Below are 113,311 nucleotides of genomic sequence, written 5' to 3' on the forward strand. Positions count from 1 at the left end.
TGCGTAGCACGAGGAGGCTTGCCGTCATCCCCGCAGGAAAGCGAGTAGCTTCCCAGCTACCCCTGGCGACAATCCAGGTAACGAACCCTAAAAAGTCTCGAAACTGAGTCTTCAAGAAACCTGCCATAAAGCTTAAGATGGAATCGTATTAAACAAGGACGCCTGCTGAGAAGCGGGCGTCCTTGTTTGTTTAATGGGGCATGTTTCCTTGAGGAGCGGTTGTATAGCTTTGCAGCATTTGGTTCATGTCTTGTTGTTGCAACTGTGGAACCTGGTAGTACCCATGCTTGTTCTGATAAAGAAAAATCTCATAACTCATCTCGATGAAGTTCGGTACACTATCTGCAACCACACGGCGCAAGACAGGATTCGTCATTTCCAGAGCAGTCATGGACAATAAAGTAGCAAGTGTCTTTGTTTGTCCAAGCATATAAGCGGAAAGCCCTTTATCTGCAAGTTCATTGACCGACTGGTTCGGTTTCTTTGGTTGGCCGGGTTTGATGCCGTATACAACTTCGTTGCTTTGCTGCATCTTATATTGTTGTGTTTCTTGAGCGGGATCCTGCCCTGTACTGAAACTCTGGACGATAGTATTGTACATTTGGGTCACAAATGCATGTTGGCGCTGCTGAATGCTTTGAAGCTCAGAGTCTTGGATATGCTGGGCATACATTTGGTACTGGTCAAGCATATTGATTAAGCTAGCGATGACTTCATGAGCATCAAATAACTCATGACCTCCGTGATTTTTATTCATCATGTTTTGAGGCATTTGCTGACCTTGCTGGTTTTGATTTTGACCTTGATTGGGATTCATATCTTTTCCTCCTCCTTTTTCATCCTTTAAGTTTTCCTTATTTTCTTGTTTCATGTACAGGGAAAGAAACCCACATCCCATATTGTAAAAGGAAGAAAAAGGTGACAGGTAGATGAAAGTAGGGGGATATCGATACGTGAACGCAGCTGATGGTAACAACCAGATGGTAGACTGCTTCCAAAACAAATGTGGAATTTCAAATGTATGGACACATGGATAATCTTTTCAAGATGGAATTTTCATAAGTGGTGAAAGTTGGCTGGAATTTTGGAAGATGGGGTATAGGAGGCCTCCACATCACCTACATTGCTGCAAATCATAGTAGATGAACTAGAGGTCTTTGCAGTTTATGGAACAAAAAACGGTGTCGCAATGAACGGCCCCCTCGAACAAGATAGAGAAGTCATGTCTTTTAATGCTCCTAATGTTATGCGATAATTATTCAACAAAAATGTGACGATATGGAAACGGTTTCTTTTTACTTATGGACAACTTCGTAGAAAATGATAAAATGAAGTCATCCTGAAGTAGAGGGAGATTGTCTGTAATGAAGCCGCTAATGAGAAAAGTATTTGTTGTACTTATATCTGTCATGACTTTAGGCCTTTACGTTCCACCAATGCAGATCGACACAGATGCTGCTGATAAAAAAGAACTGTCGGCTGATCGGCATGTACAAGAAACCACTCATTCCACAAAAACAGAAGAATTTCACATAGCACCTCCATCATCTGCAGCACCTTTGACCACTGATGATTGGATTGAAGCCATAACGGAGCAAGCGAAAACACAGACGCTTACAAAGATGGGGCCGCGAATTATTGAAAAAGTAGATGAAGACATGACTACAACGATTTTACCTAAGATCGAAGAGGTTATGGGAGAGATTCTTACATCTGCTGATGAAAACGAAGTTCCTTATTATGAAATTACTGAAGATCCGTCCCCGGGATACGGTGAAAGAATTTTTAATATCCATAACAAGCATACAGACGAAGAAGTTGCCCGTTTTCATGTCCGCAGGGATAAGCGGCCGGGTGAAGGATACTGGTTCAACTTCCATTATCATTTGCAGGAGGACAACTTCATGAAACACCATGAACTTGGCGAGATATATTGGGAAAAAAACACACCACCGAAGTGGATGTCCTAACTAAGAAAGCGACCTTACAACAGGTCGCTTTTATTTTTGCATAAAATCCCGGCCTGTCCAACAGCTGTTCATCTGAATCCCTTCATTTTCAGCGTAATCATCGCCCCATTGACACATTCCATAAAGAACCGGCTGGAGATTACGTCCGTAATCCGTAGTAGAATAAACCACTTTTGCAGGAACTTCTTCAAAAACCGTCCGCTTTACAAGTCCATGTCCCTCAAGCTCTCTCAGTTGTTGTGTGAGCATTTTTTTTGTGATTTCAGGGATGGTTCTTGTCAATTCATTGAATCTCTTGTCCCCTTCATTCAAATGCCACAGGATTAAAACCTTCCATTTCCCACCGATTAAATCGATCACTAAATTAATGGCGCACTGGTATTCCGATTGCAGCTGTTTCATTGTGTGTCCCTCATTTCTATCCAATGATAGGTTACCCTTTAGTAACTCAGTTACTGAAAAGTGCCTTCTTGTTTCTATCTGTACCTCTCGTTAGTATATAGTATATCGTTTCACTAATTGAAGGAAACTGTTTAATAAGGAGATGAAGACGGATGAAAGCACTGCTTTTACATGATAAAAATCAATGGAAAGAAATGAAAGTCGAGGAAGTAGAGAGACCTCACCCCAAAAAAGGAGAAGTTCTAATTGAAGTACATGCGGCAGGATTGAACCCTGTTGATTATAAGACCGCAACGAATGGCAACCCGAATTGGACGTATCCTCATATTCTGGGACTGGATGGTGCAGGAACAATTGTAGAGCTCGGGGAGGATGTGACCGAGTGGGAAAAAGGAGATCGAGTAGTCTACCATGGTGATCTATTGAAAAGAGGGGCTTATGCTCAATATGCAGTAACGACGGCCCATACGATTTCGCGAATCCCTGATAAAATCACCTTCGAAGAGGCGGCGGCCCTCCCGACAGCTGGCTACACCGCTTATCAAGCCATTCATCGTAAGCTTCCGCTCGATCAAGTGGACACCATTCTAATTCATGCAGGAGCAGGAGGAGTCGGTGGCTTCGGTATTCAACTTGCAAAAGCGGCAGGAAAGATGGTCATTACCACAGCTTCTGCTCATAACCATGATCATGTCCGTCAGTTAGGCGCAGACTTCGTTATTGATTACCGTAATGAAGATGTACAACAAAGGGTCAAGGAAATCACAGAAGGTAAAGGGGTGGACGCAGTCGTGGATGCAGTAAGCCGTGATAATGCGACCGCATCACTCGACTACCTTGCCTTTATGGGCCATTTGGTATATATCGCTGGTGCACCTGATTTCACTAAAATAAAACCCTTTACTACCGTTGTGTCGTATCACGAAATAGCCCTTGCAGCGGCACATAGAGCGGATATAGAATCCCAAAAAGACCTTGCTGTTATCGGAGACGAGATACTCGAGATGATGGCTGATGGTAAACTTTCTTCTCTACTGGAAGAGACCATCTCATTAGAGGAAGTTCCGCATGCCCTTGAGCGTCTGTCTGAGCGTCATGTGAAAGGTAAAATCGTAGCGAAAATAAAATCATAAAGAAGGAGTTTATATTATGTACCCATATCCGAGAAGTTTTTCACACATCGGTTTGTCTGTTCCAAATTTAGAAAAAGCGATTGAATTTTATACAGAATTATTCGGGTGGTATGTCATTATGGAACCGTCAGATGTCCATAACGATGATACACCAGTCGGTCAGATGTGCCGGGACGTCTTTGGCAATGATTGGGACACATTCAGAATTGCTCACCTATCCACCGGAGATAAGATAGGGATTGAACTTTTTGAATTCCCACATCAGGAAGAGCCGGAAAACAACTTCGAATATTGGAAAACAGGCATCTTCCATTTCTGTATTCAAGACCCGAATATCGAAGAAGTTGTCGAGAAAGTTAAGGCTAAGGGTGGGAAACAGCGCATGCCTATTCGCGAATATTACCCTGGTGAGAAACCATATAAGATGGTTTACGTAGAAGATCCTTTTGGTAATGTTTTCGAGATTTACACCCACAGTTACGAATTGACATATTCCAGTGGGGCTTATTGAGAAACAAAAATTTTGGCGAGAAAATAGAAAGAGCCTGCGCTTAGCGCAGGCTCTTTTTTAGTCTTTGTCATCACCGATGATTCGAACTTCTCTTTCCAAATCGACGCCGAATTTTTCTTTCACTGTTTTTTGAACATGTTCAATCAAAGAGATGTAATCAGAAGTTGTTGCATTATCTTTGTTGACAATAAACCCAGCATGCTTTTTAGAAACTTCGGCACCACCGATATTGGTTCCTTGAAGATCGCTGTCCTGTATCAGCTTACCGGCAAAATATCCAGGTGGTCGTTTAAAGACACTTCCACATGAAGGGTATTCCAGTGGTTGTTTAGATTCACGCTTGTACGTCAAGTCATCCATCACTTCTTTAATTTCCTCATACTTAGCAGGCTTCAGATGGAAGGTGGCTTCTACGACGATATCTCCATTAGCTGAAATATTACTGGTTCGATAATCAAGATCAAGTTCAGCAGCGAGCCGCTTTACGAGGTTTCCATGTTTATCTACCACATATGCATAATCAAGCACATCTTTGATTTCTCCACCATAAGCTCCTGCATTCATGTATAAAGCACCGCCGACAGTTCCAGGAATTCCACAGGCGAATTCTAATCCGGATAAATTCTTATCAAGAGCATAACGAGAGGCATCAATGATACGGGCACCACTTTGGGCGACCACTGTGTTGCCTTCAGAATAGATGGTATCCAAATGTTTTAAGTTGATGACGATTCCACGTATACCGCCGTCTTTAATAATTAAGTTGGATCCATTTCCAAGCAGAGTGAAAGGAATGTTGTCTTCATTCGAAAGCTTAACGACATTTTGGATTTCTTCGTAGGATGTTGGAGTAATGAAAAAATCGGCTTTTCCTCCAAGCTTTGTGTACAAGTGGTCTTTCAACATTTCATCCACTTTAACATTTTCCTCTTTCACGACTTCCAACAATTTATTATAGATCTTTTGCTTCTTATCCATAAACACCAGTCCTATTTTAAGTTGATTATAATCTGATTGGACCTCAATCAGTTTTTCCAGCGACCTCTTTCATACAATTTATGAAATAACGGGGGAAAAGTTTCATTTTGACCTTATACAATCACGCTTCCTATTCTATCACAAATCGAAGATGTCATTGTGGGTGATTTTTCCTCAGGCCTTTATGGGGAGGACTGGAAAGAATATTCAAAGCCATGACAGCAGAAAATAACAGCTATAGGGAGGTGTTAGATGTGGCGCTGGATGTAAAATGTGAAGTCCGAAACTGTGTTCATAACAATGACGGGATTTCCTGTGGAGCAGATGAAATTTTCGTAGTCAGTCATAAAGGTAAAAAAGCGAGCAACAGCGAAGAGACGGATTGTAAAACATTTGAACCTGCAAATGTATAAGGTCCCCCTATATATAAGGGTCTGCTTTTCAGCAGGCCTTTTTTTCATTTTTTTCTCTTAATGAAAGCGTTTTAATTGTAAGGAATGTTTATTATATTCAGAAAAATCATTGCTATGCTCCTTAGTTGTTAGTATCATCATGGTAAGTTATTTCATTTACAAAATGATTCGGCCATTTATAAAAGGAGTGTTAGGGATGGAGAAAACGAAAAAAGATTTAAGAATAAGAAGTAAAGACATCAGTGAAGGCGTCAATCGAGTCCCGAACCGCTCGATGTTGAGAGCTGTTGGATTTACAGATGAAGATTTCCAGAAACCAATGATTGGAATTGCGAGTACATGGAGTGAGGTTACCCCTTGTAATGTACATATCGATAAACTAGCACAAGAAGCGAAAAGTGGAGCCGGTGAAAATGGCGGAGCTCCGATGATTTTCAATACGATTACAGTAGCTGACGGAATTGCGATGGGCCACGAGGGTATGTTTTATTCCCTTCCAAGCCGTGAAGTGATTGCAGACTCCATTGAAACCGTCACAAATGCGGAAAGACTGGATGGTCTGGTTGCCATCGGCGGCTGCGACAAAACGACACCTGGCTGCTTAATATCCATTGGCCGTTTGAACATTCCTTCGGTGTACGTATATGGAGGAACGATTCAACCAGGAAAGCTTGATGGAGAGGATATCGATATTGTTTCGTCTTTTGAAGCTGTAGGAAAGTACCATGAAGGACAGATCGACGACGAACAGCTGCACAGAGTTGAATGTCATGCATGCCCTGGAGCAGGTGCGTGTGGCGGAATGTACACAGCAAACACAATGGCTTCTGCTGTCGAAGCTTTAGGGATGAGTATTCCTGGTTCTTCCTCTACACCAGCGGTTAACGATTACAAAGAAACGGAATGTAAACAAGCGGGTGAGCTCGTCATCGAGCTGTTGGAAAAAGAGATCTATCCTCGGGATATCATGACAAAAGAAGCATTTGAAAATGCCATCACCGTAGTAATGGCTCTTGGTGGATCTACGAATGCATTCCTTCACCTCCTTGCCATGGCCCATTCTGCAGGGGTGGATTTGACACTGGATGACTTTGAGCGCATCAGACAGGAAGTCCCTCATATTGCAGATATGAAGCCTAGTGGTAAATACGTCATGCAGGATTTGTATGAAAGTGGCGGTGTTCCAGCTGTTATGAAATTACTTCTTGAAGAAGGTTTATTGCATGGGGACTGCCTGACTGTCACCGGGAAAACGGTCGCTGAAAACTTGGCAGAAGTCCCTTCTCTGAAAGAAGGTCAGAAAGTTATTGTTCCGTTTGACCAGCCCATCAAAGAAAAAGGGCCACTCGTCGTTCTGAAAGGTAACCTGGCGCCAGAAGGTGCTGTTGCTAAAATGTCCGGACAGAAAATCAGCCGTTTCGAAGGACCTGCACGTGTGTACAATAGTGAAGATGAAGCGACGGAAGCGATTGTCAACGATGAGATTAAAGAAGGAGACGTTCTGGTCATACGAAATGTCGGTCCAAAAGGAGGACCTGGCATGCCGGAAATGCTTTCGATTACAGCTATGATTGTAGGAAAAGGACTGGGTGGAAAGGTTGCTCTACTTACAGATGGTCGTTTCTCAGGTGGATCCCACGGATTCGTAATCGGCCACGTCGCTCCTGAAGCAGTCGTTGGAGGTCCCATCGGTCTGCTGAAAGAAGGGGACACCATCACGATCGACAGTGATACGCAGCAAATTAACTTTGAAGTTAGTGATGAAGAATATGAACGTAGAAAAAGCGAGTGGAAACGCCCTGAGCTTAAGCATAAGAGAGGCGTACTGGCGAAGTATGCGAGACTCGTATCTTCCTCTTCCAAAGGTGCAGTTACCGACTTGGATCTTGATGAATAAAAAAATAAACTTCACTAAAGCCCGGACTACATTCCGGGCTTTTCTATGTAGTTCCAACAATATTTCACAAAAGCTCCCTTTAGTTGAAGACTCAGTTTCGAGATGGTTCCAGGGTTCGTTGCCTAGTTAAGCGTTAGGGGTGGCTGGGAAGCAACTCGCTTTCCTGTGGGGGAGCGCCGAGCTTCCTCGGACTGCGTCCTGCGGGATCTCGCCTATCTCCTTCTCCCACGGGAGTCTCGCAGCTTCCCAACCACCCCATTTGTGGAGAAGTGGAACGAACCTCTATACCGAGAGTGAGTGTGTCTTATTCCTCTATCCTAAGTAGGCATAAAACGCTCTATATCAAGCCTTAAGTTCTGGCAGCCAGCAGTAGAAAATTTTATATGATTCATTTCGCTTCATTATTCAAGCTGATCTTTTAGAAGTGGTTTCGAAAACCATACTTGGTTAAGGGGCGGAGGGGAATGGTGAGACTCCTGCGGGAAAAGAGTGCTAGGTGAGACCCCGGAAGGCGTCAGCCTGAGGAGGCTCATCGCGCTCCCGCGGAAAGCGAGTCATTCCCCGCAGCCCCCATCCACTCAACAAACGTCTCGAAACTGAGTCTTCAAGAAAACTGCCATTATGTGTAATAAGTATTGTATTAAAGGATATGGTTACCTTTTTATAGAAAAAGAAGGAGGGAGGTTGGTTGGAAATGACAAAGGTTGCATTGATTAGGCATGGAAGTACACGATGGAATAAAGAAAAAAGAGCTCAGGGAAGTTCTGATATTCCATTAGATGAAGAAGGTAAGGCAGATGCTCTGAAATTAGCTGAGCGCTTACATAAAGAAACATGGGATATTCTTTATTCAAGTCCTTTGAAGAGGGCAAAGCAGACAGCGGAAATCATTAGTGAAAAAGTAGGATTGGCTATCCAATTTGATACACGAATAGAAGAAGCCAGTGGTGGCCAGATCGAAGGAACGACAGAAACAGAAAGAATTGAAAAATGGGGAGAGGATTGGCGGTCGTTGGACTTGGGTATTGAAACCCCTCGCAGTGTAGTTTCCAGAGGGAAGGCGTTTATGGATGATGTTTTAAAGAAACATGCAGGGAAGAAAGTAATCGTAGTTAGTCACGGTGCTCTGATTAGTCACCTATTAAGGGAACTGGATAGTCAGAATGTGAGAGATGAACATATGAAAAATACTTCTTTATCAGAAGTTCATCTTAGAGAGGAACAATGGTTTTGTGATCGTTTTAATTGTACGATCCATTTGGATTGAGACAAGCGGCTCAGGAATGAGCCGCTTTATTTATTGCTCTTTGGTGTAGTTCAGATCCCAGGTTATTCCATAAGGGTCTTTCACTTTGGCATACGTAGCACCCCAAAAGGTATCCTGAAGTTCCATCAAGACGTTTCCATCATTTTTTAAACGGTCGTAATACATTTGAATTTCATCGGCACTTTCACATTCTAATACGAGGGCGATATTGCTTCCGGTCTTAACATTTTGATCGGTGAATGAATCAGAAACCATAAAGAACAAAGCATCTTTTTTGAATTGTGCATGCATGACTCGCTGGTCCATTTCCTCAGGGGTTTCAAAATCTGCCTCGCCAAAGGTTTGTAAATTGATAATCTCACCATGAAAGATTTGTTTGTAATAGTCCAGGGCTTCTCCTGCGTTACCGTTGAACGTGAAATAAGGGGTAGCTTGATGTTTCATAGCCGTAAAACACTCCTTTTGGAAATTTTTTGATCCACCATCATTATAAGCTGTTGGGAGAAATAAAACAAGAACATTTGTTCGTCATTTCTTCAAGGTCCGATTCCAGGCACTCATTTTGTCCAAGGCAAGCAAATCCTCCTTAATTTCTCCAGGTTTGACGGCATTTCCTATTACATAATCTTCAAATGACATCCCTACAAAATCGAAGATATGGCCGAACTGTTGAATTAGCGGCAGGCCCGTGACATAAGGATTGCTTCCACCTGTAGTAATGACATAGGCTTTCTTTCCTTTCACCTGATCCTTAAAATCAAATCGATCATCACGCATATACTGGGACCAGCGGTCGAAGAACAACTTCATATGAGAAGTCATTCCAAACCAGTAAATAGGAGTGACAAAAATGATGAGATCATGAGCTAAAAAATCAGACAGTACTGATTCATAATCATCATCAACACGTGAAAAACCTTCTTTTGTATGCCGCATATCGGTGATAGGGTTAATTTTATAATTACTGAGCCGTAACTGAGTATGCTCTATGCCTTCGAGAGCTTGGTTGACAAGGTATTCAGAATTACCGTTCTCTCTTGAACTACCTAAAATAGTCAATATTTTCATTAAATACAGCCTCCTTCGCTTCTAAAAAAAGTATATCATTGAAGATATCATCATTGTTATCTATACTTATCGATACTAACTATTGTAAAAAATGATAGAGGTGTACGTATGGACATATCCTATTTTTACACATTTAAAGAAGTGGCCAAGTGGGGGAGTTATACCCGTACGGGAGAAGAACTCGGTTATGCTCAGTCCAGTGTGACAACACAAATAAAAAAGCTTGAAGATTACTATGGCGTGAGACTTTTTGAACGTGCTGGACAGACGATGCGTATAACTCAGTCTGGCGAACAGCTTTTATATTATGTCGAACAGGTCATTGATTTACTGGGAGAAGCGGAAAGTAAGGTTTGTGAAAGTGTTCATATGCGGGGAACTGTGAGGATTGGATCTGTTGAATCATTGGCTGCTTATTTTATATCCAAATCTTTGAAAGCATTTAAAGAGCAGAACCCTGACTTGCGAATTCAGTTGGAATCCGGACTCTGCCCCAATCTTAAAGAAGGTGTGTTAGAAAGCCATTATGATCTTGCTGTTGTTCTCGATGAAGAAGTGAAGCATCCTCTCTTGAAAACTTTACTTCTACGAAAAGAAAAAATGGTTATTGTTGCTGCTAATGAACACCCGCTTGTTGGCCAGGAGCAGATTAATATACGGCGAATTGAGGATGAAACGCTCATTCTTACAGAAAAAGATTGTTCATATAGAAATATGCTGGAGGGGTTATTAAAAAAACGAGCAGTTGAACCCCGCTCAGTGATTTCATTTACAAGTCTTGAAGCGATCAAGCAATGCGTCATTGATGAGCTGGGAATAGCGATGCTCCCGGAAATGACGGTAGCAGGAGAACTTAAAAATGGGAGTCTTTGTGCTTTGGACTTTGACCATGAAGACTTGGCATTACACATTCAAATCATTCACCACCAAAAGAAGTGGCTATCTCCATCGTTGGAAAAGTTTATCCAATTGCTTTATGAGAGAAGATGAAGAAGGCGTTAACTGTATTAAAACAGTTTTAATGGAAGCTCAATTTCTAAGGTATAGTATGAATTTGAAAATACAAAAAAGCGCTGAACCCTTTAACAGCGCCTTTTTTGTATCCACCATCTGCCTAAATTTAAAAAACTTTCAGAAAACGGTTGCAATTTCTGCTCCTCCACAGTAAACTGTACCATAACAGATAAATAAAATAAATTCTGTTATAACAAAGGAGGAACTAAAATGAAAAAACAACAAAACGTCCCTTGCCCGCAGTGTGGTTCACAAATCGAAGGTCATACTTACAATTACATGATGGAATGTGATCGTTGCCTTTCCAAAAAAGATGAATAATTTTTGTAGCAACTGTTATATAACAAATTCATTAATTGGTCGTTAGTATACAACAGAGGGTGGCGATTCAATGGAAACCAAATTGTCTGGAATACAAATCCATGGAACGATGCACGAAGGATTTGCAGAAATTCTAACAGATGAAGCTTTATCTTTCATTGTTGAATTACATGAAAAATTTAATGATAGAAGAAAACAGTTGCTTTTAGATCGAATAAAGACCCAGGAGAAAATCGATCAAGGAGAGCGGCCGGATTTTCTGAAAGAGACGGAGCACATCAGAAATACTGATTGGACGATATCCCCTATACCTGACGATCTTAAGGATCGTCGGGTAGAAATTACTGGCCCGGTGGACCGGAAGATGGTCATCAATGGTCTCAATTCCGGAGCGAAGGTATTCATGGCTGATTTTGAGGATGCGAACGCTCCGACATGGCTGAACACTATTCATGGCCAGATTAACTTGAGGGATGCTGTGAGAAGGAATATTCGATTTGAGAATTCAAATGGGAAGCTCTATAAGTTAAATGAAAAGACGGCTGTACTTAAAGTACGACCTCGTGGATGGCATTTAGAAGAAAAACACATGACTTACAATCAGGAGCGGCTCTCAGGAAGTCTTGTAGACTTTGGACTCTATTTTTTCCATAATGCAAAAAAACTCATTGAACATGGATCAGGGCCGTATTTTTACTTACCGAAGCTTGAAAACCATCGAGAGGCGAAGCTGTGGAACGATGTGTTTATCTTTGCTCAAGATTATTTGGATATCCCACAAGGAACGGTGAAAGCGACAGTCTTAATAGAAACGATCTTAGCCGCCTTTGAGATGGATGAAATCCTTTATGAATTAAGAAATCACTCTGCTGGATTGAATTGTGGCCGTTGGGATTATATCTTCAGCTACTTGAAAAAATTCCGTCATGATGAACGTTTTTTATTGCCTGACCGGGCGGATGTGACGATGACTGTGCCATTTATGAGAGCTTACTCGCGGTTAACCATTCAAACGTGCCATAAACGAAAGGCTCATGCCATGGGAGGAATGGCAGCCCAAATACCTGTAAAAAACGATAAAGAGAAAAACGACGCTGCTTTTGAAAAGGTCCGTGCAGATAAGGAGCGGGAAGTGAAAGATGGCCACGACGGGACGTGGGTCGCCCACCCGGGCATGGTAGAGACAGCCATGGAGATTTTTAACAAACACATGCCTGAAGAGAATCAGATACAAAGAGATCAAACGTCTTTCTCCTATCGTGCAGAGCAATTGCTCGAAGTACCTGATGGATCAATTACAGAGCAGGGTTTAAGAACAAATATAAACGTAGGGATTCAGTATATTGCCTCTTGGCTGGATGGAAGAGGAGCAGCCCCTATTCATCATTTGATGGAGGATGCAGCTACCGCGGAAATTTCGAGAGCTCAAGTTTGGCAATGGATCAGGCACCCTAAAGGAATATTAAAAGATGGTCGGGAGATCACGATGGAGCTTTACGCATCATTGAAAGAAGAAGAGATCGAAGCGATTCGCTGGGAAGTTGGAGAAAGTGTTTTCGAAAACGGTTCCTATATGGAGGCCGCACAATTATTTGATCGATTGATCCGTAACGATGATTTTTCTGAGTTTTTAACATTAGAAGCCTATAACCATTTATCTTAAGGGGGATTTCACATGAATGAGCGTGTAGAAAAGTTGCGTCACCAGTGGCAGGATGAGAGTCGATGGAGCGGAGTGCAAAGACCATATGAAGCCGAAGAAGTCATTCGGTTAAGAGGGTCCATGGATATTCAGCATACCTTAGCGGAGAAAGGTGCCGAAAAACTGTGGAAGTTAATGAACGAGGAAGATTATGTCCACGCGCTGGGTGCTTTGACAGGAAACCAGGCGATGCAGCAGGTGAAAGCAGGATTAAAAGCCATCTATTTGAGTGGATGGCAAGTGGCTGCTGATGCCAACCTCTCAGGACATATGTATCCTGATCAAAGCTTATATCCGGCAAATAGCGTACCTCAAGTGGTGAAAAGGATTAATCAAGCCTTGCAAAGAGCGGATCAAATTCATCATATGGAAGGAAAAGAGGACATTGACTGGTTTGCGCCTATAGTTGCAGACGCTGAAGCAGGCTTTGGCGGGCAGCTGAATGTGTTCGAGTTGATGAAAGGGATGATTGAAGCGGGTGCTGCAGCCGTTCACTTTGAAGATCAACTTTCTTCGGAGAAAAAATGTGGTCACCTTGGAGGGAAAGTCCTTTTGCCGACACAGACGGCGGTTCGAAATTTGATTTCCGCAAGGTTTGCTGCGGATGTGATGGGTACTCCAACGATTATCATAGCAAGAACCGATGCGAATGCAGCCGATCTTATCACGAGTGATGTGGACCCATACGACGCGCCATTCATTACTGGAGAGAGAACAGCTGAAGGTTTCTTCAAAACAAGGTCTGGATTGGATCAGGCGATTGCACGTGGTTTGGCTTATGCGCCATATGCTGATCTTGTTTGGTGTGAAACATCAGAACCTAACCTGGATGAAGCTCGTCGTTTTGCGGAAGCCATCCATGAGCAATACCCTGGAAAGCTCCTGGCTTACAACTGCTCTCCGTCTTTCAACTGGAAAAAGAAGTTGGATGATGAGACCATTGCAAACTTCCAGAGGGAGCTTGGGGAAATGGGCTACAAGTTCCAATTCGTTACATTGGCAGGGTTCCATGCCTTGAATCACGGCATGTTCGAACTTGCTCGTCAATATAAAGATCGTGGTATGGAAGCCTATTCTGAACTTCAGCAGGCAGAATTTGCGAGTGAAATTCACGGGTATTCAGCAACACGACATCAGCGTGAGGTTGGAACAGGATATTTTGATGAAGTCGCTCAAGTAATTTCAGGTGGAACATCATCAACCACGGCATTGAAAGGTTCCACAGAAACTGAACAATTCAATTCTGAAACCGCCAGCCCTTCATAAAAAAAAGCGTGCATGCTAGGGAGAAACGTCTGGAGTGTAACTCTCCGGGGGTTTCTTTTTTTGTCCATAAATCACAATTCTCCACCAAATTAATATGGTATGATATCAGTTATTTTCAGTGATTGTGAAAATCAGGAGTGATATCATGCCGGTGATTTCAGGAAAAGAATATAAAAAACGAATGGATGCAATGAATGCGGAAGTCTGGGTGGGTGGAAATAAAGTGACGGGCAATATTTCTGAACATCCCGCTTTCAAGGGGGCTATCCGCAGTCAGGCAGAACTCTACGATCTTCAATACGATAATCAAAAGGATATGACTTTTTCCTCTGAAACGACAGGAAACCGATTAGGGCTGTCTTACTTAATTCCAAAAACGAAGGGGGATTTGGAAAGAAGAAGGAAAATGATTCAACGGTGGGCCCTTCACTCAGGAGGAGTAATGGGAAGAAGCCCGGATTATATGAACACGGTGCTTGCTGCTTTCGCTGCATCTATAGATGTATTGGATGGAGAAGAGAATTGTCATCCGGAGCGGCTTCTTCAATTTTATGAATATGCTCGAGAGAAGGATCTGTCGTTCACCCATACTTTTGTTAACCCTCAAAGCAACCGGTCGAAGTTAGCGTTCCTGGAAGAGGATGTCACCAATGCTCGGATCATGGACCGGACCGATCAAGGCCTGATCATTAAAGGAGCCAAACTTCTGGCAACGCAAGGAGGAATAACGGATGAGATCATTGTCTTTTCCGCCCCTGGTGCTCAGGATAATGCACACGCCTACTGCTTTTCCATCCCCAGCAACACGAAAGGATTAAAGTTTGTATGCAGAGAGTCGTTTGCCAATCAAGGGTCATCTTATAATTATCCTTTATCGTCACGTTTTGAAGAGATGGATACCATCGTCATTTTTGATGATGTTCTCGTTCCATGGGACCGTGTTTTCATACACGATAATATAAGGGCAGCTACCCGTATGTATGTGCAGGGGAAATTTGTTCCTTTTACTTTACATCAAATTGTTTCACGGCAAATTATTAAAACGGAATTTCTATTGGGAATTGCTCAAGGAATCGTTGATACCATCCAAATTGGGGATTACCAACATGTTCAAAGTAAAGTTGTGGAAATAGTCAAAGGACTGGAAGTCATGAAGGCACTTGTCATCAAATCAGAACAAGAAGCGTCCGTTGATGTTTCAGGAATTATGGTTCCTGCAAAACAACCGTTATATGTGGCTGTTAATCAATTTCAAGAATCGTATCCAAGGTTTGCTGAGATCCTTCAGATTCTTGGAGCCAGCGGCATGATGTCCATTCCACAAAAAGCGGATTTTGAAGGAGAAGTCGGAGAGCAGCTTAATCATTATCTGCAAGGGGTCGAAGTGAAAGGAGAAGACCGTGTCTCCCTTTTTCGGTTAGCCTGGGATTTGACGATGAGCAGTTTTGGTTCGAGGCAAACCTTGTATGAACGATTCTTCTTCGGTGATCCTATACGGCTTTCGCAAACCATTTATCAACTTTATGATGACACCAAAGCTCTAGAAACCATCCAACCGTTCTTAACAAAAAAAGCTGACAAATAAATGTCAGCTTTTTATCGTTTAGCATTCGCTTTTTTTGCTTTTTGTTCTAACTGTGAGCGAGGTTGCTGATCTGCGACATCTTCAGAAAGTCCCTGTGGGTTTACTGTGTTGCCGGCATTTCGCTTAAATGCATTGCTTTTCTTACTCATAAGCACACCTCCTAACGCTTATTTTGCAGTAATGCCCGGTTTTTATCCATGTTTTCAACAGGCAAAAGCTTACAAGGAATGGGCTGATCAAACATGCAAAGGCTAAGCGAAAAGGAGGATTCAGGTATGAAGAAAAATCAAATGAAACGTAATCGTAATCAAAATACCGACGACTTCAGTTCCGAGGGCTTATCCATTACACAGGAGCAAGTATCCGACACGCTCACAGAGGGTACGTACGATGCTAAAATTGATGAAGTGGATGAAAATGGTCAGTTGATCAGCCATAAGGGTGAAGGTATTAAAAAAGGAAAGAAGCGTGACTGATGATGGCCCGGAAAAATAAACTGCTTGTTCCAGAAGCAAGGGCAGGACTCGATCAACTGAAAGCCGATCTCCTACACTCATCCTCTCCAGAACAAACGAAATATGAAGTAGCAGAGGAACAAGGAATACCTTTGAAAAAAGGTGACAATGGTGATTTATCTACGAGGGATGCAGGTAAAATCGGAGGACAGATTGGCGGCCGTATGGTAAAAGAATTGATTCGCAGAGCTCAACAACAAATGGAACAAGATCAAAAGTAAGAGGCGCCGAACAGCGCCTCTTTTTTTACACTCGTTATGATCTATTGGCCAATAGGTGTTTTGGATGCATCATCATTAATTGATCAAGTTCTTTTTTATGGGTAAGAAATGCAGATTTATTTTTATTTATAAGGGACTGGTCAATCTGGTGTTGATGCACAAGAATCGCTAATTCCATGTCCATTTCTGTATAAAGGGAACGGTCTTCATATTTTTCATCGATAAAAGGAATGGACATGTAAAAAGGATCGGCATCATTTTTTTTAACCGCGATATACCAGCCTGCATGGTCTACATAAAAGGGATCCTCCAGGATGTGAAGGTGATCGCCTTGGTTGAATTCAATGATTTCGTGGCACGTGCATTCTTGATTGCCTTTTTCGTAAGTGAACGTTTGTAGAACGGTTAAGGTATTCTCCATAGCCATTCTCCTTTCAAGGTGATAAAACAATAATAATTGATAATGATTATCAGTGTCAAATAAAAATACACTTCTTTTTCTGAAATTTTGGTATAATGATATAAATAAAATGGCTTTTTCATAGAGGAGAATCTTTATGGGGAATATCAAAGATTTGGTTGGAAAAGTGCAGTTTGACGGGGACCGTGTCAACGGTGTTCCCCCAGAGTTCCTGTGGATTGGTCAGGGAAGAAGCGCCGTGGTCTACCGGTTGAAAGGAACAGACATAGCGATAAAAATTTTTTATCCTGGTTACGAAGAGCTGGCACACATTGAAGGGGAAGTATACGAGAAGCTGAATAACCATGAGTTTTTTCCAGCTTTTTATGAAAAAGGAGAAGGGTATTTGACCATGCAATACGTGGAAGGAATCACTTTTTATGACTGCCTCGTCAATGGCGTGGCTATCACAGAAGAGATGGTCCAACGTGTAGATGAGGCGCTGGAATTTGCCTGTCGCTTAGGCTTTAACCCTTCTGATACCCATTTGAAGAACATCCTTCTCACTACTGACGGTGAAGTGAAAGTAATTGATGTGGTCCGCTTCACGCAGGAGTTTGACTGTCCGCATTGGCGTGACTTAAAAAAAGCTTATGAGACTTTTTATCAGCGCCGTTATGTACCGAAAAAATACCCGAGATTTTTTATAGAGTTCATCATTCGTTTGTATCGCAAACGGTTGCTGCCGATTTAGAAGGTTCTGTTGTTTGATCATCCATTTTTCTGGGAAAACCCTGAACTAGAAAGGTGGAATGTAATCATGACCCAACATCGTTTAAGTGATGTAGAAGTCGGTAAAAATTATAAAGCCAAAGAGTTAGACAGTTTTGTATCCACAACTGATGTCCTTGTTCTTTCCAACAATGATTCACAACTGTTCACAGAACCTGAAAGGGAGTATAAAGTTGTCGATGCATTTGAAGGTTTTTTTGAACATTCCTCCGAAGACGGAGAGAAGTATTTCCGTGAAAAGAAAGCCTATGTGGTAGAAAAGGTATAGAAAAAAGGCGTCCAGGCTGGGCGCCTTTTTTATGTTGGAAAATCAGTATCTTAGTTTCATGAGGATTTCCTTGATTTCCTCATCGGCCATAAGTATTTTCTCGTATTTCTTCGTAATTTCAGTCAAGGCGACATCATGATAGAAGAATTCCGTAAAGAATTTTACTAATGGTTTGGATAAGGTATGAATGCCTTGGAAGGTATCCCCCTCCACGCCTGCAAATAAAATTTCCTCGTGATCAATGATCATGAGCTTGTGTCGTTCAAGGGCATCGTGTTTTTCATCAGGAAGAAGGACATGGGCATGCAGCTTTCCTGAATCCAGTTCACCGACAGAAAGAAGCTCTACTTTGATGCCTTCTTTCTTTTTTTCTTCCAGGAGAGGGAGTAAGGAAGCTAATTCATCGCTCCATCCGGTAACGAGAATTTCCTTCCTTGCGGTTTGAATCCGTTCTTTTAATAAAGCTTTGATGGAAGCATCATTCTGAATGGTCCATACCCGTTCATCCGAATCGTGAAGTTTAAAGTTCGTATTTCTAATTTCGTCTATGTTGGATTGAAATTCAGTTGTCAGCTTCTCGATTGTCGTTTCCAGTGAGAGGGCTGTGTAAAGTTTTTTCCTTTCTTGAAATGAAGTGAGAATCAGCCCTTTTTCTACAAGACGCTGAAGGACTTCATAGATCTTCGATTTAGGGACTTGCGAGTATTTGACGATGGACGTAGCATCCATCGGTTCCTCACTTGCTGTAAGTACTTCAAAAACTTGGCTTTCATACTGAGTAAATCCGAATTTCTGTAACATCATGTACCTCGCTTTTTGTGAACGATTTTAGGTTAGTTGTAGAATAACCTTATTCAATATAACGGCAGGATTGTTGAAGACTCAGTTTCGAGATGTTTCCGGGGTTCGTTACGTTATTGGTGGTCAGGGGTGGCTGGGAAGCTACTCGCTTTCCTGTGGGGGAGTGCCGAGCTTCCTCGGGCTACGCCCTGCAGGATCTCGCCGATCTCCTTTCTCCCACGGGAGTCTCGCAGCTTCCCAACCACCCCTTTGTATGTAAGGGAGAAACGAACCCCTGTACCAAATTGGATGTACTTCCATTATCCTGGTGAGATTAGTAAAAGCGCTCTATCACAAGCCTTTAGCATGCAGAATAGCATTCTTAGAAGTTCGTTTCGTTCGAATTACAACACGAGAAAGTAACTTATTCCGGAAGTGGTTTCGAGATAAGTATATGGTAAAGGGGCGGAGGGGAATGGCGAGACTCCTGCGGGAAAAAAGTGCAGGGTGAGACCCCACAGGAAGCAGTCCGAGGAGGCTCACCGCGCTCCCGCGGAAAGCGAGCTCTTCCCCGCAGCACCCATCCACCCAACAAACGTCTCGAAACTGAGCCTCCAATCGGGAGCTTTAGTGTGATGGAATCATTTTATTAATGCTTTAGATTTAGAATACATGGAGGAATGAAAAACGTAAACATTTCCTCTTGTTTTATCCCTTTTATATGGTTACCATTATAGTGGTAACCTAATAGAAAGGGTCATGCAATTATGAATAAAAAAGTTTATTTGTTAGCACTTGTTGCGTTTGTTGTCGGAACCGTAGAATTGATTATCGGTGGGATTTTAGACCTTGTGGCTGATGATCTTGGTATTAGCCTTGGTCAAGCAGGACTGCTGATCACTATTTTTTCTCTGGTATTTGGGGTGGCGTCGCCGATTTTACTTACGGCTACCGCTCGGTTTGACCGGAAAAAATTAATGCTGATCACACTGGTTATTTTCTTTTTTGGAAACATGCTTGCCTACTTGAGTCCGAATTATTCCACAATCATGCTAGCCAGGGTTTTAACTGCAGCAAGCGGATCGTTGCTTGTGGTTCTCGCTGTGACGATTGCTTCTGCCATTGTGACTAAAGAATATAGAGGGAGAGCAATCGGTACCATCTTTATGGGTATCAGTGGTTCTCTTGTACTTGGAGTTCCCATTGGACTGACGATAGGCAATAGCTTTGGCTGGAGAGCTCCTTTTCTACTGATTAGTGTACTTAGTATGCTCTCCTTTGTAGCTGTATGGTTTTCTCTGGGGAATATTGCTCCAAAACCCGTCATTTCTTTGAAAGAGCAATTACGGACGTTGAAAGATAAAAAGATTTTTTCTGCACAGCTGACCTCGTTCTTATTTTTGACAGGACATCTTGCCTTGTATGCTTACCTGACTCCATTTCTTAAATCGGAAATGGGGATGAATGGGACTTGGGTAAGTATCGTTTACTTCATCTTCGGTGTTGCTGCAGTTATGGGGGGAGGAGTAGGAGGTTTCTTATCTGATAAATTTGGATCTGAAAGAAGCATTCTGGGCATTATCCTCGTCTTTGCGGTTGCTATTTTCACCATTCCACATGTTACCTTTTCCCTTCCCTTATTCTTAATGGTGATGGTGATTTGGAGTGCATTGAGCTGGGCGGTTACACCTGCACAACAAAACTACCTGATTTCCTCTGCGCCTGAAACGTCAGATATTCAGCAAAGCCTGAACAACTCTGCGTTACATTTCGGAATTGCTTTTGGTTCTTCCATCGGTGGTATTGTCATTGAGCAGAGTTCCGTTATTCATAACGCTACAGTTGGAGGATTCTTTGTGCTTGTCGCACTGGCCACCGCCTATTTTTCCATTACACGTGGGCGGCAAACGTATGAACAGGAAGCCATGCAGCAGTAATACAAAATCCCACCGGACACGGTGGGATTTTTGTTTATTCTCCTTTGTATTCCATGACAATCATGTTCCAGTATTCCAACTGAGGAACGGTGAAGGAGAGTCTGCTCTCGGTCTGATTAAATGCAACAGGCACGGGGACTCCTGTTTTCCAATCAGGGGAAGCCATCCAGACTTTCTCCACTTGTCGCGATTCATCTACTTGAATAGAGAGATCTTTTTTTTCTGCAGGTTTCTTTTGTGTACCATTCGAATCGCGCCACTTCATATGCTCGACTTCGGTAAAGTTAAGAAGGTGAACAACTTTTTTGTCTGTTGTTTTCTTGCTGAATGCATAGACCGATCCTTTTTTGGGTTGAAGGGAGATGTTTACTTTATGTGAAGAAATCTCTGGATTCGCGGGAGAAAGCTCATCTCCTCGTAAAAGGTTTTGATACCCGACCATGAAATCATAGTAATGAACGAGATGCTCTTTTAATTTTTTCGTCATCTTCAAATGGTTGTTTGGAAAATACTCTTTGGACAGCATATGTTCCCCAAGTTCTATATGGGCACCACCATGAGCGAATATTAATGCATCTGTGAGCAGGATGCCCGGAAGGTTAAACACGCCTTCTTGATCGGCAAGGTCATAGTTCATGTATGCAGCCAATACAGTGTTTTTATTCCAATTTTGTTCGTTCTCAATGAGGATGTTTTTTAATTGCTCGTAGGTTGTGATGGGGTCCCATACTTCTGTGTACAAAAATGGAGCTCCGGCATTGGAAATCTCCTCCTGGCCGTATTGATTGACCGCATTCATAATGAATGCATAATCGGGAAACCTCTCTCTCACAGCTTCCAGGAAATATTGATAACTTTCTTTCATGAACAGAGGGTCTCCTGAATTTTTGAAAACATCCCCACGGTCCCCTAATTGATCGATATGCCATCCATCAAAAGAAAGAGCATCATACACGATCTGTTGTTTTTCGAAAATATAGTCCTGCCATTCTGGATTTCCTGGGTCGGTTAAGAAGATGTCGCTCTTCCAACTTTCGGGAAGCTCGTGGTGATCTACTTCTGTTGCGTTTTTGTCTTTATACACATACCACTCCGGATGAACACCATCGTGCTCCGCTCCTGATAGAGTTCCATATAAAAGATTGTATCCCATCGCCTTCATGCCATTTTGATGAGCTAAATCAATATACTGTTTTACTGTTTCAAATAGTACGGGCTCGTTGGCTATGTTGGCCCAGCTATCCAAAGGTTTTCCATTTTCTAATTTCAATGGTTGGTGATGCTCATCGTGCCAATCGTAGAATTGAATGGCATTGATATGAAAACGAGCTAAGGTATTCATCACTTCTTGCTGTTGATCATCTTCGATATTCGAAAAATCAGATAGGAACCCATATCTAGGAAAAGCCGTCCAGGAAGAAGAGACGTCCACGGCTATCGTTTTTCTTTCTTTGTCTTTAAAACTTGAGTGGACTTCGACTAGATAGCCTTGATGGTCCGTTTCAGGAGGTTTCCATTTCCACTCCATAACCGAATCATCAGGTGTGACCTTCATTTGATCAATCTTTGCTCCTTTGTAGTAATAATTCACAATAAAAGCAGTGGAAGAGTCATGGTTTAATTGAGCTTTGAAGTGTACATCGTCACCTGGTTGATACTTCGCTTTGTCTTTTGTAAGGTGTTCAATTTCCGTGCTTTCATCTCTGGAATCAAACGATTGAAAGACAAAGAGGAGAACGACCATTAGGAATAATAGTGTCATCAGTAATTTTGTTCTCATAAATAGATCAGCCTTATAACAAATGGCTAGCAGACCATCTGCTAGCCATGTTGATTTATTAGATAGGTTCGAAAGATATTGCTTTAGCATGTGTCATCATCTAATGATAAGAATAGGCTTAGATGCCCATTTTATTCTAGTAAAGCTTGACTGCTTACTTCTTTTTACCATTGAAGAAAATCTTCACTTTATGCTTTTCATCGGCTGGTACATTCACATAAAGAGCTTGTTCTTCATTGTCATAGAAGAAGGATTCTTGAGTCGCTTTTACTTCCTCTACAGAGTTGACCTCCTGGTACTTCGCTTTAGCAGCACGTACACGTGCAGGTGCTTCTTCACCATTAAGCTTAAGTGTATAAGATTCTAAGTCCGTATCATAGCCTGTAGCTTTTTCTTTTTTCTTAAATTCAATGTGCTTCCCTTTACGTTTTATTTCCAGGTCCGTCACATTGTACTCGCCATCTTTGTAGTCTAAGGTTGCTCCATCATCTTCATAGAAAGAATAAGTGGCTTTCTCATCCAAGTACGTGTCTAGAACAAGGTTTTCTAGTGGTTTTTCACCGGTATATTGCTGAACTTCACGTGTAGGGATCATGGAATCCTTTTTGACGTAAATCGGAAGGTGATCCAGTTTTGCTTCTGTTGTGATGGTCTGACCTCCGTCAAACTCTTTACCTGTCCAATAGTCCACCCATTTTTCTCCTTCAGGTAAGTACACGTCACGTTCCGTTTGCCCCTGCTTAACAACAGGTGCAAGCATCATCTCTTTACCAAACATGAATTGATCACTTACGTCATAGGTGTTCTCATCTTCTTGGAATTGGTAGACAAGCGGTTGCTGGACAGGGGTTCCATTTTCAGCCGCGTCGATGAATGCGTTGTATAAGTAAGGCATGAGTTGATAGCGCATTTCGATGTATTTTCTACTGATGTCTTCCACTTCTTGCCCGAAAGCCCAAGGTTCTTGAGCTTGTTTCTTTCCGTCTGCTTTCTTATCACTATCATAGTGGACACGTGAGAATGGCAGGAATGCTCCTACTTCCATCCAGCGTGCAAACATTTCGGCGTCTGGACGACCAGCGAACCCACCGATGTCGTTTCCTACAAATGGAACACCAGAAAGTCCGACGTTCATATTCATAGGTAGAGACATGGCTAAGTGATCCCATTCACTTACATTGTCCCCTGTCCAAAGAGCAGCATAACGTTGAGAACCTGCGTACATATCACGTGTCAATACGAATGGACGCTCGTTCGGCTTGTACATCTCGAAAGCATTGTATGTCGCTTCTGCTTCATCATGTCCATATAGGTTATGATATTCTTCGTGCGTTCTTTGGTTTTCTCCTTCACCAAATGTTACATCCAAAGGCATTGTGTGATAAGGGCCATCGAAGACAGCTGGTTCGTTCATATCGTTCCATACCCCGTCGATTCCTTTATCAAAGAGGATGTCGTGCTTGCTTGCCCACCAGTCACGCACTTCTTCTTTAGAGAAGTCAGGGAACATAGAGTCTCCAGGCCAAACTTCTCCTACAAAGTTTGTTCCATCAGGGTTCTTTGCCCAGTAGTTGTTGGCTGTACCTTCATCGTACATGAAGTAACCAGGATCTTTTTTGACGGCAGGATCGTTGATTGTGATTTTTTTGAAGTTCATATCGTCTAGTTTTTGGTGAAGCGCTTCGTCACCGAACTTATCAGACCAAGTGAAGACACGGTATTCATCCATATAGTCGATATCGAAATGCATCGTGTCCACAGGAATCTCTTTTTCACGATACGTTTCAGCTACACGCTCGATATCTTCAGCAGAATATTCCCACTTGGACTGGTGCAGACCAAGTGTCCACTTGGCCGGTTTGTCCATTTTACCGGTCAATTCTGTGTATCGATCGAGGACATCTTCAATCTCAGGACCGTACATGAAGTAGTAGTTTAATGTACCGTCATCAGCGTAGAAGTAATAATAATCGTCACTTTCACTGGCCATTTCGAAATAAGAGCGGTTCGTGTTATCGAAGAACATTCCGTATGCTTTTTCATCTTTCAAACCGATGAAGAAAGGAATGGAAGTGTATAAGTATTTTGTGTCTGTTTCATATGCATAAGCGTCCGTATTGAACATTCCAATGCTCTCACCACGCTGGTTCACTTCCAGTCCGGATTGTTCGCCAAATCCATAAAAAGCTTCATCTTCTGTCGTCTTCTTATAAACATAAGGCTTTTCTCCGTCATAACCAGAACCGTTCTGCATGTAATCTTCGTTGATTACGTTGCCTTCTTTATCAAGGAATTTGACTCCAAAAGGTTCTTTTTTTATTTTAATTGTAATTTCATCAGTGGTGAGAGTAATTTCTCCTTTTTCATCCGTGACATCAAAGGAAGGAGTGTCCCATTCTTTTTTACTGATGGCTTCAGAGAAGTACTCTTCTTCGCCTTCTTTTAATATCGAAACTTTCGCCATATCCTCGGAAAATAGGCGGATAAAAGCAGTTTGATCAGAGGATAAATCGAGCTTCACTCCATTTTCAAGCTGTTCCACACCTTCTATTTGAAGTTGTTTTTTTACAGCTTCCTGGCTCAGCTCTTGATCAGGGTGGGGTTGTGTTACCGCTAGTACGTTGGGTGCTTGTGCTGCCAATACCGTAGCGGCAAGAGCCGTTGTAGCAACTAGGCGGGAAATTTTTCTGGATGGTTTGTTCATTTTCGTTATTCACCTCGTATGAATATATTCGCGTCAACCGGTTGCGCAAATCAACTGTATACCGAGAGTGAAAAACTGGCAATACAGGAAACTGGTATCGTTCCCATGGGCCGTAAGAACCATAGGCCTTCTTTTAGAGGCATTGGAAGCGGTTGAAAGAGATTTTGTAAGAGTTTCCAAAAAAAGTGAGATTCCAACCAATGGTTCATGATTTACGATTCCTTAACAAATGTGGGGACTTTGGGTTCTTTTTGTGTAAAAAGTGTGGTGACCCCCATAAAGATATTTTTTGACCCGAATACCGGATGCTATGGTTTTATCTTGAGAATATTTTTAGCGATTCGAAAAATACTATCATTGTTCCAATTAAAAAGGAGGGGAATTACATGGGTAGAGACGAACACCGTAAGAACAAAGGGAAACAAAAGCGTAAGTTACCTCAAACTCCTAAAAATCAGAAGAACATTGATGTAGAGTTCTCTGAAGAATTAGCGGATCGTGAAGATAAAATTGCTCAAGAAAGAGCAGAAGCTGCAGACCGCCGCGCTCACAAAAAACAATAATTGGTAAAAACAGCCACACCAGGTCATCCATAATTTGGATGACCTGGTGTGGAATATTCATGCATAAATACATTTTGTACAGTTTAAATTGTTTGAACTTAAATTACTTCATGGTATAATTCTGAGTTGTGCTTAAAACAGGAATCACATAGTGGATGAATAAATACTTAGAGGAGGTCATTTGTTTATGAAACAATGGCGTAAATGGTTACCAGCCGTATTACTTGGAATTCTCTTGACATTAACTGCTTGTGGCGGCGAATCCGGGGAAGATGCATCAAATGGTGATGAAGGAGAAAATGCTGAAACATCTGAAGAAAAAGGAACAGTAAGAATTGGTATGAACAATTGGGCGGAGAACGTTGCCGTTTCGAATATGTGGAAACTTGTACTTGAAGAGAAAGGTTACACTGTAGAGCTGGAGCAAGTAGAAAAAGGTTTCCTATATGAAGCTTTATCCAGTGGGGATTTGGATATTGGTATGGAAATCTGGCTTCCGAACACAGACAAGGCGTTTTACGAAAAATATAAAGAAGATATCGACTGGCGCGAAACATGGTATGAAGGTACAAAATTAGGCCTGGCTGTACCTAGTTATATGGAAGATATTAATTCCATTGAAGATTTGAAAGGTTCCGATGCATTTCCTGACAAACAAATTGTAGGAATTGATGCAGGCGCAAGTATTATGTCTTTAACAGAGGATGCGATTAACGAATATGATTTGGATTATACGCTGGCAGCTTCTTCAGAGCCGACGATGATCACAGAGTTGAAGAGTTCCCTCGAGAGTGAAGAACCGATTGTTGCGACCCTGTGGAAGCCACATTGGGTATTCTCTGAAATGGACCTGAAGTTCCTGGAAGATCCTAAAAACGTTTATGGAGATTCCGAAAATATCTCTTATGCTGCCCGTAAAGGGTTGGAAGAGGATCAGCCTCAAGTGGTCAAGTGGTTTGATAACTTTATGTTGAATGATGATGAACTGGGCAGTCTCATGGCCAGCATCAATGAAGCAGGCGATGCCCAGGAAGGTGCGCAGAAGTGGATTGATGAGCACCAGGACGTAATCGATGAATGGACAAAAGAATAATACACCAAAGCCCCCGTTCCTCTAAGAGCGGGGGCTTTTTGTAGCTTCCCAGCTTGACCAGCGACTCATGAATCAGTCTCACAACACAAACCTCGAGTTGGAAAAGACATAGGAAAAGGGAATCATCTGAATTGAAAGAATTATCTAACACAATTTGGTATAATGGGTAACTGAAGTTTTAGTACAAAGGAGCCCTTTACATAATGAGTATAGAGAAAATAAGAAAAGCGAAGGAAACGATTGGCAGGGTGATCCTCGGTAAAGATCAGGTTGTGGAACTACTGTTTGTCTCTATTATTGCAGATGGACACGCACTTCTCGAAAGTGTGCCTGGATCTGGGAAAACGAAGTTAGCTAAAAGTTTCGCTAAAGTGATGGAGGGGCGATTTTCAAGGATCCAATTCACGCCGGATGTCCTCCCAAGTGATGTCACAGGCATCCAATTTTTCAATCCTAAAACACAAGAATTCGAACTGCGTGAAGGTCCGGTAATGACGAATGTTCTACTCGCAGATGAGATTAACCGAGCGACTCCGAAGACTCAGTCCAGTTTGCTTGAGGTCATGGAGGAAAAGCAAACGACGGTGGATGGAGAGACGTTGAAAATTGCTCCACCACTTTTTGTCATTGCCACTCAAAACCCTGTGGAAGGAAACCATGGGACTTTTCCTCTTCCAGAGGCCCAATTGGATCGATTCTTGTTCAAAATTGACATGGGATACCCGGCGCAGCAAGAAGAAAAAAACATATTAAGAACCTATCAAAAAGATGAACCGTTTGAAACACTCACGCCGCAGATCACCTTAGGAGAAATTTTACAACTCCGTGAACAAGCAAAAGATATCTCTATTGCTGAAGATACTCTGAATTACCTTTTGGATCTCGTACGTTTGACACGTGAAAGTGAGAATATCGATTTAGGGGTCAGTACGAGGGGAGCTCTAGCATTCATGCGAGCGAGTCAGGCCCGTGCGTTACTGTTAGGGAATAAATTTGTCCGCCCCGAAGATGTGAAATTCCTGGCCCCTTATGTATTAGAACACCGTGTTGTTCTCTCCATGGAGGGGGCTATCCGGAAAACTAAAAGCCAGGTGATTCGGGAAGTGATCCAGGAGGTCCCTGTTCCCGTAGAAGAAGGTTCGGTCCAGTGATTGATTGGGAAAAGCGACTAGGGTTGGGAAGAAGGTTTTATGATGGTGTTTGGGCAGCGGTAATCCTCACCGGATTGGTCGGATTCATCATCAATCAGCCGATTTTTTATTTCCCTACAGGGCTTCTCATTATATTTATACTAAGTAGTAAGATCTTCGATCGTTACAGTGGCTCGAATTTTGAGCTGCAAAACGTTAAACATTCCGTTCGTTTGTTTCCGGGAGATGAGGCAGAGTGGGAGATCCATGTGAACAATTATTCAAAGATTCCTATGTTAAATGGAACGTTGTCCTTTGAAACAGGAAAAATGGTGAGTAGTAGAGGGGGTAGGGTGAATGAATTGAATCATTCCTATTCTTATAAATTACCCTTTTCCTTAATGAGTGGTGGAGAGTCCATCATTCATATTCCAGTGAGAGCGGAAATACGCGGGGTCACTAAGGCAAGGAATATATCGTTCCGATTTCCCCACTTACTGAATTTCACTCCTATCAAAATGTGGTATAAAAAAACGCATCGCACCGAGTTTATCGTTTATCCAACACCGGAAGTTGTCCACGGTGTCAACGAATATATTCATCCTTCTATCGGGGAACAACGCGCAAATTTTTCTCCCTATGAAGATGTTCTTACCCCTGTTGGAACACGTGATTATGAACAAGGAGATGCCTTTCATAAAATTCACTGGAAAGCGAGTGCGAAATCACAAACTTTGAAGACGAAAGTGTTGGAGCGTCAGGTGGATGCGAGTTGGACGATCATCGTCAACGTAGTGGAACAAACGAGACTAGGCAATGAACACTTGTCTACCCGCCTTGAGTCATTATTATCCTACGCGTGCTATTTGTGCTATACAGCTACAGAACGAGGTTACCCCTATGAAATGTTCATTAACATGCGCAAACCTCAAAGGCAACCTTATTTTTATCAAGAAAAAGGGGAGGGTAACGTTCATTTACGTCAATCCCTGGAAATGTTGGCACGGATTGATAAAGAACAACGGCTTCTGCCCATGGACCAATTGTTCCATTGGTTCGGGCCGCGTGGCTTAAGTAGTAAAGTTGTTCTCATAGTGGGAGAAATACCCGATGGAGCCATAGATCAGTTAAAAGACTGGAAATCTAAAGGCACCGTAGTACTTCAAGTACAGATGAATGGATCGTCGGCCTATTTACGCCCTGCACTACAAGGAAGGGGGCTTGAATATGGTAGAAGGTAAAAAGAATATCATTTTTGTATATCAGACTTTTGGGGAAGCCATGCTTTTCTTCGTGCTACTTTTTCCTTTGATTCAGTGGACGCCTGTATCTCTCTCCTATATTCTTTATTGCATCTATGTGATCGTTAGCATCGTTCTGTTTTTTCTTATTAGAAAGTGGTCGGCAGGCTTTTCCCCTTATCTGATTAGTATAACTGCAATTGTAGCCATTGCTTATTTTTGGGGAGCAAGTTTATTACTAGGTTTCATTGTCGGATCATTTCTAGCTTGGAGGTATTACCGTCACGAAACTGATCCTGATTTGAATCATGAACTCTCATTAATTTTGTACACGTCGATTCTTACTTTTATTATGATTTTTTTCTTCCGGTCCTGGGACCTTGTCTACGCGTTAATTACCTTATATGTTGTCACGTGGGTAGGATATGCTTTTTCCCACTATTACAACGTAGACAAAAGGGAGAGAAAAGGAGCGGGAAAAAGTCTCTTTGTCCTCTTCCTCTCATTAATTTCATGTACCTCCGTTGTACTGCTTCTTTTTCCCTTTCTAAGATCATGGATGGGAGTGCTTTGGAATGGAATCTCGTACACCTTTCTTGTAGGGGTCAACGGGATTTTGACACTCCTTGCCAAAATAGGTCTTGATGTTTCCAAGATAGAGCCTAGGGAGGAAGGTTCTCTGCCGGAAATCGAGACTTCTTCTCAAGAAAGGCAGGAAGACCTTCAGCGAATGAATGATAGCAACCAAGAAACGATTCAAAAAGTAGCTGGTGCTATTGAAACAGGATCCATTGTCCTGATTGTCGTTGCCCTTCTTATAGCCATTGTCATCTTTTTCTTCTTACGAAAAAGGGCGGCTATGGATATGGAAACGAGCTCTGATGCTCTCAACTATCAGTATTATGCGCATAAGGAAGGAGATAAAAAGAAAACATTCTCTTCCTTTCCTTTTCATAGATCCCGGACAGAAGGATGGGTAAGAAAGCAGTTTCGCATATTTGAACATTTTGCTGAACGGAATGGATATGGCAGATATTCAAACGAATCCCTGGAGGACTGGTTTCATAGAATTGGACTTGCGATAGAGTCTACGGTTCTTTATCAAAAAGTGCGGTATGGCGGTCAAACGTTAACGGCCGATGAAAAAGAGCAATTTGAGCTTGAGTTGAAAGAACTAAGACAAAAAATCATTGAGAAAAAGCAATGACCAAAAGGAAATGAGTTTAAGCACTTCTTTTTCAGGAAACATACAGTATAGATTCGATTTACAATTCTTGAAAGGAGTCGCTGTTTTATGGACTTAAATAAAGAAATAAAGAAACTAGAGGCAGTACATTTAGAAAAACCACAAAAAGTATTTACGATGTATCTAAACACCGACCCTTCCGACCCTGATCAACAAGGGGGAGAATGGAAGATCCATTTGAAAAACGGATTGAATAATTTTGAATCCTATCTTCAGGAAGATGGAGATTCAGACGAAAAGAGAAACTATTGGGCAGTAAAAGAAAAAGTTGAGCAATTCATAGAAGAAAATGAACAAAACTTTGCTAAAAGTGTTGTTTTATTCGCTACCGGTGATGAAACGGTATGGTTTGCTGAACGTTTCCAAATGCCTGTAAAAACAGAATTCTACTGGGAAGAAACCCCTGTCCTGGATCAACTGAAAGAGATGCAGAACAAGTTCCCTAAAACAGGAATCGTTCTAACCCAGAAAAACCAAATCAAATTGATTGATGCACAACTTGGGTCGTTGAATGATACACAATTGTTTGAACTTGATCTGGATACGGAAGATTGGAGACAGCACCAAGGTCCACACCGTGCTCAGCCTTCCATGGGATCTGGTGGTGCCAAAACTTCCAAGAGAGATCAATTCCAAGAGCGTTTCGAAGCCAACCGTTATCGTTGGTACAAGAGTGTAGCTCCTAAGATTGATAAACTAGCTAAAGATTACGGCTGGGAGCGCTTCTATCTTGTAGGTGATAAAGAGGAGCTGAAAGACCTGCAGGACCATATGAATAAAGAAGCAGAAGAAATGATTAACAAAAACCTTCTAGACCATGAAGAGATGCATGTTCTTGAAGAAGTTGTACAATAGCATGAAAAAGGTGCTGGTTTCAGACCGGCACCTTTTTTTGTCTCCGGATTCACTGCTTAGAGCTTTCTTATGAGACAGGGTCTCCTATGGTGTACTTACCCCTTTTCTCTCTTCATATCCAAGGAGAATCTTAACATTATACATATAAGAAATAGGTATGATAAAATATTATTTAATGAAAATAAATCAGATTGGGGAATGACACATGTTCGTCGTAGATTCTATGGTGAAGGTACCAGATCATAAAGCAGATGATTTAATTGATATATATAGAAAACGATCCCGTCTTGTAGACCAGGCGGATGGTTTTATTTCCTTTCAACTGCTGCAGAACGACAGGAAACCCGGTGAACTGACGGTGCACTTGGAATGGGAATCTAAAGAAGCTTATCTCAAATGGGCTCGCAGTGAGCAGTTCAAGAAAATCCATGAATTAGAGAAGCAATATCCCGATCAGGAACTTCAAGGGATCGTGCCGAAGGTATCTAAATATGAGGTGGTCGCCACGTGAATAAGTCTGAGCAGAGTCGCTTAGTTCAATTAGTAGCAGATGAAATTTATGAGGCTTACCCATACCTTTGGGAAAAATTCGGTCAGAACGGACGAGATCGAACAGAAGAAGATAACTTCCATCATTTAGATCATTTACAAGCGGCCTATGAGATGGATAGTGTCGATTTTTTTATTGATTACACGAAATGGCTGAATACGGTGCTTACATCAAGGGAAGTACCTACTTCGCTGATTATTGATAATTATGAACGCCTCGTGCGCCTTCTTAAAAACATGGAGGTTGTGGACGAGGACGAAAAACAGTGTTATATCAAATATTTGGACGAGGCTTTACAACATTTGCATACACTTTCAAAGAGGTGAATACTTTGGACGTGCAACACGAAACTTTAGCTCATTATTTCCTTCAAGGAGATGAACATGGGGCAGAAGATTATATAAAAACTTTATTAGAAAAGCATCCGAGGGCTTATTTGTATGAAGATATCATTACTCCCGCCATGTATTATGTTGGAGAACTGTGGGAGAGAAATGAAATATCCGTTGCGGACGAACACCTGGCTACAGCCATTTGCGACTTTGTGCTCTCGAAAATTGACTCGGAAAGTGGTCCTGTAAGTAGAAGACACCAAAAGAACTTCAAAGCTATGTTATTCGGTGTAGAAGAAGAACAGCATTATATAGGTTTGAAAATGGTGGCAGATACGTTTAAAGACCATGGGTGGAGAGTGCGTTATTTGGGGCCGGACCTCCCTTTGGACCACTCTTTCACTCAAATAGAAAAGTACCGGCCTGATGTCATCGGGATATCAGCGGCATTGCCTTATCGCTTAAAAACAATCAAGAGGTTGTTGGAACGTTTTTCTCAATTAGAATGGAATCCGCTGATTATGATTGGCGGCAGAATAGTAAAAAAATACGACTTGAAAGAATTTGAATCTGAACAAGTGATGGTGGTTAAGGATCTGGATCATCTGAAACGTTGGTTCAATGAAGGAAGGGAAGAAACGATCAATGAAACGAGTTGAACGCAGCTTTCCTTTGCCACACGTCATTATCAATAAAAATTTTAGAGTTGAATCCATATCGGATGAAGCTGTTGAGATGTTCGGCGAAGTGGACAACCTTTTAGATGTTATGGATGAAGGGAGCCTGTCTAAGATTAAAAAATGGGTCACCCCTGATGTTCATAAACTCTCAATAGAAATCGCAACTAAGCCTTCAGGTGAAGGGCAGAATCCAATCACATGCGATATGCATGTGAAGTGGAAAAATGATTTGTATGCAGAAGTGTTGATCATTCCAAAAGATGAACAGCTATCAAAAGTGACTAAAACCATGGATCAATTGCGGTCCCGGTTGAATGATACTAACTTTCAGCTGCTTGAAGAAAAGGAGAAATTGGAAGATGCGATCGAGCACGGAAACCGACTTTCCGCTCCGTTTATCCGCTTAACGGAAGAAACCGCATTAATTCCGCTTTTTGGTCATATTACAGCGGATAAAATGTACACAGTAGAAGAGCCATTGCTGCAAGCTACCCAACACGGGGATATCGAGAGAATTCTTTTTGATTTTACGGCAGTAGGCCAAATCGACGGCGATGGAGCTCAATTATTGAAGAATTTAATGACTTCTTTATGTTATATGGGTTCTGAAGTCATTATCACCGGGGTTCGCCCGGAGCAGGTGAAACGTATCCAGTTGATTCATTTTTCATCAGAAATTACGTTTATGAATTCTCTTCATCAAGCTTTAAAAAAATATTGCAATGATTAGAATTACCCGCTCCTATATATAGGAAGCGGGTTTTTAAATGTGCAAAGATCATTCTTTCATAAAAAAACGTTAAGGAATCAATCTTTTGTGGAATAGTTAACCAAGAGCTAAGTTTAAGAAAGGGTGTGAAACTATGGAAATGACATTAGAAGTAAATGGAATGACGTGTAACCACTGCGAGCAATCCGTGAAGGGTGCTCTTCAAGAATTGGAAGGGGTACATGGTGTAGAAGTTGATCTGGACAGCGGGAATGTAAACATCACGTACGATGAAGCTTTTGTAAGTAAGAAAATGATGAAAGAAGCCGTAGAGGCTCAAGGGTATGAACCTGTAGGATAAACAAAAAGAAGCCCGGAAACGGGCTTCTTTTTTAGCTCTACGATCGTTAAAAATTATTGGACATTGTAAGGCAATTGGGTCTTATAACCTGTGAATTGTTGATACGTCTGATCGATTTTCTGCTTCTCTGCCTGTTCAAGTGCATACCATCCGTTTTTAAACATGAGATTGTATAAGTTGCGTTGGCAGTCCTGGGTTTCCTTGAAAATCGTAGCAAGATCTTGATAAAGGTTTTGATTGCTAGCTTCGTTTAAGGCGATGTTATAAGAAGCGGTCATATATTTTTCAGTTGTCAGCTGATCATTAACAAAATCTCTCTCATTCATTTGTGGAGTTTTAGGAACATTTGTTTCAGGGTTTTGAATCTTTTGAGTCTGATTCATGATATACCTCCTCAGTTGGTTGTTTGGGATTGAGAATTCAAATGATTAAGCAGCTTATCATAATGGCGCTGGTGCATTTGACCAGCCTCTTCTAAAGCGGCCTGTATTTCTGGTGTTTGACAATTTTGTGCAAAGAAATGAGCTTTTTTACAGGCATTCAAATTCCAAGACAACATGTCAGCTAGATAAAGCTGATCTTTTGTACTCACGATATTAGGTACTTGAGACATGGGCTGGGACTGCTGCATGGATTGATTTTGTTGTTTCATCACGTTTCCTCCTTCATTTTTCATTTTTTATTATGACCTTCATCGCCATTTCTATAAGAAAAATCATTTCAGTAGCCAATGGTAGTCATAACTTGTGGAAAAAGGTGGGGGTTTGTCGAAGGAAACATAATTTTTACCCATTCCATCTAATAAATGATAAAATAGTAGTATGTTAACGATTACATGACAGAAAAATCAGAACGAATTTTGTAAACGGGAACAAGGTTTAGGGGGTTGGAGAATGGAACGGATACTCAGAAACTTTTTTCTTTTTTTATCAAAAAACCGCTTTTTTACCAAGTTGGCAAAGAAATATGGACTTCGCTTTGGGGCAGGTAAGTTTGTAGCGGGAGAAACCGTGCCGGATGCGGTTAAAACAATCAAAGAATTGAACGAGAAGGGGATGGCTGTAACCATCGACCATCTAGGGGAATTTATTGATAGTGAATCCGAAGCACGGGAAGCAGCGGAAGGCTGTATAAAAGCAATCGAGGCGATTGCCGACCATCAGTTGGATTCACAGCTTTCTTTAAAATTAACTTCTATGGGTCTTGATATATCGGAAGACCTTGTGATGGAGAATATGCGTAGGATTCTGGATGTCGCTGAAGAAAAAGATGTGTTTGTTACCATTGACATGGAGGATTATGAAAGATGTGAAAAGACACTTGAAATCTTCAAGAAGCTCCGTGAAGATTATGAGCATATAGGGACCGTATTACAGTCTTATTTATACCGAACCGTTGATGATATAAAAGAACTAGACAAATACCATCCGAATCTACGACTAGTTAAAGGCGCTTATAAAGAGTCACCGAAAGTCGCTTTTCCCGACAAGAAAGACGTAGATGAGAATTTGAAGAAGATCATCCGGATCCATTTGCTGAACGGGAACTACACAGCCGTAGCCAGTCATGATGATCGAATGATCGAATACACGAAATCGCTTGTAGAAGAAAAGGATATCTCAAAAGAACAATTTGAATTTCAAATGCTCTATGGAATCAGAGTGGAAAGACAGGAGGAGTTAGTAAAAGAAGGGTATAAAATGCGAGTGTATGTTCCTTATGGAAATGACTGGTATGGGTATTTTATGAGAAGGCTCGCTGAGAGACCGGCGAACGTTGCCTTTGTACTAAAAGGTGTATTTGGAAAGTAATTCGATGCCCGCATATTTGCGGGCATCCTTTTATGAAGTTGTGCATAAAATACAGGAACAAGTAAATTTCAAGAGAAGATTTTACAGAATTATGGAGAAAAGGATTGCGAAATGTCTGAAAATATTTTATATTATACATAGATACGAATTAGCCGTACTTATTTTTTTGGCTTTAAAATGAATGAGCATTCATTCAAATGAGATAGGGGGAAATGTAATGAATCACAAAATCAAGCGGGCAGCCGTCCTTGGATCTGGAGTAATGGGCGCAGGAATCGCCGCCCATTTAGCGAATGTAGGTATTCCTACATTGATGATGGATATCGCCCCTCGCGAACTAACTGATGCAGAGGCAAAAAAGGGGCTTACGCTGGAAGATACAGCCGTGAGAAACCGGATTGCTGCTGAAAATAAAAAAGCACTGCTTAAACAAAAACCTTCACCACTAACAAGTAAACAAAATCTTAATCTAATTGAAGTCGGAAACTTCACAGATGATATGGAACGTTTATCAGAAGTCGACTGGGTCATTGAAGTAGTCGTGGAGAACCTTGATATCAAGAAAAAAGTATTAGCTGACGTTGACCGTCACCGTAAGAAAGGCTCGTTTGTCAGTTCCAATACTTCTGGAATTTCAATTGAAGCCATGTCCGAAGATTGCAGTGAGGATTTTAAATCTCATTTCCTAGGTACACACTTCTTCAACCCACCACGTTATTTGAAGTTATTAGAAGTGATTCCTACGAAGCATACAAGTCCAGATGTGCTTCAATTCATGAAAGAGTTTGGAGAAGATGTTCTTGGCAAGGGTGTTGTTGAAGCGAAAGACACGCCCAACTTCATTGCCAACCGAATTGGAACGTACGGTCTATTAGTGACCGTTCAGCAAATGCTTGAAAAAGGATACTCCGTCGGTGAAGTGGATTCAGTCACCGGACCGATGATAGGAAGACCAAAAAGCGCAACCTTCCGTACGCTTGATGTTGTTGGTTTAGATACGTTCATTCATGTAGCCAACAATGTGTACGACCAAGTAGAAGGAAAAGAGAAAAAAGCTTTCGAAATTCCTTCCTTCATGAAACAAATGCTTGAGAAAGGTTGGTTGGGATCGAAGAGTGGGCAAGGTTTCTTCCTTAAGCAGAAAGGCGAAAAGGGAAGTGAAATCCTGCAGCTTAACCCTGAAACCCTTGAATACGAAAAACGTGGCAAGTTGAAGACCAAAGCCACTGAAATGGCGAAACAGGAAAAAGGCCCACAGCGAAAATTGAAAACGCTCGTACATGCAGAAGGTGACCGTGCTGGCGACTTAGTGTGGTCCGTTGTAAAGCCAGTCCTTCTCTATTCAGCAGAATTGTATGGTGAAATTGCTGATGATGTACCGTCTATTGATGAAGCTATGCGCTGGGGATTCGGCTGGGAACTTGGTCCATTTGAAATGTGGGACAGTATCGGCCTTAAAGCATCTGTGGAGCGTATGAAGAAAGAAGGAGAGACGATTCCAACGTGGGTAGAGAAGATGCTGGATGATGGAATCGAAACATTTTATAAGAAGGAAAATGGAAACGTTTACTTCTATCATGAAGGAGAATACAAACAGCAGTCCTTTAATGAAAAAGTCATCAACCTTAAACGCCTGAAAGAAGAGCGTGAAGTCATAAAGAAAAATGCTGGTGCCAGTTTAATTGATCTTGGCGATGGGGTCGCTGGTTTGGAGTTTCATTCTAGAAGCAATGCCATTGGACTTGATATTATTCAGATGATCAATTTTGCGGTTGATCATGTAGATGAGAACTTCGAAGGCCTTGTCATCGGCAACCAGGCAAAAAACTTCTGTGTTGGTGCCAACCTTGGAATGATTCTCATGGAAGCGCAGGATTACAACTTCTTTGAAATCGAAATGGTCGTAAAGAGTTTCCAGGACAGTATGATGAAAATGAAATATTCAGATAAGCCTGTTGTTGCAGCGCCATTTGGAATGACTCTTGGCGGGGGAGCGGAAGTTTGTCTGCCTGCTGATGCCATCCAGGCTTCACAGGAAACCTATATGGGTCTCGTGGAAGCTGGTGTCGGTCTGATTCCCGGTGGTGGTGGAAATAAAGAACTCTATATGAAGCACTTAAGAAACATACCTAAAGGCATTGATTTTGATCTGCAGAAGGTTGCCAACAGTGTGTTTGAAAAAATCGCTATGGCTAAAGTCTCCACTTCAGGAGAGGAAGCCAAAGAGAATGGTTTCTTAGACCAGCAGGATGCCATTAGTGTCAACGGCGACCATCTCCTCCATGATGCGAAACAAAAAGTGCTCGGGCTGGCGAGGTCAGGCTACCAGGCACCTAAACGTACGAAAATCCCGGTAGTTGGTGAGCAGGGCTATGCCACAATGCTTCTAGGTGCCAAATCACTAGCGCTAAGTGGATATGCCAGTGAACATGATCTTAAAATTGCTGAAAAACTTGCTTTTGTTCTATCAGGCGGAAAGTTGAAAGAGGGAACGCTCGTAGATGAGCAGTATCTATTAGATCTGGAACGTGAAGCCTTTTTAAGTCTTGTAGGGGAGCCGAAGTCTCAAGCTCGTATGCAGCACATGCTTATGAAAGGCAAGCCGCTACGTAATTAAGTTAATAAAAAGAGGGGGAAGAGCCGTGAAAGAAGCAGTTATCGTATCAGGAGCTCGTACACCAGTCGGTCGGGCGAAGAAAGGGTCACTTGCACATACGCGTCCCGATGATCTGGCCGCTTTGACAATTAGGGAAACATTGAAAAGAGCCAACAATTATGAGGGCAACATCGATGATGTCATCATTGGATGTGCGATGCCTGAAGCAGAACAAGGAATGAACATGGCGAGGAATATCGCAGGCCTTGCCGGACTTCATCATAAAGTGCCAGCGATTACAGTTAACCGATATTGTTCCTCTGGTTTGCAGAGTATCGCTTATGCCGCAGAAAAAATCATGCTTGGTCACAGTGATACAGCCATTGCAGGTGGTGCGGAGTCTATGAGCCTCATCCCTATGGGAGGTCACGTGATTAAGCCGAATATTCAGTTGGTCGAAAATGCTCCTGAGTATTATATGTCTATGGGGCATACCGCTGAAGAAGTGGCGAATCGTTTTGAAATATCAAGAGCAGATCAGGATGCATTTGCGGTACAGAGTCATGAACGTGCAGCGAGAGCGATTCAGGAAGGAAAATTTGAGGATGAAATCGTTCCAGTTGAAGTGACGAACCGTGAGCTTGGAGAAGACAATAAAGTAAAAGAAAGAAAAAGCTTCTTCTCTATGGATGAAGGAGTTCGCGCAGGTACTACACAAGATGTACTTGGCAAGTTGAAGCCTGCGTTCTCAACAACAGGTTCTGTAACAGCGGGAAACTCTTCACAGATGAGTGACGGTGCAGCAGCTGTTATGGTTATGGACCGCGAAAAAGCAGAAGCTGAGGGTCTTACACCTCTAGTCAAATTCCGCTCCTTCGCAGTAGCCGGAGTAGAGCCTGAGATCATGGGAGTTGGACCGATTGAAGCTGTACCAAAGGCTTTGCGGATGGCTGGTCTTTCTTTATCCGACATCGGTCTCTTTGAATTGAATGAGGCCTTTGCATCTCAATCCCTTCGCGTCATTCGTGAACTTGGATTAGATGAAGATAAAGTAAACGTAAACGGTGGGGCGATCGCTTTGGGTCACCCGCTGGGATGTACAGGAACAAAGCTTACATTAAGTTTGATCCATGAAATGAAACGACGGAATGAGCAATTCGGTGTTGTGACTATGTGTATTGGTGGCGGTATGGGAGCCGCTGGAGTATTTGAATTAATTTAACTCGGGGAGGAACAGAAAGATGAGCGATTTGAAAGAGATGATTAAAGGCGGAGGATTCATTGTCGAAGATTTGGCAGCAGAAGATGTGATTACACCGGAAGATTTTACAGATGAACATTTAATGATTGCTAAAACAGCGGAAGATTTTGTTCTTGGCGAGGTTGTTCCAAAAATTGATAACCTTGAAAACCACGAATTTGAACATTCCGTAGCCCTTTTGAAGCAAGCGGGAGAGTTGGGATTGTTAGGTGCTGATGTACCTGAAGAGTACGGTGGACTTCAGTTAGATAAGATCAGCTCTTCATTGATTACTGAAAAGTTTTCCCGTGCTGGAGGCTTTTCCGTTACCCATGGTGCTCACGTGGGCATCGGCTCTCTACCGATTGTTTTCTTCGGTAATGAAGAACAGAAACAAAAATACCTTCCATTGCTTGCTACAGGGGAGAAAATTGCTGCGTATGCTTTAACAGAGCCTGGTTCAGGATCCGATGCTCTTGGAGCAAAAACGACAGCAAAGTTAAATGATGCTGGTACTCATTATGTATTAAATGGAGAAAAGCAGTGGATTACGAACTCTGCCTTCGCTGATGTGTTCGTCGTATACGCCAAGATCGATGGAGATAAGTTCACGGCGTTTATAGTGGAGCGTGACTACCAAGGCGTATCTACAGGTCCAGAAGAGAAAAAGATGGGAATTAAGAGTTCTTCCACTCGTACATTGATATTAGAAGATGCGGAAGTCCCTGTTGAGAATGTTCTTGGAGAAGTTGGGCGCGGGCATGTCATCGCATTCAACATTCTAAACGTCGGTCGCTACAAACTGGCAATTGGCGGAGTAGGTGGTTCTAAGCGAGCAATTGAGCTTTCGGTCAAGTATGCCAAGGACCGCAAACAGTTCAAGACTCCAATCGCAAGCTTTCCATTGATTCAGGAAAAGATCGGTTCCGTAGCAGCCAACACCTATGCAAATGAGAGCTCCGTATATCGTACGGTAGGATTATTCGAACAAAGCATGGGTAAATTGTCTGACGAAGAGCTGAAAGATGGCGCTGCCGTTGCTAAAGTCATTGCAGAATATGCAATTGAATGTTCATTGAACAAAGTGTTTGGAACAGAACTGCTGGACTTTGCTGTGGACGAAGCTGTACAAATACATGGTGGATACGGTTTTATGGCTGAATACGAAGTAGAAAGAATGTACCGTGATTCCCGAATCAACAGAATCTTTGAAGGTACGAACGAAATCAACCGTATGATCGTCCCAGGGACACTGTTGAAGAAAGCAATGAAAGGAGAGTTGCCTCTCCTTCAGCAAGCACAAGCCCTTCAAGAAGAAATTATGATGATGATGCCGGAAGAACCGGGTGTAGAAGTTCTGGAACAAGAGAAATATTTATTGAAAAATGCGAAGAAGATTGGTCTCCTTGCTGCTGGTCTTGCCGCACAGAAATACGGAGAAAAACTGGAAAATGAACAAGAACTTCTTGTAAATATCGCGGATATAGTAGGCGAGATTTATAACATGGAATCTGCCGTTCTTCGTACGGAGAAAGCAATCAATAAATCAGGTGAAGAGAAGAACAAACAGAAACTCCTCTATACACAAGTGTATGTGCAGGAAGCCTTCAATCGAATCGAAGGACATGCGAAAGAAACATTGATTGCAGCGGAATCCGGGGATTCTTTAAGAATGATGCTCGGTGCCATGCGTAAACTGACACGTCATACACCAACAAATGTTATTCCTAAGAAGCGTGAGATTGCAAAAGCATTGATTGAAGCTGAAAAGTATACGGTTTAAAAAAATAAGATTGAATGTCACACAGGGCCTGCACTTTCGAAAACGCGAAGGTGCAGGCCTTCGTTTTTCTCTATTCATCTTAAACAATATGGCAGGTTTCTTGAAGACTCAGTTTCGAGACTTTCCAGGGTTCGTTACCTGGATTGTGCGCCAGGGGTGGCTGGGAAGCTACTCGCTTTCCTGCGGGGATGACGGCAAGCCTCCTCGTGCTACGCACTGCGGGGTCTCGCCAGCCAATCCATTCCCGCGGGAGTCTCGCAGCTTCCCAACCACCCCTTTCGATGTAAGAGAGAAACGAACCCCTGTACAAAGTTGGATGGTCTTCCACCGTCCAACTGTTAGAGGTATAAAGCGCTCTGGATCAAGCTTTTAAGTGCTATGGAGATATTCTATAATCCACTTCCCATAATCATACGAGCTGACTTTTTAATCGTGGTTTTGAGAATCTTTCATGGCAAAGGGGCGGAGGGGAATGGCGAGACTCCTGCGGGAAAAAGGTGCAGGGTGAGACCCCACAGGACGCAGTCCGAGGAGGCTCACCGCGCTCCCGCGGAAAGCGAGCTATTCCCCGCAGCCCCCATCCTCTCAACAAAAGTCTCGAAACTGAGTCTTCCACAATCGGGAGCGATTATGGAAGAGCGTGAGGTGAATATGAAGACAATCTAAGAAATAAATGAAATCTTTGCCTTCGTTGTGATAAAATATTAGACAACAAGAATGAAGGAGGGTGTGGAGATGTCTTTAACCTTCTATTGGTACCCAAATTGTGGTACATGTAAAAAAGCTAAAAAGTGGTTGGATGAGGAAGGGATTGACTACGAATCTGTACATATTGTTAACAATCCCCCTTCAGAAGAGCAGTTGAAGAGCTTTATTGCTACTAGTGACAAACCTGCAAAAAAATTCTTTAACACTAGTGGGAAAAAGTATAGAGAACTGAATATGAAGGAAAAGCTAAAAGAAGCAGAAGAAGCACAGATGATTGAGTGGTTAGCATCTGATGGAATGCTGATTAAGCGGCCCATCCTAACTGACGGTGAAAAAACAACGGTAGGGTTTAAGCAGGAAGAGTTTGAAAATGTTTGGGCTCAGTGAGCACATTATTGGGAATAGAAGCCTATAGCTTTTATGTTTATATTGGTTATTGAATTTTAATTATTATTTTGGAGGTAATTGACATGAGCGTACCTAAAGACCTGCGTTATTCTGAAGAACATGAATGGGTGAAAGAAGAAGGGGAAAAAGTTAGAGTCGGTATTACTGAATTCGCGCAATCAGAACTTGGAGATATCGTATTCGTAGAACTTCCAGAAGTCGGGGATGAGCTGGAAGCGGATGAGCCGTTTGGCAGTGTAGAGTCTGTGAAGACAGTTTCTGAACTTTATGCTCCTCTTAGTGGTAAGGTTGTCGAAGTTAATGAAGACTTGGAAGACAGTCCGGAATTTGTTAATGAATCTCCTTACGATAAAGCCTGGATGGTTGTTGTTGAACCAAGTGACAACTCCAAGGTCAATGATTTGATGACCGCGGAAGAATATGAAGCAATGATTGATGAAGACTAAGGATAGTGCATTGGACAGGCAGGGCTTTAAGAAACCTTGTCTGACATGATCACGTTTGATCTTAATCATGTTCAGACCATGCCTGACAGGCATGGTCTGTTTCTATATAGTAGGTGATGAAGATGGATGGAGAACGAATCGTCATTGTTGAAGGAATCACGGATAAAAAGAAGTTGAACAAGGTTCTTGATGAAGATATTGAAATCATCTGCACCCATGGGACTTTAGGAATCGAGCGGATGGAAGAAATGATTTTTGATCACAATTTAGATGATCGGACCGTGTATATTCTCGTGGATGAAGATGACTCTGGCTACAAATTAAGAAAACAATTGACGGAAGAGCTTCCTCACGCCGAACATATCTATATAGATAAGGCCTTCAGAGAAGTAGCAGCTACGCCGGAAGCTGAATTAGCAAGAGCCTTACTTAGTAGGCATTTCAACGTAAAATCGATTTATTTAATATAGGAGGATGGCTGTGGAGGAAATAAAAACATCACCAGAAGTAAAGAAGCACTTTGATGCTCCACAAACGACCCTCACCTTCGTTCACAGCCCTTTTTGCGCAACGTGTCATTTAGCACGTCAAATGCTTACAACACTTGAAGCGGTCTTTGATCGGGGAGTTTTTAAGGAAATGAATGCTTCTCTGCACCCTGAATGGATGCAGTATTATAAGATTAAAAGTGTCCCATGTCTGCTAGTGACGAGGGATGGGGAGGTAGAGGAAAAGATATATGCTTTTCAATCTGTCTCCTATATGTATGAGAGAGTCGTTGGTTTTGTTGAATAGTGTATGTATTTCCCAGGAAATGACCACTACTGTAGAATTGAAAACTTCTCTTATTAAATATGGTTTGGAAGTTATTCTATAATAAAAAACAGGGAAGACTCTCCAGAGTCTTCCCTGTTTTTTCTAGTCATGAATATCATACGATTTCTCCTAGTTTGCTTACAATATCTAAGAAGGAGGACTGATCACCAAAATTCGCATGGATATTACCTTGTTGATTGATGATGATGGTGGAAGGAACGCCATCACAATTGTACATGTCATAAACGTAACGTCCTTCGTCAGAAAGAGTAGGCTGCATTAAAAACTTTTCGGTGAATTCGAGACCTTCCTCTATCATCCGTTCCCTTCCAGAAACATTGATCGTCAGCATCGTTACTTTTTCATGATCCATCGTTTTGAACAGTTGTTCTTTCATAGGTAAATCTTTCCCGCAATCTGGACACCAGGAGGCCCAGAAGGTCAAGACAATAACTTTCCCTAGGTCGTCTTCCAGTTTATAGATTGAAGATTGATCGTTAATATAAGGCAGTTCAAATAAAGGGGCTTGTTCACTCAATGTCATTCTCCTTTGTATCTGGCGAAGTTATGGATTGACGCTAATCTATGTCCCATGCTAACATAATTATTAATTTCATATCGACATCTTCACTTATCCAGAGTGGCGGAGGGACTGGCCCGACGATGCCCGGCAACCGGCAGGTAGACTGTACGGTGCTAAATCCTGCGAAGTCTTTGACTTTGATAGATGAGAAATGTAAACGCGATCAATCTCTTCTATTAAAGAAGGGATTTTTTTATTGTGTAAATCGCGTGAATATTTGATGTTTTGGTTTATAATTGATCGTTTTTTTTTATTTTTGATCGACTTTATTTTCTGAACAATCTGTTTTGGAGTTGACACAAAATTCGTACGGTGCTAAAATCCTCTTTGTGCTACTTAAACGAGTTAAAGTGATAATAATTTAATAGACTAAAATCTCTTATCCAGAGTGGCGGAGGGACTGGCCCGATGATGCCCGGCAACCGGCAGAACTATTTTGCTCAGGTGCCAATTCCTGCAAAGTGAAAAACTTTGACAGATGAGAGAACAGATTTTTAGGTAAGATTAAAAACGCCGCTCTGTTCTCATAACAGAGCGGCGTTTTTTTGGAAGTGGAGGGAAATCATCATGATTACAATTAAAGGACTATCAAAGATATTCCACACGAAAGATCAGGATGTACGAGCTGTGGATGATTTAAGTCTTAACATTAACAAAGGGGAAATTTATGGGGTGATCGGCTATAGCGGTGCCGGTAAAAGTACATTTATTCGTTTACTGAACCGGTTGGAAGACCCCACAGAAGGAAGCATTCTTGTCGATGATCAGGAACTCACTTCTTTAAGCAAAGGAAAATTAAGGTTGGCAAGACAAGAAATCGGAATGATCTTCCAACATTTCAACTTGCTTTGGTCGCGAACCGTTCATGATAATATCGCTTTTCCATTGGAAATTGCCGGGATCCCTAAAGCTGAAAGGCAGAAACGAGTCGATGAATTGATTGAATTGGTGGGGTTGAAAGGACGTGGAGGTTCTTATCCATCCCAATTGAGTGGCGGACAAAAGCAGAGGGTGGGGATAGCCAGAGCACTTGCAAACAACCCTAAAGTTCTTTTGTGTGATGAAGCTACATCCGCCTTGGACCCAGAGACCACGGATTCGATTCTTGATCTTCTTGTGGATATTAATGAAAAGCTCGGCCTTACAATCGTTCTGATTACACATGAAATGCATGTAATACGCAAAATTTGTCATCAGGTGGCGGTTATGGAAGAAGGGAAGATTGTGGAGCAAGGGGAAGTCTTGGATGTCTTTCTTCATCCTCAAAAACCGGTAACGAAGAAGTTTGTGGATCAGGTGATGGGAGATCCGGAAAAAGAGACCTCCCTGCAGTTGATCAAAGATAATTACCGATCTGGAGAAATTATACGCCTTCACTTTGTCGGAGAAAGTACAAATCAAGCACTCATCAGCGATTTATCCAGGAAGTTTGAAGTAGATGTCAACATTCTGCATGGGAAAATCACCCAGACGCAAAAGGGTGCGTATGGAACAATGTTTGTACAGTTTGATGGAAATCAAAAAGAAGTCGAGCGTGCCATTGATTATATTGGGTCAACATCTGTAGAAGTGGAGGTGAATCCACATGTTTAATGAATGGTTCCCGAACGTAAGAATGGAAGACATGATTACAGCTACAAATGAAACCCTCTACATGACTCTGGTATCTGTCGCGGGTACGTTTGTTTTAGGTTTACTATTGGGCCTGCTTCTTTATTTGACCGGCCCTGGGGGTCTTTGGGCAAACAAAACATTGAATTGGATCACTGCCTCTATCGTTAACATATTTAGAGCGATTCCTTTTATCATTCTCATTTTATTGTTGTTCCCGTTTACTGATTTTCTGATTGGAACTATTCGAGGGCCTCAAGCAGCGCTACCTGCACTAATTATTGGTGGAGCTCCATTCTATGCCCGTTTAGTGGAAATTGCTTTGAAAGAAGTCGATAAAGGTGTTGTGGAAGCCGCAAAATCTATGGGAGCGAAGTACTCGACCATCATTTTTAAAGTATTACTCCCGGAATCGATGCCAGCGCTTATATCGGGAATTACTGTAACAGCGATCGCATTGATTGGATACACCGCAGTAGCAGGTGCAATTGGATCAGGTGGACTTGGCGACTTCGCCTATTTCTACGGCTTCCAAAGAAGTAATTTTGATGTTGTATTTATCTGTACCATTTTAATCATATTGATTGTGTTTATATTCCAATTCATCGGAGATGCGATCTCACGGAAATTGGATAAAAGATAAAGATAAAATAAAGAAAGGGAGAGAATAAAAAATGAAAAAAATCTGGACGAGTTTAATCGCCGTATTATTTATCCTTGTTCTCGCAGCTTGCGGGTCATCGAATGAGGAGGAAACTTCATCAGGATCTGAAGGTGAGGATGGAACCAAAGAGATTAAGGTAGGAGCTACTAGTGTTCCTCACGCTGAAGTTCTTGAAAAAGCAAAACCTATGCTCGAAGAAAAAGGAATCACATTAGAGATTGAAGAATATCAGGATTATATTTTACCGAACCAAGACTTAGATGAAGGTCGAATCGATGCAAACTATTTCCAAACGATCCCTTATATGGAGACTCAAGAAGAAGAGAAAGGATATGACTTTGCAAACCTCGGTGGTATCCACATTGAGCCGATCGGAGTTTATTCTCAAAAGTATGAAAACCTGGAAGATGTAGAAGAGGGCACGACGCTAGTCATGAGTCGTTCCGTATCTACTCACGGACGAGTTCTTTCTCTCTTAGAAAAAGAAGGGCTGATCAAATTGGATGAAAGTGTTGAAAAAGTAGAAGCTACGGTACAGGATATTGTAGAAAACCCTAAAAACATTGAATTTGATACAGGTGTAGATGCAGCAAACCTTCCCCAGGTTTATCAACGTGAAGAAAACGTGCTTGTAGCTATTAATACAAATTATGCGATTGAAGCTGACTTGTCTCCAAGTGAAGATTCAATTATTCTCGAGGAATCTGACTCTCCATATGTAAACGTTGTTGCTGCTAATAGTGAAGATAAAGACAATGAAGCATTGAATACCCTTGTAGAAGTTCTTCGTTCTGAAGAGATCGTAGACTTCATAAAAGAAGAATATGACGGCGCTGTTGTGCCGGTATCAAGTGATGCTGAATAACGGATAAAATGGGTGGCTGCGGTTTATACTAACCGCAGTCACTTATTTTTATTGGGAGGTTTTCGTATGCAGGAACAAAATATGACGTGGACGCAAACGTATTTACATGATTATAAAGAAGGAATGGGAGCCTTCAGAGAGCACATGCCGGAAGTTTCTCATAAGTTCGATGAATTTACACAAGAATGCTTTAAAGCAGGGGAATTATCTAAAAAAGATAAGCAATTGATGGCATTAGGAATCAGCATTGTTGCACAGGACGAGTATTGCATGATTTACCACACGAAGGGCTGTGTCGATCAGGGAGCAACAGAGAAGGAAATATTAGAAGCCTGTGGTGTGGCTGCGGCATTTGGAGGAGGAGCAGCTTTGAGCCAGGCTGTAACACTTGTACAGGATGCATACATGGATTTGACGTCAACGGTTAATTGATCCACTTATTAGAAAATTCGAGAAAATCGAATGTATTCTAAACAATCGCTCTAGGTAAACGCTTACATCAGAGAAAAGAGTTTGATTTGGTGAATTTTAGAGTTTCAAAGGGCTTTGTTTGGGTATATTATTTGTGGTATTTTAAATTGTGTAAATAATCTGAAAGGATTGATTCGTTATCAATGACGATCTGAATTTGAATTACACTGCTGATATGGAGAAAGCCATGCACCAGTCTCATAACATGAGTTATGCGGAGTACAGCAGAAAGTTGGATACACGCTTGAAAGTAGAAGAGAAACGCCAACGTGAATTCGAAGAGAGTCAGAAAATGATTGCCCAAGTCGACCGTCAATTGCATAGATAATTCATGACATTAGATGAAAAAATCAGGTGTGTTTAGCCACCTGATTTTTTCATGTTATAATACACATGAAAAATGTAGAAATTTGTTTGTTACATGTCCGGTTCAACGTTTTCAGCTAATGGGAAAAAGTTGATAACAAGCACTAAATGATATAAGATTATAATGAGAATAAATTGAGAATAGTTCTTTGTTTCCGATTAACTTGGACATTCGATAAAAATAGATACTGGAGGTATTCATTTATGGCAGGATCAACTTTAGAAATCAAAGATCTTCACGTAGAAATTGAAGGTCAGGAAATCCTTAAAGGTGTTAATTTAACAATCAACGGTGGGGAATTCCACGCTGTTATGGGACCGAACGGAACCGGTAAATCCACGCTGGCTTCCGCAATCATGGGTCACCCTAAATATGAAGTAACAAAAGGTGAAGTATTGCTTGACGGCGAAAACGTTCTTGAAATGGAAGTGGACGAGCGAGCTCAAGCAGGTCTATTCCTTGCAATGCAATATCCTAGTGAAATCAGTGGTGTGACAAATTCTGATTTCCTTCGTTCTTCTATTAACGCTCACCGTGAAGAAGGCGACGAAATCTCTCTTATGAAATTTATCAAAGAGATGGACGCGAAGATGGACACACTTGATATGGATAAAAACATGGCTCAGCGTTACCTTAACGAAGGTTTCTCCGGCGGTGAGAAAAAACGTAATGAAATCCTACAATTGATGATGATTCAACCAGCGATTGCCATCCTGGATGAAATCGATTCAGGTCTTGATATCGATGCACTGAAAGTTGTTGCAAAAGGAATCAATGAAATGCGCAACGACGCTTTCGGCTGCTTGATCATCACTCACTACCAGCGTCTATTGAACTACATCACTCCTGATAAAGTACACGTTATGATGCAAGGACGTGTTGTCAAATCCGGTGGGCCAGAACTTTCCCAGCGTCTTGAAGCGGAAGGTTATGACTGGATTAAACAGGAACTTGGCATCGAAGACGAAACCGTTAACGCGTAATTAAGATAGGAGGGTAATCATGACAGTAGAAGTCTCACTACCATATGACAAAGAGTACATCTCACAATTCTCCCAAGGGCAGAACGAGCCTGAATGGATGAAGAACCTTCGTCTTAGCGCCCTGGAGAAATCGGAATCTTTACCGCTTCCGAAACCAGATAAAACGAATATCTCCAAATGGAACTTCACAGAGTTCGACCACCACGTAACAGGTGATCGTATTGATTCTCTTGATGAACTTCCAGGTGAAATCAAAGATTTCTTAGATGAAGAAAAAAAACAGCAAAACCTGGTCATTCAGCGTAACCATACAGTGGCATACGGGACGATTGATCAGAAACTGAAAGATCAAGGTGTCATTTTCACAGACATCGGGACGGCTCTAAGAGAGCACAGTGAATTGGTAGAGAAGTATTACATGAACGATGCGGTTCACATGGATGAGCATCGTTTGACTGCTCTTCATGCTGCTCTCATGAACGGAGGAATTTTCCTTTACGTTCCAAAAAACGTTCAGATAGAGGATCCGATTCAGGCGATTTTCTGGCAGGAAGATCCAAAAGCTTCCTTGATTAACCACATCTTAGTAGTAGCTGAAGAGAATAGTTCTGTGACATATGTAGAGAACTATATTTCTCACAATAAAGAAGAGAAAACTTCCGCGAACATCGTGACAGAAGTCATCGCTAAAGATGGAGCGAAAGTATCTTTCGGTGCAGTGGACAACTTTGAAGCAGGCACAACCGTTTATGCCAATCGCCGTGGAGTTGCATACCGTGATTCCGTCATTGAGTGGGCTCTTGGACAAATGAACGAAGGCGATACTGTTTCTGAAAACATCACACACTTGATTGGTGATAATTCACACTCCAATGCGAAAACAGTTGCTATTGGACGTGGAAAACAAAAGCAGAACTTTACAGCTAACATCACTCACTTCGGAAAAGGCTCCGACGGTTACATTCTTCAACACGGGGTGATGAAGGATAAAGCATCTGCTATTTTCAACGGAATCGGTAAAATTGAACATGGCGCAAGCAAGTCTAATGCCGAACAAGAATCACGTGTTCTTATGCTGAGCAGTGACGCACGCGGTGACGCGAACCCGATCCTTCTCATTGATGAAGATGACGTAACAGCGGGACACGCTGCTTCCGTTGGACGTGTAGATCCGATCCAATTGTATTACCTGATGAGCCGTGGAATTTCCAAGTTTGAAGCTGAGCGTTTAATCATCCATGGATTCCTAGCTCCTGTAGTAAATCAATTGCCTGTTGAAGCTGTAAAACGACAGTTGCAGCAAGTGATTGAAAGGAAAGTATATTAATGGATGTAAAAGCGGTACGCGACGAATTTCCTATTCTGCACCAGGAAGTAAATGGACATCCGCTCGTGTATTTGGATTCATCAGCGACATCTCAAAAGCCGATTAAGGTGATTGAAAAGCTTGATGAATACTATCGAGGATACAACTCAAATGTCCACAGAGGTGTACACACGCTTGGTACGAAAGCTACAGACGAGTATGAAGGCGCACGGGAGAAAGTAAGACGCTTTATTAATGCGTCTAGTACCCAGGAAGTCATCTTTACGCGTGGGACAACAACGGCGATTAATACCGTTGCAGCAAGCTACGGCCGGGCTAATTTGAGTGAAGGTGATGAAGTTGTCATCACTCCAATGGAACACCACAGTAACATTATTCCATGGCAGCAGATTGTTAAGGAAACAGGAGCTACTCTGAAGTATATTCCATTGCAGTCTGATGGCACGATTCTTTTGGAAGATGTGCAAAAGACAGTCACATCGAAAACCAAGATTGTTGCCGTCATGCATGTTTCTAATGTTCTTGGAACGATCAATCCGGTGAAAGAAATAGCACAAATAGCTCATAAACAAGGAGCTGTTATGCTTGTTGATGGTGCTCAAAGTGCTCCTCACATGAAGATTGATGTTCAGAATTTGGATGCTGATTTTTATGCGTTTTCAGGGCATAAGATGTGTGGCCCGACTGGAATCGGAGTCCTGTACGGTAAAAAGGCGCTTCTTGAAAAAATGGAGCCTGTCGAGTTTGGTGGGGAAATGATTGATTTCGTTAACCTTTATGATTCGACGTGGAAAGAACTGCCCTGGAAGTTTGAAGGCGGTACCCCCATCATCGGTGGAGCGGTCGGCTTAGGTGCAGCCATTGATTTCCTCACAGATATCGGTTTGGATGAAATCAAAGAGCATGAAGAAAAACTTGCTTCCTACGCAATAAAGGAAATGAATAAAGTCGATGGCATGACCATTTATGGTCCAGAGCACCGGGCGGGGCTTGTTACTTTCAACCTCTCGGATGTCCATCCTCATGATCTTGCAACGGTTTTAGACGCTGAGGGAATCGCTGTGCGTGCAGGTCACCATTGTGCTCAGCCATTGATGCGTTGGCTGGAAGTTTCAGCGACGGCAAGAGCCAGCTTTTACTTGTATAATACTGAAGAAGAAATTGATAAACTTGTTGCAGGATTAAAAACAACAAAGGAGTATTTTGGCGATGTCTTTTAATAACCTGGATACACTTTATCGTCAAGTCATCATGGACCATTATAAAAATCCGCGCAACCGTGGTTCCATCGAAGGAAACCCTATGACTGTAGATATGAACAATCCTACATGCGGGGACCGCATTCAGCTGCAATTGCTGGTCGACGATGGCATTGTGAAGGATGCAAAGTTCGATGGTGAAGGCTGTTCCATCAGTCTATCTTCGGCCTCCATGATGACACAGGCAATCAAAGGAAAGCCAGTTGACGAAGCATTGAAGATGTCTGAGCTCTTTTCTGACCTGATGCAGGGAAAAGATATTGACGAGGAAGATATAGACCTTGGAGATATTGAAGCCCTGCAGGGAGTTTCCAAGTTCCCTGCTCGTATTAAATGTGCGACGCTCGCTTGGAAAGCAATGGAAAAGGGTGTAGATGCAGAGAAGGAAGACTAAGCTTTTCTATACCAAAAGGAGGTATATAACATGGCTAAAAAAGCGCCAGAAGTGGGAGAGTATCAATACGGTTTCCACGAAAAAGATGTTTCGATTTTCCGTACGCAAAAAGGTTTGACGAAAGAAGTCGTTGAACAAATCTCCAACTATAAAGAAGAACCGAAATGGATGCTGGATTTCCGTTTGAAATCTTTGGAACAATTCTATAAAATGCCGATGCCTCAGTGGGGCGGCGATCTATCTGAGCTTAATTTCGATGATATCACTTATTATGTGAAGCCATCTGAACGTTCAGAGCGTTCATGGGATGAAGTCCCTGAAGAAATTAAAAACACATTCGACCGTCTTGGAATTCCGGAAGCCGAGCAGAAGTACCTTGCAGGTGTATCCGCTCAGTATGAGTCCGAGGTCGTTTATCACAATATGGAAAAAGACCTTGAAGATTTGGGTGTTATTTTCAAGGACACAGACTCTGCGCTTAAAGAGAATGAAGATCTTTTCAAAGAGTATTTCGGTAAAGTTATTCCACCGTCTGATAACAAATTCGCAGCGTTGAACTCTGCGGTTTGGTCCGGTGGTTCCTTCATCTACGTACCGAAAGATACGAAAGTAGAAACGCCTTTGCAAGCATACTTCCGTATTAACTCTGAGAATATGGGTCAATTTGAGCGTACGTTGATCATTGCTGACGAAGGATCTTCTGTTCACTACGTAGAAGGCTGTACAGCACCAACCTATTCTTCCAGCTCTCTGCACAGTGCCGTTGTAGAAATCTTCGTTAAAGATAACGCTTATTGCCGTTATACAACGATCCAAAACTGGGCGAACAACGTGTATAACCTTGTAACGAAGCGTGCGGTTGCAGAGTCAAACGCAACGATGGAATGGGTCGACGGAAACCTTGGGTCCAAATTGACGATGAAGTATCCTGCTGTGCTTCTTAAAGGTGAAGGAGCGCGTGGTATGACACTGTCCATCGCTCTCGCTGGTAAAGGACAGCACCAGGATGCCGGTGCTAAAATGCACCACCTGGCACCGAACACATCTTCTACGATCGTTTCTAAATCCATCTCTAAACATGGTGGTAAAGTAACGTATCGCGGAATTGTTCAATTCGGACGTAAAGCTGAAGGTGCTCGTTCCAACGTTGAGTGCGATACGCTCATCATGGATAACGAGTCCACATCCGATACGATTCCTTATAACGAAATCATGAACGAGAACATCTCTCTAGAGCACGAAGCGAAAGTTTCTAAAGTGTCAGAAGAGCAGTTGTTCTACTTGATGAGTCGTGGTCTTTCTGAAGAAGAAGCTACAGAAATGATCGTCATGGGCTTCATTGAGCCGTTCACTAAAGAGCTCCCAATGGAGTATGCCGTAGAAATGAACCGTCTAATCAAATTTGAAATGGAAGGTTCCATCGGTTAATAAAAGATATAAAGCCGTGCAGATATCATCTGCACGGCTTTTTCATCGTCATCTGGTAAACTGATGGTGATTAATAGTTATAAAAGTATATGGCAGGTTTCATGAAGACTCAGTTTCGAGACGTTTGTTGAGTGGATGGGGCTACGGGGAATAACTCGCTTTCCGCGGGAGCGCGATGAGCCTCCTCAGGCTGACGCCTTGCGGGGTCTCACCTAGCACTCTTTTCCCGCAGGAGTCTCGCCATTCCCCTCCGCCCCTTAACCAAGGAAGGTTCTCGAAACCACTACTTAAAACTCAGCTTGTATGGTTTTGGGAAAGGATAATATTAATTCTGCCCAGTGGGCATTCAGAAAGTGAAACCTTGATACAGAAGCTTATCCCCACTCTAGATGGGAGAGAGTGGGGGACACTCCATCTCGGTATAGGGGGTTCGTTTCTCCCTCATATGAAATGGGGTGGTTGGGAAGCTGCGAGACTCCCGTGGGAGAAGGAGATAGGCGAGATCCTGCAGGACGCAGTCCGAGGAAGCTCGGCGCTCCCCCACAGGAAAGCGAGTTACTTCCCAGCCACCCCTGACGCTCAACCCAGGCAACGAACCCAGAAACGTCTCGAAACTGAGTCCTCAATTAAAGGGGATGTTTGGTACTCCACTGTAGGCAAGATGTTTTATGAATACAAAACATGATACTATAATATTATCTATTAAGAGTTAAGGAAGATTCGATATGTTTTTGATTATGTTTGTCATCGGTTTAATTACAGCCCTGGTCGGCAGTGTCGCAGGTCTTGGTGGAGGCGTTATATTAGTTCCAGTTCTCCTATTTTTAGGTGATCATTTTGCTTCCTTCAATTGGGTGACCCCGCAGACAATTGTGGGAATTTCTTTAGTTGTGATGATTTTTACAGGAATGTCTTCAGCCATTTCTTACATGAAACACCAACGAGTGGACAAAAAAATTGGACTAGTTTTTTTGAGTGGCAGTATTCCGGGAGGTATTTTAGGATCCTGGTTGAATCAATTTTTTGAAACGGATGGTTTTTCGCTTTTCTTCGGAATTGTGATGATTGCAGTTTCTTTACTGTTTTTCATTCCAAGAAGACCATCAGGTCATTCCTTGTTTAAAACAGGGATGTCTAGAGAAAAAACAGTGGATGGGAAAGTTTATAAGTACCGGATGCCTTTTTGGGTTGGGTTTTTCTTATCGTTTTGCGTAGGAATGTTATCTGGTTTATTAGGCATAGGTGGAGGATCCTTAATGGTCCCAGCCATGATTTTATTATTAAACATTCCCCCTCACATAGCGACAGCAACTTCTATGTTCATGATTTTTTTTGCAAGTATAACAAGTTCTGCGACACATGTGCTTTTAGGTCATGTGGAATGGAGTCATACGCTTTGGTTTATTCCAGGAGCTTATTTAGGTGGAACGCTTGGGGCATGGGTGAATCGACGACTTGATGGACAAGTGGTGGAAAGATTCCTGAGAGTGCTGCTCGTATTGATTGGCATTCGTTTAATTTGGCAAGGTTTAGGGTGAGGAGACTGATGATGAAGGAAAAATTATACTTTTACTATACAAGCGATCTGCACAGTCACTTTGAAAATTGGCCACAAATCGTCGGGTACTTTAATGAACAGAAGAGGAAACATGAGGAAAAGGGCGAAGAATGCTGGCTTTTTGATAATGGCGACCATGTTGATCGTTTCCATCCTATTGCAGAAGGTTTGATGGGAAAAGGCAATGTTGAACTATTGAATGACGCTGGATATGATGTGGCAACGATCGGAAATAATGAGGGCATCACTTTAGCAAGTGAAGATCTTCATTCCTTATACGATCATGCGAATTTTCGTGTCGTTTGTGCCAATTTGGATTGTAAGAGCTCCTCTTCACCTGCCTGGTTAAAACCCTATCACATTCTGGAGTCCAAATATGGGACGAAAATCGGAGTATTAGGTTTGACCGCCCCGTTTCAAGCGTTTTACCGACAGCTGGGATGGGATGTGCTTTCTCCTTTTGAAATTTTGGATGGGATTATTGAAGAGTTGAGAAACCAAACGGATATCATAATCTTATTATCACACCTTGGGATAAATGAAGACGAAGAAATTGCGAGGCGTTATTCGGACATTGATATTATCATCGGGGGGCACACTCACCACCTTTTCAAGAACGGGGAGTATATTGAGGGCGCTTTGTTGACTGCAGCAGGTAAACACGGGACGCATCTCGGTGAAGTCTCTGTGGAATGGAACATCGACACTCGTCATCTGGAAAAGAAGGAGGCTTATGCTATACCAACGGAGCAGTTGAAAAAAGATGATGGAGTAACAAAAAAAGTGAAGGAGATTCGTTCTAAGGCCGTTCATGAACTAGGAACTCCCGTGGTTTATCTCCGTGAACCGCTACACATTGCATGGTTTCAGGACACCCCTCTGATGAACCGCTTGACTGAGCAATTACGATTATGGACATCGGCGGATATAGCGATGTTAAATGCGGGGGTGCTTTTAGATCATTTATCCGCTGGAGAAATTACTTATGAAGATATTCATCGCATTTGTCCCCACCCGATGAATCCCTGTCTTGTGGAATTGAAAGGGGATGAGCTTCTGGAAGTGATTCGAGCGGCTCATACGAAAGAACTGACAGAAATAAGGCTGAAAGGCTTTGGGTTCAGGGGCGAAGTAATTGGAAAGATGGTTTTTGCGGGAATTGACATAGAAATAGGGATAGATGATGATGGAGGTGAACATGTAAAGCGTGTCACCTTTGAAGGGGAACCAATTGATTATGAGCGGACCTATCAATTTGCTACAGCTGACACATTTACATTTGGCCGGTTCTTTCCTGAAATCGCCTATGCTAAGTCAAAAAAATATTTTATGCCTGAACTATTGCGTGATCTTTTATCTGAAGCACTTAAATTATAACACTTGGAGCTACCTTTATAGGTAGCTCTCTTACATAATGGATCGTTAGGAGCTTATTATGAGAGTCGTTGCTACAAATTCACTAGTACCAGGTGCTGTTTTAGCTAAAACAATTTACAATGAAAATGGTCGAGCACTTCTCCAACAAGGTGTCGCTTTTACACCTAGGATGATCGAGCGGTTAAGAAGCTTTGACATTACATATGTGTATATTGAAGATGGACGAACATCAGATATTATTGTTGACTCGCCTCTCGCTGAAAAGACACGGATGAAGGCGATCCATTCCATTAAGCAATCTTTTTCCAATATCCATCACTCTGTCGTATCTGAACACCGTTATGTTTTAGAGGAAACAGGCAACGAATTGCAAGAAGTTGTACGTTCTCTCATTAAAGAATTACGCAATAATGGAGAAGTCATTTCCTTGTTGTCGGATGTTTTCACCCACGATGATTATATCTTCACTCATTCGTTGAATGTAACAATGTACGCGCTTGCTCTTGGAAAAGAGTTGCATCTCACTCCTCCTAAGATGGAGGCACTTGGACTTGGGGCGATTCTCCATGACGTGGGAAAAATGAACGTCCCAAGAGAGATTCTCTTTAAACCAGGAAAATTGACGGTTGATGAATTCAGGCGTATTCAAACTCATACAGATGACGGGTTTGAAATCCTGCGCCAAACACCCAACATTCCTCTGCTAGCTGCTCATTGTGCTTATCAACATCATGAGAGGCTGGATGGGTCAGGGTATCCGCGTGGGATCAGGAGTGACGACATTCATCTGTTCGGAAAGATTCTGGGCATTGCGGATGTATTTGATGCTGTAACAAGTAATCGTGTATATCGCGAGGCTATGCTCCCTCATGAGGGCTTGGAAATCTTGTATTCCGGCTCTGGTTCTTTATTTGATCAACACATGGTAGAGGCGTTCAGACGTTGTATTGCGGTCTATCCCAACGGAGTATCTGTTCAATTGGATGATGGACGTGAAGCGATCGTCGTAAAACAAAACCCATACTTATGTGATCGCCCCGTAATAAGGGAAATTAAAAGAGATGGAACAAGGGGGCGGGACATCGACTTGTCTAAAGAATTAAATGTTATGATAGCGAATTGTCATCTGACCTCGGTAAGTTGATGCTTAAACCCTTCTTTTCTTTCATATAGATAGATGAGGAGGGTTGTTCTATGCCAAAAAAGAGTGCGACTACTGGTTCCACGATCGGAAAAAGGATTGTGCTTAGTCTGCTGTTTTTCGCCCTTTTCACAGCGTTAAGTCTATGGTTCATTAACCGAGGTGTGACACCGGCTCTCGTAGAGATTGCTGAAACAAAAGCTCAACAGCTGGCTAGGGATGCCATTAATGAAGCAGTCAGTAAAACGATTGCTGAAGATCTACAATTTAATGACCTTGTCAATATGGAGAAGGATAACCAAGGTAACATCGTTTATATGGGTTGGAACTCTGTAGTTGTTAACCGTGCACTGCGTGACACGACGATACGTGTTCAAAATTTTTTAAAGAGGATGGAGCTTGGTGAGCTTCCCATGGAGGACACCTCTCTGGAGCCAAATATTGACCCTGACCGCACACAGGAAGAGTTAGGGGAACAGCCAGCGACACTCATCGAACTCCCTATTGGGGTAGCGACAAACAATAGTTTACTTGCAAACCTCGGGCCGAAGGTACCTGTTCAACTTAGAGTAATTGGAGACGTTCAATCTGAAGTCGATATCAAGATGACAGAGTACGGAATTAACGCTGCACTGTTTGAATTGACGATTCATTTTGAAGTGAATGTCCGGATTGTTATTCCGTTCTCTACAGAAACAACGGTGGTAACCAATAACATTCCCATTGATCAAGCTACCATTCTTGGGAAAGTTCCTAATTTTTATGGTGGTATGGGGGGAGAAGGAGATCCATCATTTTCCTATCCAATGGACCCCTTGCAATAAATGCTTGGAATTGTTAGAATTACTGAGAATTGAATATGCGTGACCTTATCAGATCGGTGAGGTAGAGGTGCAAACACCATCAGTAATCAATTGGAGCCAGACAAGCAACGATAATTGGTGGAAGGGGATGTTTGCCGAAGTGTCTTGTAGTTCGTCAAGCTATACGACGCTGGTGTATATCTGAACAAGAGATACACTGTCATGCATGCTTTTGGGTGCATGGGGCGCTACTGATCGAAATGGAGGATAATCAAATTGCCACTTACAAGGGCAATGGTAGGTTATTTTCTATCATTGTCTTTTTTTATTCCTCATTTTTATCCGCAGTAGCCTTCCAATCCCGTTACATCAAGATTTACGGAGGGGAACTATTATGGAAGGAACCATCTATTCTTTAATTCCAGCAGTATTAATGTTAATCCTTGTTCTATTGACAAGGAAAGTCATCCTGTCCTTAGGGATCGGCATCATCGTAGGAGCATTCCTGATCACACAAATGGATATTGGCGGAGGATTGTCGTTAATCTGGTCAATTTTCGCAAACATCTTTGTAAGTGAAGGCGCACTGAATATGGGAAATATTTATTTGTTATCATTTCTATTCTTATTAGGAATTACGACCGCCTTCATGACAGCCTCAGGAGGAAGCAGGGCTTTTGGCCGCTGGGCTGTTGAACGTATTCGTACGAGAAAAGGAGCGACACTTGTCCCTGCTATTCTTGGAATCATCATTTTTATTGATGATTATTTCAATGCACTGGCCGTAGGACAAGTGGCGCGCCCTGTAACGGATCGATATAAAGTATCACGGGCTAAATTGGCCTATTATATTGATTCTACGTCAGCTCCGATTACTGTCATATCACCGATTTCCAGTTGGGGAGCTTATATAATTGGAACAATCGGTAGTATTCTGGCTGCTAATGAAATTACGCAGTACCAGGCTTTTGAAGCATTCGTGCTTATGATTCCTGCAAATTTATATGTATTTGCAGCACTATTACTCGTATTCCTGACGATTTACTTAAGATTGGATTTTGGTCCAATGAAAGTACACGAAAAGCGGGCCTTGGAAACAGGAGAATTGAACAACCCTGAAAAAGGGGATGTACCTGGTGATTTGAATGACGAATTCAAAGAGCATAACCATGGGAAGATCTCTCATCTAATCTGGCCGATTGTAGCACTCGTTGTCGGAACCGTGTTAACAATGATTATCACAGGAGTGCGTAACACAGAAGGCAATGTGGACCTTCTCTCTATCTTTGCCAACACAAATGTGAACATCTCCTTGTTCACGGGTGGAGTTGTTTCTGTTCTTGTTGCTCTTGTGCTGTATATCAGTCAACCAAAGCCTAAATCAGGAACCCCTCTAGTGTTTGGTCAAGGCATGAAAGCTATGTTACCAGCGATTTACATCTTGGTTTTCGCCTGGATGATCGGTGATATCATCGGCCAGCTTCAAACCGGAGAATATTTAGCACAGCAGTTCACTCAAGCAGACATAAGCCTTGCTTATCTGCCTTTGATTATTTTCTTACTGTCCGGTTTCATGGCATTATCTACAGGAACATCTTGGGGAACATTTGGAATTATGCTTCCAATAGCAGGAGAAATTGCAGCAGTATCCGATCCTACACTGATTCTTCCGGCACTGTCAGCAGTACTTGCGGGATCTGTGTTTGGTGACCATTGTTCACCGATATCCGATACGACGATTCTTTCCTCAACAGGGGCAGGATCGAACCACATCGATCACGTACTCACACAGCTTCCTTATGCCCTTATCGCTGCAGGAGCTGCTTCCATCGGTTATGTCATTTTAGGTCTGTCCGGTGGAGTTTGGCTTCCTCTGTTGCTCACGTTAATTATAGTTACAGTTGCAGCGTTCATCATTCACAAGTTTAATCATAGTCAACCAACGGAGTAAAAAAGAAAAGATGTTTTAATTGGAGAGCAGGAACGGTCACCGTTCCTGCTCTTTTTGTGTTTCCAGCCGACTCACTTCATTAAAGTTTCAAAAAAGTCATAGTGAATATGGCTGGCACGCCCACCCGTTGTTTGAAGATGATTCAAAGGCATAATATGGTAGTTCATTTTGCTTAAGTCTTTTCACTTACCTTCCAATTTCTGAAAATTAAAAAATTATTTTGACAAGCTGTGTGTTGCTCGTTATAATTTAAAGCAGAATAATCAGAAAAATAAAAATTGAAAAACATCTTTTTAAGGTGTTTAACTCAGGGAGGTCTTTCGCATGGAAAATCGTGCACAATGGGGAACACGAGCTGGTTTCATACTGGCAGCCGTCGGTTCAGCCATCGGTTTAGGTAACATCTGGCGTTTCCCGGCAGTAGCTTATGAAAATGGTGGTGGGGCATTTTTTATTCCTTATTTATTTGCTCTATTAACAGCGGGTATTCCGCTACTTGTTATGGAATTCACCATCGGCCATAAATTCAGAGGTTCAGCGCCGCTTTCATTCTTCAGAATGAATCGTAAGACAGAATGGCTGGGCTGGTGGGCTGTACTTGTATCATTTGTTATTTCGACATATTATGCTGTCATTATTGCCTGGGCAATTTCATACAGTATCTTCGCATTCAATCTTTCATGGGGCGATGACACAGAAGGCTTTTTGTTTAGTGATTATTTGCAATTATCCGTAGATCCTGGTCAGACAGGAAGCCTTGTACCTGGTGTCCTTATTCCGCTTCTCATCGTTTGGTTGATTACACTAGGTGTCCTTTTCAAAGGAGTCAAGAAAGGGATTGAAGCAGCCAATAAAATCTTTATCCCGACATTGATTGTCCTTTTCATGATTATTGTTATCCGGGCGATTACTCTTCCGGGTGCGGCTGAAGGTCTGCAAACGTTCTTTGCTCCAGACTTTAGTGCTATTACCGATAGTTCTGTCTGGGTAGCCGCTTATGGCCAAATTTTCTTCAGTTTATCCATTGCCTTTGCCATTATGATTACGTACTCCAGTTACCTACCGAAGAAGTCGGACTTAACGAACAATGCTTTTATTGCTGGCTTTGGTAACTCAAGTTTCGAACTACTTGCTGGTATCGGTGTTTTTGGGGCTTTAGGATTCATGGCTTCTCAAAGCGGTGTACCAGTGAATGAAGTAGTTAGCGGTGGTGTGGGACTTGCGTTTGTTGTCTTCCCACAAATCATAAATGAGTTTCCAGCATTGAATGGATTATTTGGTTTCTTATTCTTTGCATCATTAGTATTAGCTGGACTATCTTCGTTAATCTCCATTTCAGAAACTTATGTTGCTGCCTTGAGTGAGAAATTTGGTATTTCAAGGAAAGCTGCTGTAAGTCTGGGTGGCGGGCTTGCTGCCGTCATTTCCCTGCTTTTCGCAACGCAGGGTGGACTTTATCTGCTAGATGCCGCTGATTACTTCATTAACCAGTTCGGTGTAGCATTTGTCGGACTTGTAGAAGTTCTTGTCATAGCATGGTTCTTACGCAACCTTAATGACTTCCAGGCTCATGCTAACGGTATTTCTGATATCCATCTTGGAGGATGGTGGAAGATTTGTCTTGGTGTGATTACGCCGATCGTCCTTGGTTTTATGATGTTCGATCTATTCAAGACGAACCTTCTTAAACAATTTGATACAGCAACAGGAAACTATGAAGGGTACACAGATGGTTTCATTTTATTCGGGGGCTGGTTTGTTGCGGCATTTGCCATTGTAGCCGGCTTCTTGATGACATTGAAACGCTGGGATTCCAAGGCCGTTGAAGAAGTTAAGAAGGAGGTAAGCTAATATGTCAGCTGGTGCAGTAACAATGATGGTTATCGGGATAGTCGTTATATGGGGTGGCCTGGCTGCCAGTATTACGAATGCCGTCAAAAAATCAAAATAATAGGAAAAGCGTCGCACAATGAAGTGCGGCGCTTTTAATTTTTTGTCATCCTTTCCCACTTCCTAAGGAATGGGTAAGGGTCAAAGGACCATTCATTTTTTCCATTATCTTGATACATGCCGTAATGAAGGTGGGGAGGAAACTTGCCGGATGTACCTGGAGGTCCATATCCAGAAGCCCCTACCGAACCAATCACATCACCAGGTTGTACGATGTCACCCACTTTAATATTTTCTGAAAAACTGTGTAAATGGGCGTAATAGTGGTAAATGTTATAAATATCCCGAATTCCAATCCGCCAGCCACCGAACTTGTTCCAGCCTTTCATCTCTACAACTCCGTATGTTGTAGATTTAACAGGAACGCCATAGTTAGCGAAAATATCCGTGCCTTCATGGATCCGTCTTCCGCCAAAACCCCGGGCATCTCCCCATGTACTTCTATAACTGTAATTCGCCTGAAGGGGGAGTGGAAAGTCGCGGTTCGTAAGGTTAACGGTTTGGAATTTCTTGAATACTCTTGCTGTGTTCATAATGGTTTGTACGGTAAGGTCTCTCTTGTAATAATTCCATAAGGCGATTTTAATGTCATCCTTTGTCGTGCCATAGGACTTCATGTATGTGCCTATTGAATATAAAACATCTTCATCATTTTCCAACTGAACCTTTTGATCGCCATTTCCATCTAACCCCCAGCCCTCAGGGAAAAATGTTGAGGGCATTTCTCCAGCAGAACCGGTCCAAAACATCGGATCCGCTTCAATTGCAGTGACACGGCCGTCTTTAGGGTCGTCGTGAACTTGTCTCTCATATTGGTCGATAGCAGCCAGATACTCCCAGGGAATATCGGTTATGGCTGAGGTTTTCTTATATAATGCCATTCGCGCATCGCTCTCTTCATCTGCATGTATGGAACCGGCAGAGAAAAGTACGCACATACTAAGACATACGATCATTGAACCGATGTATTTCATAAACTCACCTTCAATGTTTTGATATCTTTAGCATGAGGCAGGCATGCTTTTGTTATGAATGGAAAAATAGGGGTAAGGTCAGTTTTCCATTCCAGTTTCTTCTTCTGTATTCATATTGGGCCCAACATCCGGTTGACTAGGGTTGGATTCATCGACTTTTCCTTGTGGTGACTTCTTCATTTTTTTAATAATACTGTCGATGGTATCGTTATACCCTTGATCATACACCGTGGAATTACTTAAACTCTGGATATCTCCAAAGGAAGCGGGGTTGTCAGATACATACACATGATAGAAGCTTGGGACTAAAGAATACGCTGTCTTCTGGACCATATCCGCAGCTAACTCTCGATCTATGTCATCTGTTTTTTTGTAGGCAACGAGTACCTCATTATCCGTAACTACTGTAGCTACATCATCGAATTGATCATACCGTAGGATCATTCGGGAAATCATATCGGCCATTTCTTCACGGTTGACTTTGATTTCACGATGCTCTTCCGTATCCTGATTTAATTGATCCTTGTTAAAGCGTACATAACCGACTTGCCCATCTTTCGGACTTTCGTTATATCCATCCATGGCATTGCCATTCAATGTGTCATCATCCATCATATTTTTCGCTTGCTCTTCCTTTGTTTCCTGACATCCGGCAACCATGAGGGTAACCAGTGCTAGAAGGGTGAATACTCTCCAGATTTGTTTCAATATAGTTCCTCCTTAGTGGTACTGTTTAATATTATTAGATTGAGCAGTTTTACAGTAAACATACTTTTTGCATTTGTTGTATTTCCTAAGATGTGAAAAAATGTGATACACTGAATATGGATAGAGGTGATACAAATGATTGAGCTGGCTGGGAAAACATATGATATCCTGGAGGACTATCAGGAAGGCTTTCAACAAGAAGAGGTGGAAAGCCGATTTAGTGATATCTTGAATAAATATGATTTTATCGTTGGAGATTGGGGTTATGGTCAATTACGTTTAAAAGGATTTTATGATGACCAAAATTCTAAAGCCACGTTTGATACCAAAATCAGTACGCTGGAAGATTATTTGTATGAATACTGCAATTTCGGATGTTCTTACTTTGTACTGAAAAGAATTCGTCAATAAGAAACGGCGCGCAAATGATCGCACGCCGTTTTTTCACGTTTTTAATGAGTTTCTTCAGAGGGCTTTACATTTTCGCCTGGTTCATCATGCGTAGGATGAGCACCGTCCTCTTGACGAGGGAGATCCTGGTGTAACCCCTTGTTTTCATAGTTGAAAGCGCTGTAATAACGCTGCTCTTCTGTCCAAGGTGCACTTTTATCATTCGTAACAGGCTCATATTTGTTTCTAGGTGCTCCGTAAGGCCCTTCAGGAAGTTGTTCGGGAGTCAAGTAATTACGCTGGGCTTCGACATTGGCAAAATCCGAATACTTACGTTTTTCTTTACCCATATAAAAAACCTCCTTCCTGATTATTTTTTGTCGAAGGAGGTTTTTTTATGCCCTTTCTCAGAGAAGCTCAGGAAGGTAATTCCTTAATTCTTCTGCTTCCATTGCACTGAGTTGAAACATATGTTCCAGATGCCCTATTTCGTTGATGTTTTCATGATCAAGCAAAGCTTGTCGATTTTTTGGTAAATTGATGACCATCGTTTGGTTTTGAAAATAATCAGCCTTCATGAGTGCAAGTTCAAAGCGGTGACTGCCTGCTGTAAATGAAACAAATCGAGTGCTTGTATTTTGTGTGACATCTTCAAGAAGCGGACGTTGTGGCATGGTGTGATCATCTCCCATTCGTTGTATTTTCTATTCCGCTGCGAAAAACTTTAGCATTAGTATGCCCGATTTCTAGGAAATAAGACAACTGAAAATCAGGAAACATGAGAATCCGTCTTTTATGGTATCATGAATGAAAAAGGTCATTTTTTGTGGGAGGTTAACCAAATGTATTTTGTGAATCGAGAAAAAATTGAAGAGATTTTATCATATATGGAAAAGATACAAGAGGAAATGATGGAACACTCTTATGAGCGTTTTTCAAACCAACTTCTCTTAGAGCGAATGACTCAATTGAACATCGAAGCGATCATTGATGTTGGGAACATGATGATTGATGGTTTTATCATGAGGGACCCGGGAAGTTATGAAGACGTAATCGATATACTTACAGATGAAAAGGTACTTCCTGAGGATGAGCAGGAAGCGTATAAGCAATTTATTCAGCTTAGAAAAATGATTGTCCAACAATATACGAGAATCGATCATGAAAAAATCGTTAACGTGTGGCAGGAACGAAAACACTCATTACAAACCTTTCCAAGTCGCGTCCGTCGTTACTTGGATAATGAGCTTGGCCCTGTTTCTGCCTTTTCCAAAAGCTGAGGAGTGTGTAAAGGTATGAGTAAGAAGGAATACAAAGGCTATCTTATTGATCTTGATGGAACCATGTACAAAGGCGCTGAACGAATTGAAGGGGCATCAGAATTTGTCGAACATTTAAAATCGCAGGACCTGCCCTTTTTGTATTTGACAAATAACTCTTCAAAAACCGTTGGTCAAATTGCAGAGAAACTCAATCAAATTGGAGTCCATGCTAAGCCGGAGCAAGTTTATACGAGCAGTCTGGCAACTGCTGAATATATAAGCAGCGAAAAACAAAAAGCCCGCGTATTTGCCATCGGGGAAGAAGGGTTATTCGACGCATTGCGCCAAGAAGGTTTGGAATTGGTGCAAGAAGGCGCTGACTACGTGGTGATTGGTATTGACCGGGAAATTAATTATGAGAAGCTCGCTTCGGCTTGTTTGGAAGTGAGGAATGGAGCTGCCTTCATAAGTACCAATGGAGACATTGCCATTCCTACAGAGCGTGGCCTTGTTCCAGGGAATGGAGCTTTGACATCTGTGATCTCTGTGAGTACAGGGGTGAATCCAGTGTTTGTAGGTAAACCCGAACCATTAATTATGGCGAGGGCACTCAAAAGGTTAGGACATAATAAAGAAGATGTATTAATGGTTGGAGACAACTACAATACCGATATCAAAGCAGGAATGACAGCTGGCATGGATACTCTGATGGTAGAAACCGGATTAAGTACTTTTGATGAGATCAAGGATAAAGAACATCAGCCCACATACAAATGTAATGATCTGTTCCATTGGATGCAGCTGAATGCAAATGAAAAGAAATAGAAAAACGACCAGAGAATTCTCTGGTCGTTTTTGTCACATCAAGTAGGGGCCAAAAAATACAGCAATAAAAAGGACATGCATACCTATGAAATAGGTCAATTGAATGGGATTGGACCAATCTTTTGAACGTGCTCCTGCCCGTAATATTCCATAAGCAATCCCTGCAAAGCCAAGAAGGAACAAAATCGGACTGCCGGGAAAACTTAAATAATCTGGAGCTCTCGCAAGAAGCGCTTCTGAAAACATCGGGTCTCTTACCACAATGGCTGCTACCAGGTAGATGAGTATGCCTGTATATAGAACCCAGGAGCGGTCCTGATCCAGAGCTTCGGCTTTGGAGAACATGATAAAAATCATGAATAGCAAAGGCCATAAAAACCAGAATATAGAGATGATTAGGGCGAATAATCCTGAAGAAAGCATCCCCATCGTTTTTCCGGAAGCAAGGAGTAAAGCTTCCTTTGTAATCTTGTCAGCCCGCTCGATGACCTCAGGTTTGCTTGAAGCTAATAATAAATTATGATCTTCTCCTCCATTGTCTACCCACACAACCGTTTGTTCATTAATCCTAACCGGAAAGTTAGAAAATGACGGCGTATTGCTTAATCGTGTTACTGTTGTCGTGCTGCGATCACTGATGGTCGCCTGGTATATGTTAAATTGCGGCCCTGGCCGGAAAAGTGTTTCAGTCCAACCGTTTGCTTTAAAAAGGAGAACCGGCCCACTCTCCGTATTATGAATGCTGAGGTCTGTTACTTCTTTCAACTCGTTTGTAGAGGAGGGATCTTGAAAATTCACTCTGTTCAGTTCAGGTTTTTTTCCAAAAGGAGCTTCAGCATAGTAATAATGATTTTGAATTTTACCGGATTGGCTTTGTTTTTGTATCGTTGTAACAAGCAACTGGTAACTGTTTTCTTTGGTCGTAAACTGAATATCATTGACTTGTTCGGATTGTTTGACTGAGAAAGTTATTTCACCGAGTGGATTTATGCTGTTTTTTTCCACCTGGTAGTATTTCAGTAAATTACCTGACGAGGTCACTTCATCTGTCAATAAATACGTACCGCTGGTTGTCTCTGCCATGTGGACAGAGGCTTTCGGATTATCCAATGATATAAGCTCTTCACTAGTGGATTCAGAGACATCCAAATTAAAAATTTTATCCTCACTTCTGTAAAAAACACTGCTTTCAAGAGGGAAGAAGGCTTGAATGTCAGAGAGCTTATCCCCTGTCTCCTGATCATACATACTGTAATAATCAGCATAAATTACCTTGTTTTCACCTATGTAGAATTGCGTGAATTTATCGACAGGAATATCATAAGAATTTTGTTCCTGTATTTCATATTGCTCATTGTAAATGTTTTGTTGGATACCATCTTCGGTAAGAAAGGAAACGGATGGTTTTCCTTCGTAAAGGCCTACATTGGGGGTCCGTAAAACAGGCGTGGTCCCAATATCAAGGGCGCGGCTCCAATTCTCATCCGGAGGTTCTGTGACTTTTTGATAATTATGAGAAAACAGCAAGCTTACAGCGACCAGAACGATGATCGTAGGAAGCAGCCAAACTAACTTTCCTCTCCAACTTTTCATCTAGTGTATCCCCTTCCTTTTTCTGTCTCTTCTTGTAGTACGTAGTTAAGATTATAAAGGTTTCAGAAAAATAAAAATACGATATGAAAAATAGTCTGAAAAATCATAGCAGGTTATTATTTATGAACCTTAGTAAGCTATATGCAGGATTGTGTAAGATTTAGTTTCGAGACTTTTCGGGCTTTCATTGCCGGGATTGAGCGTCAGGGTGTCTGGGAAGCTACTCGCTTTCCTGAGAGGATGACGGGCAAGTCTCCTCGGATTTCGTCCCGTGGGGTCTTGCCAGCCAATCCATTCCCGGGGGGGAGTCCCGCAGCCCTACGCTTCTACAATCGGGAGTTTTTATTGAAGAAGATGGAGGAAAATAAAAAGTAGCTCAATGAGAAGGTACGGATACATCGTACACTTCATTGAACTACTTTAACCTTGTATTTATTCATCTTGATTAAACTTCATTGTCTCCAGCGATGGTGTGCGCGAGTCTGCTGGATGCTGCGGCTGCAATGGCCCCGACAATGTCGTCTAAGAATGTGTGGCATTCTCCTGAAGATTTATCATTCAGTTTTTGTAGGATTCCTGGTTTCTGCTTATCAATATAACCATAATTGGTAAAACCGATGGATCCATAAACGTTTACGATGGAAAAGGCAATGATTTCATCAATTCCATAAAGACTTTCGTCTACCTCAATGGTCGATTGTAACGGCTCTTCAAGCATTTTCTTTTCTGCCAGACGATCCATTTGAATCCCGGTAATGACTGCATTCTGTACTTCCCGCTTTGTCAGGACTTTATTTACATTGAAGCGACAGTCGTCCATGGATAATTCATCGTGATATTTGGATTGTAAGTAATAGACAAGATCAGCAATGTCATCAACGGTGACCCCTCTTTCCACCAGCCAATCTCTTGCGGTTTTTTCAAGAGTGGATACTTTTCTTTCTTCTGCCATAGTGAAAAACCTCCCTGCTCATCATGACTTGCACTGTACCATACCCGCGTTTATTATTGCACAAACGAGCGGTGTTATGTTCATTATATCAAAACTTCTTACTGAAGGTGCAAATGTGTAGAAGATTGGATCGCCTTAACAGTCATTTGCTATGATAACATTATAAAAAAATGGATGGAGGTTCGACCATTGCAAAAACCAAAAGTTTATATTACTCGTCGTCTCCCTGATGAAGTCGTAAATCCTTATAAAGAGTACTTGGATATTGAGATGTGGTCAAAGGAAGAAGAACCAGTAGAGCGCAAAGTTTTGATTGAACAAGCACTATCGTCTCATGGTTTAATGACTATGTTAACGGAAAACGTAGATGACCAAATCCTCAAGCAATCTGATAATCTTTCTATCGTTGCGAATATGGCAGTCGGTTATGACAATATCGATGTGAAAGCGGCGGAACGTCTAGGTATTGCTGTCACTAATACACCAGATGTGCTTACAGAGACAACAGCGGACCTCACATTCGGTTTATTAATGGCCACGGCGAGGAGGATGATTGAGGCAAGCCAATACATAAAACAAAACAAGTGGGAGCATTGGTCTCCGTTGATGTTAGCCGGTACGGATATTCACGGGAAAACAATAGGAATTGTCGGGATGGGGAGAATCGGAGAAGCAGTCGCTAAAAGAGCGATAGGCTTCGGTATGAGTGTGCTGTATTATAATCGTTCTCGTAAACCTGAGGTGGAAGACACCCTTGGTGTGAGATACGAAGGTTTCGAAGAACTGCTTGCACAAGCGGATTATGTCGTGTGCTTGACCCCTTTGACAGAGGAAACCAAACACATGTTTAATAAGGATGCTTTCCACAGGATGAAACCGGAAGCTTTTTTCATCAATGCATCCAGAGGGGCTACGGTAGATGAACAAGCGCTTTATGAAGCAATCATAAAGAAAGAAATTGCAGGGGCCGGTCTTGACGTATTTGAAAAAGAACCAATCTCCTCCCAGCATCCATTGCTTTCACGCCCTGAAGTGGTCTGTTTACCCCATATCGGTTCAGCAACGAAGGAAACAAGATATAAAATGATGAAGCTTAGTCTCGATAACCTCGTCAATCATTTTCAAGGCAAGCCATTACTCACACCTGTTCCATAAAGTCCTGTTTATCTTTAATCGTCATCCAGATTATTAAAGTATATGGCCGGATTGTGGAAGACTCAGTTTCGAGACTTTTTTTGAGTGGATGGGGCTCCAGGGAATAACTCGCTTTCCGCGGGAGCGCGGTGAGCCTCCTCGGACTGCGTCCTGTGGGGTCTCACCAAGCACCTTTTTCCCGCAGGAGTCTCGCCATTCCCCTCCGCCCTTTACTATATAAGTGTCTCGAAACCACTTCTTGAAAAATCAGCTTGTATGAATTATGGTAACCCAAGTGAGCATTCAGACCTTAAAAGCATGATAAAGGTGGCTTTATGCTGCTTAGGAGGGAAAGATTAGGAGCTTATTTCTCCGGACAGGGGTTCGTTTCACCTTACATGAGATGGGGTGGTTGGGAAGCTGCGAGACTCCCATGAGAGAAAGGAGATGGGCGAGATCCCACAGGGCGTTAGCCCGAGGAAGCTCGCCACTCCCCCACAGGAAAGCGAGTTGCTTCCCATCCCCCCCCTCACGCTCAACACAGGCAACGAACCCAGAAACATCTCAAACCTGAGTCTTCAAGAAAAGGGAGCATGTGTTGAATATAAATAGGGATAAGGATTACAAAAAAAGAGCCGCTCCATATGGAGTGGCTCTTTTGGTTAGGTGTATTAAAATACTTGCTCGACTTCGTAAATTCCTGGTACTTCTTGTGCAAGAGCTCTTTCGATTCCTGCTTTCAAAGTAATTGTGGAACTAGGGCAGTTTCCGCAAGCACCCATGAGTCGCAGGCGGACGATCCCGTCTTCTACATCGACAAGCTCGACGTCCCCACCGTCACGTAGTAAAAATGGGCGAAGTTTATTGAGTACCTCTTGAACCTGTTCATGCATGTTCAATCTTCCCCTTTCTTAAGTATCATTATAAAACGAAACGTCTAAAAAATCTATGGTTGTCTAAGTCTCTGTACATTAATATTGAGAACTATTATCATTTTATCTTTTTTCTTTTCTTTTGTAAAATAGAAAAAACGTAACGCAAAGGGAGAGAGTAGGATGGGGGAACACCAAACAGTTAGTGTAGCGGTCTATGGAGCTGATGTAAAATGTGCGAGTTGTGTCAATGCACCTGGATCAAGGGAAACATATGAGTGGCTGCAGGCGGCTATTGGAAGGAAGTATAATGATTCAATGGTTCGTTACAGTTATTATGATATTCATGAAGAAGATCAGGATGGTGCTGATCCTTCAATTATTCAACAATTGTTGGATGACGAACTTTTTTATCCTCTTGTCCTCGTTGAGAATGAAATTGTAGGCGAGGGAGATCCTAGATTGAAAAAAGTCTATAAAGCCTTGGATAAGAATGGACTTCAGCCAAAGGAAAATTCATAGCAGGTTTTGATAACGGTATGATATGATTAGGATAAGATAGGGTTTCATCCAAGATAGAGGTGAAGCGGATGAATCCATTAATTGAATTTTGTATCAATAACTTGATCAGTGGATCTCAGGAAGCAAAAGAAAGGCTTGAGAAGGATCCTGATCTTGATGTTGTCGAATATGGGTGTTTAAGAAACTGTGGACTATGTTCCCAGACGTTATATGCAGTTGTAGAAGGAGATCGTGTCATGGCTGATACACCTGATGAATTAGTCGATAAGATTTATGAACATCTGGACGAAACCCTATAGATTGGTGTAGCCATGAAAATAAAAAAGGTATCCTTTGAAGAAGGATGCCTTTTGATTTGCGGATACAGGATGTTTGATAAAAAGTTCTGCGATTTAGTATACTGACGATAAGAAGAGAAAGGAGAGGCTTGGTATGATTCTGAATATCACAGAAGCCGCAAGTCACCAAATCAAAGAGATGTTGAAAGAAGAAGAAGGAGAAGTTCGTCTTCGCTTCGGTGTCAAAGGTGGGGGCTGCAGTGGATTGTCTTATGCCATGGGCTTCGAAGATGACATCAATGAGGAACTTGATCTTGTAGAGGAGTCCAGTGGAATACCCGTAGTCATTAACCGTCAAGACGCTGCTATTGTTGAAGGTACGACCATCGACTTCAAACAGAATATGATGGGCGGGGGATTTACCATTGATAACCCAAACGCTATTGTTTCCTGTGGGTGTGGATCCTCATTCAAAACAGCAACTAATGCTGGAACCCCAGATCCAAATTGTTAATAACAAACCTTTCTGTTTATACAGAAAGGTTTTTTTATTTTGAAAGTAAAAAGGAAGAAGCCATGAGTGATGGCTTCTTCCTTGTGTTTATGAAAACATACTGGTCGAGTGTTTAGGTTGGACACGAGCGCCTGGATCGATATAGGCTTTCGCATTATTAACGGCTGTTGGACCTTCACCGAAACCAGAAGCAATCAGTTTCACTTTGCCAGGGTAGGTGCAAATATCACCAGCTGCATAAATGCCTTTGATATTGGTTTCCATTTTAGAATTAACAACGATACTGTTCTTTTCGATTTCCAGCTCCCAATTTTTGATCGGGCCAAGGGATGAGATAAAGCCGTAGTTCACGATCACATCATCCACATCGATGGTTTCTACACGATCTCCTTTGACTTCCTTCAATTCCACCTGTTCAATACGCTCTTCACCAATCATTTTTTCAGGAGTGAATGGAGTCATAATTCGGACGTTGGATTCATTAAGCTGTGACACACTATGTTCGTGGGCTCTGAAATTATCTCTTCTATGAACGAGAGTCACCTGTTCAGCGATCGGCTCAAGCATAAGGGCCCAGTCGACAGCAGAGTCCCCGCCACCAGCGATCATGACTTTTTTGTCACGGAATTTGTCCATATTGCTAACGTGGTAATGGAGGTTTGTTTCTTCAAAACGTTCGGTATCTTCAATCTTCAACTTTCTTGGTTGGAAGGCTCCATTACCTGCTGTAATAATAATGGTTTTTGTATAATGAACATCCTTGTCTGTGGTCAGCTTGATGGTTTCATCATCCATTCTTTCTACAGAAACCACTTCCTGGTTCAAGGAAATAGTAGGATTGAACATCATTGCTTGTTCCTCAAGGTTGTCTACTAGTTCTTGTGCTCGTACTTTCGGAAATCCGGCTACGTCAAAAATGTATTTTTCAGGGTAGAGAGCAGTTAGCTGGCCTCCAAGATGGGGAAGGCTTTCAATGATATTTACACTTGCTTCACGCATTCCGCCATAGAATGCAGTGAATAAACCGACTGGACCACCACCGATTACTGTTATATCGTATATTTTTTCACTCATAATAAACCTCCTGATGAAAATTTCACTAAAATACATTCTATCATAAAAAATTTTCTGATGGGAACAAAGAGGGGATGAAACCCTTTACAGATGGATAATTGATCAATAATTCCGATAAATGTCTTTTGCCTTGAAAATGGATGGGAAAAGGTCTAAGATGAAATCAGATCAAATAGTAAGAATTTGTGACAATTTTCACCTGAAACCACTCAGGTTTTTTTCATGTTTTCTTGTGTGAAATTAGTCACAAGTATTAGTCTACGGATCATTATTACGAGATGGAAGTGATTAAATCATGAGAAACCCTAACATTGTGATTCTCGGTGCCGGGTATGGCGGAATCATGACTGCAGTGAAATTACAGAAAAGCCTAGGTGCAAATGATGCAAACGTGACACTGGTTAATAAACATAGTTACCATTACCAAACGACTTGGCTGCATGAAAATGCTGCGGGAACTTTACATCATGACCGCACACGCATTCAAATCAGTGATGTCATCAATACGAGTCAGGTGAATTTCGTACAGGATACCGTAATTGAAATCAAACCTGAAGATAAGAAAGTATTGCTCGAGAACGGTGAGCTTTCCTACGATTACCTTGTCATCGGACTTGGTTTTGAGGCTGCCACTTTCGGAATTTCCGGCTTGAAAGAGAATGCTTTCACTATTAACAGCATCAACAGTGCGCGCTTGATTCGTCAGCATATTGAATATAACTTCGCAAAATATAATAATGAAGTGGAGAAAAAGCAGGAGCGATTGAACATCGTCGTCGGCGGTGCTGGGTTTACAGGTATGGAGTTCGTAGGTGAGCTTGCTAATCGTATACCTGAACTGTGCAAAGAATACGACATTCCACGGGAAAAAGTCCGTATCATCAACGTCGAAGCTGCTCCTACGGCACTCCCAGGGTTCGATCCTGAGCTTGTAGAGTACGCGATGAACTCCCTGGAAGCACGAGGTGTCGAATTCAAAATCGGCGCTATGATCAAAGAAGTTACTGAAAACAAGCTCGTTTTCGAAAAAGATGAGCAGCGAGAAGAAATCGAGACGAATACGGTTGTTTGGGCAGCTGGTGTACGTGGAAACTCTCTTGTTGAAAAAGCAGGGTTCGAAGCAAACCGTGGACGCATTCCAGTTGGGGATGACCTGCGCCCAGAAGGATATGGTGATGTCTTCATCGTAGGTGACTGTGCCTTGATTATGAACGAGGAAACTGGCCGTCCTTATCCTCCTACGGCGCAAATCGCTATTCAGCAAGCTGAGCAGACTGCGGCGAACCTCACCCGTCTTATTAGAGGAGAGGACCACCTTGAGCCATTCGAGCCGGACTTGAAAGGTACTGTAGCCTCCTTGGGTCATAATGACGCGATAGGCGTAGTCTTTGATGATAAAAAATTGTTCGGATGGTCAGCAACGGCAATGAAAAAAATCATCGATAACCGCTACCTGCTAAAACTAGGCGGCGTACCCCTCGTTCTTAAAAAAGGAAAATTAAACTTCTTCCATTAACCATGATTAAAAGCGAAAGCAGAACCACTGTTTTCGCTTTTTTAGTTGAAAAAATAATCACCCTTCTCCTGGTATAGCTCTTTTTTCTTGAAGCTTCGGTTTCAAGATGTTTTCGGGCTTCGTTTGTCATAATGGGAGTGAGGGGGGGCTGGGAAGCTACTCGCTTTCCTGTAAGGGAGCTCTTGCGCTTTTTATGTAACCGTTATAAAATGAGGTTTGGATTTGTTTGTGTTTGTGTTTCGTTGAACATACATAGGGGGAAACGTTAGTGAATATCGTACAGTTCATCGTGTCAATGTTGTTGTTTTTTGTATTATTCTTCGGAATTTCTTTCCTATTGAATATGATTTTACGCTCTTCGTGGTTGATGGCTTTTGTTTATCCGATCATCGTTCTATTCATCGTTGATGACTTCCCATGGACAAAGTATTTTTCAGCTCCGGGAGACGCCTTTCCTACAGTAGTTGAACAATTAATGAACCTGAAATTAGTAGATATCGTCATCTTAGCGAGTGGATTTGTCGGTACCATAGTGGCTGGAATTGTGATTCGGAAATTACGGAAAAGTGGCTACCAAATGTTTTAAAAAGGAAAGACTAACGGCACAATGTGCTGTTAGTCTTTTTTCTAATATTGGTTAAATGCTGCGGATGACTCGGTTGAATAAAAAAATGGAGCTTGGACATGATTACACCTAGAGGTGATTTCATGAACAAGCGGACGAAGTCTATCTTTTTTATTCTATTGTTCAGCTTTGCTCTTTATAGTACTTTTACGAATGTAACAAACCTATCCCTCTCAGACTTTGATGAATGGATGGCATCTAAATTTAGAGGGGAATCTCTAGATGGGGAGGCTCTTCTTCAAAAGGAGCGGAATATTTCTGAGAAGAGCTTAAAAATTAAAAACGCTCCACAGACCTATGTGTCCAGCGCGGTCATAGAAGCGGTTGAACTGTTGGAAGATACAATTGATTTCAGTCAATACCCAAGCCATGAAGTTGTTGCGACAGGTTATACAGCGGGCTATGAATCAACAGGTAAAACTCCGGAGCACCCAGGGTATGGCATTACATATTCGGGTGTAAATGTGAAGCGGGATTTATATTCTACCATTGCTGCTGATCTGGAAATGTTTCCGTTAGGGACTGTCCTGTTTATTCCTGGCTATGGTTATGGAGTGGTTGCAGATATCGGGGGAGCTATTAAAGGGAATAAGCTCGATCTCTATTTTCCAACCGTAAATGATGTTTACAATTATTGGGGAAAGCAAACGCTCGATGTATATGTTGTTGAAGAGGGCAGCGGCCAACTTTCTGAGGAAGATTTGAATACCTTGAATGAGGATGAATCCTTACAAGTCTTCCGTTCACAAATGAGTCAATAAAAAATCTCTTCCGTAAATAGATAACGGAAGAGATTTTTTTTAGTAAATCAAGGAATGGAGAAGGAAGGTGAGTAGAATACCTGTCAATCCACCGAAGAACACTTCTATCGGCTGATGGCCTAACAGTTCTTTAAGTTCTTCTTTCTTTTGATAACCTTCTTTTTGCTGCCAGCTTTTGGCTTCACTTACGAAGCGGTTGAAGTCGTTGAGTAAGATGTTCAACATTATGGCTTGTTCACCGGTTTGCCGCCTGACTCCTGTACTGTCGAACATGACGATGATGCTGAAAACACAGGCAATAGCGAAAACGGATGAGCCGAACCCTTGTTCAATTCCGACACCTGTAGCCAGTGCGGTAACAGCTGCGGAGTGACTGCTGGGCATGCCGCCTGTACTGAAGGCAAGGCTGGTGTTTAATTGTCGGGAGGCTATGAATTGAATAGGAATTTTTATGACTTGGGCGAAAAAAATAGCAGCAATCGACGCCCAAAGGGGGAAGTTTTGCACTAAATCTAATAGCATGCTGACATCCTTTCTTATCTTTCGGGGAATGGAAACGACAATCTATGTAGTTGTTCATTCATACAGTAGAGATTGGTTGAACAAATCAAGTGCTTAAGGGCATATTCATTTTGAAGCGTTTCTAGGGTGATGGAGCAAAGATATTATACCATATGTTTGATGCAGCGAGATAGTTATATTCATGTTAAGTTAAGACAGAAGGAGTTTCATTTAGGAAGGAAAACATAGTGAAATTGTGTATACTTAATATGGAGGTGCATCAATATGTTTACTGTAACAAATGAATGGAAAGAATCGAAATCTTTACTTGTTGGTCTTTTTGAGGAAGAAGAGGTTAATAAGCATACCATCGACAAGGTGAAAACTTCATGTGGGGTCGACCTTGGAGCGTACATAGAAGCTGGACATTTGTCTACGGAAAGTAAAAAACTTGATAAGGTCCTGGTTATGAATGAAAGTGATTTAAAGAACATATATGTGATTGGTCTCGGATCAACACAAGAACTTAATGAAGACAAATATCGTAAGACATTTGGTCGTGTATTTCAAAGTTTAATTAAAGACAAAGTTTCGTCTGTGACTATTTTGCTTGAGAGTCTTATTCCTGTAGGTGAATGTGTAGAACGATACTCGGCTCTTCTTTCAGAAGCTATGCTGACATCCACGTATCGTCTCCCCTCTTTTAAAACCAATCAAAAAGAACCGGTGGACATTGATGAACTCACGGTTTGGACAAAACAAGAGGAAAACACTGTACTTGAAGCTTTAAATAGAGGGCAGGCTTTTGCGGATGGAGTGAATACGGCAAGGTATTTGGTTCATCTGCCTGCGAATATTCTGACAGCATCTGAAATGGCAGAGTTCGCTACAACGATGGCGGAAGACTACCAGTTCGAATGGAGCATCCTTGAAAAAGAAGACATGGAAGAGCTGGGTATGGGAGCTTTACTGGCCGTTAATCAGGGATCTGTAGAACCACCCAAAATGATTGTGCTGAAATATCAGGGACTCGAAGAATGGAAAGATGTTACGGCTCTCGTTGGAAAAGGAATCACTTATGACACAGGTGGCTATTCGATTAAACCGAAGACCGGAATGCCAGGTATGAAGGGGGACATGGGAGGAGCGGCAGCTGTTCTTGGCGCAATGGAAACCATTGGTCAACTGAAGCCGAAAAAGAATGTCATCGCTGTAATCCCATCGTCCGACAATATGATTTCAGGGGATGCTTTCAAGCCGGATGATGTGATTACGTCTATGAGCGGGTTAACAATTGAAGTGTTGAATACAGATGCAGAAGGCCGCCTTGCTCTTGCTGATGGGGTCACTTATGCTCAAAGCCAAGGAGCGGATCGAGTGATTGATGTCGCTACTTTAACTGGAGGCGTCGTAACAGCATTAGGTTCCTGGATGACAGGCGCAATGACAAATGATGAACATTTTTACAAAGAGGTCGAGGGAGCAGGGAAAACTGTAGGAGAGCCGATTTGGCTTTTACCTTACAATGATGATTATAAAGCGCAAGTGAGAAAAAGTGCGATTGCTGATTTGAATAACTCGCCCACGAGAAAAGCCCACCCCATTATGGGTGGAGCGTTTGTCGGTGCCTTCGTTGAAAAAGTACCGTGGGTTCATTTAGATATCGCTGGTACATCCATTGCTGAAGGTCCTCACGAACTGGGGCCTAAAGGTCCGACAGGTGTGATGTCCAAAACGTTAGCCCAATATATTTTGAATTAACTTTAAACCTCCCGGAAACGGGAGGTTTTTTTGTGTGTTTTGTAAGTTCAGACCTCGCACCTCGAAGATCACAAGCGTATAACATATAGGGAGGGAGATGAGCGGGGAGGCTTTAAGATGTTCCAACTCATATCGTTGTGGCGGAAAATCCGTCTCTCGTCACGCAGACGTACTGTTCTAAAAATGATAAAAAAGAATCTAGGGACTTTCCTTATCGTTCATACGGTGAATGGTACTTATTTTGGAAAAGTGGAGAGAGTGTGGGGCGAGACCGTTCTTATCAGTATTGGTGACCGAATCTATGTGGTCCATATTAACGAAATAGAGAAAATTGCTCCAAAATAAAAGCACCCACTACATTCACTGTAGGGGTGCTTATTCATTAGTCTTGAATTGCTGCTTCCAGGGCGACTTCGATCATTTCGTTGAATGTCGTTTGGCGTTCTTCTGCCGTCGTTTCTTCCCCTGTAAGGATATGGTCACTTACGGTCAATACGGATAGAGCCTGACAATTGTATTTTGCTGCCAGAGTGTAAAGCGCTGTTGTTTCCATTTCTACTGCCAGCACATTGTATTTCGCAAGCAGATTAAAAAGGTCCATCGCTTGATCACGGTAGAAGCTGTCGCTGGTAAATACGTTTCCGACTTTCAGCTTCAAGCCTTTATCTGTTCCCGCATCATACGCATTTTTCAATAGATTGAAATCAGCTGTAGGTGCAAAGTCAATGCCGCCGAAGACCATACGGTTCATTTGTGAATCCGTTGTGGACGTAGAGGCAAGGATTACGTCACGCACTTTAACGTCGCTTTGCAATGCTCCGCAAGAACCTACACGAATCAGTTTTTGAACGCCGTAGCTTTCCATCAATTCATTGATATAGATAGAGATGGATGGAACGCCCATGCCTGTTCCCTGAACGGAAACCCTTTCACCTTTATAAGTACCTGTATAGCCGTACATGCCTCGCACTTCGTTATAGCATGTCGCATCTTCTAAAAAGTTTTCTGCAATGTATTTCGCTCGTAGCGGATCACCAGGAAGAAGGATCTTGTCTGCAATGTCTCCAGGTTTCGCTCCAATATGTGTTGTCATGGATATGACCTCCTCCATTACTTTTGACTATATAAAATTACCATACCCTCGATTAGAAAACAAATACGAAAAAAAGCGCTGTCATCCCCCAGTTATCCGAAGTATTGCTTTTCTAGGTCTTCCAGCTGTTTCTTCGCACTTAGATTGAATTCTGTCTCTCTTCTTACAAGCTTCGTTTTAAGGACTTCCACCGCTTCCCTTAAAGAGTCTTCATAGGAAGGGATTTCTCCATCAAAAGTCTTAACCGCTTCTTTTTGTACATTCGCTTTTTCATTGTAGCTTAGAGCTTTCCGCTGATGAAAAAAGACTTCCTCTGTCTTTCCGGGGTTATGGAGATCCCCTTGCATCGGGTGTTTATCAACGGCCAGTACTTTTACAAGGTAAAAGCGATTGCGGTCTTCGACGACTTCTCCGATATAAATACCTGTCTTATAATGGGCTTTCACGATTGAACCGTTTGGAAACCCTGACATAATCTCACTCCTCTCACTTTCTCCATCCATTGTAACAAAAATTGAAATTGTGAAGATATCGTGAAGCTCTTCATGGAGGAGGTGAATTTTTGATATACTTCTAGTTAGAAGGATGTGTTGCCCTATGATGGAATTTCTATATTTTCCTCAGGATAAATCAGAGTATATTCCAGCAATCATTATGCTAATGCTTTTTATTGTATTTGCAGCGGTCACCATGATTTGGTTCATTAAGATTTCCCAAAAAGAAGAGAAGAAAGTAGACCAAGCCTACAAATTAGAGGAATCTTCCAATAAAAAGACTGAAAAGCCGCGTTAGGGCCTGAGCCTTACGTGGCTTTTGTTATATTTTTATAAATCGAAGGAGATACTATCCATGGAGTATTCCATGGAACGGAGGATTAATATGAGAATGATAGTCGGGTTGTCGATTTCCATAGTGTTCATTCTTGCTGGGTGTTCAGGGGAAGAACGTTCTCCTTTGAATACGTCGATTTATAATGCCGATAACGATAAAATTGGCACAGCCACACTGACCGAGCAGCCTGAAGGGGTGGAGGTCCAATTAAAAGTGGAAGGTCTTGAGCCGGGCATGCATGCTGTCCATATACATGAGTTTCCAAAATGTGAAGCCCCTGACTTCAAGAGTGCCGGAAATCACTTCAACCCCCTCTCTAAAGATCATGGGTTGATGAATCCGAAGGGAGCACATGTAGGAGATATGCCGAATGTAGAAGCAGACCAAAGTGGTATGGTGGATACTACACTAATGTTGCCTGAAGCCAAGCTGAAAGAAGGTCAGAAGTCTTTACTTAGAGATGAGGGGACATCCATCGTGATTCACAGCGGACAGGATGATGGGATGACGCAGCCGGCAGGAGATTCAGGGGAACGTATCGCTTGTGGGAAAATTACTTTGAAAGCGGATGAAGATGAAACGAGTGATCCTACAGAACCGGATAAGAAGCAGGAATAAAAAAAGTCTCCCTCAGAGGGAGACTTTTTTTATTGTTCAAGGGCCTTCACAGCATTGATGATGCGTGTGACGCCGTCTTCGATAATCGATTTTGGAGCAGCTATATTCAGACGCATGAATCCTTCCCCTTCATCACCGAAGGAAGCACCATCATTCAAGCCCACTTTCGCTTCTTTTTGCATAAAACGCTTCAATTCTGTTTGGCCCATCTTCAACTCACGGCAGTCCAGCCATAGAAGATAGGTGCCTTCTGCTGGGAACACCCGTATTGAAGATGTTTCGTTATGAAAGCGTTGGGTGACGTAGTCGCGGTGATTTCCCAAAACATTCATTAATTCTTCCAACCATTCTTCCCCATGTTCATAAGCCGCTTCCATGGCTGTCAGACCTAAAGTATTCAGCATCAACATCCCTTGGTTTTTAAAGTGCCGGTCGACTTTTTTCTTGGCTGATTCATCAGGTATAACGACGTAGGAAGCCTGTAGTCCTGCTAAGTTGAACGTCTTAGTTGGAGATAAGCAGGTAATCGTTTGACTGGATGCTTCTTCTGACAAACTCGCCATAGGGACATGGACGTTTCCATGGTAGATCAAATCTGCATGAATCTCATCCGCCACCACTTTAACATCGTATTTTAAGCAGATATCCATCATTCTTTGCAGTTCTTCTTTTTTCCACACGCGTCCTACGGGATTATGAGGATTACAGAGAATGAACATGGAGACGTTATGATCTTTGATTTTCTGCTCAAAATCCTCGAAATCAATCTCGTATTGCTCTTCGTTCAATTGAAGAGGGTTTTTCACCACATGTCTTCCATGATCTTTAATGACACTGTAAAAAGGAGGATAGACAGGGGTCTGTATAATGACATGATCCCCAATTTCAGTGAGCGATTGGATAATCATGTGCAAGGATGGAATAACTCCAGGGCTATAAGTGATCCACTCTGGATCGATTTTCCATTGATGACGGTTTTCGAGCCATTGCTTGATCGTTTCTTTGACTTTATCATCAGGGACTGTATATCCAAAAATGCCGTGTGCTGCTCTTTCTTTTATTGCATTCGTTACGGCTGATGGAGTCTTGAAGTCCATATCAGCGACCCACATTGGCAGTACTTCTTTATCTTGGTAAAGATCTTCCGCCATATCCCATTTGACGGATCTTGTTCCTTTTCTTGAAACGACTTCTTCAAAACGTTCCATAGCGTTTTCCTCCAATACTCCATTTTGTTATCTATCTTACCCGAATTATAAGGTTGAATGAAAATATGTTGTTTGTATGTAATTACTCAGCTAATCAAAAGTAGCATCAGCTGTACAAATAAGGAAAGAATCTAAAAAAATCCAAAAAAAAAGCAAAGCGAACGTTCGCTCTGCTTACACAGGGGGAATACGAGAAAGTCTTACGTTATTTAATATAACCATCTTTCATAGATTATAAACCTATTTCTTTAATTTTTTTGTTGATTTAAATCATAGAGGAGGTTCATTGCGCGAAGGACGTCCTGTTCTGAGAAGTCACGGGCCTTTTTCAGTATGAGCTTGGAACGTTTCACGCCAATTTCCTGAATGAGGCTAATTAATTCTTCATCCATTTCTGATGAGTTTTCCTCATGATTCTCCAACAATTCAGAAGCAGGGATATCGAGGACAGTTGAAATCTTAAGGATGGTATCCAATTCTGGAATACGTTCGTCAGTTTCATAACTTTCGAGAGTATGGACCCCGATTCTTGCTTTCATTGCCAGTTCTTCCTTAGTGAAGTTTTTCAACTCGCGGTATTTGCGGATATTGTTACCAGTGGACATAAACATACCTCCTCTGTTCTTTCCTATATTATACCACTTTATTGAAGGTGAAATTTTAAACGTTTTGAGAAGTTTAAGTTTACTTTGCTAAACAGCCTCTTTTATGGTAAAATCATTTATTGCGTGAAAAGAAGCGAATAATAAATAAATCAGGAGTTGTATAGCATGTCAGATAAGTTTCAAGAAGGTCAAGTATTAGAAGGTAAAGTTACAGGAATCCAGCCATACGGTGCGTTCGTTGCTCTAGATGAAAAAGTACAAGGTCTTGTACACATTTCAGAAGTAACTCACGGTTATGTAAAGGATATCAACGAGCATCTTTCTGAAGGCGATGAAGTGCAAGTTAAAATTTTGAACATTGATGAAAAGAGCAATAAGTATTCTCTTTCTATCCGTGCGACGCAAGAAGCTCCAAAAGCAGCTACACGCCGTCCGCGTAAGCAAGCAGCACCTAAGCAAGAAGAGTCAACAGCTGGTTTCAACACGCTGAAAGACAAGTTGGAAGATTGGATCAAACAATCTGATGACCGCGAGAAATTCCGTAAATAAGAACGTTTAAAAGGATCAGCCCTAAGGAGGCTGATCCTTTTTTTTGTAGATACATTTTGAATTTTATTCCACCGGATCAGAGGCCGGGGCGTCTTCATGCTCGGCAACCGGTGAAAAATAAAGAGATATGACGATAAGTCCGCTAATACCAACAAGTGTATAGATTACTCGTGCCAGCCATGCTCCTTGTTCACCACCTCCAAAGAGACCGGCAACAAGATCGTATTGAAACAAACCAATCAATCCCCAGTTGATTGCTCCAACAATGACTAGAAGAAGTGCTACACGATTTAACCAATTCATCCTAAATACCTCCTTTCCGTTATTGTTTATTAGCTTAAACACAGGAAAAAATATTATACGAATTGCATATCTTTTGAGAATCCGCTGGATTTCGGGGATAATACCAACGTATGCTCAGTTTAGAAAGGGGAATTTCATTATGGATGCTTTTACGTTTCATAATCCGACGAAATTAATTTTCGGTAAAGATCAACTGAATCAGTTACCTTCCCAGTTACCAGCGGGTACTGAAAAAGTACTTGTTGTGTATGGTGGAGGAAGTATAAAGAAGAACGGTCTCTATGACCAAGTCATGGGTCAGTTGAACGAGGCAGGTGTGGAAGTCCAGGAACTTTCTGGTGTAGAACCCAACCCGAAACTGACCACTGTGGAAAAGGGAGTAAAGATCTGCAAAGAAGAAAACATCGATTTCCTTCTTGCTGTAGGTGGAGGAAGTGTCATTGATTGTACCAAGACCATTGCAGCCGGAGCAAAATACGATGGAGCTCCGTGGGATCTTGTGACAAGAGAAGCAAAGCCTGAATCAGCTCTTCCATTCGGAACCGTGTTGACTCTGGCAGCTACAGGGTCCGAAATGAATGCAGGTGCAGTCATAACGAATTGGGAAACGAATGAAAAGTATGGTTGGGGAGCGGCGCCTCTAACAAACCCGACTTTCTCTATTCTTGATCCTGCCTACACGGTGAGTGTTCCGAAAGATCAAACCATTTATGGAATTGTGGATATGATGACACACATGTTTGAACAGTACTTCCACAACCCAACACAGTCTCCAGTGCAAGATGAGATGGTGGAAGGTGTATTGAGAGCGGTCATTGAAACAGCTCCTAAACTTCTTGAAGACTTAGAGTCCCTTGAGCATAGGGAAACCATTTTGTATGCCGGTACCGTTGCACTCAATGGCATGCTTCAAATGGGGTACCGAGGCGATTGGGCCAGTCATAATATTGAACATGCAGTATCTGCTGTATATGACATTCCACACGCAGGAGGCCTCGCCATCCTATTCCCGAACTGGATGAAACACAACTTGGAAGTCAACGAAGAACGTTTTGCTCGCTTGGCTACGAAAGTCTTCGGTGTTAATCCTGTTGGAAAAGGAGATAAAGAAGTCGCTGAAGAGGGAATCCAAGCTTTACGTTCCTTCTGGAGTTCAATCGGAGCTCCTGAAACATTGGCTGATTATGATATTGGTGACGATAAATTCGATATCATCGTCGACCGTGCAATGAAACGAGGACCATTCGGAAACTTCAATCAATTGCATGAACAAGACGTTCAGAAAATCTTGGAGATGTCCAAATAAAAGATGTGAAAAATCGGAGGGGAATCCCCTCCGATTTTTTTAATCCATTTATTCACCTGAATGGCAGGATACTTGAAGAATCATTTTCGAGAATTTTATTGAGTGGGGGGGCTGCGGGGAATAGCTCGCTTTCCGCGGGAGCGCGGTGAGCCTCCTCGGACTGCGTCCTGTGGGGTCTCACCCTGCACTTTTTTCCCGCAGGAGTCTCGCCATTCCCCTCCGCCCCTTTTCTTTATCAGTGGCTCGATACCACTTCGCGAATAACCTGGTATTCAGTTTGATTGGGTTATAAGGATCCCCTCCATACCGGGGTATTTGAATCCTGATAGTTTGATACAGAACGTTTTATGCTCTTAACAATGCGGAAAGCGGAAGACCATCCAACTTGGTAAAAGGGGGGCGTTTCTCCCAACCACCCCTAACGCTCCACCTGGGTAACGACCCCCAAAACATCTTAAAACTGAGTCTTCAAGTAAAGGAAGCGTTTGTTGAGCTGGTTGGTTATTATTGGGTGAGTAATGTTCCGTAATTTTTACAGATGTATGAAACTTTCGCATGTATCCGTTTACAATTTCGTGATTGCTTGATTTGAAGGTAAGGTTTCGATAAAGTGAAATTGGTCAAGCAAAAAATGACGATTTGGAGGGTCATAAATGACACATGTTCGTTTTGATTACGAAAAAGCTTTGCCTTTCTTTGGTGAGCATGAACTTGAATACATGCAAGGAGCTGTATCTCTTGCACATAAATCCCTGCACGAAAAATCAGGAGCAGGAAGTGACTTCTTAGGGTGGTTGGATTTACCTGAAGGTTACGATAAAGAGGAATTTGACCGCATTAAAAAATCTGCCGAAAAGATTAAATCAGACTCTGATGTCTTGCTGGTCATCGGAATTGGTGGATCATACTTAGGAGCACGTGCTGCGCTTGAAATGCTGAACCACAGTTTTTACAACGAGTTATCTTCTGAAGATCGAAACACCCCTCAAGTGTTCTTCGTTGGTAACAGCATCAGCGCACCATACATGAATGAACTATTTGATGTACTTAAAGACAAAGATGTTTCTGTCAATGTCATCTCTAAGAGTGGAACGACGACAGAACCAGCGATTGCTTTCCGTATCTTCCGTAAGTTCCTAGAAGAGAAGTATGGCGTAGAAGAAGCACGTAAACGCATCTATGCGACAACAGACAAGCAAAAAGGGGCTTTAAAGACACTAGCTAGTGAACAAGGCTATGAGTCCTTCGTCGTTCCTGATGATGTCGGTGGGCGTTACTCTGTTTTGACTGCGGTAGGTCTTCTTCCTATTGCCGCAAGTGGAATCGACATTGATGAAATGATGAAAGGTGCTCAGGCTGCTCAAAGTGAGTTGAGCACGGATAAGCTATCTGACAACCCGGCGTATCAGTATGCGGCTGTCAGAAACGTCCTTTATAACAAAGGAAAAACGATTGAAATGCTTGTGAACTACGAGCCATCTCTTCAATATTTTGCTGAGTGGTGGAAGCAGTTGTTTGGAGAAAGTGAAGGGAAAGACCAAAAAGGAATTTTCCCTGCTTCTGCGAATTTTTCTACAGATTTGCACTCTCTTGGACAGTATGTACAGGAAGGGCGCCGTGATTTGTTTGAAACGGTCTTGAACGTAGAAACACCGTCTTCTGACATTACGATTGAGGAAGACAGCCAGAACTTGGACGGACTCAATTACCTGGCTGGATCAACAGTGGACGAGGTAAATGAAAAAGCTTACCTTGGAACAATGCTTGCACACACAGATGGGGATGTGCCGAACCTGATCTTGCACCTGCCGAAACGCGATGCTTATACGTTCGGTTATCTCGTGTACTTCTTCGAAAAAGCATGCGCCATCAGTGGGTACCTATTGGGTGTGAATCCTTTCGATCAGCCAGGGGTTGAGGCATATAAAGTCAACATGTTTGCCCTGCTTGGTAAACCAGGTTTTGAAAAAGAAAAAGAAGAACTTGAAAAACGTTTGAAATAAAAAGAAAAGCTCGGGTCCTCCAAAAAATGGATGACCTGAGCTTTTTTTGTTTGGGCATAGTAAGGAATAAAGGAGTGATGACAGTGATACCATTATCTTCACCAATTACAGGGCAAGTGTACACCTATAATGATGTGGAGAGTGAACTGAAAGCTCTCGGTTTTAAACTTTCCGATAACTGGGATTATGAACATGGGTATTTTGATTATAAAATTGACGACCATGTAGGGTACCAATTTATCCGTCTTCCATTTGTTGTAACATCTGGCTCGTTGGATGCTCCTGGTGATTATGCCATGATTGAAATGAAAGAACCCTTCCTGCTTTCTCATAAATATAATCCAGGATTGGATGATAATGTGAAAGAAGGGAACTTTCGTGCGATTTTCGATCAGTTCCAGGAGCCGGTGGATAAAGACGCTTCTTTTCCTGAAGAACACATCAATAGGGGAAGAGAGCTGCTTGCTCAGGTTGAACAAGTGTTACTTTCGAAGGGGTGAAAAAACGACAAGGACATCCCCTTCCTCCAATACAATATCAGGGTGAAGGTCGAAAGAGAGATCTTCGCCTTTTTTTATGCCGATAATTTGATAATGTTCTTTCAAGTAATGTTCAAAAGCTTTGAGCATCGGTTGCCCAATCAGTTCACCACGAATGGTCTCTTCATGAAATTGTCGTTCAGTCAACAAATGAAGAAGAAGTTCAAAAGGTTTGACAGGATCGTTGCGATAGAGCTCCTGGTAAAAGAGGCTGCTCATAAAGTCATTAGAACGAATGATGGTATTGGCTCCTGCACGTTCTGCATTAATTTTTTGTTTATCGGTGAGTACTTCTGCGATGATAAACAATCCTGGGTGGTGTCCTTTCAGTGAAACAATCTGATGAATGACTGTCTGATCAGACTGTTCTTCTTCCATAGATGGATCAGCGGTTATAATCGCCATTCTTGCTTCTCTTACATTTGCTTGTTCAAGCGTTTCTTCATTTGTGGCACTTCCGTTAATAAAATGAACACTGGATAAACGCTGATAAAATTGGTTCATCGTCCGGTCAATCAAAACGATTCTTTCTTGAAGGTTTTGTTCTTCCAACATGTCCAGCAAGTGCCGGGTCCGTTCATTCCAACCAACAAGGATTAAGTGATTGTTCCCTTTGTAGGGGACTTTTCCTTCTGTTAAGTCTGTTTCATGTTTAACTGTAGAGGCTGAAAGTGTTGCCATATAGAAGGTCACAAGGCCTCCCCCTGATAGAATGAGAAGGATTGCGATGATTTTACCCGTTGCACTTAATGGGACATAATCACCATAACCCACGGTAGCACCTGTTACAAATGCCCACCAGAGACCATCAAAGAAAGTAGGGAAGTTCTGCGGCTCTATAATATGGATAATCAAACCGAATAATGACATGGTAAACAAAACGGTAGTCAATAACCGTAAAAACAGCGGCATTTGGAAGTATAGGCGGATTAAGGATTGCATGCTATACGCCCCTTTTTTATCTTCAGTATGGCTCTTCCTCTCCTTCCTCAAACATAAAAGGACTTCCTTAGTATAAGGAAATCCTTCAGGAAATGGGGTTATGAAATTTTCTCTTTCAAATCTTTATAAACACAGGACCAGAAATCACGATTATCACGATAGGCTTTAGTAATGAATGTAAGCATTTCCTTTCGTTTTTCATTAAAATCCTCGGTATTATGATCGGGCAGATTCGCTAATGAGTCATCTATAAATGCTTGGATCTCAGGAGCGCGTGGTCCCCAAGTCCCCACCTCATTCCCATTAGTGTCGATGAAAATAATGATAGGGATAGATCTTGATCGTCCGTTTGTTAAATATTGATCCATCAACTCTAAATTATCATCCCGCAAAAGGAAGTGAACGGGAATGTGACCCTGCTCTGCAATTTTTAAGAAAATTGGCAGGTTCAGCATCGCATCCCCACACCAGTCCTCTGTAAGGACAATGGCACGTAATTTTTTGTTTTGCACTTTCTCAAATAGGGGCTGATCTTCAATGGGGACCGGGAAATTTTCATATATATAAATAAAGTCCTTTTGGTGTGTTTGCATGTGATCGACGTAGGTCTGTGCTGTCATTCCCTTATTAAACCAGTTTTCTAAGTTCATTCGTATTCCTCCTCTACAAACTCCGTACAAGATCATGTTCCCTCATTAGGCTTAGAATAAGCGTCTAATTATAATGGTATTCCTCTTTTTTGGTATGATAAAAGAAAAGGGGGATGATTATGGAAAAAGAACGATTGAATTTTTTAATGGAATTGCTGAACACACCTTCTCCGTCAAGCATGGAGATGGAGATACAAAAAAGATGGATCAAAGAGATGCGTCCATATGCGGATGATATCAAAACCGACCACGCCGGGAATGCGATCGCTGTATTGAATCCAGAAGCGGAATTCAAGATCCTGTTAGCCGGGCACTGTGATGAAATTGCTCTCGTCATCAACCGTATTGATGAGCAAGGGTATCTTCATTTTGACAAAATGGGAGGAATCAACCCAAAAGCAGCCGTGGGGATGAAGGTTAACATCCTTGGTTATGCAAAGGAATTGACCGGAGTTATTGGAGTGAACGCTCAACATCATGGTGGGTTGAAAGGTGACTTCGGTTTGGACGAACTTTTTATTGATTGTGGAGCTAAATCAAAGGAAGAGATGGAGCAGTTTGTCCAAATTGGCGATCTCGCTGTCTATAAAAGAGAGCCTGAGCTGTTGATGGATCGATACATAGCCGGACGTGGTCTGGATAACCGTACGGGACAATTCATCGTAGGTGAAGTATTGAGAAGGCTTTCTAAAGAGGATATTCAAGTAGGGGTCTATGCCGCAAGCACCGTTAATGAGGAGACGAACATGGGAGGGGCTTATTTTGCTGCAGCGGGCATCGAGCCGACGATGGCCATTGCATGTGATGTGACGTTTGCTACTGATTATCCAGGGGTCAATAAAAATAAACATGGGGATGTACGTTTAGATGGAGGGCCTGTCCTGGCAAAAGGTGCACCGATCAACAGGAAGGTTAATAAGCTTCTTGAAAGCACAGCCAAATCTCTTGATATGGACGTGCAGTATGAGCTGACGCCTCGAATGACAGGGACGGATGCGGATAAAATGAGGCTTACTGGTAAAGGCGTTCCGGTCAGTCTTGTTTCTCTGCCACTCCGCTATATGCATTCTCCTGTAGAAACGGTTAGTGTAAAGGACATCGAAGAAGAGGTCTCCTTGATGGTAGAAATGATTAAGAACATGACAGGAAACGAAAGTCTGAATCCGCTAGAAGAATAATCTTAACAGCACCGGGGAGTCTCCTCGGTGTTTTGTTTATTTAACGCATAATTGGAAAGAATAGCAGATATAATCTTCTATATTAAGGAGTGATCTGCATGGATCGGGAATTACTGCATCAACAAATTATGACGTTGAAGGGGAAAATTTGTGCTGGGCAGCTACAATTGCATGGGTATGATGAATACCTACTCATGCAGCTTGATAAGGTGAAAGATAGTGAAGATGGTCTTGTCGATGTATCCACGGTTTCTTCAACTCTCCGTCTGTTTATAGATGCTACAGATAAAATGCAGTCTCCATCAGCATAAATAACAAGGCGCATTTCTGCGCCTTGTTTATTTTTTATCATCATTCTTTAAGATAAACCAGAGTAAACTCTATCAACAAGAATCAGTCACTAAACATTAAACTTGCGCGTTCATAACGTTTTGTATAGAATAAAATTACAATAACATATCGATTCCATCTTCGGGGCAGGGTGCAATTCCCGACCGACGGTAAGAAGAAGTGAATTCTTTAAGTCCGTGACCCGTATGGTTTGACCATGCGGTGGACCCGGTGAAAGTCCGGGACCGACAGTTAAAGTCTGGATGGGAGAAGATGTCGAACGGAACTGGTAGCTTAAACACTACCTCTATTTCCTATGGACACGACCCTCTTAGCCCGAAAAAGTGCTACAGGGTTATTTTTATGTGTTTTTAGGCCGTTTACCTTCATCTGGGATGTGAATCGATGTATAGATGAAGGAGGAGATTGATGATGAACTCTTACACAGGGCAATCATCTAAGCTACAAAAGTTAGTCATTTTAGCGTTACTTGGTACGATATCCATGGTATTAATGTTTTTGAAATTTCCGCTTCCTTTTTTACCCCCGTATTTAAAAGTGGATGTCAGTGACATTCCTGCTCTTCTAGCTGCGATATTATTTTCGCCGCTCGCAGGTATTGTTGTGGAAGCGTTGAAAAATGGTCTATATATGATTTTCACAGGAGTTTCTGATCCCATCGGGGTCGGAGCGAATTTCCTGGCCGGAGTCCTCTTCATTGTTCCGGTTGCCGTTATCTATCGTAGAGGAAAGACCATGAAATCACTCCTATTAGGTTTAATTTTTGGTTCCGTCTTTATGGCCATAACAATGAGTGTGCTCAATTATTTCCTTATCCTTCCTGCTTACAGCTGGTTTATGGGATGGGAAACAATGAGCGCAGATGTGAAGTGGATGACAATCGTAGCAGGAATCCTTCCTTTTAATGTAATTAAAGGTGCTATAGCTGGTTCCTTGTTTATCATGTTATTCGTCAAAATGAAGGATTGGATTGAACAAAAAACTGTGCGACGACAGTCAGCCGCATAAAAAAGCGAGGGGAATCAACCCCTCGCTTTTTTTACTTATTTTTTTGGTCTTCAATTTCTTCCACTTTATAACGTGCTGTCGGCATGGCTTCCAAACGCTCAACTGGAATGGGTTCCCCTGACATTTCACTCAGACCATACCGCCCCTCTTCCATACGCTGCAAAGCATCTTTTACTTCCATTAATTTTTCCCGTGCCTGCTCATAAAACGTTTGTTCTTTCGCTCTCTCAAATTGATCCGTTCCCTGATCGCCAGGATGATCAGCCACGCTTGATATTTCACCGGTTCGATCGTTTTCGTAATCTTCTTTAGCCTGGTCTTCCCTGTATTCTTCCATTTGTGCTTCTGCTTCTTCTTTCATTTCTAAAAGGCGGTCCTTGAATTTTTGTTTTTGCTTATCATTCAACATGGTAACGTGACTCCTTTCGGGACTGTTCGGTTATTTTTTGGGGACGACTCCTACAGTGCATCGGGATAAACACAATAATTCTTCAGCTTCATTAACAATTTGTATTTCCCATACCATCGTATTTTTCCCGATATGAGCAGGAGTCGCTGTTCCAGTTACATATCCATCGCGGGCACTTTTTATATGGTTGGCATTGATTTCTACTCCGAATACTTGCTGTTGATCAGGATCAATGTTCAGAAATGCCCCGATGCTGGCAGCGCTCTCGGCTAATGCCACACTTGCTCCACCATGTAGAAAACCCATAGGTTGATGAGTACGGTGATCGACAGGCATACGAATTTGCACCTTCGTCGCATCTGCCGTCAAAACTTCCATCCCTAGTGCTTCCATCAATGTATTCTTCATCATAGATTGATTCATTTTTCATCCCGTCCTTTTTGTATTATTCCCATTGTAAAAATGGTCAAACCTTCATGTTACTTACTGAAAATATAAATGACTTGTTCAACAATCTGGCAGGTTTCTTGAAGACTCAGTTTCAAGACTTTTGTGGGGGGTTAGGGGGCTCCGGGAAAAGGTTCGCTTTCCGTGGGCGAGTGATGAGCCTCCTCGAGCTAACGCTCTGCGGGGTCTCATCTACCACGCACTTCCCACAGGAGTCTCACCGTTTCCCTCCGCCCTCCATCATACGAGGTTCTCGCCCCCCTCTACCAGTAACCTGCCAAGCTCTGTAATAAAGTCTTGTTCACGTACGCCGTTATAAAGGCGTGTTAACCAGAGATCATGCACGAATACGGCGTGAGAACAGGGTCTGGGAACCGTCCGCATGAAAAGCGGATGGGGACAAGAATGTGTATGTTTTTTACTGGCTGTTCCAAAGCACTGCAAATCGTCGTTTCCCTGACCCCGTATCCACGGCCGGATATTGTCATTCTTTATTTCAACTATACAAGGCTTCTTTTAACGATGCGCGGTATGTGCTCCTTGCGCTCCCGCGGAAAGCGAGTCATTCCCCGCAGCCCCATACACTCAACAAAAATCTCGAAACTGAGTCTTCCACAAACGGGAGTTTTAGTGAAAATAAAAAAAGGATGGTGGGGACCATCCTTTTTTGTTGCTCCTGATGTGTTTTTCTTGGCTCTCTCTTTTAAGAAAGAGGGAAGTTAAGGTGTAATAGTAAGGATAGACCCAGGAGAAAACCATAAATGGTGTTCGTCTGCGCCGTTGCCTTCATGGCAGGCATCATTTCCAGTGGTTGTGTTTTTCCTATAAATCCCTGAATGGCTTTCGCTGCTTTTATTACACTAAAGAAGGTAATGATCGACCATAAAGGCAGTGTGCCTAAAATGATCAACACGCCTGTCCAAATAAAGGCTGTAAGGAAAAGTGAACTCATGAAAATGATTGATCCTTTGTGGCCGAAAAGAATGGCCAGCGTTTTTCTTCCGTTTTCGGCATCTCCAACGCGGTCTCTGATATTGTTGGCTAACAAGATGGTCCCCACAAAAATGGCTACAGGAACTGAAACGATAATCACTTCAGCGGTAATCGATAAAGTTTGAATGAAATAACTGATTCCAATAATGATCGTTCCCATGAAAAAACCTGCTGTTATTTCACCAAATGGCGTATAGGCGATAGGCAATGGCCCTCCAGTGTAAAGGTAGCCGAACAGCATGGAGACCAATCCGATGACAGCAATCCACCAGCTTGAAGAGGCGCAAATATAAACGCCTAGTACTCCTGCGAGTATAAAGAAAAGATAAGCTAATGAAAGTACCGTCTTAGGGTTTATACCGTCTCGCACAATGGTACCGCCGATTCCCACTGACCGTTCATTATCTAATCCTCGTTTATAATCATAATACTCATTAAACATATTCGTAGCTGCTTGAATGAGGATGGAGGCGAGCAACATGGCGGCAAACAACCAGAAGTTGATTGTTTGTTCCATAGCCGCAAGCATTGTCCCGACAAAAACTGGGACAAAGGCAGCCGTCAGTGTGTGGGGGCGCAGCAGGCGCCACCATACTTGGAAACCTTCGCGTTCATTCAAGGAAGCTTTTATGTTTTGGTTCTGAACAGAGCTCATTGGTGTTCTCTCCCTTGTCACTATACTCTCGTTATTATAACAGTTTAATTTTAGGGAAACCGTCCTGGAGTGTCAATCAATGTAAGAAAATGTTGGTTTTAAAGCAAGATTCCTTGAGTCAAGAGAAAAAAGAGAATAAAATAGAGAGTGATGCATGCACACAAAGGCATCTATTTGCTGTGTGTGGAGAGAGTAGATAACGTCCCTTAAAGAATGGGAGGAATATATATGCTTCATACGAAGGCCCCTCATATAGAAGAAATGATAGGGGAAGCTCTTCAGAAAGCACATCATCTTGGGGAACCTCTATTTATTAGTATAGTTGAACATATAGATGAACAAGACCCCTTTCAATTTTTTGAAACGGGTCTGCATATCGCTCAGCACCGCTCATTTTGGCAGAGTGCTGAAAATGATCTGACCATGGTCGGAATAGGCAAGGCTAGTCAATTGTATGCAAAAAGTAAACAACGGTTTCGTGAAGTCCAATCCTTGTGGAACCATCTGCAGGAAAATGCGATGCTGCATGATGATTACAATAAAAAAGGAACAGGAATGGTCGCTCTGGGGGGGTTCAGCTTTGACCCTGAACAAAAAGAGGACACACCATGGGAAGCTTTCCCTGATAGTCAAATGACGATTCCTGCTTTTCTGCTCACGAAAGTAGATGGGGAGTCTTATTTAACGATCAATGCTCTGATTTTTCCTGAAGATCATCAACAACAGATTACTACTCAAATACAAGACCATCGGGATCACCTTCTAAGGGAAGGAGAGTTGGCGGGGTCGCTGCCTGTCGTCGATCAGACCTTTGAGGTTGCTCCTGAGGCTTGGAAAAAATCGGTGAAAAAAGCAACAGATGATATTTCAGCAGGCTTGATGGAAAAAGTTGTCCTCGCAAGAGAGCTTCGCGTTACGTTCAAAGAGGACGTTCATATCACCGCTGTTCTGAAAGCTCTGGCTGATACCCAGCCAAACAGTTATATTTTCTGTTATGAAAGTGAGGGGGATTACTTCATTGGGGCCACCCCGGAAAGACTTGCCAAAGTCGAAGACAGAGAACTTGTATCCACATGTCTCGCAGGAACGGTCCCACGTGGTAAGAGCCAGCAAGAAGATCTAAAACTAGGTGAAGAATTGCTTGGTGATCCTAAAAATCGTCAAGAGCATCAATTTGTAGTGGAAATGATCAAAGAAGCGGTAGAAGCATGTAGCAGCCATGTAGAAGTACCTAGCAGACCTGTCCTGTATCCGCTCCGGAACCTGCAGCATTTGTACACACCAGTGAAAGCTGTATTGGATCAAGGCTATACATTACTTGATGTGATTGAAAGGCTGCATCCGACTCCTGCTCTTGGGGGAATGCCCCAGCAAGTTTCGGTAGAGTATATTCGTACAAATGAGACCTTGAACAGAGGATGGTATGCAGGGCCGATCGGTTGGTTTGACGCACAGGATAACGGTGAGTTTGCTGTAGCGATCCGGTCCGCTTTGATTCAGCAAAAGGAAGCTTCTTTGTTTGCTGGTTGTGGTGTAGTCGAAGATTCAGACCCTGAAGCAGAATATGCAGAAACGGCTGTTAAACTAAAACCGATGATGGATGTATTGGGAGGATCAGAATGGGACATGTAGAAGCTTTGTCGAAATATGTGACTCATTTTGTAGACCAGCTCGTGTTCTCGGGTGTCGAGCATGTCGTTATATCACCAGGTTCCAGGTCTACTCCATTAGCCATGACTTTCGCTGAGCATTCCGAGGTGAATCACTGGGTTCACCTTGATGAACGCTCAGCTGCTTTTTTTGCTTTGGGAATCGCTAAGCAAGAACGAAAACCTGTCGCGCTTGTATGTACGTCTGGGACGGCAGCTGCAAACTACTATCCAGCGATCGTGGAAGCATATTATAGTCGGATCCCCCTCGTTGTGTTAACGGCTGACAGGCCGCATGAGCTGAGAGAGGTGGGGGCGCCTCAAGCCATTAATCAGATACAGTTGTATGGCAGTTATGTTAAATGGTACCAGGATTTAGCATTGCCCGAGGAGAACAACTTTCCTTATGCAAGACAACAAGCCGCGAGAGCAATGGAAGAGGCTGTTTCCGGGCAAGGTCCTGTGCATCTGAATATTCCATTCCGTGAACCCTTAATCCCGGACTTCGAGCTGGAAGGGGCGTGGCGTGGTAGCCTCCGGCCAATTCCAAAAGCTCAAAGGGGAAGTTTAGCGATGCCGGATTATCAGGTTAAGCAATTATTTGAACATCTGGCTAAAGGGGAGAAGGGGTTACTGGTTGTAGGGCCGCAAACGGATCCTCACTTAGCTGAGGCAGTTACGAACCTCGCCTCTCGTCTAGGTGTTCCTGTATTTGCCGATCCTTTATCACAACTTCGTACAGGGAGTCACGATAAGAGGAATATCATTGAAAATTATGATGCTCTACTTAAATCTCCTTCGATTAAAGGTCAAGTGGTACCCGAATACATCGTTCGGTTCGGAGCTATGCCTGTTTCCAAAGCTTACTTGAAATGGATCAAGGAATATAAAGAACAGATCGATTACTATGTGGTCGATGATCAGCAGGGTTTTCGTGAGCCTGCAGGTATTGGAGCGACTTTCATTTGGAGTGAACCCGTTAAATTGTGTGAAAGCTTATCCAGTTTTATGCCAGACGGGAACGTGAAGACATCATGGCTTTCAAGATGGCAGCAGATGAATGTTTTAGCAAAGAATGAAATGCTGATCGATCCTGAGCGTTCGCTCAATGAAGGTCATGCAGTCGTTTATTTGGCAGAAACCATGCCGGATGATTCTAACCTTTTTGTTGGTAACAGTATGCCGATCAGGGATGTTGACAGTTTCTTCATGTCTTCACCTAAAAATGTCCAGCTAATGGCGAACAGAGGAGCTAATGGAATTGATGGTGTGGTTAGTACAGCAATTGGAACAGCAGCCACAGGCAAACATACGACGCTATTGTTAGGGGATATCTCTTTCTTTCATGACTTGAACGGACTATGGATGGCAAAGAATAAGAAAATCCCGTTGACCATCGTTGTGATTAACAATGATGGAGGTGGCATATTTTCTTACCTTCCTCAATCAAAACATCCCGATCACTTTGAAGAGCTCTTTGGCACTCCTTTAGGTCTGGATCTCGGTCCTGTCATCGCCATGTATGGGGGCACACACAGAAAAGTAACAACCTGGGAGTCTTATAAACGTGCTCTGGCCGAAAGTTATGCCAATCCAGCACTGAATATTGTTGAAGTGATGACGAGTCGTGAGGACCACGTAGATTTTCACAGAGAGCGATGGGCTAATGTAGAAAAAGCGGTCTTGAATTGGAGCGAAAGATAATGAGAATGCAGGTGAACGACAGAGAATATTGGGTCGAGGATGAGGGGGAAGGGCAGGCGCTCCTTATGCTGCATGGTTTTACCGGCAGCACTTCAACTTTTGACTCCGTCACCTCCCGTTATGAAGGATCCTATCGGTTAATAAAAGTGGATTTGCCTGGTCATGGAAGGACAGGGGCGATCGGTTTGGTAACAATGGAGCGCTTTTGCCGGGATCTTAAAGCGATACTGGATCATATGGGGTTAGAAAAGGTGTCCTTGCTAGGGTATTCCTTGGGAGGTAGAACAGCTCTATCCTTTGCTATGCTCTATCCGGAATATGTCGAGCGGCTGATACTCGAAAGTGCTTCTCCGGGTTTACCTACAACCGGTGAACAACTGTCAAGACAAGCAAAAGATAAAGGGATTTCAGAAAAATTGATGGAAGAAGGAATCGAATCGTTTGTAGACTTCTGGGAGAGCCTCTCCCTGTTCAATTCACAACGGAATCTTTCTGATGATGTGAAAAAAGGGTTGAGAAAAGAACGCCTGGATCAGACGCCTAAAGGACTATCTGAGTCGCTTCTAGGTATGGGGACAGGTCACCAGCCATCATGGTGGGATCAGCTATCTTCGCTCATTTGCCCGGTTTTATTAATCACAGGGGAAGAAGATGAGAAGTTCCGAAGCATCAATGAGAAAATGGCTCAACGTTTCGCTCATGCCTCTCATCGAGTCGTGAAAGATGCTGGTCACACCGTCCACCTTGAGAATCCTGGGATTTTTGCTAAAATTGTAGATGGCTTCATGATAAAATGAAAATTGTAGGAAAGCGTTTTTTCATGAGGAATATACGAACTGAATGTAGAAAAAGGAGGAAATACTATGTCTTTTGATTGGGTTAGTGAACGCGAATACGAAGATATTATGTATGAAAGATTTGAAGGAATTGCCAAGATTACGATTAACCGTCCGGAAGTTCGTAATGCCTTCCGTCCGCAAACGGTACATGAGTTAATTGATGCATTTGCTTATGCTCGTGATGACTCCCGAATCGGAGTTATTGTTCTGGCAGGAGCTGGTGATGAGGCTTTCTGTGCTGGCGGAGACCAGAAAGTACGTGGCCACGGTGGTTATGTGGGTGATGACCATATCCCTCGTTTGAATGTACTTGATTTGCAACGTTTGATCCGTGTCATTCCAAAACCAGTAGTAGCGATGGTTTCCGGATACGCAATCGGTGGTGGACATGTCTTACATATCGTCTGCGATCTAACGATTGCTGCTGATAATGCCATCTTCGGTCAAACAGGTCCTAAAGTAGGAAGCTTTGATGCTGGTTATGGCGCAGGATTACTTGCTCGTATCGTCGGTCATAAGAAAGCCCGCGAAATTTGGTACTTGTGCCGTCAGTACTCTGCGAGAGAAGCGGAAGAAATGGGACTAGTCAACACAGTTGTACCATTGGAAGATCTTGAAGCTGAGACTGTACAATGGGGGCGTGAAATGCTAGAGAAGTCACCGACGGCTTTGCGTTTCCTGAAGGCTTCTTTCAATGCCGATACAGATGGTTTAGCTGGTCTTCAACAAATGGGTGGAGACGCTACTTTGTTGTATTACACAACAGAGGAAGCCAAAGAAGGACGCGACGCCTTCAAGGAGAAAAGAAAGCCTGACTTCGATCAGTTCCCTCGCTTCCCTTGATTCGTCTAAATATATGAAATCATGTAAGAAGGGGCATCCTGTAGAAAGGATTGCCCCTTTTGTGATTGAAGGGTCACGATAACAGAACAAAGTAAAGGAAGGGTTGAAATGGGCGAACGTATCCCACATTGGTTAGATAAACAGGCGTCATTAAATCCACAGCGTCCGGCGATAGAAACACCGGACGGTAGAACCATCAGTTTTTCCGAACTAAGGGAAAAAAGTCGGGGGATGGCCTTTGCTCTTATGGAAAGCGGGGTGAAGCAGAATGACCACGTAGCCTTATTAGCAAGCAACAGTACGATGTACGCGGTTTTCATTCACGCGTTAAGCTATATCGGAGCGGTAGCTGTTCTTTTGAATACGAGGCTGACGCCCGCTGAAATTGAGTACCAGCTTACGGATGCCCATATTTCACACTTATATTCTGATGGAAGCCATGTGCCGATTGCTGTAGAAGCGGTAAAAGAGATAAACCTTGACGTCCACAGCCTTGAGCATTTAAAAACGGAAAAAGAAGGACTTCAAGAACTTCAAACGGACCTTGATCTCGATGACGTTTACACCATGATGTTCACATCAGGGACGACAGGGAAGCCGAAAGCAGTCATGCATACGTACGGTAACCATTGGCACAGTGCGATGGCGTCGGCATTGAATTTAGGAGTCTATGAGAAGGACAAATGGCTGAACTGTTTACCTTTATTTCATGTTGGTGGCTTTTCAATTCTGGTGAAAAGTGTCATTTACGGCATGCCGATCATGCTTTTAGAAAAGTTTGATGACCGCATGGTTCATGAGGCTATTCTGAATAAAGGGATTACGCATGTGTCAGTCGTAACGGTCATGCTGCAGCGTTTACTAGAAAGGCTTGATCATGGTACATATCCAGACCACTTCCGCTGTATGCTTCTTGGAGGTGGTCCTGTTCCAAAGGGAATATTGGAAAAGACATCAGCAAAAGAAATACCTGTTTTCCAAACCTATGGAATGACGGAAACTTCCTCACAAATCGCCACCCTCAGCCCGGAATTCGCTTTCTCCAAGCTTGGGTCAGCAGGTAAGGCTTTAAGCTCTGCGCACCTTTTTATAGACTGTAACGAGAGCGGAGAAGTTGGTGAAATCATCGTTCGAGGTCCTATGGTGTCGAAAGGGTATTACAACCGTAAGAAAAGGGAAGGCGAGTACTTGCGGACGGGCGATCTCGGATTTGAAGATGAAGATGGATTTTTGTATGTCGTGGATCGGGTGAAAGACGTAATCATTTCAGGAGGAGAAAACATTTATCCGGCAGAGGTAGAAAGCGTATTATCCTCCATGCCAGGCATACGGGAAGCAGGTGTAGCCGCACACCCAGATGAACATTGGGGAGAAGTTCCTGCAGCATACATTGTAACTGAAAAGGGCATCAGCCTGACTGAAAAAGAAGTGCTGGACTGGTGCAGAGAACGTTTGGCAAAATATAAATGCCCGAAAGAGATCCATTGGATCGATGAACTCCCGAGAAACGCGTCGAACAAACTATTGCGTAGACGCTTGTCATCCTCCGCCATGCAAGGAGAAGACCAATGAGAATCCAAACCGTTCGTTTAAGGAGAGTTTCTTTACCACTCAAAACTCCCTTCATCACTCACCAGGCTAAATTAAAAGAACGTCCACTTATCATTGTGGAGGTGAAGGATGATGCAGGCCGCATAGGTTATGGAGAAGTAACAGCCTTTCCGGAACCTTTTTACACTTATGAAACGATCAATACTGCCTGGCATATTCTTGAGGATTTCCTGATTCCATCTCTCTTGAAAAATGGAGCGGACCACCCTTCTGATTTTGCAGAACAAACTGACGGGGTGAAAGGTCATCCGATGGCAAAAGCAGGTCTGGAAGCGGCATTGTGGGATTTGTATGGGAAACAAGCAGACAGAAGTATGGGTGATTTACTTGGGGGGACCCGCTCATTTGTAAGGGCGGGGGCAGTCATCAGCTTGGGGGATTCGTTAGAAAAGGATGTGGCCAGGCTGAAGGAAGATGGCTTTCAAAGGTATAAATTGAAAGTGGTTAAAGGAAAAGAAAAGGAAGCGATAGAAAGAGTTCGACAAATCGATTCGGAACTTCCAATCATGATTGATGCTAACGGTCAATACAATCCCGAAGATATGAGTCATTTGCGTTCGATTGATGATTATGGGCTAACAATGATCGAGCAGCCTTTTATGGCAGGAGATTTTTATTGGCACAGAAGGTTGCAGGAGGAAATGAAGACACCCATTTGTTTGGATGAATCCATCATGTCCTTTCCTGATGCCGTCCAAGCAGTTGAACTTGGAAGTTGCCAAATCATCAATATAAAAATTAGTCGTGTCGGCGGGTTGACAGCAGCGATTCGAATCCATGACTTCTGCCAATCGCAGGGGGTTCCTGTATGGTGCGGAGGGATGGTGGAGTCCGGTATATCCAAAGCGCATAACCTTGCCTTGGCTTCCCTTCCAAATTTCACGATTCCCGGCGATTTGTCCGGTTCTACCAGGTATTTTCATAAAGACCTTGTTTACCCTGGAATTGTTATGGATGAAGGCACCATCGAAGTTCCTAAGAGAGCGGGGATGGGTATAAATGTGGATGTAGAATATTTGGATGAAGTAACGCTCACGTACAAGACGTTTTCTTGATCCACCTATTTGTAATAGGTTTCCTCTCTGTGGTTCACACTAGGGAAGAGGAGGGTGAACGATGGATAAGGATAAGTATTACATCAACATTGGAACAAGAGAAATCTCACTTAATCATGATGCAAACAATGACGATTTCACGATTTATGCGACAGAAGAAGAAGTGAAAGCTTTAAGAGAAGTTTTTGATGAGATTCATAATGCAGATGCAGAGTCTTTCTGGCGGTCGCACGTACCGTTTAACCCCTATCATAATGATCATGCAAACGATGAAGCGGATCTTGATATGAAAAAAGCGTTTCAAAAGATTTATGACCTTGGAGATGAAACGACTAAACATCATATCACCGAGATGGGTGTATTGAATGAATAATTGAACCGCTTCTTGAAGAAGAAGCGGTTCTCTATGCTGCATCAGAATATACCGGTCATATCTTCCATTTCCTCTGCTTGATTAAAAATGTCCTGAGGGATCACAATTTCTTCACTTTTTCTGGTGCTTTCACCCATCCATCCCTTGTAGATTTGTCATGTACAGGCCTTTATTTGAATAGTATTGCTCTGTTTCCTGTCCCATAGTTTCATTGGTCTGGTGTAAAGTCATGAGTTTAACCTGGTGAACAGCCTCATGTTCAGTTTCCGTTTTATCAACATAACTTTGTAAGCTTTGGTTAACCTCAGAATCTTTGGATAAAATTCCTTCCATTTTACCATCTTTTTCACTGCCACAAGCAATTAGTAAAAGGATCAAAAACAGACTCATCATTGTTACATAGTTTCGCTTAGCCATGATTGTTCCCCTCTCTTTTTGCTTTCTTTCTTGTACGCATGTGAAGGAACAATTGATTCATGTTTCTGTATATTTTTACAATTTTTTCAGGAAAGAGAGAAGTTTGTCTGCTGACCGGTTTGTATTTAGCGTGGCTTGTGGTACGATTTAAACAGGCGAAAGACAGAACGTATATCAAGGATTAAAGGCAGTTGAGCAGACATGAAAACATTTTATGATTATTACCACAACCCTGTCCGGTTATCTTTTGAGGATCATCCTTTTTCCGAGACGCCGAAACACGTGTGGGTGATATGCCGATACAAGGATCAATGGCTGCTCACCAAGCATAAAGATCGTGGTCTCGAATTTCCGGGTGGAAAAGTTGAAGAGGGAGAATCAGCGGAAGACGCCGCTGTTCGAGAAGTCAAAGAAGAGACAGGAGCCGTTATTTCTCATTTATCCTATATTGGTCAGTACCATGTAGAAGGTAAAGGGGGGACGGTCATTAAAAACGTGTATTTTGCTATGATTGATTCCATCGATGATCAGGATCATTACTTTGAGACGCACGGACCAGTCTTGTTCCGTCATCTCCCGCGCAATTTAAAATCGAATGATCGTTTCAGCTTTATGATGAAAGATGAAGTGTTGCCCGAGTGCTTAAAAAAGGTAGAAAAGTTCAACTGAACTTTTCTACCTTTTTTCTTATGTTTATTTAACTATCTGTCAGGATAGATGAAGGCTCAGTTTCGAGATATTTCCGTGGTTCGTTAAGTGGATAGGGGCGGAGGGGAATGGGGAGGCTCCTGCAGGGGAAAAGTGCATGGTGAGACCCCGTGGGGCGCAGTCCGAGGAGGCTCACCGCGCTCCCGCGGAAAGCGAGTCATCCCCGCAGTCCCAACCTACCGAACAATCGTCTCGAAACTGATTCTTCAAGAAAAGGGAGCTTTTGTGGAGTTAGGTGGATGGTATAGAGAAGGCGCCGTTGGATATCCAACGGCGCCTTCCTTTATATGAGGAGATGAGGAAACATGTGTTATGACCTGTGGTAGGTCGGTCCTGCTTTTTTGATTTCTTCGCTTGCATAAGTGAATTTCTTGAAGTTTTCATGGAACTTGTTGGCCAAGGATTTGGCATTTTCATCATATGCATCAGCGTCGGCCCATGTTTTTCTCGGAAATAACACTTCATCCGGAACCCCAGGGCAGTGTGTAGGAATGTTCAAGCCGAAAAATGGATCTTGATAAGTGTCAGCAGAGCTTAACTCTCCCTCCAATGCGGCATGAATCATGGACCTTGTATAGGACAATTTAATTCGCTGTCCCTCCCCATAAGATCCTCCTGACCAGCCGGTGTTGACCAGATAAACGTCTGCATTGAACTGGTCAATCTTTTCACCTAGCATTTCTGCATAAGTGGATGGCGGGAGGGGTAAGAATGGTGAACCGAAGCAGGCAGAGAAAGTAGCTTGTGGTTCTGTAATTCCTCGTTCAGTCCCTGCTAGTTTACTAGTATATCCACTCAAGAAATGATACATCGCCTGTTCTTTCGTCAACTTGCTGATAGGTGGTAGGACACCTGTTGCATCAGCTGTTAAGAAGATGATCGCGTTCGGATGACCAGCAATACTCGGTTGTACAGTATTGTCAATATGCTCTAAGGGATAAGCTGCTCGTGTATTTTCAGTGAGACTTGTGTCATTGTAATCGGGCTGATGGGTTTGTGGGTCCAACACTACGTTTTCCAGTACAGAGCCAAAGTGAATGGCATCAAAGATTTGTGGTTCCTTTTCTTGAGAAAGGTTGATACATTTCGCGTAACACCCACCCTCAATATTAAAGACCCCATAGTTTGACCATGCGTGTTCATCATCACCAATCAACCTACGTTTTGGATCGGCGGATAATGTCGTCTTTCCTGTTCCTGAAAGACCGAAGAATAAAGCCACGTCCCCTTCTTTCCCTACGTTGGCTGAACAGTGCATAGGCAGTACGTTCTTTTCAGGGAGGAGATAGTTCATGACAGAGAAGATGGACTTTTTAATTTCTCCTGCATACTCCGTACCACCGATTAAAACGATACGGTGTTTGAAAGAAATCATGATAAAAGCTTCTGAATTCGTTCCATCAGTTTGAGGATTAGCTTTGAAGGTTGGAGCTGATACCACTGTAAACTCCGCCTCATGATCTTCTATTTCCTGCTCATCCGGTCGAATGAACATTTGCTGTGCAAATAAGTTGTGCCAAGCGAACTCTGTAAGTACTTGAAGAGGAAGACGGTATTTTTCGTCTGCTCCGGCATAGCCTTTAAAGACAAACAATTCATTCTTTTCTTTTAGATAATCCAACACTTTATGATAGAGTTTTACAAACGTTTGATCATCTATAGGCTGGTTGACAGCTCCCCAGTGAACTTTGTCTTGTGATACATCATCCTTGACGATGAATTTATCTTTCGGAGATCTACCAGTATAAGTACCCGTCGTTGCCTGGATGGCCCCTTTTTCTGTCAGGGTACCTTCATTACGGTATAAAATCTTTTCCACTAAGTGTGGAACAGATAGCTGATGATGGACATGTTCTTGTGCAAGTAAAAGATTCAGTTCAGACATTTGATTAATGGTACTCATATGTGTCGACCCGCCTTTGCATTTAATTATGATCAACCTAATGTGAGATTAGTATAACACATTGAATTCTTTAGTCCATACTATACGTGAAAAAGCTTACATTTTATTTATTCTGAATTATCAAACGAAAAACCTGCTCTTTTATTCCACAATCTGGCAGGATTGTGGAAGACTCAATTTCGAGATGTTTCAGGGTTCATTATCGTGTTGAGCGCAAGGGGTGGCTGAGAAGCTACTCGCTTTCCTGTGGGGGAGTGCCGAGCTTCCTCGGGCTACGCCCTGCGAGATCTCGCCGTTCCCCTTTCTCCCACGGGAGTCTCACAGCTTCCCAACCCCCCCATTCAAAGAGGGGATAAACGAACCCCTTCACCAAAGCTGGATGGTCTTCCACTATCCCGGATATTGTAGGCATAAAACGCTCTGTATCAAGCTTCCAGGGTTCAAGTACCTCGGCTTGGAAGTATTATCCTCATACTCTCATCAAATAGAATAGCTGATTATTCATGAAGTGGTTTCCAGACACTGATATAGCAAAGGGGCGGAGGGGAATGGCGAGACTCCCGCGGAAAGCGAGTCATTCCCCGCAGCCCCCATACACTCAACAAAAATCTCGAAACTGAGCCTTCCACAAACTTTGAAAAAAGTATCTAATAATATATGTGAATTTCATTCAAACGTTTACTAAATACGGATACGTTAGAATGAGGTGGAATTCAATTGACAATAAATGAGGTTTTCGATACGATAACGGAGAACGGATACTCTCTTATCCAGAGTTGGTGGAGGGACAGGCCCTTTGAAACCCAGCAACCGTCATGGACATGACACGGTGCTAACCTGAAGCAAGGAGTACATGCTCCTTGGACGATAAGAGCGAAAGGAAGCAGCCCCTTTCCTCGAATAGGAAAGGTTTTTTCTTTTTATAAGGCTTTTTCCAAACAGGGGATGAGAACAACCAATCGCCTTTAGCCTTTGATGAAGAAATATTCGAATAGGAAAACCTGTATATATTCCTATGTAAATGCTCCATTGGTTGTGAAAAGAGGCAACAAGAACATATATGAAACTTATAAAAGGTTCTGCACATACTGGTAAAGAGTTCCGTCTAATACTTTGTACTTACAGAAGGAGGAGTTTTTAAGAATGCCAGCAAACCGCCGGTTATTCACATCAGAATCTGTTACGGAGGGACATCCGGACAAAATTTGTGATCAGATTTCTGATGCGATTTTAGATGAAATTTTAAAAAACGACCCAAACGCTAGGGTTGCATGTGAGACAACAGTGACAACGGGACTTGTATTAGTTTCTGGTGAGATTAGTACAAATACTTATGTAGATATTCCATCCATCGTCCGTCAGACGATTAAAGATATCGGTTATACTCGTGCGAAGTATGGGTTTGATGCGGATACATGTGCTGTTCTGACAGCAATTGATGAGCAATCTCCTGATATTGCCGGAGGCGTGGATGTAGCTCTTGAATCCCGTGAAGGGAAAATGAGCGATGATGAAATCGAATCGATTGGTGCAGGAGACCAGGGATTAATGTTTGGCTTTGCTAATAACGAAACCAAAGAATTGATGCCTTTGCCAATCTCCTTGGCTCATAAACTATCTAAGCGTCTATCTGATGTTAGAAATGATGGTACACTTGAGTATCTTCGTCCAGACGGAAAAACGCAGGTGACGGTAGAGTACGATGAAAACGACCAGCCAGTGCGCGTGGACACGATCGTTATTTCTACCCAGCATGCGGAAGAAGTGACGCTGCAACAAATCCAGGAAGATTTGAAAAAACACGTGATCCAGCCGATCGTGCCTGAAGGATACATTGATGAACAGACGAAATATTTTATTAACCCGACCGGTCGTTTCGTCATTGGAGGTCCACAAGGTGACGCAGGGCTGACTGGAAGAAAAATTATCGTCGACACATATGGTGGATATGCTCGTCATGGAGGGGGAGCTTTCAGTGGTAAAGACGCTACGAAAGTTGACCGTTCTGCTGCTTATGCTGCTCGATATGTTGCAAAAAACATCGTAGCTGCTGGACTTGCGGATTCAGTAGAGGTTCAGCTTGCTTATGCCATCGGTGTAGCACAACCTGTTTCCATTGCCATTAACACAAATGGAACAGGTACAGTTTCTGAGGAAAAGTTAGTTGAAGCTGTACGTGAACTATTCGACCTGCGTCCAGCTGGCATCATCAAAATGTTAGACCTGCGCCGCCCTATTTACCGACAAACGGCTGCATATGGTCATTTCGGACGTACGGATGTGGAGTTCCCATGGGAGCGCACAGATAAAGCGGAAGAATTGAAGGCACGCTGCCAATAAGAAAAAACCGTTCCAACTTTGTTTGGAACGGTTTTTTTAGTTCAGATAAATTATGGAATTATGATTCTCGTAATTTTTTATAATACTTCCCTTTTTCCACGTAACTTTTCCTTATCCGGTTGAGTTCTTTTATGTCTTCTTCATTCAGTTCTCTTATGACTTTGGCTGGACGTCCGAAAGCGAGTGTGTTCGGTGGAATCACTTTCCCGGGTGGGACAAGACTCCCAGCGCCGATGAAAGCTTGTTCTCCAATAACAGCGCCATCCAGAATAAGCGACCCCATGCCGATTAATGCATTTTCTTTTATATGGGCGGAATGAAGAGTGACTTGGTGACCGACGGTTACTCCATCTTCAATAATTAAAGGTTTGTCCGGGCTTTGATGTAAAAGGCTTAAATCTTGAATATTTGAGTTCTTACCAATATGTACGGGAGCAACATCTCCTCTAATTACGGTCTTAAACCAAACACTGGCGTTTTCTTGAATAGTTACATCCCCTGTAATCACGGCATCTTCAGCTACATAGGCATTTGGATGAATGTCAGGTATCTTTCCTTTATATTCGCAAATCATGAAAAACCCCCTTATACTAATACTATTGATAGTATAGCAGAAGAAAAGAGGGAGATGCTGTGAAGAAAATAGAATCAGTCAATGATCGCGCTACGGTTGTGCTCGTTCATGGAGCCTTTGAACATTCAGGGCGGTACCATGAACTGGTCGACCAACTTCAAAAGGATGGGTACTCTGTTATTTACGGCGATCTGCCAGGGCAGGGGCGTTCTTCAGGGAAAAGTGGACATATCCGTTCTTTTCAGGATTATGTCAATACCATAATGATGTGGATCCAAGAGGCGGACCCCAATAAAAAGATATTTTTAATGGGTCACAGTATGGGAGGTCTTGCGGTTGTGAGAACAATGGAGATTGCTCAACCAAAGGTGGATGGCGTCATTCTCTCTTCCCCTGCACTGGGACTTTTAAAAAAAGCGAGCCTGCCTTTGGAAATTGTTTCGTATATTTTAAACACTTTTATTCCATCATTAAGAATCAAGGCACCTCAAGATCCTGAATATATCACACGCAATAAGGATAAAATTATAGAGTTTCAACAAGATCCTTTGATTATTGATAAAGTCTCTGTTCGCTGGTATCGTGAATTTCAAAAAGCGACGAGAGAAGCGTTCTCTGATATTCAACGCTTTCCTGATATCCCTTTATTACTGATGCAGGCTGAAGATGATTATATGGTGAGAATAGAGAAGACAGTGGAATGGTTTGACCGCGTACAGGTAAAAGAAAAAAGGTACAAACAGTGGCCTGGTCTTTATCATGAAATTTACAATGAGCCTGAATGGAAAGATGTTTATCAACATACGCAATCCTTTTTAGAAGATCATATAAAGTAAATCGGCAAGGAGGATTTCTTTTGACACGTGCAGTCCCAGGCAACGCCATCCTTTTAATGTACAGGGTGTATCGAAATATTTTTCCTGCTGTTCATGATGAATTGTCTTACTGGATTCAAAGAGCGAAATCGATTCCTGACGAAGAACTTAGAAGTCAAGCTTTGGCAAGTATTGAAGAAAAGACGTTTCACTGTGAAGGAGGATCTGTTTACTCTGTTCTCTCCCGGGGCAACGATAAACAGGCCATTCGTTTCATTGTTGCTTACCAAACCATTAGTGACTATCTGGACAACCTATGTGACCGGAGCACCTCCATGAACCCTGACGATTTCAGAATGCTACATGAATCTATGATCGATGCCCTGACACCAGGAAATTCATTAAAGGATTATTATATCTATCGTGAGGAGCGTGATGATGGAGGATACCTCCATGAACTTGTGAAAACGTGCCAGCAAGTCCTTTCCGAAGCGGACGACTATCCAACCGTTAAGGAGCAGGCGATAAAGTTAGGTAAGTTATATGGTGATCTGCAAGTTCATAAGCATGTTATCGAAAATGAGAGGATTCCCAGACTGCAGAATTGGTTCAAGGATTATCAAAAAGAGTGGCCAGAGCTTAGCTGGTATGAATTTTCAGCGTGTACAGGTTCTACTTTAGGAATTTTCTGCCTCGTGTCCTATACGTTGAGTGGAAAGATGGATGCATCGTTATCCCATCAAATTGAAAGAAGTTACTTTCCATATATGCAGGGATTACATATCTTGCTTGATTATTATATTGATCAGGAAGAAGATGAAAAAGAGGGAGATTTGAATTTTTGTGCTTACTACGATCATGAGGAAGAAATGAAAACACGTTTCCGGTATTTTGTTGAAAGGACGCACGAGGAAATTCAAAGGCTTCCAGATGCATCCTTTCACCAAATGATACATGAAGGGCTCGTTGGCATGTATCTAGCTGATCGTAAAGTGGGCAGACTTTCAAATGCTAAAAGCTTCGTGAAAGAAATGTTAAAAGTAAGTGGTAAGAAAGCCACGTTCTTTTATTACAATACAAAGATGTACCATAAATTAAAGCCTGGTCGTGAAATTTAACCGACCAGGCTTTTTTCTCTTATAGGTAAACTAAGACTCCTAAGATGAGGACGTAGGATTATGAGAAGGAATCGATGCTCTACTGCTTTCCGCTCTTGAACTAACTGATACGTCTTGCTCTCCGCCTGTCTGGCTTATGAGAGTTTCTCAATGGCTAAGATAAAGGGTGGCGTTCTCTTCTTATTGATAAACCCGTAATGAAGGACTTGATAGTGCTTTGAATCTAACCCTGATACATACTCCAGGATGGCCTCTTTCTCTTCAGCGCCCCCAGGGTGTCCATGATAGACGACTAAAACCACCAGTCCACCTTGCTTTAAAGTCTCGAGTACGTTTTCGACCGACTGGATGGTCCCTTCAGGCTTGGTTACCACACTTTTGTCACTGCCTGGCAAATAACCTAAATTGTAAATCGCAGCGGATATGTTGTGTTGGTGTTTGTCTTTTAGGTAGTTTTGTACATTTGCATGGGAATCATGGATAAGGCTTGTATGGTTTGCAAGTCCGTGTTCTTCTAAACGCTCCTGGGTGTTGGAGATGGCTTTTTCCTGCACATCAAAGGCATATACATGTCCTTCCTCTCCTACAAGTTCAGCTAGAAAAGCAGTATCGTGACCATTGCCGCAGGTACCATCTATTACGGCATCTCCTGGTTCTATCGTTTTTTTTATCAAAGAATGGGCATATTCTAAAATTCGTTCAATCGTCATGTAGCATCCTCCAATTGTATTGTTCTTTAGTATTGTAGCACGAACAGCCCTTTCCTGTAGAAGAACGATCGGGTAGGCGGGCCCCGCTTGACAAAGCTGTTTTCATTCATTAATATACGGTTATAATAGTAGCATGACGTTGAAAAGGAGTAGTAGTGATTCTTTCAAGTGATAGAGAGGCAGCGGCTGGTGGAAGCTGTCCTTGAAATTCATGAACTCGCCTTGGATGTCGCAGAAGTGAAATCAAGTAGTTTCTGCCGGTGTGGTCGCCGTTATTGACGTCAAGTTGAACACAAATGTGTTAATTTGGGTGGTACCGCGGGAATCAAGCCTCTCGTCCCATACTGGGATGAGGGGCTTTTTATATTTTTAGAGAGATTATGAGGAGGCAATGAAATGGCTTTTGATCATAAGACCATTGAAAAGAAATGGCAGAAATACTGGCTTGAAGAAAAGACGTTCAAGACAGACAGTTATTCAGACAAAAAGAAATTCTATGCATTGGATATGTTCCCATACCCATCAGGTGCAGGTCTACACGTTGGGCACCCGGAAGGATACACAGCTACAGATATCCTATCCCGTATGAAGCGTATGCAGGGGTATGAAGTACTTCATCCAATTGGTTGGGATGCTTTTGGACTTCCGGCAGAACAATATGCACTGGATACAGGAAATGATCCTGAGGAATTCACAAAACAAAACATAGATACCTTCCGCAGGCAAATTCAGGAACTTGGTTTTTCCTATGATTGGGATCGAGAAGTAAACACGACAGACCCTGATTACTATAAATGGACGCAATGGATCTTTTTGAAGCTTTATGAAAAGGGTCTGGCCTATATTGACGAGGTAGCCGTGAACTGGTGTCCGGCTCTTGGCACGGTACTTGCGAACGAAGAAGTTATCGATGGTCGTAGTGAACGAGGAGATCATCCTGTTGAACGTCGCCCGATGAAACAGTGGATGCTGAAGATTACAGCTTATGCGGATCGTCTTCTTGAAGACCTGGAAGAATTGGATTGGCCGGAAAGCATTAAAGATATGCAGAGAAATTGGATCGGAAAGTCAGAAGGGGCAGAAGTCACTTTTGAAATTGATGGTTTTGACCAATCTTTTGACGTGTTTACCACTCGTCCAGATACGTTATTCGGTGCAACTTATGCCGTTGTCGCGCCAGAACATCCGCTAGTCGATGAAATCGTCACATCAGAACAGAAGAATGCCGTATCCAAGTATATCGAAAAAGCACAAAACAAGAGTGATCTTGAGCGTACAGACTTGGCTAAGGATAAATCAGGTGTCTTTACTGGTTCTTATGCGATCAATCCGATCAATGGTGAAAAACTCCCAATCTGGGTGGCTGATTATGTATTGATGAGCTACGGCAGCGGTGCCATTATGGCGGTCCCTGCACACGATGAAAGAGATTTTGAATTCGCTCAGAAATTTGATCTTCCAATTATACCAGTCGTAGAGGGAGGAAGTGTCGAGGAAGAAGCGTACACTGGAGATGGAACGCACATCAACTCTGACTTTTTGAACGGCCTTGGGAAAGACGAAGCGATTGAAAAAGCGATCCAATGGCTTGAAGAAAACGGGAAAGGTAAGAAGCAAACGACTTACCGTCTTCGTGATTGGCTCTTCAGCCGTCAGCGCTATTGGGGTGAGCCTATTCCTGTCATCCATTGGGAAGATGGATCGATTACCGCAGTCAAGGAAGAAGAGCTTCCTGTTAAACTTCCGAAAACGACGGAAATCAAGCCATCCGGCACCGGGGAATCCCCGCTTGCTAATATTGATGAATGGGTCAATGTTGTAGATCCTGAAACAGGGATGAAGGGACGCAGGGAAACGAATACGATGCCACAATGGGCAGGTAGCTGCTGGTATTACCTTCGTTATATTGATGCGAACAATGAGGAAACGTTTGCTGATTATGAAGCCTTGAAAAAGTGGCTTCCGGTTGATGTGTATATTGGTGGTGCAGAGCACGCAGTTCTTCACCTGTTGTATGCACGTTTCTGGCACAAAGTTCTTTATGATGCTGGAGTCGTTCCAACCAAAGAACCATTCCAAAAGCTATTCAACCAGGGCATGATTCTTGGAGAAAATAATGAAAAAATGAGTAAGTCTAAAGGGAATGTAGTCAATCCTGATGACATCGTCTACTCTCACGGAGCAGACACTTTGAGACTTTATGAAATGTTTATGGGGCCGCTTGATGCTTCAGTAGCATGGTCTGAGAACGGCTTGGACGGGGCTCGTCGTTTCCTAGATCGTGTATGGCGACTATTTGTTGTGGAAGACGAATTGTCTGAAGCAATTAAAGAGAATGCAGGGGATACTTCGTTAGAGAAGGTCTACCATGAAACCGTTAAAAAAGTGACCGAAAACTTTGAAGCCCTTCGTTTCAATACGGGAATCTCCCAAATGATGGTCTTTATTAACGATGGTTATAAAGCAGACGTTTTACCG

General features: G+C 42.5%; 121 protein-coding genes, 5 riboswitches and 1 other annotated feature (1 of these 127 cut by a window edge). Of the genes, 85 read left to right on the plus strand and 36 right to left on the minus strand.

The features are described 5' to 3' along the window. Nucleotides 1-190: 190 nt before the first annotated feature. On the minus strand, nt 191-817 hold the full coding sequence (locus J0K78_RS14175) for a spore coat protein (protein ID WP_370551136.1): 627 nt from the start codon (nt 815-817) through the stop codon (nt 191-193). A 547-nt stretch (nt 818-1,364) separates the two neighbouring features. On the opposite strand from J0K78_RS14175, the gene J0K78_RS14180 reads away from it, so the two are divergent. Continuing rightward, nucleotides 1,365-1,970, plus strand: coding sequence for a YpjP family protein (locus tag J0K78_RS14180; protein ID WP_206947645.1), 606 nt, complete (start codon nt 1,365-1,367; stop codon nt 1,968-1,970). Between the two features lie 30 nt (nt 1,971-2,000). Here J0K78_RS14180 and J0K78_RS14185 read toward each other — a convergent pair whose 3' ends face one another. Beyond that, entirely contained in the window at nt 2,001-2,372 is a 372-nt protein-coding gene (locus J0K78_RS14185) for a winged helix-turn-helix transcriptional regulator (RefSeq protein WP_206947646.1), read from the minus strand. Nucleotides 2,373-2,524: 152 nt separating this feature from the next. Between J0K78_RS14185 and J0K78_RS14190 the strand changes: the two genes are divergently transcribed. After that, entirely contained in the window at nt 2,525-3,505 is a 981-nt protein-coding gene (locus J0K78_RS14190; protein ID WP_206947647.1) for a zinc-binding dehydrogenase, read from the plus strand. A gap of 16 nt (nt 3,506-3,521) precedes the next feature. Continuing rightward, the gene (locus J0K78_RS14195; RefSeq protein WP_160911600.1) at nt 3,522-4,016 is read left to right on the plus strand and encodes a lactoylglutathione lyase family protein; all 495 of its coding nucleotides are present in this window, start codon (nt 3,522-3,524) and stop codon (nt 4,014-4,016) included. Between the two features lie 57 nt (nt 4,017-4,073). On the opposite strand, the gene murB is transcribed toward J0K78_RS14195, so the two are convergent. Further along, nucleotides 4,074-4,994, minus strand: coding sequence for a UDP-N-acetylmuramate dehydrogenase (murB, locus tag J0K78_RS14200; protein WP_206947648.1), 921 nt, complete (start codon nt 4,992-4,994; stop codon nt 4,074-4,076). Between the two features lie 254 nt (nt 4,995-5,248). Here murB and J0K78_RS14205 point away from each other — a divergent pair, with 254 nt between their 5' ends. The 3 genes from J0K78_RS14205 to J0K78_RS14215 all read left to right on the plus strand — a co-directional run bounded on the left by J0K78_RS14205 (nt 5,249) and on the right by J0K78_RS14215 (nt 8,571). After that, entirely contained in the window at nt 5,249-5,407 is a 159-nt protein-coding gene (locus J0K78_RS14205; RefSeq protein ID WP_160911604.1) for a DUF1540 domain-containing protein, read from the plus strand. A 196-nt stretch (nt 5,408-5,603) separates the two neighbouring features. Next, nucleotides 5,604-7,304, plus strand: a complete 1,701-nt coding sequence (ilvD, locus tag J0K78_RS14210) for a dihydroxy-acid dehydratase (RefSeq protein ID WP_206947649.1) — start codon at nt 5,604-5,606, stop codon at nt 7,302-7,304. A 694-nt stretch (nt 7,305-7,998) separates the two neighbouring features. Beyond that, nucleotides 7,999-8,571: a histidine phosphatase family protein gene (locus tag J0K78_RS14215; RefSeq protein WP_206947733.1), complete on the plus strand. Its 573-nt coding sequence runs from the start codon at nt 7,999-8,001 to the stop codon at nt 8,569-8,571. A gap of 30 nt (nt 8,572-8,601) precedes the next feature. Here the strand turns inward: J0K78_RS14215 and J0K78_RS14220 are convergent, their stop codons facing one another. Beyond that, nucleotides 8,602-9,015 (minus strand): VOC family protein, encoded by a 414-nt coding sequence (locus J0K78_RS14220; RefSeq protein ID WP_206947650.1) that lies wholly within the window; start codon nt 9,013-9,015, stop codon nt 8,602-8,604. Nucleotides 9,016-9,099: 84 nt separating this feature from the next. Beyond that, complete coding sequence (locus J0K78_RS14225) at nt 9,100-9,639, minus strand: flavodoxin family protein (protein ID WP_206947651.1); 540 nt, start codon at nt 9,637-9,639, stop codon at nt 9,100-9,102. A gap of 108 nt (nt 9,640-9,747) precedes the next feature. Between J0K78_RS14225 and J0K78_RS14230 the strand changes: the two genes are divergently transcribed. The 5 genes from J0K78_RS14230 (at nt 9,748) to hpaB (ending at nt 15,527) form a co-directional block, all read left to right on the plus strand. Further along, nucleotides 9,748-10,629, plus strand: coding sequence for a LysR family transcriptional regulator (locus J0K78_RS14230; RefSeq protein WP_206947652.1), 882 nt, complete (start codon nt 9,748-9,750; stop codon nt 10,627-10,629). Nucleotides 10,630-10,863: 234 nt separating this feature from the next. Further along, nucleotides 10,864-10,974, plus strand: a complete 111-nt coding sequence (locus J0K78_RS14235; RefSeq protein WP_160911614.1) for a YhfH family protein — start codon at nt 10,864-10,866, stop codon at nt 10,972-10,974. A gap of 70 nt (nt 10,975-11,044) precedes the next feature. Beyond that, a complete protein-coding gene (gene aceB / locus J0K78_RS14240) occupies nt 11,045-12,637 on the plus strand; it encodes a malate synthase A (protein ID WP_206947653.1) in 1,593 nt (530 codons plus the stop codon). Nucleotides 12,638-12,649: 12 nt separating this feature from the next. Beyond that, entirely contained in the window at nt 12,650-13,942 is a 1,293-nt protein-coding gene (gene aceA / locus J0K78_RS14245) for an isocitrate lyase (protein WP_206947654.1), read from the plus strand. Nucleotides 13,943-14,087: 145 nt separating this feature from the next. Then, nucleotides 14,088-15,527 (plus strand): 4-hydroxyphenylacetate 3-monooxygenase, oxygenase component, encoded by a 1,440-nt coding sequence (gene hpaB, locus J0K78_RS14250; protein WP_206947655.1) that lies wholly within the window; start codon nt 14,088-14,090, stop codon nt 15,525-15,527. 11 nt (nt 15,528-15,538) lie between these two features. Here hpaB and J0K78_RS14255 read toward each other — a convergent pair whose 3' ends face one another. Further along, on the minus strand, nt 15,539-15,676 hold the full coding sequence (locus J0K78_RS14255; RefSeq protein ID WP_167356006.1) for a hypothetical protein: 138 nt from the start codon (nt 15,674-15,676) through the stop codon (nt 15,539-15,541). Nucleotides 15,677-15,802: 126 nt separating this feature from the next. Here J0K78_RS14255 and J0K78_RS14260 point away from each other — a divergent pair, with 126 nt between their 5' ends. Then, nucleotides 15,803-16,003 carry a YozQ family protein gene (locus tag J0K78_RS14260; protein ID WP_206947656.1) on the plus strand — a complete coding sequence of 67 codons (201 nt, stop codon included), beginning with the start codon at nt 15,803-15,805 and terminating at the stop codon, nt 16,001-16,003. After that, nucleotides 16,003-16,263: an alpha/beta-type small acid-soluble spore protein gene (locus J0K78_RS14265; RefSeq protein ID WP_370551137.1), complete on the plus strand. Its 261-nt coding sequence runs from the start codon at nt 16,003-16,005 to the stop codon at nt 16,261-16,263. Before J0K78_RS14260 ends, J0K78_RS14265 begins: the two co-directional genes overlap by 1 nt. Before the next feature lie 34 nt (nt 16,264-16,297). On the opposite strand, the gene J0K78_RS14270 is transcribed toward J0K78_RS14265, so the two are convergent. After that, entirely contained in the window at nt 16,298-16,684 is a 387-nt protein-coding gene (locus J0K78_RS14270) for a hypothetical protein (protein ID WP_206947657.1), read from the minus strand. A gap of 136 nt (nt 16,685-16,820) precedes the next feature. Here J0K78_RS14270 and J0K78_RS14275 point away from each other — a divergent pair, with 136 nt between their 5' ends. Both J0K78_RS14275 and J0K78_RS14280 read left to right on the plus strand, forming a co-directional pair. Continuing rightward, nucleotides 16,821-17,417, plus strand: coding sequence for a serine/threonine-protein kinase (locus J0K78_RS14275; protein ID WP_206947658.1), 597 nt, complete (start codon nt 16,821-16,823; stop codon nt 17,415-17,417). Between the two features lie 66 nt (nt 17,418-17,483). Further along, complete coding sequence (locus tag J0K78_RS14280) at nt 17,484-17,723, plus strand: hypothetical protein (protein WP_089651410.1); 240 nt, start codon at nt 17,484-17,486, stop codon at nt 17,721-17,723. Between the two features lie 42 nt (nt 17,724-17,765). Here the strand turns inward: J0K78_RS14280 and J0K78_RS14285 are convergent, their stop codons facing one another. Further along, entirely contained in the window at nt 17,766-18,524 is a 759-nt protein-coding gene (locus J0K78_RS14285; protein ID WP_206947659.1) for a TrmB family transcriptional regulator, read from the minus strand. A 746-nt stretch (nt 18,525-19,270) separates the two neighbouring features. On the opposite strand from J0K78_RS14285, the gene J0K78_RS14290 reads away from it, so the two are divergent. Beyond that, on the plus strand, nt 19,271-20,440 hold the full coding sequence (locus tag J0K78_RS14290) for an MFS transporter (protein ID WP_206947660.1): 1,170 nt from the start codon (nt 19,271-19,273) through the stop codon (nt 20,438-20,440). Nucleotides 20,441-20,474: 34 nt separating this feature from the next. Here J0K78_RS14290 and J0K78_RS14295 read toward each other — a convergent pair whose 3' ends face one another. Together J0K78_RS14295 and J0K78_RS14300 are read right to left on the minus strand one after the other, a co-directional pair. Beyond that, nucleotides 20,475-22,220 (minus strand): glycoside hydrolase family 66 protein, encoded by a 1,746-nt coding sequence (locus tag J0K78_RS14295; RefSeq protein ID WP_206947661.1) that lies wholly within the window; start codon nt 22,218-22,220, stop codon nt 20,475-20,477. 154 nt (nt 22,221-22,374) lie between these two features. Next, on the minus strand, nt 22,375-24,924 hold the full coding sequence (locus J0K78_RS14300; protein ID WP_206947662.1) for a glycoside hydrolase family 31 protein: 2,550 nt from the start codon (nt 24,922-24,924) through the stop codon (nt 22,375-22,377). A 386-nt stretch (nt 24,925-25,310) separates the two neighbouring features. On the opposite strand from J0K78_RS14300, the gene J0K78_RS14305 reads away from it, so the two are divergent. The 11 genes from J0K78_RS14305 to copZ all read left to right on the plus strand — a co-directional run bounded on the left by J0K78_RS14305 (nt 25,311) and on the right by copZ (nt 33,684). Next, nucleotides 25,311-25,487 (plus strand): YfhD family protein, encoded by a 177-nt coding sequence (locus J0K78_RS14305; RefSeq protein WP_160911631.1) that lies wholly within the window; start codon nt 25,311-25,313, stop codon nt 25,485-25,487. 187 nt (nt 25,488-25,674) lie between these two features. Beyond that, entirely contained in the window at nt 25,675-26,580 is a 906-nt protein-coding gene (locus J0K78_RS14310; protein WP_206947663.1) for a glycine betaine ABC transporter substrate-binding protein, read from the plus strand. 203 nt (nt 26,581-26,783) lie between these two features. Continuing rightward, nucleotides 26,784-27,731, plus strand: coding sequence for an AAA family ATPase (locus J0K78_RS14315; protein WP_206947664.1), 948 nt, complete (start codon nt 26,784-26,786; stop codon nt 27,729-27,731). Next, a complete protein-coding gene (locus tag J0K78_RS20320) occupies nt 27,728-28,951 on the plus strand; it encodes a DUF58 domain-containing protein (protein ID WP_206947665.1) in 1,224 nt (407 codons plus the stop codon). The genes J0K78_RS14315 and J0K78_RS20320 overlap by 4 nt, the downstream gene beginning before the upstream one ends. Beyond that, entirely contained in the window at nt 28,938-30,158 is a 1,221-nt protein-coding gene (locus tag J0K78_RS14325) for a hypothetical protein (RefSeq protein WP_206947666.1), read from the plus strand. The genes J0K78_RS20320 and J0K78_RS14325 overlap by 14 nt, the downstream gene beginning before the upstream one ends. Before the next feature lie 87 nt (nt 30,159-30,245). Then, nucleotides 30,246-31,052: a VLRF1 family aeRF1-type release factor gene (locus J0K78_RS14330; RefSeq protein ID WP_206947667.1), complete on the plus strand. Its 807-nt coding sequence runs from the start codon at nt 30,246-30,248 to the stop codon at nt 31,050-31,052. Nucleotides 31,053-31,257: 205 nt separating this feature from the next. After that, nucleotides 31,258-31,563: an antibiotic biosynthesis monooxygenase family protein gene (locus J0K78_RS14335; protein WP_160911640.1), complete on the plus strand. Its 306-nt coding sequence runs from the start codon at nt 31,258-31,260 to the stop codon at nt 31,561-31,563. Then, entirely contained in the window at nt 31,560-31,928 is a 369-nt protein-coding gene (locus J0K78_RS14340; RefSeq protein ID WP_206947668.1) for a hypothetical protein, read from the plus strand. Before J0K78_RS14335 ends, J0K78_RS14340 begins: the two co-directional genes overlap by 4 nt. Nucleotides 31,929-31,939: 11 nt before the next feature. Next, complete coding sequence (locus J0K78_RS14345; RefSeq protein WP_370551141.1) at nt 31,940-32,593, plus strand: cobalamin B12-binding domain-containing protein; 654 nt, start codon at nt 31,940-31,942, stop codon at nt 32,591-32,593. Continuing rightward, nucleotides 32,580-33,344: an STAS domain-containing protein gene (locus tag J0K78_RS14350; protein WP_206947670.1), complete on the plus strand. Its 765-nt coding sequence runs from the start codon at nt 32,580-32,582 to the stop codon at nt 33,342-33,344. Before J0K78_RS14345 ends, J0K78_RS14350 begins: the two co-directional genes overlap by 14 nt. 133 nt (nt 33,345-33,477) lie before the next feature. Next, nucleotides 33,478-33,684 carry a copper chaperone CopZ gene (gene copZ, locus J0K78_RS14355; RefSeq protein WP_160911647.1) on the plus strand — a complete coding sequence of 69 codons (207 nt, stop codon included), beginning with the start codon at nt 33,478-33,480 and terminating at the stop codon, nt 33,682-33,684. Between the two features lie 53 nt (nt 33,685-33,737). Here the strand turns inward: copZ and J0K78_RS14360 are convergent, their stop codons facing one another. Together J0K78_RS14360 and J0K78_RS14365 are read right to left on the minus strand one after the other, a co-directional pair. Continuing rightward, nucleotides 33,738-34,067, minus strand: a complete 330-nt coding sequence (locus J0K78_RS14360) for a spore coat protein (RefSeq protein WP_146816736.1) — start codon at nt 34,065-34,067, stop codon at nt 33,738-33,740. A gap of 11 nt (nt 34,068-34,078) precedes the next feature. Next, nucleotides 34,079-34,336 (minus strand): hypothetical protein, encoded by a 258-nt coding sequence (locus J0K78_RS14365; protein WP_206947671.1) that lies wholly within the window; start codon nt 34,334-34,336, stop codon nt 34,079-34,081. A 241-nt stretch (nt 34,337-34,577) separates the two neighbouring features. Here J0K78_RS14365 and J0K78_RS14370 point away from each other — a divergent pair, with 241 nt between their 5' ends. The 8 genes from J0K78_RS14370 to J0K78_RS14405 all read left to right on the plus strand — a co-directional run bounded on the left by J0K78_RS14370 (nt 34,578) and on the right by J0K78_RS14405 (nt 43,471). After that, nucleotides 34,578-35,495, plus strand: a complete 918-nt coding sequence (locus J0K78_RS14370; protein ID WP_206947672.1) for a proline dehydrogenase family protein — start codon at nt 34,578-34,580, stop codon at nt 35,493-35,495. A 217-nt stretch (nt 35,496-35,712) separates the two neighbouring features. Next, on the plus strand, nt 35,713-38,112 hold the full coding sequence (locus J0K78_RS14375; protein ID WP_206947673.1) for a 3-hydroxyacyl-CoA dehydrogenase/enoyl-CoA hydratase family protein: 2,400 nt from the start codon (nt 35,713-35,715) through the stop codon (nt 38,110-38,112). A 25-nt stretch (nt 38,113-38,137) separates the two neighbouring features. Beyond that, the gene (locus tag J0K78_RS14380; protein ID WP_160911652.1) at nt 38,138-39,313 is read left to right on the plus strand and encodes an acetyl-CoA C-acetyltransferase; all 1,176 of its coding nucleotides are present in this window, start codon (nt 38,138-38,140) and stop codon (nt 39,311-39,313) included. Nucleotides 39,314-39,332: 19 nt separating this feature from the next. After that, a complete protein-coding gene (locus J0K78_RS14385; protein ID WP_206947674.1) occupies nt 39,333-41,114 on the plus strand; it encodes an acyl-CoA dehydrogenase family protein in 1,782 nt (593 codons plus the stop codon). Between the two features lie 735 nt (nt 41,115-41,849). Continuing rightward, a complete protein-coding gene (locus tag J0K78_RS14390; protein WP_206947675.1) occupies nt 41,850-42,209 on the plus strand; it encodes an arsenate reductase family protein in 360 nt (119 codons plus the stop codon). Between the two features lie 83 nt (nt 42,210-42,292). Next, complete coding sequence (gene gcvH, locus J0K78_RS14395; protein WP_160911657.1) at nt 42,293-42,676, plus strand: glycine cleavage system protein GcvH; 384 nt, start codon at nt 42,293-42,295, stop codon at nt 42,674-42,676. A gap of 122 nt (nt 42,677-42,798) precedes the next feature. Next, entirely contained in the window at nt 42,799-43,146 is a 348-nt protein-coding gene (locus J0K78_RS14400) for a toprim domain-containing protein (RefSeq protein ID WP_160911659.1), read from the plus strand. A 10-nt stretch (nt 43,147-43,156) separates the two neighbouring features. After that, nucleotides 43,157-43,471, plus strand: coding sequence for a thioredoxin family protein (locus J0K78_RS14405; RefSeq protein ID WP_242517896.1), 315 nt, complete (start codon nt 43,157-43,159; stop codon nt 43,469-43,471). 136 nt (nt 43,472-43,607) lie between these two features. Here J0K78_RS14405 and J0K78_RS14410 read toward each other — a convergent pair whose 3' ends face one another. Beyond that, on the minus strand, nt 43,608-44,030 hold the full coding sequence (locus J0K78_RS14410; RefSeq protein ID WP_242517897.1) for a TlpA family protein disulfide reductase: 423 nt from the start codon (nt 44,028-44,030) through the stop codon (nt 43,608-43,610). Nucleotides 44,031-44,120: 90 nt separating this feature from the next. Further along, nucleotides 44,121-44,226, plus strand: a riboswitch (SAM riboswitch). Nucleotides 44,227-44,451: 225 nt separating this feature from the next. Then, a riboswitch (SAM riboswitch) is annotated at nt 44,452-44,560 on the plus strand. 82 nt (nt 44,561-44,642) lie between these two features. Between J0K78_RS14410 and J0K78_RS14415 the strand changes: the two genes are divergently transcribed. The 17 genes from J0K78_RS14415 to J0K78_RS14495 all read left to right on the plus strand — a co-directional run bounded on the left by J0K78_RS14415 (nt 44,643) and on the right by J0K78_RS14495 (nt 62,225). Then, nucleotides 44,643-45,668 carry a methionine ABC transporter ATP-binding protein gene (locus J0K78_RS14415; protein WP_206947677.1) on the plus strand — a complete coding sequence of 342 codons (1,026 nt, stop codon included), beginning with the start codon at nt 44,643-44,645 and terminating at the stop codon, nt 45,666-45,668. After that, nucleotides 45,661-46,329: a methionine ABC transporter permease gene (locus tag J0K78_RS14420; RefSeq protein ID WP_206947678.1), complete on the plus strand. Its 669-nt coding sequence runs from the start codon at nt 45,661-45,663 to the stop codon at nt 46,327-46,329. Before J0K78_RS14415 ends, J0K78_RS14420 begins: the two co-directional genes overlap by 8 nt. Nucleotides 46,330-46,360: 31 nt before the next feature. Then, complete coding sequence (locus J0K78_RS14425) at nt 46,361-47,215, plus strand: MetQ/NlpA family ABC transporter substrate-binding protein (protein WP_206947679.1); 855 nt, start codon at nt 46,361-46,363, stop codon at nt 47,213-47,215. A gap of 66 nt (nt 47,216-47,281) precedes the next feature. After that, on the plus strand, nt 47,282-47,647 hold the full coding sequence (locus J0K78_RS14430) for a carboxymuconolactone decarboxylase family protein (RefSeq protein ID WP_206947680.1): 366 nt from the start codon (nt 47,282-47,284) through the stop codon (nt 47,645-47,647). A gap of 196 nt (nt 47,648-47,843) precedes the next feature. After that, complete coding sequence (locus tag J0K78_RS14435) at nt 47,844-48,014, plus strand: YuzK family famiily protein (protein WP_202412393.1); 171 nt, start codon at nt 47,844-47,846, stop codon at nt 48,012-48,014. Between the two features lie 242 nt (nt 48,015-48,256). Next, nucleotides 48,257-49,036 carry a Fe-S cluster assembly ATPase SufC gene (gene sufC / locus J0K78_RS14440; RefSeq protein ID WP_089654165.1) on the plus strand — a complete coding sequence of 260 codons (780 nt, stop codon included), beginning with the start codon at nt 48,257-48,259 and terminating at the stop codon, nt 49,034-49,036. A gap of 19 nt (nt 49,037-49,055) precedes the next feature. Then, entirely contained in the window at nt 49,056-50,363 is a 1,308-nt protein-coding gene (gene sufD / locus J0K78_RS14445; protein ID WP_206947681.1) for a Fe-S cluster assembly protein SufD, read from the plus strand. After that, nucleotides 50,363-51,583 carry a cysteine desulfurase gene (locus tag J0K78_RS14450; protein WP_206947682.1) on the plus strand — a complete coding sequence of 407 codons (1,221 nt, stop codon included), beginning with the start codon at nt 50,363-50,365 and terminating at the stop codon, nt 51,581-51,583. The genes sufD and J0K78_RS14450 overlap by 1 nt, the downstream gene beginning before the upstream one ends. Beyond that, nucleotides 51,573-52,016, plus strand: coding sequence for a Fe-S cluster assembly sulfur transfer protein SufU (gene sufU, locus J0K78_RS14455; protein WP_206947683.1), 444 nt, complete (start codon nt 51,573-51,575; stop codon nt 52,014-52,016). The genes J0K78_RS14450 and sufU overlap by 11 nt, the downstream gene beginning before the upstream one ends. Before the next feature lie 30 nt (nt 52,017-52,046). Next, nucleotides 52,047-53,444, plus strand: a complete 1,398-nt coding sequence (sufB, locus tag J0K78_RS14460) for a Fe-S cluster assembly protein SufB (RefSeq protein ID WP_146816698.1) — start codon at nt 52,047-52,049, stop codon at nt 53,442-53,444. A gap of 725 nt (nt 53,445-54,169) precedes the next feature. Beyond that, nucleotides 54,170-54,982: a sulfite exporter TauE/SafE family protein gene (locus J0K78_RS14465; protein WP_160911677.1), complete on the plus strand. Its 813-nt coding sequence runs from the start codon at nt 54,170-54,172 to the stop codon at nt 54,980-54,982. 11 nt (nt 54,983-54,993) lie between these two features. Further along, nucleotides 54,994-56,379, plus strand: a complete 1,386-nt coding sequence (locus J0K78_RS14470) for a bifunctional metallophosphatase/5'-nucleotidase (RefSeq protein WP_206947684.1) — start codon at nt 54,994-54,996, stop codon at nt 56,377-56,379. A 58-nt stretch (nt 56,380-56,437) separates the two neighbouring features. Further along, nucleotides 56,438-57,523, plus strand: a complete 1,086-nt coding sequence (locus J0K78_RS14475; RefSeq protein ID WP_206947685.1) for an HD-GYP domain-containing protein — start codon at nt 56,438-56,440, stop codon at nt 57,521-57,523. A 50-nt stretch (nt 57,524-57,573) separates the two neighbouring features. Beyond that, complete coding sequence (gene yunB, locus J0K78_RS14480) at nt 57,574-58,344, plus strand: sporulation protein YunB (RefSeq protein WP_146816690.1); 771 nt, start codon at nt 57,574-57,576, stop codon at nt 58,342-58,344. Between the two features lie 54 nt (nt 58,345-58,398). Further along, a riboswitch (Lysine riboswitch) is annotated at nt 58,399-58,582 on the plus strand. A 135-nt stretch (nt 58,583-58,717) separates the two neighbouring features. Then, nucleotides 58,718-60,274, plus strand: a complete 1,557-nt coding sequence (locus tag J0K78_RS14485; RefSeq protein ID WP_206947686.1) for a Na+/H+ antiporter NhaC family protein — start codon at nt 58,718-58,720, stop codon at nt 60,272-60,274. Nucleotides 60,275-60,598: 324 nt separating this feature from the next. Then, nucleotides 60,599-62,125 (plus strand): sodium-dependent transporter, encoded by a 1,527-nt coding sequence (locus J0K78_RS14490; RefSeq protein WP_206947687.1) that lies wholly within the window; start codon nt 60,599-60,601, stop codon nt 62,123-62,125. A gap of 1 nt (nt 62,126) precedes the next feature. After that, entirely contained in the window at nt 62,127-62,225 is a 99-nt protein-coding gene (locus J0K78_RS14495) for a methionine/alanine import family NSS transporter small subunit (protein ID WP_206947688.1), read from the plus strand. 34 nt (nt 62,226-62,259) lie between these two features. Here the strand turns inward: J0K78_RS14495 and J0K78_RS14500 are convergent, their stop codons facing one another. Then, a complete protein-coding gene (locus J0K78_RS14500; protein ID WP_206947689.1) occupies nt 62,260-63,198 on the minus strand; it encodes a M23 family metallopeptidase in 939 nt (312 codons plus the stop codon). 78 nt (nt 63,199-63,276) lie between these two features. Beyond that, nucleotides 63,277-63,906: a YhcN/YlaJ family sporulation lipoprotein gene (locus tag J0K78_RS14505; RefSeq protein WP_242517898.1), complete on the minus strand. Its 630-nt coding sequence runs from the start codon at nt 63,904-63,906 to the stop codon at nt 63,277-63,279. Nucleotides 63,907-64,041: 135 nt separating this feature from the next. Between J0K78_RS14505 and J0K78_RS14510 the strand changes: the two genes are divergently transcribed. Next, nucleotides 64,042-64,317 (plus strand): YutD family protein, encoded by a 276-nt coding sequence (locus J0K78_RS14510; protein WP_160911690.1) that lies wholly within the window; start codon nt 64,042-64,044, stop codon nt 64,315-64,317. A gap of 41 nt (nt 64,318-64,358) precedes the next feature. Here J0K78_RS14510 and J0K78_RS14515 read toward each other — a convergent pair whose 3' ends face one another. Further along, on the minus strand, nt 64,359-64,646 hold the full coding sequence (locus tag J0K78_RS14515; protein ID WP_160911692.1) for a cytosolic protein: 288 nt from the start codon (nt 64,644-64,646) through the stop codon (nt 64,359-64,361). A gap of 57 nt (nt 64,647-64,703) precedes the next feature. After that, a complete protein-coding gene (locus J0K78_RS14520) occupies nt 64,704-64,970 on the minus strand; it encodes a DUF3055 domain-containing protein (protein WP_206947690.1) in 267 nt (88 codons plus the stop codon). 168 nt (nt 64,971-65,138) lie between these two features. Here J0K78_RS14520 and hepT point away from each other — a divergent pair, with 168 nt between their 5' ends. Both hepT and J0K78_RS14530 read left to right on the plus strand, forming a co-directional pair. Beyond that, nucleotides 65,139-65,576 (plus strand): type VII toxin-antitoxin system HepT family RNase toxin, encoded by a 438-nt coding sequence (gene hepT / locus J0K78_RS14525; protein ID WP_206947691.1) that lies wholly within the window; start codon nt 65,139-65,141, stop codon nt 65,574-65,576. A 15-nt stretch (nt 65,577-65,591) separates the two neighbouring features. Further along, nucleotides 65,592-66,383: a TIGR01457 family HAD-type hydrolase gene (locus tag J0K78_RS14530; protein ID WP_206947692.1), complete on the plus strand. Its 792-nt coding sequence runs from the start codon at nt 65,592-65,594 to the stop codon at nt 66,381-66,383. Nucleotides 66,384-66,416: 33 nt separating this feature from the next. Here the strand turns inward: J0K78_RS14530 and J0K78_RS14535 are convergent, their stop codons facing one another. Together J0K78_RS14535 and J0K78_RS14540 are read right to left on the minus strand one after the other, a co-directional pair. Further along, on the minus strand, nt 66,417-67,976 hold the full coding sequence (locus J0K78_RS14535) for a hypothetical protein (RefSeq protein ID WP_206947693.1): 1,560 nt from the start codon (nt 67,974-67,976) through the stop codon (nt 66,417-66,419). 445 nt (nt 67,977-68,421) lie between these two features. Continuing rightward, nucleotides 68,422-68,928: a phosphatidylglycerophosphatase A family protein gene (locus J0K78_RS14540; RefSeq protein WP_160911702.1), complete on the minus strand. Its 507-nt coding sequence runs from the start codon at nt 68,926-68,928 to the stop codon at nt 68,422-68,424. A 189-nt stretch (nt 68,929-69,117) separates the two neighbouring features. Here J0K78_RS14540 and J0K78_RS14545 point away from each other — a divergent pair, with 189 nt between their 5' ends. After that, complete coding sequence (locus J0K78_RS14545; protein WP_206947694.1) at nt 69,118-70,083, plus strand: 2-hydroxyacid dehydrogenase; 966 nt, start codon at nt 69,118-69,120, stop codon at nt 70,081-70,083. Between the two features lie 650 nt (nt 70,084-70,733). On the opposite strand, the gene J0K78_RS14550 is transcribed toward J0K78_RS14545, so the two are convergent. Beyond that, nucleotides 70,734-70,955 carry a NifU family protein gene (locus J0K78_RS14550; RefSeq protein WP_035511544.1) on the minus strand — a complete coding sequence of 74 codons (222 nt, stop codon included), beginning with the start codon at nt 70,953-70,955 and terminating at the stop codon, nt 70,734-70,736. A 162-nt stretch (nt 70,956-71,117) separates the two neighbouring features. Here J0K78_RS14550 and J0K78_RS14555 point away from each other — a divergent pair, with 162 nt between their 5' ends. From J0K78_RS14555 to J0K78_RS14565, 3 genes are all read left to right on the plus strand, one after another. Continuing rightward, nucleotides 71,118-71,456, plus strand: a complete 339-nt coding sequence (locus J0K78_RS14555) for a YuzD family protein (protein WP_206947695.1) — start codon at nt 71,118-71,120, stop codon at nt 71,454-71,456. A 68-nt stretch (nt 71,457-71,524) separates the two neighbouring features. Further along, entirely contained in the window at nt 71,525-71,755 is a 231-nt protein-coding gene (locus tag J0K78_RS14560) for a YuzB family protein (RefSeq protein WP_160911708.1), read from the plus strand. Between the two features lie 133 nt (nt 71,756-71,888). After that, the gene (locus tag J0K78_RS14565) at nt 71,889-72,248 is read left to right on the plus strand and encodes a HesB/IscA family protein (RefSeq protein WP_206947696.1); all 360 of its coding nucleotides are present in this window, start codon (nt 71,889-71,891) and stop codon (nt 72,246-72,248) included. 87 nt (nt 72,249-72,335) lie between these two features. Here J0K78_RS14565 and J0K78_RS14570 read toward each other — a convergent pair whose 3' ends face one another. Beyond that, nucleotides 72,336-73,322 carry an NAD(P)/FAD-dependent oxidoreductase gene (locus J0K78_RS14570; RefSeq protein WP_206947697.1) on the minus strand — a complete coding sequence of 329 codons (987 nt, stop codon included), beginning with the start codon at nt 73,320-73,322 and terminating at the stop codon, nt 72,336-72,338. 295 nt (nt 73,323-73,617) lie between these two features. Between J0K78_RS14570 and J0K78_RS14575 the strand changes: the two genes are divergently transcribed. From J0K78_RS14575 to J0K78_RS14585, 3 genes are all read left to right on the plus strand, one after another. Further along, entirely contained in the window at nt 73,618-74,838 is a 1,221-nt protein-coding gene (locus J0K78_RS14575; protein WP_206947698.1) for an NAD(P)/FAD-dependent oxidoreductase, read from the plus strand. A gap of 268 nt (nt 74,839-75,106) precedes the next feature. Beyond that, nucleotides 75,107-75,424: a YuiB family protein gene (locus tag J0K78_RS14580; protein ID WP_370551140.1), complete on the plus strand. Its 318-nt coding sequence runs from the start codon at nt 75,107-75,109 to the stop codon at nt 75,422-75,424. A 98-nt stretch (nt 75,425-75,522) separates the two neighbouring features. Then, on the plus strand, nt 75,523-76,224 hold the full coding sequence (locus J0K78_RS14585; RefSeq protein ID WP_242517899.1) for a 3D domain-containing protein: 702 nt from the start codon (nt 75,523-75,525) through the stop codon (nt 76,222-76,224). A gap of 39 nt (nt 76,225-76,263) precedes the next feature. Here J0K78_RS14585 and J0K78_RS14590 read toward each other — a convergent pair whose 3' ends face one another. Further along, complete coding sequence (locus J0K78_RS14590) at nt 76,264-76,746, minus strand: divergent PAP2 family protein (protein WP_206947699.1); 483 nt, start codon at nt 76,744-76,746, stop codon at nt 76,264-76,266. Between the two features lie 264 nt (nt 76,747-77,010). On the opposite strand from J0K78_RS14590, the gene J0K78_RS14595 reads away from it, so the two are divergent. After that, nucleotides 77,011-78,486, plus strand: coding sequence for a leucyl aminopeptidase (locus J0K78_RS14595; protein ID WP_206947700.1), 1,476 nt, complete (start codon nt 77,011-77,013; stop codon nt 78,484-78,486). Nucleotides 78,487-78,603: 117 nt separating this feature from the next. Continuing rightward, nucleotides 78,604-78,831 carry a DUF2642 domain-containing protein gene (locus tag J0K78_RS14600; protein WP_206947701.1) on the plus strand — a complete coding sequence of 76 codons (228 nt, stop codon included), beginning with the start codon at nt 78,604-78,606 and terminating at the stop codon, nt 78,829-78,831. A gap of 37 nt (nt 78,832-78,868) precedes the next feature. On the opposite strand, the gene deoD is transcribed toward J0K78_RS14600, so the two are convergent. Further along, complete coding sequence (gene deoD, locus J0K78_RS14605) at nt 78,869-79,579, minus strand: purine-nucleoside phosphorylase (protein ID WP_206947702.1); 711 nt, start codon at nt 79,577-79,579, stop codon at nt 78,869-78,871. A gap of 92 nt (nt 79,580-79,671) precedes the next feature. Continuing rightward, nucleotides 79,672-80,052: a kinase-associated lipoprotein KapB gene (gene kapB, locus J0K78_RS14610; RefSeq protein ID WP_206947703.1), complete on the minus strand. Its 381-nt coding sequence runs from the start codon at nt 80,050-80,052 to the stop codon at nt 79,672-79,674. Between the two features lie 124 nt (nt 80,053-80,176). Between kapB and J0K78_RS14615 the strand changes: the two genes are divergently transcribed. Next, complete coding sequence (locus J0K78_RS14615) at nt 80,177-80,371, plus strand: hypothetical protein (protein WP_206947704.1); 195 nt, start codon at nt 80,177-80,179, stop codon at nt 80,369-80,371. Between the two features lie 87 nt (nt 80,372-80,458). Continuing rightward, nucleotides 80,459-81,028, plus strand: a complete 570-nt coding sequence (locus tag J0K78_RS14620) for a superoxide dismutase family protein (protein ID WP_206947705.1) — start codon at nt 80,459-80,461, stop codon at nt 81,026-81,028. 29 nt (nt 81,029-81,057) lie between these two features. Here J0K78_RS14620 and J0K78_RS14625 read toward each other — a convergent pair whose 3' ends face one another. Together J0K78_RS14625 and J0K78_RS14630 are read right to left on the minus strand one after the other, a co-directional pair. Beyond that, on the minus strand, nt 81,058-82,236 hold the full coding sequence (locus tag J0K78_RS14625; protein ID WP_206947706.1) for a MalY/PatB family protein: 1,179 nt from the start codon (nt 82,234-82,236) through the stop codon (nt 81,058-81,060). A gap of 248 nt (nt 82,237-82,484) precedes the next feature. Further along, on the minus strand, nt 82,485-82,841 hold the full coding sequence (locus tag J0K78_RS14630; protein ID WP_206947707.1) for a helix-turn-helix domain-containing protein: 357 nt from the start codon (nt 82,839-82,841) through the stop codon (nt 82,485-82,487). Between the two features lie 165 nt (nt 82,842-83,006). On the opposite strand from J0K78_RS14630, the gene yugI reads away from it, so the two are divergent. After that, nucleotides 83,007-83,390 (plus strand): S1 domain-containing post-transcriptional regulator GSP13, encoded by a 384-nt coding sequence (yugI, locus tag J0K78_RS14635; RefSeq protein ID WP_160911732.1) that lies wholly within the window; start codon nt 83,007-83,009, stop codon nt 83,388-83,390. 63 nt (nt 83,391-83,453) lie between these two features. Here the strand turns inward: yugI and J0K78_RS14640 are convergent, their stop codons facing one another. Then, nucleotides 83,454-83,693: a DUF378 domain-containing protein gene (locus tag J0K78_RS14640; RefSeq protein WP_206947708.1), complete on the minus strand. Its 240-nt coding sequence runs from the start codon at nt 83,691-83,693 to the stop codon at nt 83,454-83,456. A 139-nt stretch (nt 83,694-83,832) separates the two neighbouring features. Here J0K78_RS14640 and J0K78_RS14645 point away from each other — a divergent pair, with 139 nt between their 5' ends. The 3 genes from J0K78_RS14645 to J0K78_RS14655 all read left to right on the plus strand — a co-directional run bounded on the left by J0K78_RS14645 (nt 83,833) and on the right by J0K78_RS14655 (nt 87,502). Beyond that, nucleotides 83,833-84,999 carry an iron-containing alcohol dehydrogenase gene (locus J0K78_RS14645; protein WP_206947709.1) on the plus strand — a complete coding sequence of 389 codons (1,167 nt, stop codon included), beginning with the start codon at nt 83,833-83,835 and terminating at the stop codon, nt 84,997-84,999. A 653-nt stretch (nt 85,000-85,652) separates the two neighbouring features. After that, nucleotides 85,653-87,002 carry a glucose-6-phosphate isomerase gene (locus tag J0K78_RS14650; protein WP_206947710.1) on the plus strand — a complete coding sequence of 450 codons (1,350 nt, stop codon included), beginning with the start codon at nt 85,653-85,655 and terminating at the stop codon, nt 87,000-87,002. 83 nt (nt 87,003-87,085) lie between these two features. Next, complete coding sequence (locus J0K78_RS14655; protein WP_206947711.1) at nt 87,086-87,502, plus strand: YugN-like family protein; 417 nt, start codon at nt 87,086-87,088, stop codon at nt 87,500-87,502. Here the strand turns inward: J0K78_RS14655 and J0K78_RS14660 are convergent. Together J0K78_RS14660 and J0K78_RS14665 are read right to left on the minus strand one after the other, a co-directional pair. Next, on the minus strand, nt 87,485-88,483 hold the full coding sequence (locus J0K78_RS14660; protein ID WP_206947712.1) for a potassium channel family protein: 999 nt from the start codon (nt 88,481-88,483) through the stop codon (nt 87,485-87,487). The two genes, J0K78_RS14655 and J0K78_RS14660, sit on opposite strands and share 18 nt — an antisense overlap. A 98-nt stretch (nt 88,484-88,581) precedes the next feature. Beyond that, on the minus strand, nt 88,582-89,133 hold the full coding sequence (locus tag J0K78_RS14665; RefSeq protein ID WP_206947713.1) for a thioredoxin family protein: 552 nt from the start codon (nt 89,131-89,133) through the stop codon (nt 88,582-88,584). A gap of 119 nt (nt 89,134-89,252) precedes the next feature. Between J0K78_RS14665 and J0K78_RS14670 the strand changes: the two genes are divergently transcribed. The 3 genes from J0K78_RS14670 to J0K78_RS14680 all read left to right on the plus strand — a co-directional run bounded on the left by J0K78_RS14670 (nt 89,253) and on the right by J0K78_RS14680 (nt 91,670). Next, nucleotides 89,253-90,311, plus strand: a complete 1,059-nt coding sequence (locus tag J0K78_RS14670) for a M20/M25/M40 family metallo-hydrolase (protein WP_206947714.1) — start codon at nt 89,253-89,255, stop codon at nt 90,309-90,311. A gap of 98 nt (nt 90,312-90,409) precedes the next feature. After that, the gene (locus J0K78_RS14675; RefSeq protein ID WP_206947715.1) at nt 90,410-90,622 is read left to right on the plus strand and encodes a hypothetical protein; all 213 of its coding nucleotides are present in this window, start codon (nt 90,410-90,412) and stop codon (nt 90,620-90,622) included. A 152-nt stretch (nt 90,623-90,774) separates the two neighbouring features. Beyond that, nucleotides 90,775-90,920: riboswitch (FMN riboswitch) on the plus strand. 153 nt (nt 90,921-91,073) lie between these two features. Then, nucleotides 91,074-91,670 carry an ECF transporter S component gene (locus tag J0K78_RS14680; protein ID WP_206947739.1) on the plus strand — a complete coding sequence of 199 codons (597 nt, stop codon included), beginning with the start codon at nt 91,074-91,076 and terminating at the stop codon, nt 91,668-91,670. A 31-nt stretch (nt 91,671-91,701) separates the two neighbouring features. Here J0K78_RS14680 and J0K78_RS14685 read toward each other — a convergent pair whose 3' ends face one another. The 3 genes from J0K78_RS14685 to J0K78_RS14695 form a co-directional block, all read right to left on the minus strand. Beyond that, nucleotides 91,702-92,079 (minus strand): TraR/DksA C4-type zinc finger protein, encoded by a 378-nt coding sequence (locus tag J0K78_RS14685; RefSeq protein WP_206947716.1) that lies wholly within the window; start codon nt 92,077-92,079, stop codon nt 91,702-91,704. A gap of 30 nt (nt 92,080-92,109) precedes the next feature. Continuing rightward, complete coding sequence (locus J0K78_RS14690) at nt 92,110-92,502, minus strand: hotdog fold thioesterase (protein ID WP_206947717.1); 393 nt, start codon at nt 92,500-92,502, stop codon at nt 92,110-92,112. Nucleotides 92,503-93,229: 727 nt separating this feature from the next. Continuing rightward, nucleotides 93,230-94,174 carry a 1,4-dihydroxy-2-naphthoate polyprenyltransferase gene (locus J0K78_RS14695; RefSeq protein WP_206947718.1) on the minus strand — a complete coding sequence of 315 codons (945 nt, stop codon included), beginning with the start codon at nt 94,172-94,174 and terminating at the stop codon, nt 93,230-93,232. 228 nt (nt 94,175-94,402) lie between these two features. Between J0K78_RS14695 and J0K78_RS14700 the strand changes: the two genes are divergently transcribed. The 7 genes from J0K78_RS14700 to J0K78_RS14730 all read left to right on the plus strand — a co-directional run bounded on the left by J0K78_RS14700 (nt 94,403) and on the right by J0K78_RS14730 (nt 102,248). Then, nucleotides 94,403-95,806 carry an isochorismate synthase gene (locus J0K78_RS14700; protein WP_206947719.1) on the plus strand — a complete coding sequence of 468 codons (1,404 nt, stop codon included), beginning with the start codon at nt 94,403-94,405 and terminating at the stop codon, nt 95,804-95,806. After that, entirely contained in the window at nt 95,794-97,527 is a 1,734-nt protein-coding gene (menD, locus tag J0K78_RS14705) for a 2-succinyl-5-enolpyruvyl-6-hydroxy-3-cyclohexene-1-carboxylic-acid synthase (protein WP_206947720.1), read from the plus strand. The genes J0K78_RS14700 and menD overlap by 13 nt, the downstream gene beginning before the upstream one ends. Then, nucleotides 97,527-98,324 (plus strand): 2-succinyl-6-hydroxy-2,4-cyclohexadiene-1-carboxylate synthase, encoded by a 798-nt coding sequence (gene menH / locus J0K78_RS14710; RefSeq protein WP_206947721.1) that lies wholly within the window; start codon nt 97,527-97,529, stop codon nt 98,322-98,324. The genes menD and menH overlap by 1 nt, the downstream gene beginning before the upstream one ends. Before the next feature lie 66 nt (nt 98,325-98,390). Beyond that, entirely contained in the window at nt 98,391-99,209 is an 819-nt protein-coding gene (menB, locus tag J0K78_RS14715) for a 1,4-dihydroxy-2-naphthoyl-CoA synthase (RefSeq protein WP_206947722.1), read from the plus strand. Between the two features lie 108 nt (nt 99,210-99,317). Further along, entirely contained in the window at nt 99,318-100,781 is a 1,464-nt protein-coding gene (locus tag J0K78_RS14720) for an o-succinylbenzoate--CoA ligase (protein ID WP_206947723.1), read from the plus strand. Beyond that, entirely contained in the window at nt 100,778-101,875 is a 1,098-nt protein-coding gene (gene menC, locus J0K78_RS14725; RefSeq protein WP_206947724.1) for an o-succinylbenzoate synthase, read from the plus strand. Before J0K78_RS14720 ends, menC begins: the two co-directional genes overlap by 4 nt. A gap of 61 nt (nt 101,876-101,936) precedes the next feature. Next, nucleotides 101,937-102,248: a hydrolase gene (locus tag J0K78_RS14730; protein WP_206947725.1), complete on the plus strand. Its 312-nt coding sequence runs from the start codon at nt 101,937-101,939 to the stop codon at nt 102,246-102,248. A gap of 129 nt (nt 102,249-102,377) precedes the next feature. On the opposite strand, the gene J0K78_RS14735 is transcribed toward J0K78_RS14730, so the two are convergent. After that, the gene (locus J0K78_RS14735; protein WP_206947726.1) at nt 102,378-102,665 is read right to left on the minus strand and encodes a hypothetical protein; all 288 of its coding nucleotides are present in this window, start codon (nt 102,663-102,665) and stop codon (nt 102,378-102,380) included. Between the two features lie 201 nt (nt 102,666-102,866). Between J0K78_RS14735 and ytkD the strand changes: the two genes are divergently transcribed. Beyond that, entirely contained in the window at nt 102,867-103,334 is a 468-nt protein-coding gene (ytkD, locus tag J0K78_RS14740) for an RNA deprotection pyrophosphohydrolase (RefSeq protein WP_160911765.1), read from the plus strand. Between the two features lie 349 nt (nt 103,335-103,683). Here ytkD and pckA read toward each other — a convergent pair whose 3' ends face one another. Beyond that, the gene (gene pckA / locus J0K78_RS14745) at nt 103,684-105,276 is read right to left on the minus strand and encodes a phosphoenolpyruvate carboxykinase (ATP) (protein ID WP_206947727.1); all 1,593 of its coding nucleotides are present in this window, start codon (nt 105,274-105,276) and stop codon (nt 103,684-103,686) included. A 763-nt stretch (nt 105,277-106,039) separates the two neighbouring features. After that, a riboswitch (SAM riboswitch) is annotated at nt 106,040-106,150 on the plus strand. Nucleotides 106,151-106,419: 269 nt separating this feature from the next. Between pckA and metK the strand changes: the two genes are divergently transcribed. Beyond that, nucleotides 106,420-107,616, plus strand: coding sequence for a methionine adenosyltransferase (gene metK / locus J0K78_RS14750; RefSeq protein WP_160911769.1), 1,197 nt, complete (start codon nt 106,420-106,422; stop codon nt 107,614-107,616). Nucleotides 107,617-107,674: 58 nt separating this feature from the next. Here metK and J0K78_RS14755 read toward each other — a convergent pair whose 3' ends face one another. Next, nucleotides 107,675-108,190 carry a gamma carbonic anhydrase gene (locus J0K78_RS14755; protein WP_206947728.1) on the minus strand — a complete coding sequence of 172 codons (516 nt, stop codon included), beginning with the start codon at nt 108,188-108,190 and terminating at the stop codon, nt 107,675-107,677. Nucleotides 108,191-108,249: 59 nt separating this feature from the next. Between J0K78_RS14755 and J0K78_RS14760 the strand changes: the two genes are divergently transcribed. Next, nucleotides 108,250-109,026 (plus strand): alpha/beta hydrolase, encoded by a 777-nt coding sequence (locus tag J0K78_RS14760; protein ID WP_206947729.1) that lies wholly within the window; start codon nt 108,250-108,252, stop codon nt 109,024-109,026. Nucleotides 109,027-109,046: 20 nt separating this feature from the next. Next, a complete protein-coding gene (locus J0K78_RS14765) occupies nt 109,047-110,123 on the plus strand; it encodes a tetraprenyl-beta-curcumene synthase family protein (RefSeq protein ID WP_305037811.1) in 1,077 nt (358 codons plus the stop codon). Between the two features lie 134 nt (nt 110,124-110,257). Here J0K78_RS14765 and mnmM read toward each other — a convergent pair whose 3' ends face one another. Then, nucleotides 110,258-110,833, minus strand: a complete 576-nt coding sequence (gene mnmM / locus J0K78_RS14770) for a tRNA 5-(aminomethyl)-2-thiouridylate-methyltransferase MnmM (protein ID WP_206947731.1) — start codon at nt 110,831-110,833, stop codon at nt 110,258-110,260. Between the two features lie 130 nt (nt 110,834-110,963). Next, nucleotides 110,964-111,178: a binding site (T-box leader), on the plus strand. A 51-nt stretch (nt 111,179-111,229) separates the two neighbouring features. On the opposite strand from mnmM, the gene leuS reads away from it, so the two are divergent. Beyond that, nucleotides 111,230-113,311: the 5' portion of a leucine--tRNA ligase gene (leuS, locus tag J0K78_RS14775; RefSeq protein WP_206947732.1), read on the plus strand. Its footprint extends 333 nt past the window's final position; only the first 2,082 of its 2,415 coding nucleotides appear in the window; the start codon lies at nt 111,230-111,232; the stop codon falls past the right edge of the window.

The sequence above is a fragment of the Halobacillus sp. GSS1 genome (genome assembly GCF_017307035.1).
GTDB classification, from domain to species: domain Bacteria; phylum Bacillota; class Bacilli; order Bacillales; family Halobacillaceae; genus Halobacillus; species Halobacillus litoralis.

Coding starts and splice junctions, on each gene's coding strand:
- J0K78_RS14390 (WP_206947675.1), top strand. CDS start 41,850: ATGTCTTTAACCTTCTATTGGTACCCAAATTGTGGTACATGTAAAAAA.
- ytkD (WP_160911765.1), top strand. CDS start 102,867: ATGAAAACATTTTATGATTATTACCACAACCCTGTCCGGTTATCTTTT.
- J0K78_RS14500 (WP_206947689.1), bottom strand. CDS start 63,198: ATGAAATACATCGGTTCAATGATCGTATGTCTTAGTATGTGCGTACTT.
- J0K78_RS14190 (WP_206947647.1), top strand. CDS start 2,525: ATGAAAGCACTGCTTTTACATGATAAAAATCAATGGAAAGAAATGAAA.
- J0K78_RS14560 (WP_160911708.1), top strand. CDS start 71,525: ATGAATCCATTAATTGAATTTTGTATCAATAACTTGATCAGTGGATCT.
- J0K78_RS14305 (WP_160911631.1), top strand. CDS start 25,311: ATGGGTAGAGACGAACACCGTAAGAACAAAGGGAAACAAAAGCGTAAG.
- J0K78_RS14695 (WP_206947718.1), bottom strand. CDS start 94,174: ATGAGCTCTGTTCAGAACCAAAACATAAAAGCTTCCTTGAATGAACGC.
- J0K78_RS14690 (WP_206947717.1), bottom strand. CDS start 92,502: ATGAATCAATCTATGATGAAGAATACATTGATGGAAGCACTAGGGATG.
- J0K78_RS14315 (WP_206947664.1), top strand. CDS start 26,784: ATGAGTATAGAGAAAATAAGAAAAGCGAAGGAAACGATTGGCAGGGTG.
- J0K78_RS14565 (WP_206947696.1), top strand. CDS start 71,889: ATGATTCTGAATATCACAGAAGCCGCAAGTCACCAAATCAAAGAGATG.
- J0K78_RS14285 (WP_206947659.1), bottom strand. CDS start 18,524: ATGTTACAGAAATTCGGATTTACTCAGTATGAAAGCCAAGTTTTTGAA.
- J0K78_RS14685 (WP_206947716.1), bottom strand. CDS start 92,079: ATGTTGAATGATAAGCAAAAACAAAAATTCAAGGACCGCCTTTTAGAA.
- J0K78_RS14175 (WP_370551136.1), bottom strand. CDS start 817: ATGAATCCCAATCAAGGTCAAAATCAAAACCAGCAAGGTCAGCAAATG.
- J0K78_RS14540 (WP_160911702.1), bottom strand. CDS start 68,928: ATGGCAGAAGAAAGAAAAGTATCCACTCTTGAAAAAACCGCAAGAGAT.
- J0K78_RS14335 (WP_160911640.1), top strand. CDS start 31,258: ATGTTCGTCGTAGATTCTATGGTGAAGGTACCAGATCATAAAGCAGAT.
- J0K78_RS14620 (WP_206947705.1), top strand. CDS start 80,459: ATGAGAATGATAGTCGGGTTGTCGATTTCCATAGTGTTCATTCTTGCT.
- metK (WP_160911769.1), top strand. CDS start 106,420: ATGCCAGCAAACCGCCGGTTATTCACATCAGAATCTGTTACGGAGGGA.
- J0K78_RS14220 (WP_206947650.1), bottom strand. CDS start 9,015: ATGAAACATCAAGCTACCCCTTATTTCACGTTCAACGGTAACGCAGGA.
- J0K78_RS14615 (WP_206947704.1), top strand. CDS start 80,177: ATGATGGAATTTCTATATTTTCCTCAGGATAAATCAGAGTATATTCCA.
- mnmM (WP_206947731.1), bottom strand. CDS start 110,833: ATGACGATTGAACGAATTTTAGAATATGCCCATTCTTTGATAAAAAAA.
- J0K78_RS14700 (WP_206947719.1), top strand. CDS start 94,403: ATGCTTCATACGAAGGCCCCTCATATAGAAGAAATGATAGGGGAAGCT.
- J0K78_RS14625 (WP_206947706.1), bottom strand. CDS start 82,236: ATGGAACGTTTTGAAGAAGTCGTTTCAAGAAAAGGAACAAGATCCGTC.
- J0K78_RS14255 (WP_167356006.1), bottom strand. CDS start 15,676: ATGAGTAAGAAAAGCAATGCATTTAAGCGAAATGCCGGCAACACAGTA.
- murB (WP_206947648.1), bottom strand. CDS start 4,994: ATGGATAAGAAGCAAAAGATCTATAATAAATTGTTGGAAGTCGTGAAA.
- aceA (WP_206947654.1), top strand. CDS start 12,650: ATGAATGAGCGTGTAGAAAAGTTGCGTCACCAGTGGCAGGATGAGAGT.
- J0K78_RS14465 (WP_160911677.1), top strand. CDS start 54,170: ATGTTTTTGATTATGTTTGTCATCGGTTTAATTACAGCCCTGGTCGGC.
- ilvD (WP_206947649.1), top strand. CDS start 5,604: ATGGAGAAAACGAAAAAAGATTTAAGAATAAGAAGTAAAGACATCAGT.
- J0K78_RS14675 (WP_206947715.1), top strand. CDS start 90,410: ATGGATCGGGAATTACTGCATCAACAAATTATGACGTTGAAGGGGAAA.
- J0K78_RS14735 (WP_206947726.1), bottom strand. CDS start 102,665: ATGGCTAAGCGAAACTATGTAACAATGATGAGTCTGTTTTTGATCCTT.
- J0K78_RS14420 (WP_206947678.1), top strand. CDS start 45,661: ATGTTTAATGAATGGTTCCCGAACGTAAGAATGGAAGACATGATTACA.
- J0K78_RS14185 (WP_206947646.1), bottom strand. CDS start 2,372: ATGAAACAGCTGCAATCGGAATACCAGTGCGCCATTAATTTAGTGATC.
- yugI (WP_160911732.1), top strand. CDS start 83,007: ATGTCAGATAAGTTTCAAGAAGGTCAAGTATTAGAAGGTAAAGTTACA.
- copZ (WP_160911647.1), top strand. CDS start 33,478: ATGGAAATGACATTAGAAGTAAATGGAATGACGTGTAACCACTGCGAG.
- sufD (WP_206947681.1), top strand. CDS start 49,056: ATGACAGTAGAAGTCTCACTACCATATGACAAAGAGTACATCTCACAA.
- J0K78_RS14720 (WP_206947723.1), top strand. CDS start 99,318: ATGGGCGAACGTATCCCACATTGGTTAGATAAACAGGCGTCATTAAAT.
- J0K78_RS14295 (WP_206947661.1), bottom strand. CDS start 22,220: ATGAGAACAAAATTACTGATGACACTATTATTCCTAATGGTCGTTCTC.
- sufC (WP_089654165.1), top strand. CDS start 48,257: ATGGCAGGATCAACTTTAGAAATCAAAGATCTTCACGTAGAAATTGAA.
- pckA (WP_206947727.1), bottom strand. CDS start 105,276: ATGAGTACCATTAATCAAATGTCTGAACTGAATCTTTTACTTGCACAA.
- J0K78_RS14275 (WP_206947658.1), top strand. CDS start 16,821: ATGGGGAATATCAAAGATTTGGTTGGAAAAGTGCAGTTTGACGGGGAC.
- J0K78_RS14415 (WP_206947677.1), top strand. CDS start 44,643: ATGATTACAATTAAAGGACTATCAAAGATATTCCACACGAAAGATCAG.
- hepT (WP_206947691.1), top strand. CDS start 65,139: ATGTATTTTGTGAATCGAGAAAAAATTGAAGAGATTTTATCATATATG.
- J0K78_RS14195 (WP_160911600.1), top strand. CDS start 3,522: ATGTACCCATATCCGAGAAGTTTTTCACACATCGGTTTGTCTGTTCCA.
- J0K78_RS14555 (WP_206947695.1), top strand. CDS start 71,118: ATGGGGGAACACCAAACAGTTAGTGTAGCGGTCTATGGAGCTGATGTA.
- J0K78_RS14260 (WP_206947656.1), top strand. CDS start 15,803: ATGAAGAAAAATCAAATGAAACGTAATCGTAATCAAAATACCGACGAC.
- gcvH (WP_160911657.1), top strand. CDS start 42,293: ATGAGCGTACCTAAAGACCTGCGTTATTCTGAAGAACATGAATGGGTG.
- hpaB (WP_206947655.1), top strand. CDS start 14,088: ATGCCGGTGATTTCAGGAAAAGAATATAAAAAACGAATGGATGCAATG.
- J0K78_RS14365 (WP_206947671.1), bottom strand. CDS start 34,336: ATGAAACAACAAAATCAATCCATGCAGCAGTCCCAGCCCATGTCTCAA.
- J0K78_RS14680 (WP_206947739.1), top strand. CDS start 91,074: ATGAACTCTTACACAGGGCAATCATCTAAGCTACAAAAGTTAGTCATT.
- J0K78_RS14510 (WP_160911690.1), top strand. CDS start 64,042: ATGATTGAGCTGGCTGGGAAAACATATGATATCCTGGAGGACTATCAG.
- menH (WP_206947721.1), top strand. CDS start 97,527: ATGAGAATGCAGGTGAACGACAGAGAATATTGGGTCGAGGATGAGGGG.
- J0K78_RS14230 (WP_206947652.1), top strand. CDS start 9,748: ATGGACATATCCTATTTTTACACATTTAAAGAAGTGGCCAAGTGGGGG.
- J0K78_RS14670 (WP_206947714.1), top strand. CDS start 89,253: ATGGAAAAAGAACGATTGAATTTTTTAATGGAATTGCTGAACACACCT.
- J0K78_RS14350 (WP_206947670.1), top strand. CDS start 32,580: ATGAAACGAGTTGAACGCAGCTTTCCTTTGCCACACGTCATTATCAAT.
- J0K78_RS14590 (WP_206947699.1), bottom strand. CDS start 76,746: ATGCTATTAGATTTAGTGCAAAACTTCCCCCTTTGGGCGTCGATTGCT.
- J0K78_RS14400 (WP_160911659.1), top strand. CDS start 42,799: ATGGATGGAGAACGAATCGTCATTGTTGAAGGAATCACGGATAAAAAG.
- J0K78_RS14530 (WP_206947692.1), top strand. CDS start 65,592: ATGAGTAAGAAGGAATACAAAGGCTATCTTATTGATCTTGATGGAACC.
- J0K78_RS14280 (WP_089651410.1), top strand. CDS start 17,484: ATGACCCAACATCGTTTAAGTGATGTAGAAGTCGGTAAAAATTATAAA.
- J0K78_RS14575 (WP_206947698.1), top strand. CDS start 73,618: ATGAGAAACCCTAACATTGTGATTCTCGGTGCCGGGTATGGCGGAATC.
- J0K78_RS14665 (WP_206947713.1), bottom strand. CDS start 89,133: ATGAACTTAGAAAACTGGTTTAATAAGGGAATGACAGCACAGACCTAC.
- J0K78_RS14730 (WP_206947725.1), top strand. CDS start 101,937: ATGGATAAGGATAAGTATTACATCAACATTGGAACAAGAGAAATCTCA.
- J0K78_RS14325 (WP_206947666.1), top strand. CDS start 28,938: ATGGTAGAAGGTAAAAAGAATATCATTTTTGTATATCAGACTTTTGGG.
- J0K78_RS14515 (WP_160911692.1), bottom strand. CDS start 64,646: ATGGGTAAAGAAAAACGTAAGTATTCGGATTTTGCCAATGTCGAAGCC.
- sufU (WP_206947683.1), top strand. CDS start 51,573: ATGTCTTTTAATAACCTGGATACACTTTATCGTCAAGTCATCATGGAC.
- J0K78_RS14660 (WP_206947712.1), bottom strand. CDS start 88,483: ATGCAATCCTTAATCCGCCTATACTTCCAAATGCCGCTGTTTTTACGG.
- J0K78_RS14535 (WP_206947693.1), bottom strand. CDS start 67,976: ATGAAAAGTTGGAGAGGAAAGTTAGTTTGGCTGCTTCCTACGATCATC.
- J0K78_RS14430 (WP_206947680.1), top strand. CDS start 47,282: ATGCAGGAACAAAATATGACGTGGACGCAAACGTATTTACATGATTAT.
- menD (WP_206947720.1), top strand. CDS start 95,794: ATGGGACATGTAGAAGCTTTGTCGAAATATGTGACTCATTTTGTAGAC.
- J0K78_RS14235 (WP_160911614.1), top strand. CDS start 10,864: ATGAAAAAACAACAAAACGTCCCTTGCCCGCAGTGTGGTTCACAAATC.
- J0K78_RS14425 (WP_206947679.1), top strand. CDS start 46,361: ATGAAAAAAATCTGGACGAGTTTAATCGCCGTATTATTTATCCTTGTT.
- menB (WP_206947722.1), top strand. CDS start 98,391: ATGTCTTTTGATTGGGTTAGTGAACGCGAATACGAAGATATTATGTAT.
- J0K78_RS14470 (WP_206947684.1), top strand. CDS start 54,994: ATGAAGGAAAAATTATACTTTTACTATACAAGCGATCTGCACAGTCAC.
- J0K78_RS14650 (WP_206947710.1), top strand. CDS start 85,653: ATGACACATGTTCGTTTTGATTACGAAAAAGCTTTGCCTTTCTTTGGT.
- J0K78_RS14585 (WP_242517899.1), top strand. CDS start 75,523: ATGATTACACCTAGAGGTGATTTCATGAACAAGCGGACGAAGTCTATC.
- J0K78_RS14180 (WP_206947645.1), top strand. CDS start 1,365: ATGAAGCCGCTAATGAGAAAAGTATTTGTTGTACTTATATCTGTCATG.
- J0K78_RS14270 (WP_206947657.1), bottom strand. CDS start 16,684: ATGGAGAATACCTTAACCGTTCTACAAACGTTCACTTACGAAAAAGGC.
- J0K78_RS14290 (WP_206947660.1), top strand. CDS start 19,271: ATGAATAAAAAAGTTTATTTGTTAGCACTTGTTGCGTTTGTTGTCGGA.
- J0K78_RS14595 (WP_206947700.1), top strand. CDS start 77,011: ATGTTTACTGTAACAAATGAATGGAAAGAATCGAAATCTTTACTTGTT.
- J0K78_RS14550 (WP_035511544.1), bottom strand. CDS start 70,955: ATGCATGAACAGGTTCAAGAGGTACTCAATAAACTTCGCCCATTTTTA.
- J0K78_RS14755 (WP_206947728.1), bottom strand. CDS start 108,190: ATGATTTGCGAATATAAAGGAAAGATACCTGACATTCATCCAAATGCC.
- J0K78_RS14370 (WP_206947672.1), top strand. CDS start 34,578: ATGGAACGGATACTCAGAAACTTTTTTCTTTTTTTATCAAAAAACCGC.
- J0K78_RS14520 (WP_206947690.1), bottom strand. CDS start 64,970: ATGCCACAACGTCCGCTTCTTGAAGATGTCACACAAAATACAAGCACT.
- J0K78_RS14225 (WP_206947651.1), bottom strand. CDS start 9,639: ATGAAAATATTGACTATTTTAGGTAGTTCAAGAGAGAACGGTAATTCT.
- J0K78_RS14475 (WP_206947685.1), top strand. CDS start 56,438: ATGAGAGTCGTTGCTACAAATTCACTAGTACCAGGTGCTGTTTTAGCT.
- J0K78_RS14385 (WP_206947674.1), top strand. CDS start 39,333: ATGAGCGATTTGAAAGAGATGATTAAAGGCGGAGGATTCATTGTCGAA.
- deoD (WP_206947702.1), bottom strand. CDS start 79,579: ATGACAACACATATTGGAGCGAAACCTGGAGACATTGCAGACAAGATC.
- J0K78_RS14215 (WP_206947733.1), top strand. CDS start 7,999: ATGACAAAGGTTGCATTGATTAGGCATGGAAGTACACGATGGAATAAA.
- J0K78_RS14630 (WP_206947707.1), bottom strand. CDS start 82,841: ATGTCCACTGGTAACAATATCCGCAAATACCGCGAGTTGAAAAACTTC.
- J0K78_RS14570 (WP_206947697.1), bottom strand. CDS start 73,322: ATGAGTGAAAAAATATACGATATAACAGTAATCGGTGGTGGTCCAGTC.
- J0K78_RS14640 (WP_206947708.1), bottom strand. CDS start 83,693: ATGAATTGGTTAAATCGTGTAGCACTTCTTCTAGTCATTGTTGGAGCA.
- J0K78_RS14375 (WP_206947673.1), top strand. CDS start 35,713: ATGAATCACAAAATCAAGCGGGCAGCCGTCCTTGGATCTGGAGTAATG.
- J0K78_RS14645 (WP_206947709.1), top strand. CDS start 83,833: ATGGATGCTTTTACGTTTCATAATCCGACGAAATTAATTTTCGGTAAA.
- J0K78_RS14330 (WP_206947667.1), top strand. CDS start 30,246: ATGGACTTAAATAAAGAAATAAAGAAACTAGAGGCAGTACATTTAGAA.
- yunB (WP_146816690.1), top strand. CDS start 57,574: ATGCCAAAAAAGAGTGCGACTACTGGTTCCACGATCGGAAAAAGGATT.
- kapB (WP_206947703.1), bottom strand. CDS start 80,052: ATGTCAGGGTTTCCAAACGGTTCAATCGTGAAAGCCCATTATAAGACA.
- sufB (WP_146816698.1), top strand. CDS start 52,047: ATGGCTAAAAAAGCGCCAGAAGTGGGAGAGTATCAATACGGTTTCCAC.
- J0K78_RS14265 (WP_370551137.1), top strand. CDS start 16,003: ATGATGGCCCGGAAAAATAAACTGCTTGTTCCAGAAGCAAGGGCAGGA.
- aceB (WP_206947653.1), top strand. CDS start 11,045: ATGGAAACCAAATTGTCTGGAATACAAATCCATGGAACGATGCACGAA.
- J0K78_RS14490 (WP_206947687.1), top strand. CDS start 60,599: ATGGAAAATCGTGCACAATGGGGAACACGAGCTGGTTTCATACTGGCA.
- J0K78_RS14300 (WP_206947662.1), bottom strand. CDS start 24,924: ATGAACAAACCATCCAGAAAAATTTCCCGCCTAGTTGCTACAACGGCT.
- menC (WP_206947724.1), top strand. CDS start 100,778: ATGAGAATCCAAACCGTTCGTTTAAGGAGAGTTTCTTTACCACTCAAA.
- J0K78_RS14600 (WP_206947701.1), top strand. CDS start 78,604: ATGTTCCAACTCATATCGTTGTGGCGGAAAATCCGTCTCTCGTCACGC.
- J0K78_RS14495 (WP_206947688.1), top strand. CDS start 62,127: ATGTCAGCTGGTGCAGTAACAATGATGGTTATCGGGATAGTCGTTATA.
- J0K78_RS14360 (WP_146816736.1), bottom strand. CDS start 34,067: ATGAATCAGACTCAAAAGATTCAAAACCCTGAAACAAATGTTCCTAAA.
- J0K78_RS14310 (WP_206947663.1), top strand. CDS start 25,675: ATGAAACAATGGCGTAAATGGTTACCAGCCGTATTACTTGGAATTCTC.
- J0K78_RS14450 (WP_206947682.1), top strand. CDS start 50,363: ATGGATGTAAAAGCGGTACGCGACGAATTTCCTATTCTGCACCAGGAA.
- J0K78_RS14485 (WP_206947686.1), top strand. CDS start 58,718: ATGGAAGGAACCATCTATTCTTTAATTCCAGCAGTATTAATGTTAATC.